This window comes from Paenibacillus lemnae (genome assembly GCF_012933385.1).
In the GTDB taxonomy this organism is placed as follows: domain Bacteria; phylum Bacillota; class Bacilli; order Paenibacillales; family Paenibacillaceae; genus Paenibacillus_AQ; species Paenibacillus_AQ lemnae.
In genome coordinates this window covers 57,672-154,501 of the sequence record NZ_JABBPN010000011.1, presented here as the reverse complement: position 1 = coordinate 154,501, position 96,830 = coordinate 57,672, and the positions used below count along the sequence as shown (strand labels likewise).

Annotated in this window: 72 protein-coding genes, 1 rRNA gene and 3 pseudogenes (1 of these 76 only partly in view); 18 read left to right on the top strand and 58 right to left on the bottom strand. The window is 51.3% G+C overall.

Annotation, left to right across the window (positions count from 1 at the left end):
• A 16S ribosomal RNA gene (locus tag HII30_RS13230) occupies nt 1–187 on the bottom strand; the annotation flags it as partial.
• A gap of 476 nt (nt 188–663) precedes the next feature.
• On the opposite strand from HII30_RS13230, the gene HII30_RS13225 reads away from it, so the two are divergent.
• On the top strand, nt 664–1,947 hold the full coding sequence (locus HII30_RS13225; RefSeq protein WP_169505515.1) for a molybdopterin-dependent oxidoreductase: 1,284 nt from the start codon (nt 664–666) through the stop codon (nt 1,945–1,947).
• 143 nt (nt 1,948–2,090) lie between these two features.
• Here the strand turns inward: HII30_RS13225 and HII30_RS13220 are convergent, their stop codons facing one another.
• Nucleotides 2,091–5,222, bottom strand: coding sequence for an FIMAH domain-containing protein (locus HII30_RS13220; protein ID WP_169505514.1), 3,132 nt, complete (start codon nt 5,220–5,222; stop codon nt 2,091–2,093).
• Nucleotides 5,223–5,416: 194 nt separating this feature from the next.
• Here HII30_RS13220 and HII30_RS13215 point away from each other — a divergent pair, with 194 nt between their 5' ends.
• From HII30_RS13215 to HII30_RS13200, 4 genes are all read left to right on the top strand, one after another.
• Complete coding sequence (locus HII30_RS13215; protein ID WP_169505513.1) at nt 5,417–6,877, top strand: extracellular solute-binding protein; 1,461 nt, start codon at nt 5,417–5,419, stop codon at nt 6,875–6,877.
• A gap of 33 nt (nt 6,878–6,910) precedes the next feature.
• Complete coding sequence (locus tag HII30_RS13210; protein WP_169505512.1) at nt 6,911–8,167, top strand: MFS transporter; 1,257 nt, start codon at nt 6,911–6,913, stop codon at nt 8,165–8,167.
• A gap of 237 nt (nt 8,168–8,404) precedes the next feature.
• Nucleotides 8,405–8,644: a type II toxin-antitoxin system RelE/ParE family toxin gene (locus HII30_RS13205; RefSeq protein ID WP_169505511.1), complete on the top strand. Its 240-nt coding sequence runs from the start codon at nt 8,405–8,407 to the stop codon at nt 8,642–8,644.
• A complete protein-coding gene (locus HII30_RS13200; RefSeq protein ID WP_169505510.1) occupies nt 8,628–8,846 on the top strand; it encodes a helix-turn-helix domain-containing protein in 219 nt (72 codons plus the stop codon). The genes HII30_RS13205 and HII30_RS13200 overlap by 17 nt, the downstream gene beginning before the upstream one ends.
• A 355-nt stretch (nt 8,847–9,201) precedes the next feature.
• Here the strand turns inward: HII30_RS13200 and HII30_RS13195 are convergent, their stop codons facing one another.
• From HII30_RS13195 to pcrB, 4 genes are read right to left on the bottom strand one after another with little or no spacing between them, the layout of a single operon-like run.
• Nucleotides 9,202–9,393, bottom strand: a complete 192-nt coding sequence (locus HII30_RS13195; RefSeq protein WP_169505509.1) for a hypothetical protein — start codon at nt 9,391–9,393, stop codon at nt 9,202–9,204.
• Between the two features lie 5 nt (nt 9,394–9,398).
• On the bottom strand, nt 9,399–11,414 hold the full coding sequence (gene ligA, locus HII30_RS13190; protein ID WP_169505508.1) for an NAD-dependent DNA ligase LigA: 2,016 nt from the start codon (nt 11,412–11,414) through the stop codon (nt 9,399–9,401).
• 48 nt (nt 11,415–11,462) lie between these two features.
• Nucleotides 11,463–13,811, bottom strand: a complete 2,349-nt coding sequence (pcrA, locus tag HII30_RS13185) for a DNA helicase PcrA (protein ID WP_169505507.1) — start codon at nt 13,809–13,811, stop codon at nt 11,463–11,465.
• Between the two features lie 35 nt (nt 13,812–13,846).
• Nucleotides 13,847–14,539: a heptaprenylglyceryl phosphate synthase gene (gene pcrB / locus HII30_RS13180; RefSeq protein WP_169505506.1), complete on the bottom strand. Its 693-nt coding sequence runs from the start codon at nt 14,537–14,539 to the stop codon at nt 13,847–13,849.
• A 225-nt stretch (nt 14,540–14,764) separates the two neighbouring features.
• Between pcrB and HII30_RS13175 the strand changes: the two genes are divergently transcribed.
• Nucleotides 14,765–16,279, top strand: coding sequence for an NAD(P)H-binding protein (locus HII30_RS13175; RefSeq protein ID WP_169505505.1), 1,515 nt, complete (start codon nt 14,765–14,767; stop codon nt 16,277–16,279).
• A gap of 58 nt (nt 16,280–16,337) precedes the next feature.
• Here the strand turns inward: HII30_RS13175 and HII30_RS13170 are convergent.
• The 4 genes and pseudogenes from HII30_RS13170 to rfbC all read right to left on the bottom strand — a co-directional run.
• Nucleotides 16,338–16,607 (bottom strand): annotated as a pseudogene (locus HII30_RS13170) (sugar transferase); the annotation flags it as partial.
• A 197-nt stretch (nt 16,608–16,804) separates the two neighbouring features.
• The gene (gene rfbD, locus HII30_RS13165) at nt 16,805–17,689 is read right to left on the bottom strand and encodes a dTDP-4-dehydrorhamnose reductase (RefSeq protein WP_169505504.1); all 885 of its coding nucleotides are present in this window, start codon (nt 17,687–17,689) and stop codon (nt 16,805–16,807) included.
• Complete coding sequence (rfbB, locus tag HII30_RS13160) at nt 17,686–18,708, bottom strand: dTDP-glucose 4,6-dehydratase (protein WP_169505503.1); 1,023 nt, start codon at nt 18,706–18,708, stop codon at nt 17,686–17,688. The genes rfbD and rfbB overlap by 4 nt, the downstream gene beginning before the upstream one ends.
• Nucleotides 18,709–18,726: 18 nt before the next feature.
• On the bottom strand, nt 18,727–19,272 hold the full coding sequence (rfbC, locus tag HII30_RS13155) for a dTDP-4-dehydrorhamnose 3,5-epimerase (protein WP_169505502.1): 546 nt from the start codon (nt 19,270–19,272) through the stop codon (nt 18,727–18,729).
• A 101-nt stretch (nt 19,273–19,373) separates the two neighbouring features.
• Here rfbC and HII30_RS13150 point away from each other — a divergent pair, with 101 nt between their 5' ends.
• The 3 genes and pseudogenes from HII30_RS13150 to HII30_RS13140 all read left to right on the top strand — a co-directional run bounded on the left by HII30_RS13150 (nt 19,374) and on the right by HII30_RS13140 (nt 21,529).
• A complete protein-coding gene (locus HII30_RS13150) occupies nt 19,374–19,655 on the top strand; it encodes a hypothetical protein (RefSeq protein ID WP_169505501.1) in 282 nt (93 codons plus the stop codon).
• Complete coding sequence (locus HII30_RS13145; RefSeq protein WP_211184575.1) at nt 19,639–20,220, top strand: hypothetical protein; 582 nt, start codon at nt 19,639–19,641, stop codon at nt 20,218–20,220. The genes HII30_RS13150 and HII30_RS13145 overlap by 17 nt, the downstream gene beginning before the upstream one ends.
• A gap of 88 nt (nt 20,221–20,308) precedes the next feature.
• A pseudogene (locus tag HII30_RS13140) lies at nt 20,309–21,529 on the top strand (IS256 family transposase).
• Nucleotides 21,530–21,668: 139 nt separating this feature from the next.
• Here HII30_RS13140 and HII30_RS21645 read toward each other — a convergent pair.
• The 6 genes and pseudogenes from HII30_RS21645 to HII30_RS13115 form a co-directional block, all read right to left on the bottom strand.
• A complete protein-coding gene (locus HII30_RS21645; RefSeq protein WP_246246374.1) occupies nt 21,669–21,953 on the bottom strand; it encodes a group II intron maturase-specific domain-containing protein in 285 nt (94 codons plus the stop codon).
• Nucleotides 21,943–22,812 (bottom strand): annotated as a pseudogene (gene ltrA / locus HII30_RS13135) (group II intron reverse transcriptase/maturase); the annotation flags it as partial. The pseudogene ltrA and the gene HII30_RS21645, both read right to left, overlap by 11 nt.
• A 1,035-nt stretch (nt 22,813–23,847) precedes the next feature.
• Nucleotides 23,848–24,267: a hypothetical protein gene (locus HII30_RS13130; protein ID WP_169505499.1), complete on the bottom strand. Its 420-nt coding sequence runs from the start codon at nt 24,265–24,267 to the stop codon at nt 23,848–23,850.
• 422 nt (nt 24,268–24,689) lie between these two features.
• Nucleotides 24,690–24,929, bottom strand: coding sequence for a DUF1871 family protein (locus HII30_RS13125; protein ID WP_169505498.1), 240 nt, complete (start codon nt 24,927–24,929; stop codon nt 24,690–24,692).
• 8 nt (nt 24,930–24,937) lie between these two features.
• Entirely contained in the window at nt 24,938–26,293 is a 1,356-nt protein-coding gene (locus tag HII30_RS13120) for a pre-toxin TG domain-containing protein (RefSeq protein ID WP_169505497.1), read from the bottom strand.
• Nucleotides 26,294–26,444: 151 nt separating this feature from the next.
• Nucleotides 26,445–27,299 carry an alpha/beta fold hydrolase gene (locus HII30_RS13115; protein ID WP_169505496.1) on the bottom strand — a complete coding sequence of 285 codons (855 nt, stop codon included), beginning with the start codon at nt 27,297–27,299 and terminating at the stop codon, nt 26,445–26,447.
• 157 nt (nt 27,300–27,456) lie between these two features.
• Here HII30_RS13115 and HII30_RS13110 point away from each other — a divergent pair, with 157 nt between their 5' ends.
• A complete protein-coding gene (locus tag HII30_RS13110; RefSeq protein WP_169505495.1) occupies nt 27,457–28,347 on the top strand; it encodes a LysR substrate-binding domain-containing protein in 891 nt (296 codons plus the stop codon).
• 341 nt (nt 28,348–28,688) lie between these two features.
• On the opposite strand, the gene HII30_RS13105 is transcribed toward HII30_RS13110, so the two are convergent.
• From HII30_RS13105 to galU, 4 genes are all read right to left on the bottom strand, one after another.
• Nucleotides 28,689–30,779, bottom strand: a complete 2,091-nt coding sequence (locus HII30_RS13105; RefSeq protein WP_169505494.1) for a hypothetical protein — start codon at nt 30,777–30,779, stop codon at nt 28,689–28,691.
• 202 nt (nt 30,780–30,981) lie between these two features.
• Nucleotides 30,982–31,464 carry a hypothetical protein gene (locus tag HII30_RS13100; RefSeq protein WP_169505493.1) on the bottom strand — a complete coding sequence of 161 codons (483 nt, stop codon included), beginning with the start codon at nt 31,462–31,464 and terminating at the stop codon, nt 30,982–30,984.
• Between the two features lie 56 nt (nt 31,465–31,520).
• On the bottom strand, nt 31,521–31,706 hold the full coding sequence (locus tag HII30_RS13095; RefSeq protein WP_169505492.1) for a hypothetical protein: 186 nt from the start codon (nt 31,704–31,706) through the stop codon (nt 31,521–31,523).
• A gap of 51 nt (nt 31,707–31,757) precedes the next feature.
• The gene (galU, locus tag HII30_RS13090) at nt 31,758–32,621 is read right to left on the bottom strand and encodes a UTP--glucose-1-phosphate uridylyltransferase GalU (RefSeq protein ID WP_169505491.1); all 864 of its coding nucleotides are present in this window, start codon (nt 32,619–32,621) and stop codon (nt 31,758–31,760) included.
• Between the two features lie 125 nt (nt 32,622–32,746).
• On the opposite strand from galU, the gene HII30_RS13085 reads away from it, so the two are divergent.
• Nucleotides 32,747–33,775, top strand: a complete 1,029-nt coding sequence (locus HII30_RS13085; protein WP_169505490.1) for an acyltransferase family protein — start codon at nt 32,747–32,749, stop codon at nt 33,773–33,775.
• Nucleotides 33,776–33,875: 100 nt separating this feature from the next.
• On the opposite strand, the gene HII30_RS13080 is transcribed toward HII30_RS13085, so the two are convergent.
• The 19 genes from HII30_RS13080 to HII30_RS12990 form a co-directional block, all read right to left on the bottom strand.
• Complete coding sequence (locus HII30_RS13080; protein WP_211184578.1) at nt 33,876–34,916, bottom strand: LacI family DNA-binding transcriptional regulator; 1,041 nt, start codon at nt 34,914–34,916, stop codon at nt 33,876–33,878.
• 86 nt (nt 34,917–35,002) lie between these two features.
• Nucleotides 35,003–35,803 (bottom strand): 5-deoxy-glucuronate isomerase, encoded by an 801-nt coding sequence (gene iolB / locus HII30_RS13075; protein WP_169505489.1) that lies wholly within the window; start codon nt 35,801–35,803, stop codon nt 35,003–35,005.
• A 323-nt stretch (nt 35,804–36,126) separates the two neighbouring features.
• On the bottom strand, nt 36,127–36,264 hold the full coding sequence (locus HII30_RS13070; protein WP_169505488.1) for a hypothetical protein: 138 nt from the start codon (nt 36,262–36,264) through the stop codon (nt 36,127–36,129).
• A 127-nt stretch (nt 36,265–36,391) separates the two neighbouring features.
• Nucleotides 36,392–37,423, bottom strand: coding sequence for an inositol 2-dehydrogenase (gene iolG / locus HII30_RS13065; RefSeq protein ID WP_169505487.1), 1,032 nt, complete (start codon nt 37,421–37,423; stop codon nt 36,392–36,394).
• A 33-nt stretch (nt 37,424–37,456) separates the two neighbouring features.
• Complete coding sequence (locus HII30_RS13060; protein WP_169505486.1) at nt 37,457–38,935, bottom strand: CoA-acylating methylmalonate-semialdehyde dehydrogenase; 1,479 nt, start codon at nt 38,933–38,935, stop codon at nt 37,457–37,459.
• Nucleotides 38,936–38,994: 59 nt separating this feature from the next.
• Entirely contained in the window at nt 38,995–40,008 is a 1,014-nt protein-coding gene (gene iolC, locus HII30_RS13055) for a 5-dehydro-2-deoxygluconokinase (RefSeq protein WP_169505485.1), read from the bottom strand.
• 86 nt (nt 40,009–40,094) lie between these two features.
• Complete coding sequence (iolE, locus tag HII30_RS13050) at nt 40,095–41,015, bottom strand: myo-inosose-2 dehydratase (protein ID WP_169505484.1); 921 nt, start codon at nt 41,013–41,015, stop codon at nt 40,095–40,097.
• 23 nt (nt 41,016–41,038) lie between these two features.
• Entirely contained in the window at nt 41,039–42,904 is a 1,866-nt protein-coding gene (gene iolD / locus HII30_RS13045) for a 3D-(3,5/4)-trihydroxycyclohexane-1,2-dione acylhydrolase (decyclizing) (protein ID WP_169505483.1), read from the bottom strand.
• 117 nt (nt 42,905–43,021) lie between these two features.
• The gene (locus HII30_RS13040) at nt 43,022–45,259 is read right to left on the bottom strand and encodes a glycoside hydrolase family 88/105 protein (RefSeq protein ID WP_169505482.1); all 2,238 of its coding nucleotides are present in this window, start codon (nt 45,257–45,259) and stop codon (nt 43,022–43,024) included.
• A 26-nt stretch (nt 45,260–45,285) separates the two neighbouring features.
• A complete protein-coding gene (locus tag HII30_RS13035; RefSeq protein ID WP_169505481.1) occupies nt 45,286–47,034 on the bottom strand; it encodes a hypothetical protein in 1,749 nt (582 codons plus the stop codon).
• Nucleotides 47,035–47,109: 75 nt separating this feature from the next.
• Nucleotides 47,110–47,985 (bottom strand): carbohydrate ABC transporter permease, encoded by an 876-nt coding sequence (locus tag HII30_RS13030; RefSeq protein WP_169505480.1) that lies wholly within the window; start codon nt 47,983–47,985, stop codon nt 47,110–47,112.
• A 26-nt stretch (nt 47,986–48,011) separates the two neighbouring features.
• The gene (locus tag HII30_RS13025; protein ID WP_169505479.1) at nt 48,012–48,914 is read right to left on the bottom strand and encodes an ABC transporter permease; all 903 of its coding nucleotides are present in this window, start codon (nt 48,912–48,914) and stop codon (nt 48,012–48,014) included.
• 111 nt (nt 48,915–49,025) lie between these two features.
• The gene (locus HII30_RS13020; protein WP_169505478.1) at nt 49,026–50,633 is read right to left on the bottom strand and encodes an extracellular solute-binding protein; all 1,608 of its coding nucleotides are present in this window, start codon (nt 50,631–50,633) and stop codon (nt 49,026–49,028) included.
• 417 nt (nt 50,634–51,050) lie between these two features.
• A complete protein-coding gene (locus tag HII30_RS13015; RefSeq protein ID WP_211184573.1) occupies nt 51,051–53,306 on the bottom strand; it encodes a helix-turn-helix domain-containing protein in 2,256 nt (751 codons plus the stop codon).
• A 258-nt stretch (nt 53,307–53,564) separates the two neighbouring features.
• A complete protein-coding gene (locus HII30_RS13010; protein WP_169505477.1) occupies nt 53,565–54,200 on the bottom strand; it encodes a hypothetical protein in 636 nt (211 codons plus the stop codon).
• A gap of 161 nt (nt 54,201–54,361) precedes the next feature.
• A complete protein-coding gene (locus tag HII30_RS13005) occupies nt 54,362–56,875 on the bottom strand; it encodes a U32 family peptidase (protein WP_169505476.1) in 2,514 nt (837 codons plus the stop codon).
• Nucleotides 56,876–57,107: 232 nt separating this feature from the next.
• On the bottom strand, nt 57,108–59,045 hold the full coding sequence (locus HII30_RS13000) for a stalk domain-containing protein (RefSeq protein ID WP_169505475.1): 1,938 nt from the start codon (nt 59,043–59,045) through the stop codon (nt 57,108–57,110).
• Nucleotides 59,039–60,142, bottom strand: coding sequence for a S1C family serine protease (locus tag HII30_RS12995; RefSeq protein ID WP_246246373.1), 1,104 nt, complete (start codon nt 60,140–60,142; stop codon nt 59,039–59,041). The genes HII30_RS13000 and HII30_RS12995 overlap by 7 nt, the downstream gene beginning before the upstream one ends.
• Before the next feature lie 199 nt (nt 60,143–60,341).
• On the bottom strand, nt 60,342–60,557 hold the full coding sequence (locus HII30_RS12990; RefSeq protein WP_169505474.1) for a hypothetical protein: 216 nt from the start codon (nt 60,555–60,557) through the stop codon (nt 60,342–60,344).
• A gap of 335 nt (nt 60,558–60,892) precedes the next feature.
• Between HII30_RS12990 and HII30_RS12985 the strand changes: the two genes are divergently transcribed.
• Nucleotides 60,893–62,521: a nitrite/sulfite reductase gene (locus HII30_RS12985; RefSeq protein WP_169505473.1), complete on the top strand. Its 1,629-nt coding sequence runs from the start codon at nt 60,893–60,895 to the stop codon at nt 62,519–62,521.
• 210 nt (nt 62,522–62,731) lie between these two features.
• On the opposite strand, the gene uvrA is transcribed toward HII30_RS12985, so the two are convergent.
• Both uvrA and uvrB read right to left on the bottom strand, forming a co-directional pair.
• The gene (gene uvrA / locus HII30_RS12980; RefSeq protein ID WP_169505472.1) at nt 62,732–65,635 is read right to left on the bottom strand and encodes an excinuclease ABC subunit UvrA; all 2,904 of its coding nucleotides are present in this window, start codon (nt 65,633–65,635) and stop codon (nt 62,732–62,734) included.
• Between the two features lie 19 nt (nt 65,636–65,654).
• On the bottom strand, nt 65,655–67,646 hold the full coding sequence (gene uvrB, locus HII30_RS12975; RefSeq protein ID WP_169505471.1) for an excinuclease ABC subunit UvrB: 1,992 nt from the start codon (nt 67,644–67,646) through the stop codon (nt 65,655–65,657).
• A 202-nt stretch (nt 67,647–67,848) separates the two neighbouring features.
• On the opposite strand from uvrB, the gene HII30_RS12970 reads away from it, so the two are divergent.
• Together HII30_RS12970 and HII30_RS12965 are read left to right on the top strand one after the other, a co-directional pair.
• Nucleotides 67,849–68,643, top strand: a complete 795-nt coding sequence (locus tag HII30_RS12970; RefSeq protein ID WP_169505470.1) for a flagellar motor protein — start codon at nt 67,849–67,851, stop codon at nt 68,641–68,643.
• Complete coding sequence (locus tag HII30_RS12965; RefSeq protein ID WP_169505469.1) at nt 68,627–69,511, top strand: flagellar motor protein MotB; 885 nt, start codon at nt 68,627–68,629, stop codon at nt 69,509–69,511. Before HII30_RS12970 ends, HII30_RS12965 begins: the two co-directional genes overlap by 17 nt.
• A gap of 255 nt (nt 69,512–69,766) precedes the next feature.
• Here HII30_RS12965 and HII30_RS12960 read toward each other — a convergent pair whose 3' ends face one another.
• Genes HII30_RS12960 through HII30_RS12950 form a run of 3 tightly spaced genes read right to left on the bottom strand, consistent with a single transcriptional unit; the run spans nt 69,767 to nt 73,077 of the window.
• A complete protein-coding gene (locus HII30_RS12960) occupies nt 69,767–70,924 on the bottom strand; it encodes an ABC transporter permease (protein WP_169505468.1) in 1,158 nt (385 codons plus the stop codon).
• Nucleotides 70,917–72,092, bottom strand: a complete 1,176-nt coding sequence (locus tag HII30_RS12955) for an ABC transporter permease (RefSeq protein ID WP_169505467.1) — start codon at nt 72,090–72,092, stop codon at nt 70,917–70,919. The genes HII30_RS12960 and HII30_RS12955 overlap by 8 nt, the downstream gene beginning before the upstream one ends.
• A gap of 49 nt (nt 72,093–72,141) precedes the next feature.
• Nucleotides 72,142–73,077 carry an ABC transporter ATP-binding protein gene (locus HII30_RS12950; protein WP_169505466.1) on the bottom strand — a complete coding sequence of 312 codons (936 nt, stop codon included), beginning with the start codon at nt 73,075–73,077 and terminating at the stop codon, nt 72,142–72,144.
• A gap of 211 nt (nt 73,078–73,288) precedes the next feature.
• Here HII30_RS12950 and HII30_RS12945 point away from each other — a divergent pair, with 211 nt between their 5' ends.
• Nucleotides 73,289–74,491: a sensor histidine kinase gene (locus HII30_RS12945; RefSeq protein WP_169505465.1), complete on the top strand. Its 1,203-nt coding sequence runs from the start codon at nt 73,289–73,291 to the stop codon at nt 74,489–74,491.
• A gap of 78 nt (nt 74,492–74,569) precedes the next feature.
• Nucleotides 74,570–75,229 (top strand): response regulator, encoded by a 660-nt coding sequence (locus HII30_RS12940; RefSeq protein WP_169505464.1) that lies wholly within the window; start codon nt 74,570–74,572, stop codon nt 75,227–75,229.
• A 100-nt stretch (nt 75,230–75,329) separates the two neighbouring features.
• Here HII30_RS12940 and HII30_RS12935 read toward each other — a convergent pair whose 3' ends face one another.
• The 5 genes from HII30_RS12935 to ftsE all read right to left on the bottom strand — a co-directional run bounded on the left by HII30_RS12935 (nt 75,330) and on the right by ftsE (nt 81,445).
• The gene (locus tag HII30_RS12935; protein ID WP_169505520.1) at nt 75,330–76,670 is read right to left on the bottom strand and encodes a PDZ domain-containing protein; all 1,341 of its coding nucleotides are present in this window, start codon (nt 76,668–76,670) and stop codon (nt 75,330–75,332) included.
• A 180-nt stretch (nt 76,671–76,850) separates the two neighbouring features.
• The gene (locus tag HII30_RS12930; protein ID WP_169505463.1) at nt 76,851–78,317 is read right to left on the bottom strand and encodes a S41 family peptidase; all 1,467 of its coding nucleotides are present in this window, start codon (nt 78,315–78,317) and stop codon (nt 76,851–76,853) included.
• A 121-nt stretch (nt 78,318–78,438) separates the two neighbouring features.
• On the bottom strand, nt 78,439–79,788 hold the full coding sequence (locus tag HII30_RS12925) for a murein hydrolase activator EnvC family protein (protein WP_169505462.1): 1,350 nt from the start codon (nt 79,786–79,788) through the stop codon (nt 78,439–78,441).
• Nucleotides 79,789–79,851: 63 nt separating this feature from the next.
• Nucleotides 79,852–80,769, bottom strand: coding sequence for a permease-like cell division protein FtsX (gene ftsX / locus HII30_RS12920; protein WP_169505461.1), 918 nt, complete (start codon nt 80,767–80,769; stop codon nt 79,852–79,854).
• Nucleotides 80,759–81,445, bottom strand: coding sequence for a cell division ATP-binding protein FtsE (ftsE, locus tag HII30_RS12915; RefSeq protein ID WP_169505519.1), 687 nt, complete (start codon nt 81,443–81,445; stop codon nt 80,759–80,761). Before ftsE ends, ftsX begins: the two co-directional genes overlap by 11 nt.
• Nucleotides 81,446–81,653: 208 nt before the next feature.
• On the opposite strand from ftsE, the gene HII30_RS12910 reads away from it, so the two are divergent.
• Nucleotides 81,654–83,084, top strand: a complete 1,431-nt coding sequence (locus HII30_RS12910; protein ID WP_169505460.1) for a VanW family protein — start codon at nt 81,654–81,656, stop codon at nt 83,082–83,084.
• Nucleotides 83,085–83,198: 114 nt separating this feature from the next.
• On the opposite strand, the gene HII30_RS12905 is transcribed toward HII30_RS12910, so the two are convergent.
• The 8 genes from HII30_RS12905 to HII30_RS12870 form a co-directional block, all read right to left on the bottom strand.
• The gene (locus HII30_RS12905) at nt 83,199–83,924 is read right to left on the bottom strand and encodes a bactofilin family protein (protein WP_169505459.1); all 726 of its coding nucleotides are present in this window, start codon (nt 83,922–83,924) and stop codon (nt 83,199–83,201) included.
• A gap of 173 nt (nt 83,925–84,097) precedes the next feature.
• Nucleotides 84,098–84,721 carry a type 4a pilus biogenesis protein PilO gene (gene pilO, locus HII30_RS12900; protein WP_169505458.1) on the bottom strand — a complete coding sequence of 208 codons (624 nt, stop codon included), beginning with the start codon at nt 84,719–84,721 and terminating at the stop codon, nt 84,098–84,100.
• The gene (gene pilM / locus HII30_RS12895) at nt 84,705–86,309 is read right to left on the bottom strand and encodes a pilus assembly protein PilM (protein ID WP_169505457.1); all 1,605 of its coding nucleotides are present in this window, start codon (nt 86,307–86,309) and stop codon (nt 84,705–84,707) included. The genes pilO and pilM overlap by 17 nt, the downstream gene beginning before the upstream one ends.
• 13 nt (nt 86,310–86,322) lie before the next feature.
• Nucleotides 86,323–87,072, bottom strand: a complete 750-nt coding sequence (locus HII30_RS12890; protein WP_169505456.1) for a prepilin peptidase — start codon at nt 87,070–87,072, stop codon at nt 86,323–86,325.
• A gap of 119 nt (nt 87,073–87,191) precedes the next feature.
• A complete protein-coding gene (locus tag HII30_RS12885; protein WP_169505455.1) occupies nt 87,192–87,641 on the bottom strand; it encodes a prepilin-type N-terminal cleavage/methylation domain-containing protein in 450 nt (149 codons plus the stop codon).
• Between the two features lie 149 nt (nt 87,642–87,790).
• Nucleotides 87,791–88,996, bottom strand: coding sequence for a type II secretion system F family protein (locus tag HII30_RS12880; RefSeq protein WP_169505454.1), 1,206 nt, complete (start codon nt 88,994–88,996; stop codon nt 87,791–87,793).
• 1 nt (nt 88,997) lies between these two features.
• Nucleotides 88,998–90,047: a type IV pilus twitching motility protein PilT gene (locus HII30_RS12875; protein ID WP_169505453.1), complete on the bottom strand. Its 1,050-nt coding sequence runs from the start codon at nt 90,045–90,047 to the stop codon at nt 88,998–89,000.
• A gap of 19 nt (nt 90,048–90,066) precedes the next feature.
• Nucleotides 90,067–91,731, bottom strand: a complete 1,665-nt coding sequence (locus HII30_RS12870; protein ID WP_169505452.1) for a GspE/PulE family protein — start codon at nt 91,729–91,731, stop codon at nt 90,067–90,069.
• Nucleotides 91,732–92,053: 322 nt separating this feature from the next.
• On the opposite strand from HII30_RS12870, the gene HII30_RS12865 reads away from it, so the two are divergent.
• The gene (locus HII30_RS12865) at nt 92,054–96,499 is read left to right on the top strand and encodes a collagen-binding domain-containing protein (RefSeq protein ID WP_169505451.1); all 4,446 of its coding nucleotides are present in this window, start codon (nt 92,054–92,056) and stop codon (nt 96,497–96,499) included.
• A 183-nt stretch (nt 96,500–96,682) separates the two neighbouring features.
• Here HII30_RS12865 and HII30_RS12860 read toward each other — a convergent pair whose 3' ends face one another.
• Nucleotides 96,683–96,830 carry the 3' end of a hypothetical protein gene (locus HII30_RS12860; protein ID WP_169505450.1) on the bottom strand. 1,727 nt of this gene lie beyond the right edge of the window, so the window shows 148 of its 1,875 coding nt (coding positions 1,728–1,875); its start codon lies beyond the right edge, outside the window; it ends in the stop codon at nt 96,683–96,685.

Below are 96,830 nucleotides of genomic sequence, written 5' to 3'. Positions count from 1 at the left end.
CAATTATCCGGTATTAGCTACCGTTTCCGGTAGTTATCCCAGTCTTGAGGGCAGGTTGCCTACGTGTTACTCACCCGTCCGCCGCTAAGCTAATGGTTTCCCGAAGGAAACCGTTGCTCCGCTCGACTTGCATGTATTAGGCACGCCGCCAGCGTTCGTCCTGAGCCAGGATCAAACTCTCCATATAGGATTTATCGAGCGAACACTCCTCCGAATGACTCCGAGAAAATATCCGACCGATGAGTTTAATTGCTCATTTCAAAACTGACGATTCATTATATATAATGAATCTTATAAATCTTAACGTGTTCATTTGTTCAGTTTTCAAAGAACTTGATTCTGTATGAATACTGTTTCACACAGGACGTTTATCATAACATGCCTTCTCGCTAGCTGTCAACAAGTTTTGACAAACTTTGTTTTCAGCGGATCAAGTAACCCTCGCGAGCGACAAGAAATAATATATCACGACAGCAAGTTAATTACAACCCTTAATTTCAACAAAATATATCCAGCAACAACGTAAGCTCATTTCATCAACCCTGCATTATTCATTTGCAAGGTTTTGCGGTACATTTTACTTATATAGATGTAATCCATTTCGCATGTATATTCGTTACATACTTAACAAGATCATAAGATACGTCAGGAGGCTGACAATACATGAAGAATAACTGGTTTGCCCGCATTCGCAAGGGGTACGGCAAGAAGCTCGTCTCCATTCATTCCTGGAATGCCTGGATTGTCCTATTTCTTGCGGTAAGCGGTCTGCTGCTGGTCGGCGGCTTTTGGCGGGAAATACTCGGTGCAGGACGGGTTTGGCTAAAATGGGCTCATATCGCGGTCGGCATCGCACTTCTGGTACCGGTCATCTATTACCTGCTGCTTGCAGCAAAGCACTGGAAGCGGCTGAGAGGCAAACGAGGCCAGCAGGCCAATGTGATTTTTGTCATGTTCCTTCTAATAGGATGGATCGTTTCAGGCCTTGTGCTGTGGCAGTTCCGCTTAGCGGGACCACGTGCGGCAAATACCGCCCTGCTGATTCACGATCTGCTGACCTGGATTGGCCTGCCTGTGATCATCTATCACTCCGTTACCCGCACCAAATGGCTGAAGGAACCGCAAAAACGTTCCATTACAACATCCATGCCTGACAGCGAAACCGCTGCGAACACAGAGGGCGCTGGTGACACACCTCGCCAACAACCAGCAGGTCCACAGCCTGTCTACACCCGGCGCGGCTTCATTAAAGCAGCTGTCGGCGCCGGACTCGCTGTTACGCTCGGTCCCACCTTCCTTAGCTGGGTTGGCAAAACCATGCAGCTTCCCGGAACAGCGGAATACGCAGCGGATAACGCAAACAATCTGATTCCGGATCCCATTCCGCTCCCGGCTTCATCTCCGCCAACAGGCGGAGGAGCGCAGGGCAATTTCCGGGTGTACACGGTAACTCCGATTCCTTCTTTCGACAACAGCAGCTGGTCTTTTACACTGGATGGTCTTGTGGACAAGAAGATGACCTGGACTTGGGAGGACTTTCTTGCCCTTAAGCGTGAGGTACAGGTGAGTGATTTCCACTGTGTGACCGGCTGGTCGGTGTACCAAAACACATGGGAAGGTATCCCGTTATCCAAGCTTCTGGATATGGCGGGTGTTCAGAGTGAAGCCACTACGGTCAAGTTTTATTCAGGCGATGGCGTTTACACCGATTCCCTAACGATGGAGCAGGCACGAATGGACGATGTGATGGTTGCCGTTATGCATGACGGACTTCCGATTCCCAACCAACTGGGCGGCCCTGTGCGATTGATCACTCCCCAGATGTATGCTTACAAGTCAGTAAAGTGGCTGGACCGGATCGAGCTGATACAAGGCGATCATGTCGGATACTGGGAGCAGCGAGGGTACGACAAGGATGCATGGATTCCAAATGCTAAAAAAGCTTGAAACATAACGTCCCGGTACAACCAAAGTGCCAGCCCTGATCACAGACAAGAATGGACTCTACCTCTACAAACCACCGTTCAACCACTCACGACAAAAAAGGCATTTCGGACTATTACATTCCGTCCGAAATGCCTTTTCTCATTTTAAAAACCGCTGTTGCTCCACAGCTCCTTTAACTCGGTGCCGTCCGCAGTCAGCTTCTCAAAAGCTTCAGCGGAAATCTTGGATTTACCGCTGTTCTTCTGCAGATGATCCAGATAGTCCTCCACCATTTTCAGTGCCTGCGTAGTTCTACCAGCTTTCTGATGATGAATACCCTGTGAGATTTTGTTGCTCAGCGTCTGTGCGAGCGAGTGATGCAGGTCTCCTGAAGCTTTAAAGTCTTCAATCTGATTCAGGATATCTTGACTGACCCAGTTCCCGTCTTTCTGGACGGTGATCATCAGCGGCTCAGATGTTATCATACGTCCATCCAGCGTAATTTGGGCTGTAATAGACGCCGTTCCGGGAGCCAGTGCCTCTACTTCTCCGTCCTCATTGACTTGCACCACATCCGGGCTGCTGGAGGTATAGGTGATCTGAGCTCCTTCCAGCACGGCATTTTGACCATTTTGCAGGAGAACCTGAGTCGTGATGTTCGTCCTGCTGCCAGGCAGAAGTTCGGCTGTGTCTGCTTGCAGGGTGACTTTGTCGATTTTGACCGGGATTTTGTACAGCTTTGCATTATCGGTATAGTAAATGCTGCCATCCGGACCCAGCGTCATCAGATTGACCGTACCTGGAAGCATCTGCTTGGTTCGCAGATCCTCAGGATCTACAGCAAACAGCTTGCGGCCGATCGTTGTATACAAGAGACCGTCTTCTGACCACCGTAAATAGTACGGTCTGAATTTGCTCGTGTTGAACGGTGTCTCGGTCACCACTTTGCTCTTGACCACTTCCAGGGTATCCGGATTCATGGCGAACAAAATGGCATCATATTTCGTATTGTCCACGGATCCATCCATGATTCCCCACAGTAGCCCATCAGGACCGATAGATAATCCGCCGATCTGGCGGGCTTTACCTCTCAGTCCTTCGACTTCAGGCACAAACGTCTGTGTCACCTGGCGAGCAGCAAGGTCGAACACGAACATTTGGGCCTCATCAGCCGTCAGATCTGCGCCGAGACCGCCGTTCAATGTAGTTCCGCCGTAAATTTTGCCGTTATGGTAAGCCAGACCGAACACGCTCTGATCGGGAACCACGTTCCGATACGTTTCATATGTGACATCCGGGAAGCCGCCATATGCCGCTGGGGTTTCTTCCATAATCGTCAATGCTCCGCCCAGCTGTCCATATCCCGGGAATGTGCCAACGAACAGTTTGCCTTCTCCGCTGGTAATGACAAAAGGACGATCCTGCTCTTCTCCAAGATCTGCAGCCAGGCCCGGGTTGCCCTCCTCCATCTCCCGGTAATCGAGCGGCTTGCTCATGTCGAGACGGTACATGCGGGCTGAGCTGTAGGTGCCGTAGTACGCTGCATCATTGAGGAAGCCAATGCCTTCAGGCTGGTGGAACTGCTTGTTGCTGTAGACCATTTTGCCTTGTTCAAGATCATAGACGCTCATGCCCCGCTGATATCCTCCCATATGCAGGTATTTGCCGTCAGTCTCCAGGGCGTTGATCTGGGTCGGGGTTGCCGGCAGGTCGGCAGCATGTTCCTCATACGTATTGCTCAGCGGGTCGTACAGGAAAGATTCACCGAATGCGGCCATGCCTGACAGTACGGTTTTTCCTGCAAAAGTTCCCTTGTTCGGTGTAATCCACGCATGAGTCTTGATCGCCGTATCTTCCGGAAGGGAAGGAATACCTTCTACCTGGGCAACGATATCACTTTGCATATCATAAGAAAAAAGATCGCCCTTAAGCTTGTAGTAGATCAGATTACCATTGTGGGGTGAGGGCGGCGAGATTTTGGTCTGGAACTCGATGGTCCGGATGTATTCCCCGCTCTCTTCATCAATCACATACAGTTTGCTTCCGTTGTACACAAACAGCTTGCCGCCGTAGATGTCAATTTCAGAAATCGTTGTGGAGGTTCCGCTGACGTCAGGAATCTGGATTTCCGTGATCTCTTCGGTTTCCCGGTCATACCGCATCACATGAGCCGTCGTACCAATGCCTGCATAGATATACTGGTCCGTTACCCCTATGCCCCGCACATACTGCTGACCCGCTTTCATGACACCGAGATCCCGGAATTGACCGGAGGCAATATCATATTCGAAAACACGGCCCTGATTGGTGCTGGAGTAGGTTGAGCCGAAGATTTTGCCGTCTGCACTGGCTTTCAGGTCAAATACAGCCGGATTGGACGGGTTGCTGCCAAGGGACTCTACTCTTTTCTCCTGCACCAGGTACCTGTACAATACACCGCTGGTAGCAAAATAAACATTACCGTCAGAGCCCTGTGTCATGCCCCAAATGACCTCTGAGGATGTCGAGATATTTTCCGAAAATTTCAATGCTCCTGTTACCGGATCCACCACATGAAAAGAAACCGGAGAACCTGTCGTGGCTACATACTGCTCCACGGTTCCATCAGGAAGTGTTCCGTAGAAAGCCGACTGGGACAGCGCATAGGCAACATTCGCATCCACCAGTACGCTTTGCTCCTCATACGGCAGGGTTAGAGGCGCACCTTCAGGAGCCTTCTGCTCCAGTTTTACAGCATCCACATAAGCGGCGGTGCCTGTTCCGGCTGCCCCCATATAAAACGCAACTTCTGCAGACACCGTACCGGCTGGCGCCAGTCCCTCGATGGTCATGTCCTGCCAACCCGTACCGTTCTTCAGCTCGATCAGCTGCGTAGGCGGTGTGCCGATAATGGCACCGCTGCTGTTCTTGAAGCGGAGATAGCCGCGGATGCTCTTGGACTCGACTTTGACTTGGGCGGTCAAGCGATAAGTCTCTCCGGCTTGAACCGGAATGGCTCCGCTGGACAGTTCCAGCGACTTGGTCGGATTGTTGTCTGCAATATACACGCTGTTCTGGCCTTCAGCAAAGTTACTGGAGGTGACCGAGATTTCTAACCCTTCAGCTGGCAGATTCGGAATGACACGCCATCCGGGAATCGGATACGCAGCAGAATCTTCAAATCCGGCATTGGATACTGGAACCGGAAGGTATGCATTGGCATTGGAAAGACTGTACACAGGCGATGAATGAAAGGCAGTAACCGGTAAAGCGACTGAAGCTGCGAGAATGATAACGCTTACTTTTTTGAATTTCAAGCTTTTTCCTCCTCTTGTCGCCTAAACTTCATTTACTAGGCTATATAATTTATGTATTTAGCCTAGTTCAACGCGAGGAATGTGTCAATACGAAATACGTACTGGTTTTTTCGCAGCGGATATCACATACTAGGATATATATCACGGCAATGTAAAGATTTAGTGTTTATGGTTGTTGTAAAGGAGGAAGTTTTATGGGCAGACCCAGCAAGCAGGTTCTCCAGGAACGGATGGACCATATGCTGGACAGATTACGTCAGGACATTATGACAGGCCGGCTGAAATCTGGTGATTATATCCCTTCTGAGGTGGCGCTGGGCAGACAGTTCGGCATCAGTAAGGAATCGGTCCGTCGCGCCTTGAACGATCTGGTGGATGAAGGGGTTTTGCGAAAAATCCGCCGGGTGGGGAATCAGGTCACTGAAGAAGCCGGGGGTTTATTTATACATCAAAAACAGCCAAGTCATCATCATACTATGGAGCATCCTTTAGAGGAAGCGGACGCGGTTTTACCTGCAGCTTCGAGGGATCAGACTGTTCTTCGCCTTGCTTATTATCCCGGACTGGAGCAGGAAGCATCACTCTCTATGCTGATTGAGGCATTTGAGCGTAAACATCCGGGAGTGAAGGTCGAGCTTCTTAAGACGACGCTGCCGCTGGAATATGCCCGGCATCATATGGCAGATGTGTTTACTGTGAGTGTGTGGGATCATTGGAAGCAGCAGCAGGTTGACCCCCGGATGAAGATCATGGGGGATCCCCCTTATATGGAAGCCTACCCTAAGCTTAAAGAGCCCTTTGTATCGAGGGACGGGCGGGTAACCGCACTCCCGCTGATCTTCTCTCCTGTCGTGCTGTGTTATAATACGACACATTTTGCAGCTGCCAACATTCCGGCACCGGATGAGCACTGGACCTGGTATACTTTGTTAAAACATGCCCGCACCCTGTCACGGGAACTGAATGTGCGCGGTTTTGCGTCTCATATCCAATCGCTGAACCGATGGCCGGTTTTTTTACTGCAGAACGGATTTCGTTTTGGCGATCAGCCGAACGGGCGCATAGCGGATTCGCCTGATTTGTGGGAAAGCCTTCGGATCTCCCGAGAGCTTCTGTATGGTCAGCAGCAGCATCGCACGGCCCCCCTGCTGAGCGAAAATGATCATGATATTGAACGCTGGTTCCGTGAAGGCAAGGTATCCATGATCATGAACACCTATTTCGGCATGAATTCCCTGCGGAACAGCTCCATGTCCTATGGGGCCGCGCCGCTGCCTTCCCTTCACACAGACCGCACACTGCTGCTCGTGACCGGCATCGCCTGTTCATCGGCCAGCCGTCATCCGGAGCTCGCCCGTCAGCTGGCGGCGTATCTGTGCGGTGAAGAGGCACAGACCCTGATCCGGCAGCACACCGTTTCACTGCCGGCACTCCCCTCCGCCTGGACGCCGGTACAGCCGCTGCTCGGCAGCCGTCCAATTGGAGGGATGGAGCCTGAAGAGATCTGGCGGCGGGGGCATTTTTACAGCGACCTTGATCTGCTGCCCCAGGTGATCGAAGACATGCGTGAGCAGTTAAAGGGCTTCTGGTCCAATATGGAAGACGAGATCGAAGCCGGTGAGCGCTTGACCGAGCTGTTAAAATCGTATCGTTAATGATATGAAGTAAGTAAAAAAGGAGATTGTATCATGGCGGAAAAGTCGCTAAAGCTGGCCAAACCAGCATCCTCCTCCCTCCCTGCTGAACGCGGTACGGGACAGGATACGGTATACCGGATTTTGCTGGCGATCAGCTTTGTTCATCTGTTTAATGACTCGATTCAATCGGTCATTCCGGCGATTTTCCCGATCCTGAAGGACAACCTGATGCTGACGTTCACCCAGATCGGGTGGATCTCATTTGCAATCAATTTTACATCATCCATTATTCAGCCGGTGATCGGTTATGCAGCAGACCGCAAGCCAAGGCCGATGCTGCTGCCGATCGGGATGTGCTGCACCCTCGCGGGGGTCGGAATTCTCGCGTATGCCGGATCTTATGCGCTAGTACTCTTCTCGGTCGTGCTGATCGGGCTCGGCTCAGCCACGTTTCATCCCGAGGGGATGCGCGTGGCCCACATGGCAGCCGGGATGCGCAAAGGCTTATCCCAGTCCATCTTCCAGGTGGGCGGAAATGCAGGGCAGTCCCTGGCACCGCTGCTGACACGGTATATTTTTGTGCCGCTGGGTCAGTCGGGAGCTGTGTACTTCACAATCGTAGCTGCAGCAGGCGTTGCTGTTCAGACTTATGTGGCGCGCTGGTATCAGAGCATGCTGGATGCCGGATACACGTTCAAAAAACGCACCCAGGGACGGCTCATGGACCCCGCCCGGCGCAAAAGCATCCGTCATGCCACCTTTGTGCTGGTGCTGCTCGTGTTCGTCCGCTCCTGGTATGGGGCGGCCATCAGCAGCTATTATGCGTTTTACTTGATGGATGCGTACCGCATCTCACTGGATAATGCGCAGATTTATATCTTTCTGTTTCTCGGTGCAGGGGCAGTCGGTACGTTCCTCGGCGGGCCGCTGGCGGACCGGTTTGGCCGCCGGAATCTGATCATGCTGTCTATGGTGGCTACAGCACCGATCGCCTTACTGCTGCCGCATGTGTCCGCCTTCTGGGCCGGCGTGCTGCTGGTCATCGGCGGATTCATCCTGCTCTCCAGCTTCTCGGTGACCGTCGTGTACGCACAGATGCTGCACCCTGGAAACATTGGCACTGTGTCCGGCCTCATTACCGGATTCGCCTTTGGTATGGGCGGGCTCGGCTCACTGGCCCTTGGCAACCTGGGCGACGCCTGGGGGATCGGCAATGTCATGATTGCCGCCAGCTTCCTGCCGCTGCTCGGCCTGCTCGCATTCCTGCTGCCGAAGGATCGTGTCATCGAGCAGTGGGCCAAGGAGTAAGGTATATTGTTGACATGCGAATACACAGTCGCTCAATAACTTCATTGATCTGGGATGTATCCGTTTCATGCAGGCTGCGATGTCAAGGTGATCGAGTGAATGCAGTAACGGCTCTTAACGGACATACAGTCCGTTAGAGCCGAAAATGCAGGTATCTTCAGTTTCTAACGGACATGGAGTCCGTTAGAGCATGATTTAGGGCCGAATAATGGCTTTCCAAGTGCTCTAACGGACTGAGTGTCCGTTAGAGTTGGCCTGTTCACTAGCCAGAGGCCTCTTAAAAAAATTGAGTATTGCATCGCTCGTCTCCAAATAGAAGGGACGAAAGTCGGCGAGCCGATCACAAAACATATAACCGGGAAAATATGGGAGCTTCGTCCTGACGATCATCGAATTTTATTCTTTGCACATATTGGAAATACCTTTGATCTACTCCACATTCAAGAAAGGGGCAAATTTAATGAGAGAGTGGAATGAATTTTCACAAACCCTCGATGGGATCGAGGAAGTCGAACGCCAAGCGATCAGGGAAACGGCCAGGATCGTCTCCATCCTCATTAAAAGACGGGAAGAACTCGGAATGACTCAGGCAGCTCTTGCTGCTAAGGCTGGCTTGAAACAATCTGCAATTTTGAAAGTACGGCTGCGATTCCACGGATGGACACGATACAGAAGGTAACTCATGCGTTAGGGTTGCAATTTGTATTAATTCCGGAACAAGAGGCGGCAACGATAACAGCCTACGCCTAGACATAGCCAAAAAAACTCCCAAGTAATTAACTCAACAAGCTCGGTTTTTGGGCTTGTTTTTTCTTTTCACACCCACGATCGGGTTACTGCGCCCGCACAATGAAATGTACGTGGTTTTTCACATACATTGGGCTCGAACCATTCGCGTGCCGCAGTTCACAGTGACTGCAAATGACGGTTAGCCACACAGCGTCTTGCAATAGCAAAAAGGGGCAGTCCCACAAAGATCTATGATCTTATGGGACTGCCCCTTTTCCTCTATAACTCCAAACTAACCGCGTACCTTACTTGATCTTCTTCACCAGCTGGATAAACCAGTACAGAAAAATCCAGGGAAGCACGAAGCGGGTGGTCCATTCCAACGCCAATCGAATCGTAAGGAAGCTGTCGTCCTCCATGCTAACCCCTACGATAGAGTAGAACACAATAAAGATGATCAGCAGGGTTATGCCGGTATAGTAAAGTTTCTTATTCAAGCCGCTCACTCCTCATTAAGCAGGCGGACAAACTCCGCTTCGTCCTCCAGTACCTGGATGTCCAGCTGCCGGGCTTTGGCCAGCTTGCTGCCTGCTTTCTCGCCGGCGATCAGCAGGTCTGTCTTCTTGGATACGCTGCCGGTGACCTTGGCGCCGAGCCGCTCCAGCTTCTCGGTCGCTTCCTCGCGGGTGAGCAGATGCAGAGTGCCGGTGAGCACGACCGTTTTGCCGCTAAAGAAAGAGTCGGTGCTGACCACAGCCGGCGCTTCCGGCGCCTTGGCCTGGATACCGAGTGACAGCATTCGCTCAATGGCGACCTGGTTGAACGGGTCGGCAAAATATCCTGCGATCGACTCTGCCACGATGCCGCCAACGTCCGGCAGTTCCACCAGCTCTTCTGCCGTTGCTTCCATGACGCGATGGAGATCGCGGTAGTGATCTGCCAGCATTTTAGTGGTCGACTTTCCGGTATTGGGGATGCCCAGGGCGTATAAAAACGCCGCCAAATCCCGTTCCTTGCTCTTTTCAATCGCATCCAGCAGATTCTGTGCTTTTTTCTCCCCGAACCGATCCAGCTTGATCAGGCTCTCAAAAGCCAGGGTATACAAATCCGCAGGCTCCTTAACGCCAAGCTCTTCATGCAGCTGAATCGCCGTTTTGTCGCTGAATGTCTCGATATCCATTGCATCCCGGGAAGCAAAATGCGTAATCCGCGCAATAATCTGCGGCCTGCAGCCCGTCTTGTTATTGCAGAACAGATGTGCGCCGCGCTGCTCCAGCGGAAATGCGCAGGATGGACACTGCTCCGGATACAAAATCTCTTCCCCATCCTGCTCTTCCGTCACCTTGCCTAAGATCTCAGGAATGACGTCATTGGAGCGGCGGATAAAGACACGGGACCCGAGTGCAAACTTGAGATTCTTGCGTTCGATATCTCCTACGTTATTCAGCGTACAGTTCTGCACCGTAACCCCGGCCAGCTCCACCGGCTCCACGCGTGCCAGCGGCGTAACTTTGCCGGTACGGCCTACGTTCCAGGTCACCGACTGCAGCACCGTCGTCGTCTCCTCTGCCACGAACTTGTAAGCAACCGCCCAGCGCGGGAATTTATCCGTATAGCCGAGAACTTCCCGTGTGCGCATATCCGTCAGCTTCATGACCGCTCCGTCGATCAGGTAATCCAGCGAAGCACGGCGGGCTTCAATATCTGCCAGCTGCTCCATGACATCATCGAAGTTCTCGAAATAGAAAATATACGGATTCACCTTGAAGCGATTCTCCCGAAGAAAATCCATCATCTCTTTATGATCTGTAAACGACCGCTCATCAGAGTAACCGACGTTGTAGAAGTACGCGTTCAGTCTTCGCTCGGCTGTCACCTTCGGATTGAGGTTGCGCAGCGCACCGGCTGCCGCATTCCGGGCATTCTTTAGGGGCTCTGCTGCCGTCTCGTTATACTTCGCAAGCACGGACAGGTTCATGATACCCTCACCCTGCACCTCGATGGTGCCATCCGTAAATGGAATGTTCAGCGGTACGGATTTGATCGTCTTCACCTGCTCCAGAATGCCCTCACCTACCACGCCGTTGCCCCGGGTGGATGCCTGAACAAGCTTGCCCTCCCGGTATGTCAGGTTGAGCGTCAGGCCGTCGAACTTCAGCTCCAGCGCGTAACAGGGTGCCGGAAGCGGATCTGAGGGATTCTTTGCATTATAATCATTCACGAGCCGGACCGCCCGGTCATGCCAGGTGCGGAGCTGCTCAATGTTCTGGGCCTTATCCAGGCTCCACAGCGGAGACAAATGACGATGCGGGGCGAACCCCTTCAAAATCTCGCCGCCTACCCGCAGAGTCGGGGAGTCCGGAAGCACGGTCCCGGTCTCCTTCTCCAGCGCGGTCAGCTGATCATACAGCGCGTCATATTCTTTATCGCTCACCAACGGCTCATCCAGCGTGTAGTAATGGTAGTTGTAATTGTTCAGCTCCGCAATGAGCTGTTCCATACGTTCCATGGCATTCATGCAGGGACTATCCTCCTTAGGGTTTGGTGCTTTGGTGCTGCGTAAAAATTACTCCACCTTGCTGATCGGTGCGAAGCCGGCGAGCAGGCGCTTGACACCGACAGGTGCCGGAAAGGCAATCTGCAGCTCCATGTCATTGCCGCTGCCCTTCACCGACACAATCGTGCCGGTACCCCACTTGCCGTGGGCCACTTTGTCGCCGGCCTTGAAGCCGTCACTGCTGCCAGTCGGCGCAGCCGAGCGGGCAGGGGATCCGGCGGACATCGTCACACGGTTACCCGGCGACGATGACGCCGCTGACGCCGATGCCGTTGAGCCGCCCAGCGACAGATCCTTGGCACGGCTTCCGCCTCCGCCAAAGTTGCCGCCTCCGCCTCCGCTGAAGCCTCGGCCGGCATACGAGCCGCCGATGTTCGCTCCCCTGCGGTAGCGGTCGCGGGCGATCTGGGTGTCTTCCTTCAGCTCCTCCGGAATCTCTTCCAGGAAGCGCGACGGCGGATTCGCTGTCGTGCGTCCGAACAGCGTACGCATGCGGGCACAGGAGAGGAACAGCTGCTTCTCGGCACGCGTTATGCCCACATAAGCGAGACGGCGCTCCTCCTCCAGCTCTTCATTGTCCGAGAAGGCCCGGCTGTGCGGAAAGACGCCTTCCTCCATGCCGACAATAAACACTACTGGAAACTCCAGACCCTTGGCACTGTGCATCGTCATCAGAACGACCGCATCGGACCGCTCTTCTTCGTCATTATCGTTCATGGAATCGATGTCCGCGATGAGCGCAAGATCTGTCAGGAAGGACACCAGCGATTTGTCTTCATTATTTTTCTCAAACTCCTGGGTCACGGACAGAAACTCGTCGATGTTCTCCAGACGGGAGCGGGATTCGATCGTATTCTCATTTTGCAGCTCGCCGCGGTAGGATGACAGCTCCAGCATTTTCTCCGTGAGCTCGGTGACGGACAGAAACTCCACCATCCGGGTCATGGATGCAATCATATCGTAGAACTCCACCAGCGCATTGCGCGTCCGTCCGGCAAATCCGAGATCGTCCACGATCTCCAGCACCCGATAGATTGATGTTCCGCGTTCTGCCGCGGCTGCTGCCAGCTTGCCGACTGTCGTGTCACCGATGCTTCGCTTCGGCACATTAATGATCCGGGTCAGGCTGATATCATCGTCGGGGTTCGAGATCAGGCGCAGGTAGGCGAGCATATCCTTAATCTCTTTGCGATCGTAGAACTTGATGCCGCCGACAATCTGGTACGGGATATCCGATTTGATCAAAATTTCCTCTATCACCCGGGACTGGGCGTTTGTGCGGTAGAGGATGGCGTGATCCTGATAGTTTTTGCCATCCTTAACGTTCTTATTGATCTCTGACGTGACAAAATACCCCTCATCATGCTCCGTATCTCCGCGGAATACCTTGATTTTCGGGCCTTCGCCCGCATCCGTCCACAGATTTTTGGGCTTACGGCCGGTATTCAGGCCAATGACATTGTTCGCCGCATTCAAAATGTTAGCCGTCGAGCGGTAGTTCTGTTCCAGCAGGATGGTGCGCGCTTCCGGATAATCCTCTTCAAAATTCAAAATATTGCTGATGTCCGCCCCGCGCCACCGGTAGATCGACTGATCACTGTCCCCGACCACGCAGATCCGGTGATGGCTGTCCGCCAGCATACGGCAGAGCATGTACTGCGCCCGGTTCGTATCCTGATATTCATCGACATGAATGTATTTGAATTTGCGCTGGTAGAAATCCAGTACCTCGGGTACTTCTTTAAACAGCTGAATGGTGGTCATGATCAGATCGTCAAAATCCAGCGAGTTGTTGCTTTTCAGGCGCTTCTGGTATTCGGTGTATACTTTGGCCGTAATGCCTTCAATATAATCTCCGGCCTTCTGCTCATACTGCTGCGGTGTGATCAGTTCATTCTTCGCTGCGCTCATCAGGGCCTGAATCGCCTTCGGCTCGAACTTCTTGGGATCAATGTTCAGATGCTTCATGCAGCTGCGAATAACCGACAGCTGGTCGGTGGAATCCAGAATGCTGAAGTTGGATGTAAATCCGATCCGTTCAATATCCTTGCGCAGAATCCGTACGCACATGGAGTGAAAAGTAGATACCCAAATATCCCGGCCTTCATGGCCGACCAGCTTGGATACGCGCTCCTGCATCTCGCGGGCGGCCTTGTTCGTAAACGTAATCGCCAAAATGCTCCATGGCGGCGCCTTGCGTTCCGATATCAGATACGCAATACGGTGCGTCAGTACGCGTGTCTTGCCGGATCCGGCTCCCGCCATGATGAGCAGCGGTCCGTCGGTCGCTTGGACTGCCTGCTGCTGCGGGGGATTGAGGCGCTTGATCGCCTCGTGTATGTTAATCATCGGCTGCATGATTCATAGCCTCCTGTGTTCGTAGTTGGTGTAGCTTACGGCCGCTTTACCGCTGTTACCGTGGCAAGGGCCTGTTCCAGGTTGTCATATACAATATTGCCTACAATCACCGTATCGGATGATGCAGCGGCTTCGGCTGCCTGCTCCGGTGTTGTGATCCCGCCTCCATAGAATAGCTGCGCCTGCTCCAGAGATCGCCGCACACGCCGGACCGTGTCCATAGAACCAAAGGTGCCGCTGTATTCCAGATATACCACCGGAAGCTGCATCAGCTTGTCTGCAATCTGAGCATATGCCGCTGCCGACTCCTCGGAGATGTCAGTCTGTGCTCCCGTAAGCTTCGCTACCGCAGCGTCCGGATTCAGCACAATATACCCTTCTGCCACCACAAGCTCCCAAGGGATCATGTAGCCATAGCGCTCAATGCCCTGACGGTGCTTCTCCAGAATCCAGGTGTGGTCCTGCGTGTTAAGCACCATCGGAATCAGATACAGGTCAAAACCCGGCACCACAGCCTCCAGATCTGATACCTCCTGCACGCAGGGCAGCTCATACCGGCGCACACGGGACAGCAAATCCACGGTATTATCATATGTCACTCCGGTAGAGCCTCCGACCATAATGGCATCGGTACCCGACATACAGACGGCATCCAGAGCGTCATCACTCATGTCTTTCTCGGGATCGAGCTTAAAGACGTGTCTCCACGATTTGATCATATCTTTCAAAACGTCATTCCTCCACGTTAACGGTTAACCTGCTAGAAATAAGTCTATGACAGCATGGGGTGCAAGTCAATTTGATGTTCGTATTTTATACGAACATTTTTCGTCGATTGGGATAAATAAGAAAGTTAATTTAAATCATGGAGAGCATAAGGCATAAAAAAGGGTATTAACTTTATACAAAGACAATACAACTCTAGTACAAAAATAAACTTCAGGAGGTAACCCATGCCAGATCCTTCCCAGAAACGCCCTGTCATTGCATTGACCGGAGCCACAGGATATATCGGGCGCAACGTCATGGAGTCGCTCATTGACGATTATGACATCATTGCCCTGTCACGAAACGGAGATGCCAAGGATAACGAAGAGCATGTGGAGTGGCGCTCCTGTGACTTTTTTTCCTTCCAGGATGCCCTGAAAGGACTGCGCGGTGCGGATTACGCCGTGTATCTCATTCATTCCATGCTTCCTTCTGCCAAGCTGACGCAGGGGACTTTTGAAGATATGGATGTCATCCTGGCCCAGCATTTTGCCAGAGCCGCTGCAGAGAACGGCATCAAGCAGATCGTGTATCTTAGCGGCATCATACCGCCTCACGAACACCGTGACGAGCTGTCCCGGCATCTTCAAAGCCGGCTGGAAGTCGAGACCATTCTCGGCAGCCACGGCGTTCCGGTCACTACCCTGAGAGCCGGCCTGATCGTCGGGCCCGACGGGTCGTCTTTTCCGATCCTGGCCAAGCTGGTACGCCGCCTGCCTGCGATGATCCTGCCGTCCTGGACACGGACCAAGACACATACCATTGCCCTGCCGGACGTTATCCATGCCTTTCAGCAGGTGGTCGGCAGAGAGGATGTATACAGCCGTGCGATCGATATTGGCGGACCGGATGTGATGTCGTATCAGGAGCTGCTTCAGCGCACCGCAGATATTATGGGCAAGAAAAGGCGGTTCATCCCGTTCCCCTTCCCTACCGTGAAGCTCTCGCGTCTATGGGTAACCCTCGTGACCCAGGAGCCCAAGGAGATGTCTTACCCGCTGATTGAAAGCCTTGCACACCCCATGGTCGCTGAAGCCCGTCAGACCGTGCCTGGTATCAGTGATGGAAAGATTACATATGAGGAAGCAGCTGCAGCTGCCCTGGATGAGGAACAGAAGAAGCAGGAAGAGAAGAAACGCGAACAAGAGGAAGAAGGCTCCAAGACCCCCTCCCCGGTCCGCAAGCTTAAACAAGCCGTCAAATCCGACGTACGCTCGGTGCAGCGAATCACCCTGCCTGAAGGCCAGGATGCCATCTGGGCAGGAGACGAATACCTGCACTGGCTCTCACGCCTGGCAAGCCCTCTTTTGCACATAAAGACCACACGGACCGGCGTGCAGCAGGTGTATGTATTGTGGTGGAAGAAGCCGCTGCTGGAGCTCACGTTTGATGTAGGTATGAGCCAGTCCGATCATGCGATCTACCGCATCACCGGCGGCCGGCTGCTGCATGCGAAGCGGGCGCACAACGGGAGGCTGACGTTCTTGCAGATTCCGAATTCCCGAGAGTGCATTGTCGCGATCCATGATTACATGCCGTCCCTGCCTTGGGTGATGTACAAATATACGCAGGCCAAAATCCACCTGTGGGTGATGAAAGCGTTCGGAAAATACTTGCGGAGGTGGAAGCATCGAAGCACAACAGATACTAAGGCCGCTCCCCGGCAGGCCATGTCTCAACATGACTCTACGGTACGATAACGGCATAAAAACAGACCATTCCTAAGTCTTAGCCAGGATGGTCTGTTTGGGTATGAGATCAGTATGCGTTTTTGAAGCCGTTGCGGATCGTGCGCAGAATGATTTTGAGATCAAACAGGATGGACCAGTTCTCGATGTAAAAAATATCGTGCTGTATCCGCTCCTCAATCGACGTGTCTCCCCGCAGGCCGTTACTCTGCGCCCAGCCGGTAATACCCGGCCGCACGTGGTGCTTCACCATGTACTTCGGGATCTCCTCGCGGAACTGCTCCACGAAGTAAGGACGCTCCGGCCGCGGGCCGACCACACTCATATGTCCCATCAGTAATTTAGTTAGAACACCCTGGTTACGGCGGATCATGATTTCACCTCTAACCCCTATTGTTCGCTTTGGCTATCGACATTATATCAAAGCTGAGAGAAAACAGGGGAGGAATTACTATTCATTTCTCTGCAACGCTGCCAACGATAAAAAGCCCGAAAGCCTGGTCATTCATGACCGGGATTTCGGGCTTTAGTATAGATCTACATCCTGTAATTACCGGGATGTTCCTTCATCGCCTGTAAAAACTGTCTTAGTGCCTCGCGCCAGTGCGGGAAATCGGCGAATCCATTCGTTCGGATCGACATATGCTCCATCACAGAATTTTTGGGCCGCGGTGCGGGCCGCGGGAATTCATCTGTAGTACAAGGCTCAAGACGCGCAGTTACCGGCCAGTTCAAATGCTTTTGCGCTTCTTCCAATATAGCCTGTGTGAATTCATACCATGTGCACGAGCCGCTGCCGGAGGCATGATAGATCCCGTATTGTTGGGTGCCGGACAGCTCCAGCAAAAAGTTAGCCAAATCCACCGTGTACGTCGGCGAGCCTTTTTGATCGTTCACCACCTGCAGCTGTGATTTATCACGTCCCAGCTTCAGCATCGTTTTCACGAAGTTGGTGCCATGAAGTCCAAACACCCAAGAAGTTCGGACAACAAACCATCTCGAACACAAGGACTGCACCAGCAGTTCGCCAGCCCGCTTGGATTTACCGTAAACACTCTGAGGATTTGTATTGTCGTACTCATAGTAAGGCTGTTCACTCGCTCCATCAAAAACATAATCCGTGCTGATATAAATGAGCTTGGCCCCTGTCTCTTCCGCTGCCACGGCTACGTTCCTGGTTCCAGCCGCATTAATCCGGTATGCAGCCTTAATATCGCTTTCTGCAGCGTCCACATTCGTGTAGGCTGCGCAATGCACAATACAATCCGGTTGATAAGAAGATATCACACGATGACACTGCTCTGAATCGGTTATGTTCAACTCGCTGCGGCCGCAGGCAAGAACACAATGTCCTGATTTAACATATGCAGAAACGATATCCTGTCCAAGCTGGCCGCCCGCTCCGGTTACCAGCACTTTCATGGCTTATCTGCCAAGCGGTCGCCGTACATTTCATTCATATACTCTCGGTATTGCCTAGACTGTATGCGAAGCCACCACTGTTCATGATTCAAGTACCATTGTACCGTCTCTTTGATTCCCGTTTCAAAATTATACTTGGGCTTCCAGCCCAATTCCTTCTTTATCTTGCTTGGATCAATTCCGTAACGCCGATCATGACCAGGCCGATCCTTGACGTAGGCAATCAGGGATTCAGGTTTGCCCAGCTCCTGCAAAATCCTTTTGACGATGTGAAAATTCGTCCGTTCATTGTTCCCTCCGATATTGTATACCTCACCATTCACGCCTTCATGAATTACCAGATCGATGGCGCTGCAATGATCTTCTACATACAGCCAATCTCTAATGTTTAGTCCATCACCATATAGAGGCAGCGACTGATTGCTCAGCGCACGGGAAATGATGAGCGGAATCAGCTTCTCCGGGAACTGATAAGGCCCATAGTTATTGGAGCACCGGGTAATATTCACAGGCAAATTGAAAGTTTCATGATACGCACGAACCAGCAGATCCCCGCCAGCCTTGCTTGCGGAATATGGACTATTCGGTGAAAGCGGCGTTGATTCAGTGAATAGTCCTGTTTCTCCCAGGGATCCGTAAACCTCATCTGTAGAAACCTGTACGAACTTAGCCACTCCATATTTTTTAGCCGCATTCAGCAAAACCTGTGTACCCATGACATTCGTATTCACAAAAATTTCCGGTTCCATAATGCTGCGGTCCACGTGAGACTCTGCTGCAAAATTCACCACCACATCTATACCCTGCTTAAATACGCGGTCTACGGCATCATGATCTGCGATATCACCCTGAACAAATGTGTAGCCTGGGTGCTGCTCTATTGATTTCAAGTTCTCCAGATTTCCTGCATACGTTAAAACATCCATATTGATAATTTCATAGCCTGGATGATGCTTGAGCATATAGTGCACAAAGTTACTGCCAATAAACCCGGCTCCCCCGGTGACAAGAAGTTTCATTCTTCTGCAGCCTCCTACTCAAAAATTCAATTCCGCATCCTTCAGCAGCGGGTGCTGTTGATCTTTATCCGAGAGCACAGGGTTGGATGTTGGCCAATCGATGCCTAATGCCGGATCATTCCATAAAATACCTCGATCATGCTCCGGAGAGTAGTACTCATCTACTTTATACAACACTTGTGTATTCGGTACCAATGTGTAGAAGCCATGAGCAAAGCCTTTTGGCACGAGCAGCTGTCTATGATTGTGTTCACTCAAAATGACTCCGGCCCATTGTCCAAAACCAGGGGATTCTTTCCGAAGATCGACCACAACATCATAAATCGCCCCGGACAAAACCCGGATCAGTTTAGTTTGCGCTTTAGTACCCAGTTGATAGTGCAGCCCTCGCAGCACGCCAGGCTCAACGGATAAGGATTGATTGTCTTGTACAAACCTGTACTTCATACCATGAGCTTTAAACAACTCTTCGTTGTAACTTTCCATAAAAAGTCCTCGGCTGTCACTGTGAATTTTTGGTTCGATATAGAATACGTCTTTAAGATGGAGAGAAGTAATGTTCATTGTTATTTAACCCTCCCTTTACCCGTAACCTTTTGAATTAAAATATTCAGCACCGTCGTCACTAATGTATGTAAAGTTGTCTGGTAAATTCACCATGGAAGTTGCCGGATTGCTTCAGCGGCAGTGGTGCACTGAAAGGCTGGGGATACGTCCTTAGCGTTTTTGTGGTTGTCGGGCTGATCGGCTGGGCAATTCAGCGCTATGTAGCACCTGTTCTGCAAAAAGCGCTTAGCAAATGGACAGACCGCAGAGGTTCCGGACTTTGGCTGCCGATCTGTTCGGTTGTAGTAGGGGGATTGCTGATCTTCCTGCTGGTCGGAACAGGGCTGAAAAATCTGCTGCCGGACAATATGACAACGCGCCTGGATGGCGCTCTTGAATGATGCACTCGAAGACGAGCCTTATAACAAAGGCATGCTGAACCGCCTCATGCAGGGCTATGAACTCCGGGGCGAGCAGGACAAAGCATATAAAGTGCCCAAGGATAATGCGTATAAGTTCAATTTGGACATTGAGTGGCATGAGAAAATGATCAACCAGGCTTTGGAACTCGGTTATCAGGCGCTCGGAGCTGGAGGTACGGAGGAAAAAGATAAGTACTTCAGAGAAGGTACAGCCACATTCGAGAAGGTGCAGGAAGGTATCAAGTATCTGGCAACACTGCCTGAAGGTCAGATGCAGGGCCGGCCATTTGAAAACACTCCGGATATGATCCTGAACACCGGTAAAATGTACTTTATGATGAATCAGCCGGAACAGGCTGCTGCGGCACTTCAGTTGGGGCTGCAGGATGACTTGTCCCAGACGGTTCATCAGGACATTGCTGCATGGTACCTGGCATCTCTGCAAAAGCAGGGCCAAGAAGATCCGGAGCTGCTGAACAAGCTGAAGCAGGTGGATCCGACCGCTGAAGAAAAGATCCAGAATTGGACTCAAATCGGATTTTAAAAAAAAGAAGGACAGGAGTCTGTAAAATAGATTGTGTAAACTCCCAAAACTTTTAAAATGAAACATAGTAGAAAGGTTGGGAGAACACATGGGACCTTGGGATAAACAGCAGCTGCGAGCTTTCATTAAGGAGAATAATCTGGTGACCGCGCAGGATGCACAAAACGCCTTGAAAGATCTGTTTGCAGAAACGCTTCAGGAGATGCTGGAGGCCGAAATGGACCAGCATTTGGGTTACGAAAAGCATGTCGTGAAGAGCAAGCAGACGACAAACAGCCGAAACGGCAAGAGAAAAAAGAAGATCACCAGTGAATATGGTGAATAGCAAATTTTGGTGCCTCGAGACCGTGAAGGTGAGTTTGAGCCGTTAGTGGTCAGGAAGCATCAGTCCAATGTGACAGGCATTGAAGACCAAATTATTGCACTTTATGCCAAAGGCGTCAGCACTCGTGAGATTCAGGACCATCTGCAGCAGCTGTACGGTCTCGATGTCTCTCCTACCTTCATCTCTAACGTGACCAACAAGATTATCCCTCTGGTGAAAGAGTGGCAGAATCGCCCCCTCCAGAGCGTGTACGCTGTGGTATTTCTGGATGCCATTCATTTCAAGGTGAGACAGGATGGGGCTATTGTCAACAAGGCCGCTTACATGGTCATTGGCATTGATTTAGATGGAAACAAAAACGTTCTGGGCATGTGGATTGGTGAGAATGAGTCTGCAAAATTCTGGCTCAGTGTGCTCAATGAATTGAAGAATCGCGGTGTTCAGGACATTCTCATTACTTGTATAGATAACCTTACGGGCTTCTCACAAGCGATTTCAGCATGCTATCCCAGCACGGAAATCCAAAAATGTATCATCCACCAAATCCGCAACTCCACCCGTTATGTATCCTACAAAGATCTCAAGAAAGTCACCTCGGATTTAAAACCGATCTACAAGGCGATGACGGAGGAGATGGCTCTGCTGGAGTTGGACCGGTTTGAGGAGATTTGGAGCGCCAAGTATCCACTCATTATCCGTTCATGGCGCAACAATTGGGATGAACTCGCCACGTTCTTTAAGTACCCGCCTGAGCTTCGCAAGCTCATTTACACCACCAATATGATTGAGAGCTACCACCGCCAACTCCGTAAAGTAACGAAAGGGAAAAGCATCTCCCCTACGGATGAATCTCTTCTCAAAATGCTCTATCTAATGACGGTCGATGTTACTCGCAAGTGGACAGGCCGAGTCCAAAACTGGGGCCAGATCCTGCTTCAATTATCCGTGTTTTATCCTGAACGGATTGGCCAGCACTTGCCCTAAAGAGCCACCTTCTCTTAACAGGGGTATTCTTGATTTAGAGTTGTAGAGTAGAAGAGCGCCTTTCCTTACAGGATTGTACGCTCCCCCCTCGCAGAACCGTGCTTGCGCTATTTACGCACACGGCTCCTCATCGGAAGTTTCACACAAGGGCCTTTCCGCCAAACACACTCGAATAAATCCTTGGTTTGGGTAGTGGATTGGCTTCCATTAGCAATAAGAACTTGTCCCAGGTATAGCTATTCCGTTGGCTTCTTCGGTTCAACCATTTAAATAGCAATCTCATTGTACCGTACCAGTATCTCGACAGCATTGGACCATTGTCTGTGATGCCGTAGTACCTGTAGTGTCCAGTGAGTTTTGCTTTGAGCTGATCTATGAGTGATTTGACCGGCAGGGTTCGATTGGCCTTTATCCATGCTTTCATTCGATTGAGGGCGGCTTGAAATTCCGTTTCGACTTTTCCCACAATAGTGGGTAAATCCTAGAAAATCGAATGTCTCCGGCTTGCCCTCTCCTCTGTTCCCTTTGTTTTGTGCAGCAAATTGGCCAAATTCTATAATCTTGCTCTTTTCTGGTGCTATCTCCAGGTTGAACTTTTTGAGCCTATCCTTAAGTTGCAGATAAAAATTTTGAGCTTCGCCTTCAGATTGGAAACAACACACAAAATCATCCGCGTAACGAACCATGTGGGTCTGGCCTCTGTATTGCTTCTTCATTCGTTTCTCAAACCATAAGTCCAGTACGTAGTGTAGATAGACATTAGCGAGCACGGGGGAGATGATTCCTCCCTGAGGCGTACCTTGTTCGGTTTGCCGAAGGACTCCTTCCTCCATCATGCCAGCTTTGAGCATACGCTGTATCAGTTGCAACAGTTTGCAGTCCTTGATACGAACCTCCAGGCATTTCATCATCCAGCTATGATCCACATGGTCAAAGAAACCAGATATATCCGCATCCACAACCCAGTTCGTTTTCTTCGTCATGATCGTCGTATTTAACATTCGCAATGCGTCGTGACAACCAAGCCCTGGTCGAAATCCAAATGAAGAGTTCAGAAAGTCCTGTTCGTATATGGCAGACAGGATTTTACTCACTCCCAGCTGAACAATCTTATCTTCGTAGGCTGGGATACCCAGCGGTCTCATCTTCTTGCTTCCAGGCTTAGGGATATACACTCGCCTGACGGGTTGAGGTTTGTAAGCCATTTGGCGCAAGGAATGATGCAGATTCTTTAAATTCATGCACAGATTCTCCTCGTATCGCGCTTTCGTAACTTCATCCATTCCCACAGCTTTGTTCCCTTTCAGTTCTTGGTGGCACATGTACAATGCTTCCTCGTCCAGAAGGTGGATTAGGCTCGTAAACTGTTCTTTGGGTCGATCTTTTGCTAATTGTGCTATCTTAACAAGTTTTGTTTCCAATTCGCTTCCACCTCTGAGTGTGGGAATTGTGTCCTTTGCCAAGGTCTTCAGATGCAGCTTCCTTTTCTCCACTGCCATTACGCAGCTTCATCGATACTACTTAGCTATCCGACTCCCTATCTCTCATTTGCTTTCCTTGCTTGGTTTTCGCTTGTACGGCATACCCAGTGGTTCTAGGGAAAGATAGGGTCTCCCGGGTTACCGCTAATTCTCGATTTATAACGTGCCAAGCTCTTAGACCCCGGAGCGCCTGTTCAAACTCACCATTGCGCTTGAACAAGTTTTGCCTTCTGTATGTGTAACTACATCGGCCAATCTCGACTAATTTTTCGAGGCTCAATCACTTCAGCTTACGCTTTCGGCCCGCTACTTTGCCGTTCTACGCTTAAAGCTATCCGTTACCGGATCGCCTCCAAGAACTAGCTACAGGATGGCTGGTTAGGCTTTATCCTGATGGGACTCTCACCCACTAGAATTAGCGACCTTGCCCGGCCGCACTACACAAACTTATTGACAGACCCAAGGACAGCTTTCGCAGCTATACTGCGGCGGCTGTCCTTTTTTTAGTGTTAGATTCTGGTTCTTGGTAATTTAACATATTTCCATTGTTAAATTACCTTTTATACGTAACATGGTATCGATTTCTACACTGATTTACTTTTCGAACTCAAGCGTAATGCTTAGTTTAAGTTCTTCAATGATACATATAAGCGTGTAATCATCTTCTTTTTCTTTAACCTTAACCAAAGCAATCGTATGAGATGACTCAGGGATAGGTTGTATATAATGTTCATGGATCTCCGATTACCAATCTTCTGCAAAGAAACTCTACCTCTTGGTGATCTCATAGAGTTTTTTATTGGCATTGATAACTATACTTGAACATTACATTCTCTATTACAATTTATTAAGAAACTCCCTGCAATTCTTACCTGACATATTATCAAGCGATGCCATAACTATTAATTTCTCCATAAGTTCATTGTTATTTATTATAAAATCTTTATTTTTATCACTAATCAAAAATCTTAAAGAATCAATGCACATTTCAAATAGTTCTTTGTCTGTAGTATCTATAAGTGATAATACTATATTTATTTCCCTTGCATCATTATCCTCTCCAAAGCAATACACTACTCTTTTTTGCCACTCTATGGACTTATCTATTATATTGTCCATGAGCACTTTCCAATCCAGTTCAGAAAATTGTTCCAATAACATCAACGCATCATTTATTCCAACATCATACCAATAATCATCTGAAGCATTCTCTCCAGACATTTCAGTTATTAATTTGTCAAATTGTTCATATTTCACAAATCCCCCTCCTCTAATTTATTGGTTCAAATCCAGGCGTTCATCATAATTAGCCTGCTTCTACTGACACACCTACTAATTCCAAAAATAATCCTTGAAAGCCATAAAGCTAATCAAGGTTTTAGATGCTAATTTTTTCAATTGAAATCCCACTCTAATACGATTTCTACACCTTCATACTCTGTTAATATTCTGAACAGAGTATCTGCTACCATAGATAAGTCTGCAAATTAATATCAAATAATGGAAATCTTTCTTGGGTCGACAGTCGTCCGTGATATAACCCGTAACAAGATTGTAGATTTCCACTTCGACAGTGGTTTTATTTGGTACCGGTAAGACTTTTCTCTCGGTCTCCAGACAAAAGAAATGTTACCTCAACTCATCAACTCGTTACACTCGGTAGCTCCCACCAATTTATTTTATTTTAAGATTATAATCTTCTCCGCGATGATTCTACATTCCTTGATAGATTTATCGAACTCCTTCCCAAAGGATTTTTCGAATATATTGAATACTACATTTGCTAGTTCATTGACAGTACTAGTGCAACTTGCTGCTTCATACACTTTTTGCGACTCAGATAAATATTCATCTTCCAGCAATGGATTAATATCTACTGGATTCCATTCGTTAATTATTTGAATGATATGATCTCTCATTTGTTGCCTTACCTCCCGAACAATGATTTTGACAATGCCTTATAAGCATCATCATATTTGCTCTTTGGAATAACAGTAACAAGCGTCCCATCGTTGGCGACAACCGCCGCGCCTTCCTCAGAGAAAAACAGATGTTTTTTTCCATTATTCTGTGAAAGTGCCTTGCCATTTTCGACCCACAATTCTGCCATTTCTTTTGTCACACCACGTTCATTCATCCTCTCCATACCATGGGAAGAAACCTTCGACCAATCAATTTTGGTTCCTGGATTTTCTACCAGTTCACCTGCTTTTCCAAAGTCATCCCCGATCTTTGCAAGAGTTTCCACACCCTCAGCCACTTCATCCACATGCTTGCCCGCTTGCGCGGCCCCTTCGCCAACCTTAACTCCTTTACCCGCTCCCTTGAACAATTTCCCTATAGGTCTGGCGGCGCCTGCGAACGGAAGCATAGAGACTATAGTAACACCTTTCTGCACGTTCGAAAGTTCTTCATTTGTCACCATACTTCTGCCGGTATAGAGTTCCACGGCTCCTTTTATCGTACCGACCACAGGGATCATATTCAGCCCCGTATCTGCTGTATCGCGGATTGTCTTATGAATGGGTTCATAGTACACCTTAAAGTTAACTTCACCTTTCATCCGGTTAAAGTTCACAAAATTCTGAGCATCGGGATTCGGTGAATCACCCATCCGCTCGAAGGTGACCGGGTCATAGCCTTCATCCAAAGCATACTGTAGAAAATCCGCCGTGCTCCTCCGAGGGCTGTACAAAATTTCTGGTCTTGTGAAAAACTCTTTCTGGTTCTTGTACTGCTCTAGCAGCTGATCTAAATTGCCGGTGTTAACGGAAAGTCGGGATCCGTTCTGTCCTTCAAAAGTAACGTTCCCTTCGTCATCTTCCTGATACTCGCCAATCAGGTCCTCCAGCTTGGACGAGCTGCTGAATTCCGCCACGGTCTGACCATCCCGATCTGTAAACAGCAGAGTATGGTCAGGGGACTTGGCATCATCTGCTGCCTGCCCTCCGTCTCCCGGCCGCGATACTTCCTCCGGTCTTGGCAGCAGCTCCGGATTCACACAATTTGGATCCAAGCTGCCATCAAGAATCTTGAACTTAATCGCCGCACGTTTCAATTCGACATGAACCTGGTGCATATGCTCCAGCGTCTGATTCATCTCACGGACTGCACGCTGGAAATCACCATAAAATCGCTCACGGGTCATTCCGTCCCACTCGCCCGACATTTGGGACAAGCTGTGGTTTAGCGCTTTATTCATGCCCTCCAAATGAAGGGCACCACGTTCAAACTGCTCCGCTACCTGCAGCAGCACCTCAGGTGGAACCAATATTCTGGACATCTCATAACCTCGCCGTAAGTTAGATAACTATCTTTTTACCATATCTACTATTAACCGGAAAAGGGTATAAAGTCCTCATTCATTCCAAAATTCCCCAAAAAACCTTGAAAGGCACGATGCCAATCAAGGTTTAGATGCTATATCTTTTCAATTAACATTTTTCTAAAAATCGCAAAATAAGCTCACTGATCTCTTCAACATGTGTTTCAAGAGCGAAATGCCCTGTATCCAGTAAATGAACTTCTGCAGATGGAATATCACGCTTGTAAGCTTCAGCTCCGGCGGGGAGGAAGGCAGGATCGTTTTTACCCCATACGGCTAAAAGCTTAGGCTGATACTTACGGAAATAAGCCTGAAATTCAGGATAAAGCGCCACATTTGTTCTATAATCAAGAATCAAGTCCAGCTGGATTTCTTCAGCTTCCGGCCGCGACATGTAAGCAATATCGAGATAATACCCGTCTGGTGAAACCAGGCTGGTATCCGCTCCATGCAGATACTGAAAGTTACGAATGGTCTCAGCGGTTAAGGAGTCGCGGCATGCCTCTCGATTATCAGGTGTTGGAGAATGCCAATACCTCTCCCAGGATCCCCATGCGTCACTAAATCCCTCAACATAAGCATTCCCATTCTGACTAATAATGGCTTGAACTCTATCCGGATGAGCTGCTGCCAAACGGTAACCAACAGGTGCACCATAATCAAATACATAAAGCACATACTGTTTGAGAGATAATGCTTCAGTAAAACCCTCTACAACTTGGAACAGGCTGTTGAACGTGAAGTCGAATTGACTGCGCGGCGGAGTGGTTGTATGACCGAATCCAGCAAGATCAGGGGCGATGACACGGTAATGTTCTGCCAGCTTGGGAATGAGGTCGCGAAACATATGACTTGAGGATGGAAACCCATGTAATAATAAAATTACTTGTCCGTCCTTAGGGCCAGCTTCACGATAAAAAACCTCGACATCTCCAACCTTTTGCTGATGATAGCTAATCTTCATCTTTTACATCTCCCTCTCATATTTAATTCTGTGTAATTGGATGGCGTTATGGTCATTGGTTTTGAACTACAGTTATCGTATACTGAAAGTACATATTTGACTAACGAATATATTGAATCACTGCTATTCCAAATTGAAATACCAAAGGGTGATCGATGTGATCGATGCATTAGAAGGGCGTCTTTTTCTGGCGTTCATTGCGTTACTTGAAGAAAAAAGCTTCAGTCGAGCTGCAGATCGTCTAGGTTATGTTCAATCCACAGTGACCACACATATCCAGCAGTTAGAAAAAATAAGCGGACAGAAATTGTTTCATCGCTATCCGCGAGGGATTGAGCTTACGGAGGCGGGAAAGGTATTTTCCAAATATGCATATCAGTATGTTCATTTCGTTGAATCTCTTGAAGAAAGTATGCATGCACTGGATCAGCCCCGCGGAACGATACGCCTTAGAACACAGGAGTCTTTTTTTCTTACACGGATGCTTCCGTTTGTACAGAAATACACAAGAAAGAATCCAGGCGTGGATTTACGTATAGAGCAAGGATCTTATCAAGACATCCTAAAGGGTGTACTCGATTTTGAGCTGGATTTTGGAATTGTTCCTCAGAATCCGGATCGCCATGATATTCTGTTCTATCCGCTTCTGGAAGAGACGATTGTTTTTGCTGCCTCTGAGGATGTAGACCGGAAAGTGAGAAAATCCGGGGTTCAGATTCTGAACGACGAGCTTTTCATCAGCAGCGGCACCTCTTGTTTGTACCATACATCTGCTGTAGAGGTTTTGAATAATGCAGGTATTACGGTTAAGGATGCGCTGGAGCTGCCTAGTCTTGAGATGATTAAACAGTACGTGAGCTGTGGAAAAGGGTTTGCCTTAGTCCCTGAAATCGCGATCAACACCGAGCTGGAAAATGGCAAATTAAAGATGCTTCCGTTTCATTCCAAAATGAGTTTCTCGCATGGACTCATTGTTCATAAAAATCGTGAGCTCGGTTTTACTGCGAAAAGCTTTCAATCTGAAATGCTGCGTTTCTTAAATCCTTGATTTATATAGACTGAAGTTAAAAGTTACCGTTCTGGATGGCTGCGATGGCAAGTTTCTTGTGACCGCTGTTGCATCTCCCGAATCACTTGTCACCTCCGCTAACTCTAACGGACTGTATGTCCGTTAGATCCGTTACCGCATTCACTCGGTCACCTTCACATGCCTTTCTTTTATCTTTTTGAATCAACATTCACCATTTCAAAGAACTTTTTCAATCCATTGTTGGGCCAAGTAAATCCTATGCCTGTACATACTATATTCTTCTATACTAGAAAAAGGATGTGGCAACAACTTGAAAGAATGAACATATCCTTTTTTATGAGGCGTAGGCTCAAAATATCTCACTGCACATGAGAAGGACGATTCCTGATCAGCTCCCGGTTATCCCACAGCTGCTTCCGCAGATTGGATTTCGATCCCTCTATCTTGAAATGGGGAACTCCATGTTCCTTAGCAATGGGAACGCAGCTGACGGTAGCCTCATGCGAATTGGCGGTGAGCAGCATGAACAATGCATTCGCGCGGCGAAGATGCGGGTGTACGCGGTCTGGGTTTCGCCCGGTGTCATGGACAAGGGCTGCGCCCGTCTCGGTCACGACAGATTCAAACCATTTGGCTAACCCGCCAATAATAACGATGGTGCAGCCCTCCAGATAGCGGTTCGTTTCCTCGTGTTTCGTGACTTTGGGACGAGTAGTGGACTTTATTTTTAAAGAAGATTCTGTGTGCTGCATCTCGGTAGAACCAAAAAGTTTGGACAGCCTGGCATATCTTCCGTCAATGGCCACATTAAAGAGACAAGGGTCCCCATCCTTGGGCTCCTGCATGGCAACATCTTTCTCATGAATCGGAAAACGAAGCTCCGGGTTGTTCATGTCCACACAGTAGTATGTAAAATGCTCGCCTAACTCCACATATCCCATAAACTGCTGGATCGGCGCGCGGGCATCATCTCCTTGGAGCAGCAAGCGAATATAGTAGGAGGAAGATCCGTCCTCCCGCTGCTGAGGATCACACTGCACTTCTGCTTCATGCTCTAATCCGATACTGTTCACCATGGACTCTGTAATATTAAAGGTCTCGTGGTTCTCCAGCACGATATAGCCCCCGTGATCTCTGCGGTAGAAGGTACCGGAGTAATGGTCATTGCGCTCTTCCTGGCTTTTGGGAGACTCCTCTGCACCCTCTGTGACCTTATCCTTCAAGGGATCTGGTGTTGGCGTCTCTTTCTCAAGCTCCGGCTGATGGGCCGCAGGCGCAGGGGATTGAGGGAATGCAGGGGATACGATATCATCCATTTTTTGAAAATAAGACTCTAACGCATTGACCAACAGCATGGAGTCACTGATTCTCTTGCGAATGTCATCCTTGCCCTCCAGCTCCTGCTTCTCCCGTAATACTGCAAAATAACGCTCTGCATCTGCATGCAAAATATCAGTTATATGCTGCAGGGCAGCTGCCGGCTTGGGCGGGCTTTTCTTCTCATGCTCCAGCGATTTCACTTTGGTCTTCAGCTGCAGGACCAGCTCATCACTTTGGGCTTTGAGGTTCTGCTCGTTATGCTGCAGCTGCTGAATCATTCTGCTGGAGTGCCGTAATTCACCCTCTACCTGGACTTTGGCGCGCTCAAGCGAATAGACTCTCTTTTTCTCCGAATCATATTGTTCCTCCAGTTCGCGCAGCTTCTTGTGCTGTTCCCGGTATTGGCTCTCCAGGTCATGATGCTCATGAGAGAGACGCTGATGGCTTTTCTCCAGCTCTTTGATTTGTTTGCGAAGCCTTTCAGACTCCAGCTCGGCTTTCTGGCGAAGGTCCCGCTCTCTGGCGACAAGTGCTTTTTCTTTATCTTTCACGGGTTCTGCTTTTTCCTTAGCGGGTTCTATGCTCTCTCTGGTGCTGGCAATCAGGCTTGCCGCTGACTGGAGATCCGGATGCTTCTTCACGGGGTCCACCTGCTCGGCGTCCATCTCATGTAACCTTTGCTGGATGGCCTCATGCTCATCAGGAAAAAAACGCAGGGACCAATAATAATGCCATTTTCCATACTCCTGTACCCAGTGGCTTTCGGCTGTCAGATGTTCTTCCGCAGTGATGTGATCGGCGTCCTTGAATAAAGGAAGGATGATCGTGAAAATCGCCTGAATAGCCTTGGCTTTGTTCTGACCTTTCGCGATGCGTAGTCGCAGCAGCTGGATCAGAGTAGCGTCCGGAAAAGGCTGATCCGAGGGTGCTTTTATTTTAATGTTCAGTATATCGGTTAGAAGCCTCTTTTGCCGGTCGGATAGTTCAGTTAATAATAGGCCGAGTTGCCGGTATGGAAAGGGTTCAGACATCTGCTTCATCATCACAGACTTGAATCGATCCCCCTGTTCGATTTTTATATCATCGTCAGCCATAAAACCTATAAGTCTGCCAGCCCATTTATTTTTCATAACCTGCCTCCACAGTCAAAAATTTCAAAATAAAAACCACAGAAAGCATCCCAAACTAGACGATGCCTACTTCGAGATGCTTCATGGTGATTGAGAGCTTTATCCTATTGGAATTATTATATAATATGGGATTGATAGAAGAAAGAGGACCTTGAGGACCCTTTATTCGCAGGGGAATGGCTCATATGTGAGGCCAGGATCTTCATAACGTTTCTTCATATAAAATATTACCCAGACGGTCTGTAAAACGCAGTGTGAGTTCGGGTGTGGGATTCCAGATGCGTTCATCCTGTACGATGACGTATTTTTCACCGCTGTACTCGTAATATTGTGGCTCCTGATCGATGGTTATCGTGTACATATTCGCATCTTGCAGAACGTCCTCGTTTTCAATCATCAAGCCGACATTTCCTTTTTGGAGTCCTCCAAAGGTGATATCGTTCTTCACAATATCTTTTGTTTCACTATACTTATCTCCCTCATAAACAAAAACTCTCTTCTTGCTGAAGATAAAATATTTGTTGGCATCTGCTTCTTTTACGTATGCGTCCTGGATATTGTGCTGCTTGATGAATTTGGCAATATCCTCATTGGTTATCCCAATGATTATGTCCGTGTAATATTGTACTAGCAGTACGACAAGCACGATTATGGGGATAAGCAGGATATAGATGACTTTTTTCATGGGTACCTCTTTCAACCTCTTTTCTAAGTTAGACGAGGGCAGCGAGATCAAAATAGCTATTTTCTTTTTATATTAATTTTTAAAATTAATATGATGAACAGCGCAAGATAGGCATACCCCATTTTTATATAGAGTGAAGCAATACCAGCGAGTGATGCAGGTTTGTCGAAAAATATAAAATAGCCCAAGTACAAAAGATACAAAATCGCCCCGAGTAGAGCAATATTAATCACCTTAGTCATTATTTCGCTCCTTGCCTAATTGCTGTACTTTTAAGTTCATTTCATATCACCTTACTCCAGCACCTGACGCATGTACGCGATCAGTCCCTCACGCAGATCTTCATCCTGCAGCGCATAATGGATGCTCGTCTCGATAAACCCCTGCTTCTCCCCCACGTCATGGCGCACGCCGTCAAAATGGTACGCAAGAATCCGATCCTTCTGCGACCAGGCGGACAAGGCATCGGTCAGCTGGATCTCTCCGTTCTTACCGGCTTCCTGAGCCTCCAGAATCTCAAAAATATCCGGCGGCAGAATATACCGTCCCATAATCGCCAGATTTGACGGAGCCTCCTCGCGCAGCGGCTTCTCTATCAGCCTTACGGTTTCGTAGATTCTCTCTTTCAGCAGACGTCCGTCCACGATGCCATAGCGCCCTACTTGCTCCCACGGTACAGGCTGCACACCCACAATAGCACTGCCGTAGTGATCATAGACGTCCATCATCTGCTTCAGGCAGGGCACCCGGGATTCGACGATATCGTCACCCAGCAGGACGGCAAACGGCTCATCGCCGATAAATTTGCGCGCACACCAGATGGCGTGTCCAAGACCTTTGGGCTCTTTTTGCCGGATGTAGTGAATGTCTGCCATTTCAGAAGGGCGCCGCACCTGCTCCAGCAGGCCCCATTTCCCTTGTTCTGCGAGGTTGTGTTCCAGCTCAAAAGAGGAGTCAAAATGGTCCTCAATCGCCCGCTTCCCCTTACCTGTCACGATAATAATATCTTCAATCCCGGATGCGACGGCTTCTTCAATAATGTATTGAATGGTCGGCTTGTCCACAATGGGCAGCATCTCTTTTGGCATCGCCTTGGTAGCAGGCAGGAAGCGCGTGCCGAGCCCCGCAGCGGGGATAATCGCTTTTCGTATATGCATAGGTTTTCAGTCTCCGTTTCGTAGGTTTTCCAGTTGGTGACATTGTATCATGGGGATGTTGTGCTGGTATACTGGATGAAAGAGCGGCCGCCTCAGGCTGACGCAGACCAAAGGAGAATTTCATCATGAAAGAGCGGGACCTCTATTTTGATAACCTCAAATTCATTCTGATTCTGCTGGTCGTCACGGGGCATTTCATCGAGCCTTTTAACACCGAACGCACGGTCGGAACACTTTACCAATGGATCTATTCGTTTCATATGCCGCTGTTTATTTTTACAGCCGGTTACTTCTCCAAAAACATCCGTTACCCAAAATACTACGTACAGCTCGTATCCAGCCTCGTTGTGCCGTATTTCCTATTTGAGACGCTGTACACGTTGTTTGATTATTACACTCAGGGACTGGACAAGCTGGATTTCACCTATTTTTATCCGTACTGGATTCTGTGGTTCATGTTCAGCATGATGCTGTGGAAAATGCTACTGCCTTACCTGCTCATCCTCAAGCACCCGCTGTGGATTACGATATCGATGTCTGTCATGCTGGGCTATTCGCTTGATGTGGACTATTATGCGAGCATATCGCGCACGCTGTACTTTTTGCCTTTCTTCATGCTGGGCTTCTTCTTCAAAAGAGAGTGGCTGGACTTGTTGAAAACGCGGCGTGTGCAGCTCATGTCCTTCTTGGTGCTCGCCGCTGGTGCTGTGCTGCTGTACGGGCTGATGCCGATCCTGCCTACAGGCTGGTTTTATGGCGCAATGCCATACCTGGCGCTGGATCTGGAGATGTGGTATGCCGGGATCTACCGGGTGCTGACCTACGGATTTACGGTATTAATGGGGTTGTGCGTGCTCTCGCTGATCCCATCATCCAGGCAGCCTTTTACGGACCTCGGCGTCAACACCATGTATGTCTTTCTGCTGCATGGATTTCTGGTCAAAGGGATGCTGTATGCCGGTTATTTTGAGACTTTCAATTCTACGGGCGGCAAAATCCTTCTGATCGGAATCGCGGTGGCGGTAACCTGCATACTGTCCTCGTCCTGGATCAAGCGCGGCTTTGGATGGCTGGTCGAGCCAAACTATGGCTTTCTATTTAAAGAGCGGATTCGGCGGCGATCTAAAGAGGTGCGGAAGAAAGAGGAGTTTTAAGTTTAGTTTTAGTTAAGTATTCGCTCTACACGGCAGCAAAAAGGCCTTTCCGGCGGCGGCAGCACAGCTGCTTCCGGGGAAGGCCTTTGTTGAGTTCTCGTTACCTGGTGCTGCATGGTGCGGTTAACGTTCCGGGGGCGGAGCCGGTCGAGCGGCGGACAATCAGCTCTGGCGGCAGCACAATCCGCCGGGCGGCAGGATCACCCTGCTCCGACAGATCCCGGACGACCAGGTCAACCGCCAGCCGGCCCATCTGCTCAATCGGCTGGGCAATTACGGTCAGCGGCGGGTCTGTCACACTGGCGAGGATGGTATCGTCAAAGCTGACGATCGAGCAGTCCTCAGGGATGGACAGCCCCAGCTCGCGGACCGCACGCAGTGCGCCGATGGCCAGCAGGTCATTACAGCAGAACAGTGCTGTCGGACGGTCCGGTCTCTCCAGCATGCCCTTGGCCTGCTGGTACCCGTCCTCGATCGTAGGCTCACATGAGATGATCCGGTCTCCCGGCACCTTCAGTCCCCGAACCGCGGCAGCTTCAACAAACCCGCTTACCCGTTCGCTGCTGCTCGTGACCCGCTCACTCTCGGCCAGTACCGCAAGCCTGTCGTGGCCCATATCCATGAGATGATCTGCTGCCAGCCTGCCGCCGTCCAGGTCATGGACCCGGACGCTGTTTGCGCCGAAGCCGGGATGATCCCGTGCGATGAGCGCAATGGCAATAGCATGATCCTGAAGCGATGCGAGCAGCTCCTCATGCGAAATCCCGGTGCCGATGATAACCCCGTCGACCTGCTTCTGCTTCAGCAGGCTGACATATCGTTTCACTTTATCTTCCTTATTATCTGTGCTGCAAATGACCACACTGTATCCGAGCTGATGCCCCCTGTCCTCCACCGAACGTGCAATTTCGGCAAAAAACGGGTTGGAGATGTCGGGGACGAGCAGCCCGAGGGTGTAGGTTTTTTTGCCGGCCAGGGCAGATGCAATCGCGTTCGGGCGGTAATTCAGGCGCTGCATGATATGCAGCACTTCTTCACGCCGTTCCCGGCTGATCTTGCCCTTGCCGTTGATGACATGAGAGACCGTGGCAATGGAGACGCCCGCTTCACGCGCAACGTCATAAATCGTCGCTTTTATCATCGCTGTGCCCCATTTGTTAAATTTATGCATTTTGTATATTATGCGCTTTCACGGTCTGCCTTGCAAGAAATTTCGTGACGCTGGTTCTAACGCATCAGCCAGTCATGATCCGGGTCGTTGCGGAACTTCCAGATCCGCTTGGGCCCTGCCATCACATTGAGGTAATACACATCATAGCCCGGCGGTGCTGAAACAGGGTGATAACCTTCCGGTACCATAACCGCCTCACCGTTCTTCACTGCCATCGTTTCGTCGATACTGCGGTCGTCCGTGTATACACGCTGAATGGCAAAACCCTGCTCCGGCTGCACCCGGAAATAGTACGTCTCTTCCAGTAGAGACTCTTCCGGCAGCTGGTCACGGTCATGCTTGTGAGGCGGGTAGCTGGACCAGTTTCCGCTGTCGGTAAACACCTCCACCACCAGCAGGCTGTCCGCCGGTTCCTGTTCCGGCAAAATATTGTGCACCAGGCGCGACATGCTGCCGCTGCCGCGGTGCTCCACACCGACATGCTCCGGTGCAATCAAGCGTGCCTCGTGTCCGCCCTGTCCGGGGGCGAGGCATACGGCCAGCTCCAGTTCGGTCAAAGCAGTAACCTCATACGATTGCTCCGAGGGAACGTACACGGTAAACGGCGGTATTTTCTCAAACACACTCATCCGCTGGCCAATGTCGCTCCAGGTCTGCGACCCTGCCGTCACATCAGCGCGGCCGGACAGCAGCACCAGTGCTGCTTCCTGATCACCTGTCACCTGACTCAGCTTCTGTCCTTCTTTCAGACGATACACCTCAAACCCTACATACTCCCATCCCGCACTCTCCGGCGTGATGGACAGCACCCGTCCATTCTGATCCGGCGCTGTGGGAGGTACGATGAAATCTGGCATGTTGATCTCCTCCTTGTTGGAATGCTGCTGGGCTTTCGCCCAGCAGCTAATCAGATTGTTGCTGTGTGCTTATGTGCTGTAGTGCTGTTTGAGCCGCCACAGCACTTGATCAGTTGCTCATCACTCTTAAACACCCGCTAACGGACTGTATGTCCGTTAGCTTACTAAATGTGCTAGTTTTAGGCCTCTAACGGACTCAGTGTCCGTTAGATTGCTGGCCCCCCTCTGGAGCGGCAGGTTACTGACTACCTGAACTTTCCCGTTCGCACCATCGGTACCATCGGCGCCATCTGCATCATTTCGCACCACTTGCATCACTAGCGTCATTCGCACCATCGGTACCTGTTAGCACGACTTGCGGCACTCGCGCCCTCCGGATCTCTTGCGCCAGTAATTCGCACCATTGCACCATCCGCCGCACTTGCACCAATCGTGCCATCCGCAACACTTACATCATCCAAGTAACTTATATCACTCGCATCATGCGCCTCGCTTACTTTACTAGCGCACTTCACATCACTTGCATCACTCGCAACTCTTGCTTCATACGTGCACACGCATCACTTGAGCCACTTACGCGGCGCTGCTCTAGCTCACCGAGATGCCGCTGGCCAGCTCGGCCAGCTTCACGGGGCGCCCCTCAGCGAGGGACCGCTTGGCGGCGAGCGCGATCAGCTCGGCCTGCAGGCCGTCGTGTCCGTTGACCGGCACCGGGGTACCGTGCTGCAGACTTTCGATGAACTGCCGCGTCTCGTTGATGTACGCTTCGGTGTAGCGTTCCAGGAAGAAGTACAGCGGCTTGTCGCGCGTTACGCCTTCCGGTCCGCTGACGACGGCGGTACTCGGGTAATCGTTGTCGGCGGATACGTTGCCGCCGGAACCGAACACCTCGACACGCTGATCATAACCGTACACGGCCTTGCGGCTGTTATCGATCACGCCAAGCGCTCCGTTTGCAAACCGCAGTGTGGTGATCGCTGTATCGATATCACCCTGCTCGCCGATGGCGGGATCTACCAGCACCGCGCCCTGGGCGTACACTTCCACTACTTCGCTGCCCGTAAGAAACCGCGCAATATCAAAATCATGGATCGCCATGTCCATAAACAGGCCGCCGGACACTTTAATGTAATCCGGGTGCGGCGGATTCGGGTCACGGGAGGTGATCTTGATCAGATGCGGATCCCCGATCTTTCCTTCTGCCACGATCTCCTGCACCCGGCTGAAGTTATGGTCAAACCGGCGGTTGAAGCCGATCTGCAGACTTACACCGGCAGCTTCAACAGCAGCCAAAGCTTCACGTGTCTGATCCACACTCATACTCACCGGCTTCTCGCAGAAAATATGCTTTCCGCTGGCCGCCGCTTCCTTAATCAGCGGCACATGCGTATCGGTGGAGGAACAGATAAACACCGCATCGATATCCGGATTTCCGATAATTTCGCTGCTGTCATTCGTCACCACAGGAATACCGCGCTCTGCGGCCCAGGCCCGCAGCTCGTCACCGGCGAACAAGTCGCCGATGGCTGCAATGTCTGCGCCCGGAATGCGCAGCAGATTATCCCCATGAATTTTGCCGATCCGGCCGGCACCGATAATTCCGATTTTAATGGCTTTCATGTCCATGTCTCCTCTGCTTGAAGCGGCTGCCAGCTACCAGCGCGCCGTCACCATTTTCTTACGAGTATAAAACTCTACACCGTCTGTACCGTTCGCATGCAGATCCCCATAGAAGGAATTTTTCCAGCCGGAGAACGGGAAGAACGCCATCGGTGCAGGAACGCCCAGATTCACACCCAGCATACCCGCATCGATATTCTCACGGAACTGGCGCACATCGCTGCCATCCTGCGAGAACAGGCACGCGCCGTTTGCGAACTCCGAGCGGTTCGAGAGCTCAATCGCTTCTTCCAGTGTTTCTGCACGCATGACAGACAGCACCGGTGCAAAAATCTCATCCTTCCAGATTTTCATTTCACTGGTTACTTCATCAAAAATCGTCGGACCGACGAAATATCCCGTACCGTCTACTCCCTCATCGCCGCGTCCGTCACGAACCAGTTTCGCGCCTTCCTGCTCGCCCGCTTCAATGTAGGAGAGTGTGCGCTCCTTATGCGACTGACGAATCACCGGGCCGAGGAACACGCCTTCTTCTGCGCCATTGCCCATGGTGATTTCATCTGCAGCCTGCTTCAGCTTGGCCATCAGTGGCTCAGCAACATCACCCACCGCCACGACCACAGAGCATGCCATGCAGCGCTCACCGGCAGAGCCGAAGGCCGCACTGACAATCTGATTCACAGATGCATCCAGATCCGCACTCGGCATCACGATGCTGTGATTTTTCGCGCCGGCGAGGGCCTGCACACGCTTGCCGTGAGAGGAAGCTGTTTTGTACACATACTCTGCTACCGGCTGGGAGCCGACGAAGGAAACGGCAGCAATGCCTGGATGCTCCAGAATGCCGTTCACCACATCATGCGCGCCATGGACAATGTTCAGGACACCGTCCGGCAGTCCTGCTTCTGCGAACAGTTCCGCCAGCCGCTGAGCCAGAAGCGGCGTGCGCTCGGACGGCTTCAGCACAAAGGCGTTGCCGCAGGCAATGGCGAGCGGGAACATCCAGCACGGTACCATCATCGGGAAGTTAAACGGCGTAATGCCTGCCACAACCCCGATCGGATACCGGTACATGCCGGATTCCAGGTTGGTGGCGATGTCCGGCAGCTGCTTGCCCATCATCAGGGTAGGCGCACCAGCTGCAAACTCAACACATTCAATGCCGCGCTGCACTTCGCCGTATGCTTCAGCGTAGCTCTTGCCGTTCTCCGCCGTAATCAGGCGGGCCAGCTCTTCCCAATGCTCAACCAGCAGCTGCTGGTATTTGAACAGGACACGCGCCCGGCGCGGTACAGCCGTTCTGCCCCAGGCCCGGCCCGCTTTCGCGGCGGTTTGTACGGCATGATCTACCTCTTCCTTGCTGGAGAGCGGTACATACGCGAGAATCTCTTCCGTGGCCGGATTGTAGACCGGCTCGGTTTTCCCCGATTGGGATGGAATAAACTGTCCGCCGATAAAATTGCTGAGGGTCTGCACGTCCTGCGCTGCCCCGGATTGTGTTTGCTTTGTCATGTCTGATTGGCCCCTTTCAAAATAAACGCTGAATGAATAAATAGAATACTGCCTCATTCTCAGGAATTCGCTGTAATCTCACCGCGCTTGCAGCGCTCAATATACTCATGAACGTCATCACTGGTCGGCATCGCATCTGAACAGCTGTGGCTGGAAATTACGATGCTCGCTGCCGCACTGCCGAACTCCATGCTGCGCTGGATACTCCATCCCTGCATCAAACCGTACAGGAATCCTGCTGCATAGGAATCCCCTGCCCCGAATGTCTTAATCACCTTGGCCGGAAAGCTTTGCGCTGTATGGCTGGCTCCATCTCGTGTATACGCGATCGAGCCCTCTTTGCCATGCTTGATAATGACGATCCGCGCCTGATAATCAAACCACTTCGCCGCCGTGATGTTGTCATCGCGCTCCGGATTGCCTCCGAACTGTTCCATCATGTCGAATTCTTCGCGTGTGCCGAGGATAATATCGCATTTTTCAGCTGCTAGGTTGTAATAGGTCGCTGTTTCCTGCGGAGATTTCCACGTATATGGACGATAGTCCAGATCGAACGCGATCACCGCGCCATGCCGCTTAGCGTAGTCGAGTGCCAGGAACACTGCTTCACGCGATGGGCTGGCTGCAAGTGCCGTCCCGGAGATCAGCACCATTTTGGCAGAAGAGATCAGCTCTTCATTGACCTCACCCGTCTCCAGCAGCAGGTCAGCGGCGTTGTCACGATACATCAGGATACTGCAGTCGGTTGGACTCTTGATCTCGGTAAACGCAAGGCCTGTTACAGCCCCCGTCCGGTCGGTCGTCACACCCTTGGTTTCAATGCCGTTGTCCTCCAAATATTTCGTAATAAAACGCCCCATCTGATCGTCCGCCACCTTACCCACAAACCCTGTTGCAAGGCCCAGGCGTGACATGCCGATACAGATATTGGCCGGGGACCCGCCCACATATTTGGTAAACGTGACCGTCTCCTCCATCGGCCGGTTGATCTCATTGGCATTCAGGTCGATACACAGCCTCCCTACCGCGATAAAATCCAGCGGCTTGGAAGCATTAAACGTAACCTCGCTCATCCATAAACCTCCTGTTCTATAATCCAAAATATTTTCATATTTCACCTATCCACATCTTCATAAGGCTTCTTCCAGCCTGCTCTTGTTCACGCCTGCTGTGACTTAATACCCGTGGTGTCCAGACTGTTCAAATACGCCAGCGCCCGCTCTGCATACTCTCTTGCCGGATGCAGCGCAGGGTCCTGCTCACCTTCCAGCATCGCCCATCCGCTGTAACCCCGCTGCTCAAGCTCTGCCATGATCGGAGCAAAATCGATGCAGCCGTCGCCCGGTACGGTAAACACACCCCGGCGGATACAGCTCACAAAATCACAGCTGTCCCGGTGTGCCAGTTCCAGCACATCCAGCCGGATATCCTTCAGGTGGATATAGGCAATCCGTTCATAATGCTTGCGGAGCAGCTCCAGCGGGTCACTTCCGCCATAGTAGGCATGCCCTGTGTCATACAGCAGGTGCACAAGCGCTGGATCTGTCATGGACATCAGCCGGTCAATTTCTGTCGGCTGCTCCACAACGGTGCCTCCGTGATGATGGTATGCCAGCTTCATGCCATAGCTTGCAGCGATTTCCCCGGCCTGGTTGAGTCCCTCAGCCAGGCTTTCCCATCCATCATCATCGAGCCGGAGTACCACGCTCTCCATGGGCGACCGGCGGGGGTCAAAATGCAGCGATCCGCCCACCTCCGCCGTACTGATCACCTTGCTGCCGAACCCTGCCAGAAACTCCGCATGGCGGCGGTAATCTTCCAGCTCCTGCCGCCTGTAATCCGGATCGGAGAACAGCACCGACTTCCACTGGGAAACCAGCTGAATGCCGCGGGCATCCAGTTCCTGCTTCAGCTTGGCCGGATCCTTCGGAAATTTCCTTCCCATCTCGGTACCGGTCAATCCAAGAGAAGCAATATCGTCCACAATCATCTCAAACGTCGTCTCATCACCGTGCTCCCGGACATCCTCGCCCACCCAGTTAATGGGATGCACGCCAAGCTTGAACAGCCTGTTGTTCATAAACAGCGCTCCTTTACTTTGGTTTAGTAAGGTTTTGCTTCCTTGCTCCGGGCCGCCATCTCGCGCTGGGCGTCCGTTACCTTCGCAGAAGTCGATACCTCCGGCACTTCTACACGCCACCAGGATTCGTAGCCGTCGGTATTGGTCCCCGGCACAACCGGAATCTCGATCAGGGTCGTCACCGTCTCCTGCTGTGCCTGCGCCAGCGCCTGACGCAGCTCTTCCGGCGTGCCGGCCTTGTACGCCTTGGCGCCAAGCGCCCGGGCATGGGCAGCAAAATCAATCGGCAGGTAGTCGCCGGTCAGCCGGCCCGTACCTTCCTCACGGACGCGGAATTCGTTGCCAAATCCGTCACTGCCGTTGCCCCGCTGGAGATTATGAATGCACTGGAAGCCGTGGTTGTCGAACAGCAAAATGGTGATCTTTCGTTTCTCCTGCAGACTGGTCACCATTTCCGAATGCATCATCAGATAGCTGCCGTCGCCTACCATCGCGTATACTTCGCGTTCTGGTTCGGCAAGCGCTGTGCCAAAGGCGCCGCTGACTTCATACCCCATGCAGGAGAAGCCGTATTCCATATGATAGGTTTTCGGTTCCGCCGGTCTCCACAGACGGTGCAGGTCGCCCGGCAGGCTTCCCGCGGCACACACAATGACTGAAGACGGATCAATGCTCTCATTGATCACGCCCAGCGCTCTCGTCTGGGCCAGTCCGTCCGGATGCTCTGCCGCATACAGACGGTCTACCTCACGGTCCCACTCTTCCTTCAATGCGGCTATCTCGCCGTCTCCATAACCGGACACGTAATTTTCTTCCGACAGCTTGGCATGCAGGGCAGACAGCCCTTCTTTGGCATCGGCGAGGAAAGCTTCTCCGCCCAGCTTGGCGCTGTCTGCACCGTTCACATTCAGATTCAGAAAAGATACGCCTTCCCGCTGAAAAGCCCACTTGGAGGAAGTGGTGAAATCGGAATAGCGGGTGCCAATGCCGATGATGAGATCGGCTTGTGCAGCAATACGGTTCGCGGCCAGTGAACCGGTCACGCCCATCGCCCCTAAATTCAGCGGATGATTCCAGGGCAATACACTCTTACCAGCCTGTGTTTCCGCTACCGGAATACCAAAGGCCTCCGCGAAGGCAGCCAGCTCACCGGTGGCATCACTGTAATGCACGCCTCCGCCGGCAATAATGAGCGGCCGCTTGCTGGATGTTATGCGCGCTGCTGCACGCTTCAAGCCTTCCACGGACGGCGGGCGCCGGTCGATGATATGCACCGTCTTCTCAAACAAGGCGTCAGGGTAGTCATAGGCCTCTGCCTGCACATCCTGCGGCAGCGCCAGGGTCACCGCTCCCGTCTCTGCCGGATCGGTGAGCACCCGCATCGCCTGCCTGGCGGCCGTAATGAGCTGCTCCGGCCGGGAAATCCGGTCCCAGTACCGGCTGACCGGCTTGAAAGCATCTGCGGCCGACACGGTATAGTCGGACGGCGCTTCAATCTGCTGCAGCACCGGGTCCGGCTGGCGGCAGGCGAAGTTATCGCCAGGCAGCAGCAGCACCGGAATCCGGTTTACAGTTGCGGTAGCTGCCGCTGTCACCATATTCAGCGCACCCGGGCCGATGGAGGATGTGCAGGCCCAGATCTGGCGGCGGTTTTTCTGCTTGGCATACGCAGCTGCGGCGTGCACCATGCCTTGTTCATTTTTGCCCTGCACAAAGACCAGATCTCCTGCACTGCGCTCCAGGGCTTCGCCGAGGCCGGTCACATTGCCATGTCCGAATATCCCCATGACGCCATGCACGAACTTCGTTTCCACCCCATCGACAGAAATATATTGAGCATCCAAAAATTTTAGCAGCGCCTGAGCCATCGTTAATCTTGTGGTCGTCAACCGGATCATCTCCTTTTTAACTGTGTATCATTTTATCTATGAATTAAGCGCTTAACCCTAAATACGCAAGCGCCTGAATCCATCTAGGATTAAGCGCTCTACTGCTATGTGTATGATTTAATGACTGCCCAGCATCCCTTTTAATTTCATGATTTCCACCCCGGCCAGCATCATAATGCCTGTACCATGGTTGTCATTCACTACGGTCAGCAGGTCAAACTTGTAGTAGTCACCAGTGAAGGAATATCGCGATCCGCTGCATACGCCGTGCACACTGCCGCGTCGGTCGATAGCTTCTCCCGTCAGTCCCTGCCATGCGCGGAGAGCCGCATCTGCGAAGGGAGCCGGATCTTCCAGCCAGCCAAAGCGTACGCCTCTCGCAAAAGCATAAGCAAACATGGCCGTACATGAGGCTTCTTCATAGGCATCCGGGTCAATAATTACCTGTCTCCACAATCCTGATGCTCCTTGGTAGGATGCAATACCAGCGCACAGTTCCTGGAAGAATGACAGCAGTGCCGGACGATCTTTATGATCTTCCGGAAGCCGCTCCAGCAGCTCCGACAGGGAGAACAGGCTCCATCCGTTGCCGCGGCCCCACGGAACCCGTGTAGCCTTTCCGTACTTGAAGTCGTACACATGGCTCATCGTGCCTTCCTCCGGCATAAACAGATACTCCCGGTACCGCAGAAATTGATGAGCCGCTTCGTCCAGATAGGAATGGTCACCCGTAATCAGTGCGTAACGCGACAAGAACGGTGTGCTCATGTACAGATCATCCGCCCACATCGTATCTGCGGAATATTCACCAACACACAGCCTATAAAAAGCACCATCCTCACGCCGTTCCAGGCGGTTTATCATAAAGTCAGCGATAACCTCAGCCACTTTTAAATAATCGTGATTGCCGCTTTCTGTGTACGCCTCCAGCATGGCAGAGCCGAAAGAGCCGCAGTTATCCAGCATCTTGATCAGCACGAGCTGGTGGTTGATGGATGGAAAACCGTAGGTATCCCGATCCCACACCGAGTAGGCATACCATGCGGTACAGATATCGATATGCGCCCGGGCATAATCCGCAATATCCTTACGTCCCAATGCACGCGAAGTCTGAAGCAGACCGTACATCGTCACCCCCAACGGATAATCCCAGCGGCCAAAGTTCGTGGCAGTACCGGAAGTCCACTTGTTGCTGAGCATTGCATTCTCATAGAACGGCCGTACCCGCCGGTCCGGTGCATCCAGCGACCAGCCGGACAAGCCATCTCCGTCTGCCCTCTCAAAAAGTCTGCGAACCGACATCACATCTTTCGGTTCTTCCTGCACTTCAGCAGACAGCGGTCCTGCATACAGCCAGGGAGACGGCGCTCCGTGTACCGGTACCGGAAGCACAAATTCCAGCTGTGTGCTTCCGCTGTGCGCCTGAAGCTCGAAGCCCCATTTGGATGCCCCGCTCCCGCTGTCACACCTTACCAGCAGATCACCCCGGCAGGCTGCGGCGGGCAGCTCACATTGCAGCTCACCTGCATCCTGCGTTTCCAGCACAGCATGACCGTCGATCCAGATGGTCGTACGCCCTGCCGTGTGTCCTGTGAGTTCCACCGTTTCCACACCGGATGGAACTTCAAGGCGAGACCAGGCATATCCCGTGACGGCCAAGCCGTCTGCCGGTATGCCGAATATCCGTTCCAGATTACGTTTAGCTGCGGCTTCATGGCTCCAGCCGGTTACAGGCAGCCAGGACAGGCCGCTCTCTTCTTCCCGTGCTCCAGCATCCGGGAATACGCCGCTGTCCCCGAACGTTCCGGCTGCCAGCGGTCCCGTGTATACCCAGCCTGCAGCTTCCTGCCGGTCTGCAAATGGTGACAGCACCTGCAGAATACGCACCTTGCCTTCTTGAGCGCCGAAATAGCAGCCGAAGCCGCCTTCTGTTCTGCGCGCTTCTATCATCAGTGTGTTCCATCCCTTGTTCAACAGGATCGGAATCACGATTTTTGCATCCGGCTTCATTTCGTCTTCCGCACCGGAGCGGTACATTAACTGCTCGTTCAGGTAAAACCGCACCGGACTGAATGGCATGATCCCGGCATCGATCGAGCGTTCATCATCGCTCCAGACGAGACCGAGCGCATAGGCAGCTTCGCCCTGCTTCGCATCCCTGAACCGCTCGTTAAAATTAAAGTTATAGTAACCTTCTTCGGTCTGGAGAATGCCGCTTTGTGCAAAAGACCGCAGCGCAAACGGAATTTCAGGATTGGCTCCTGTGAAACGGCCTGCCACTGTATTCAACATCCCGGCATCGTCTTCACCCATCCAGTACCGGATGCTCTCCCGGGGTTCGATATAGCTTGTCATTAAGAACGGCTCCCTTCGTTATGGGTCTAATCTTTTGATTTCGGCGGGGAAAGCCTGATATGGATCTCCTTCTCAAACGGTGTCACCACATTCAGCAGCAGCGTTCTGCAGCCGACCGGATATACGGCCTCCCGTACACCTGCCGCCGTATGCTGAAACTCCCCGCCGCTGATCTCGATCCAGTCTCCCTCATATTCGTACCGGATGTCGTCGCCGCTCCAGAACTGGCTGTCTACACCTGCCGGTGCAAACTCTCCGCCAGTGATTTGTCCGGCGGAAGGCAGAATCAGCGAAATCTGTGATACCACTTCTTCCGGCTCCGATGACTTGATCATCAGCTTCCAGCCGTCTCCGGTTTCCAGAACGTCAACGCTCACGGTATGTTTCTGTACATGGGTCTGCGGACGCCGGTGATGCGGCAGCAGATACCAAGGGCTGACGGCTTCGCCCGCACTGAGCGGCAGTTCCGCTGCCGGCACAGGTCCCTGATACCCCTTCTCCTGTTCACCGGTCAGGCGGTATCCTTGATCTACAGTCTCCAGGCTGCCCATCTTCACAAAGCCGGGATCAAAATAGGAAGCGAACTGAACACCCAGCAGCCGTACCGATCCATGGCGAAGAGAGAAAAAAGAAGACATCTCTGTACTTACCGTCACGCTGGTGACTCCATCCCGGATTCGGGCCACCGGTGCGCCAAAGTCCGTGTGAAGGCGGCTGTAGCGAACTACGCCGTTATGTCCGGCTCCGGCTATGCCCGATAAATACCGTGCTCTGGCGAACTTCTCGTTCAATACAACCCGGTAATGCTCTGGCATGGGCTTGGTTTCGGTTCCCGGCTGCTGTAAACCGTGATCCAGGAGCAGCCGTACCGCCGCATTTGTCGGAGCGCCCCCAGGGTGCTTCAGCAGAGACAGGGCTTCCTGTGCCATCCCTTGAAACACCGGGTCTTTATCCAGGTCCGCCATCATCAGGCAGGGCAGAAAATACCCGGACATATCAGCCCGCTGGCCAAAATCCTGACGACCGGAGTACTCCGTCACAATCTCCCCGTCAGGGTGAACGAGGTAGGACATCATCTTGAGGTTAGCACGGACAGGCTCCAGCAGCTTAGGCCGGTTCAGCAGCCGTGCTGCATGAATGAGCATGATATTGCTGACAACGTTATAGATGCCGTTGCTGCGCTCGGTCCACTCGCCGTCTTCCGTGGCATCCATACCTTCCGCCAGCCACTCTTCAGCCCGCTTCAGCGCCTGCGGCGCATCCAGCACCTCGTTCAAAAATCCAAGTGCTGCACAGATGACCCAGCGGTGATTTGGCGTATGACAGCCGCCGGTTACCAGGGCCGGCAGGGTGCGCTCCAGGAACAGCAGCATATCTGCCGCTGCAGGCTGAAGCTCATCCCATCCGTCCTGCAGGATCAGCTGATAGGTTTGCGTGTAACCCACCACGACAAAAGCCGTATCCGGCGGGGAATGGAAATTTGTCCATCCCGGCGATATCGTGCCATCCTCATGCTGGGCACGCAGCATATATCGTGCGGCCAGGGTAAACCGGGCTGCAAGCTCCTGGTCCCGATAACGGGGCGACTGCGGATTGCAGAGCGCCGCTGCCCAGATCGCCATCGTCGTTGGTGTACCACTGTTGTGATTGGGCGACGGAAGTCCATTTTCCAGTGCACGCACACCGCCATGATACCGGTCTTCCGGCTTCAGAATCTGGCGGTCCATCCCCTCCTGAACCCAGCTGTCATTCACTTCAAAAACTCTGTTCATCATTTGTACGTTCCCCCATGACAAGAAATGGCTGAAGTTCACCCGCCTAAAAAGACAGGTGAACCATCAGCTTTGTGATCAGCCTTTTACGGCACCCAGCATCACACCGCTTACGAAGTAGCGCTGCAGCCAAGGATATACAATAAGAATCGGTACGGTGGCAAAAATAACACTTGCCGCCTTCAAACTTTCCGTAGCCGATTTGACTACCGCTGTAGGACCCTCATTGCTCGTCAAATCCGAAATCATGTTGTTTTGTACCAGCTGGTACAGCTTCAGCTGAAGCGGGTACAAATCTTCCCTCGTAATGTACAACAAGGTATCCTGAAAGCCGTTCCAACGGCCGACTGCATAGAATAAGCTTAGTGTCGCAATGACCGGCAAGGACAGCGGCAAGATAATCCGAAGCATCGTTCCAATCTGGCTTGTGCCGTCAATCTCTGCAGCTTCCTCCAGACTTTCCGGGATACCGTTAAAGAAAGAGATCAGGATGATGAGATAAAACGGGCTGATCAGTCCTGGCAGCACCAGTGCCCAGATCGTGTTCAATAGATTCAAATCTTTGACCAGAATATATTCAGGAATAATCCCTCCGCTGAAGAACATGGTCACAATGATGATAAACATAAAGAATTTGCGGCCCTTCAACTTTTTCTTGGTCAGCGGGTAAGCAGCGACAATCGTCATAAGCATACACATAACTGTTGTAAGCAGAGTCAGAATTATTGTAAATCCGAGAGAACGGATCATACTGTTATCCGATAATACAGATTTATAAGCCTGCAGACTGAATTCCACTGGAAAGAGAGTGACTTCCCCGGATGTTACAGCCCTGGTTGAGCTGAATGAAATTGCAATGATATGGATAAAGGGGGCCAGACAGATAAAAACGAAAGCTGTTATCAGAATGACGTTCACCGTGTCAAAGATACGGTTCGACGCACGCTCGCTCATAAAAATTTCTCCTTTCTGCAGTCCCTTTAAATAATGGACTCGTCAGTCAGTTTTTTGGATGCATAGTTGGCGCCCAGGATGAACACCAGACCGACGATTGCCTGGAACAGACCGACCACAGTGGCCATCGTATACTGTCCAGATTCCAAACCTGTCCGATATACATAGGTGCTGAGAACGTCAGCATATTCCAAAACAGCCTTGTTACCGATAACGAACGGACGTTCAAAGCCGATCGCGATCATATTACCGAGACTGATAATGAGCAGTGTGACAATTGTTGTTTTCAAGCCCGGAAGCGTAATAAACCAAATCCGTTTGAAACGACCAGCTCCGTCTACTTCAGCTGCTTCATACAGTTCTTTGTTGATCCCGGTTAAAGCAGCCAGATAGAGGATCGTACCCCAACCTGCACTCTGCCATACCCCTGTAGCGAGATAGGTGATGAGCCAGGAATTTTTCTCTGTCAAGAAAGGTACCGAATCAAATCCGAGAGACATCAATACATTGTTGATCATACCGGATTGTGTTCCAAAAACCTGGTAGACAATACCGCCTATAATAACCCATGAAATAAAATGGGGAATGTACAAAATTGTTTGGGACAGACGCTTAAACCATGCCAATCTTAGCTCATGCAGCATGATGGCGAGAATTAGCGGCGCTGGAAAAGAAACTATGAGATCAAGAGAGTTAAGCATCAAGGTATTTCGAAGCGTTCTGTAAAAATCCTGAGTCTGAAAAACTTCCCGGAAAGCTTCAAGTCCGATCCATTCACTTCCACCGATGCCTTGGAAGAAGTTAAAATCTTTGAAAGCGATCTGTACGCCCCACATTGGACCGTACTTGAAAATGATGAAATAAGCTAAGGGTAGAACAAGCAGTGCATATAATTGCCAATACCGGCGCAGATAAACGGTTCCTCTCATCTGTATCATCCTCTCCTTGCTCATGCATGCCGCCGGGAACGAAGGACGGCTTCTTTGATTCGAGCCGTCCAGATCGGTTATCCCGTGCGTTTATCTCTATAATTAGTTTTTTTATTTTGACTTCATTTCATTGTAGGCTTCCGTGCGTTCATCCAGAATCGCCTGTCCGCCGCTCACCATATAATCTTTCATAGCAGACTCGAAGGTTTTATCGAAATCAGCTGGCTTCGCCATCGCTGTCTTAACGATCATTTCTTCGTATTTGGACTGCAGATTCGTGCCGTACTTACCTTCCGCTTCGATTGGACGGTCAAAGTTGATTGGAAGGAACGTATCCGTCATAGAGATTTCCATCGCTTTACGGTGCAGATCCTGGAATCTTTCCGGGAAGTTGCTTGTCATCTTCTCACGATTTTGTTCTTCAGTACCTACAAAGTTACCGTTTGCAATGATCGAGGTGTCCGCACCTGCGTTATGGAGACGATCTTTGATTTCTTGAGGCGCATCTTCAATAGCCATTGGAATACCGTCGACCATTTTGTAATTTTCGCCCTCTACTCCGTTTTGCATAGCCAGCAGGACTTCAGGCTTCGACAACCAGTTCAGATACTTAATCGCTTCAACTGAACGTTCGCTTGATTTTGGAATCATGATATACATGCCGTTAGGTGCATATTGCGGTTTTGCACGTTTGCCTTCGGAATTCGTAAACGGATCGATAGGCTCCAGTTTGGCCTCAGGCTTGTTTTTCAACAGGTTATCGTACGTACCCTCGTCATAGTACAGATTCGGGTAATCTTCTGTCAGGAAACCGGTTAGTCCGTTCTGCACATCCTGGTACAGCTGCTTCTTGTCTTCATCGAGACTGAAGTCACGGCTAATCAAACCTTCATTGTACAGCTTGTTCATGAACTGCAGCGCTTCCTTGAAGCCCGGAAGCAGAGTCGGATAATCATTGGAACCCAGCTTCTGGGTCAACGTGTACTTCTGCTCTTCCGTGGTCGGTTCGATGAAGGACCAGATGAGCGGATCGTATTGAGCCGGCTCAATTGTCATACCAAATGGAATCACTTTGCCGCCGGTTTCACCCGGATCCTTTTCTTTAAACGCTTTCAACACCTCATACAGTTCATCGGTGGTCTGTGGTACATCCATGCCGAGCTTCTCCAGCCAGTCTGTGCGAATAAAGGAAGAGTATTTTCCAAGGAATGCCCGTTTGCTCGGTACGGCAAACTGCTCACCTTTATACTGGCCATAGCTCAAAGCATCTCCATCAAGAAACTTTTTAAGATCCGGTCCATGCTCATTAATTAAATCTGTTAACTCTGTCAAACCACCCTGCTCCGCGTATCGGTTAAAGGTTGGAGTATCATACGTAAAAACGATATCCGGCACATCCCCGCCACTAGCCATCAGCACATTTAGCTTCTTAATTTCTTCCGAACGTGGGATTGGTACGAATTCCATATTAATGTTATTCGGCGTTCCGAAGTTATCCTGGATATATCTTGTCAGGTAGTTGTCGGTAACCGTGTACGGAGACGGCGGAGTACCTCTGTCAAAAATTTCAACTTTAAGCGTAACTTGCTTCTCGTCTCCTGATCCAGATTCTCCACCTGATTCAGATGATGAACATCCGGATAATACTACGGTTCCGACCATCAGCATGGCGAGCGTCAGCTTTCCGAGCTTGCCCCATTTTTTCTTGCTTGCTGCCATAGTTACATCCCCTTTTTATTAGATAGTGTCTCCCCTGGCAGGCGCTCATCTTAAATGAATAAATTCAAATGTGGTGTAAGCGCTTAACCTCTCGGGTGACTTCAGTATGCATCAGAGTGGGGAATCTGACAATAAACTAAATTCATAACGCTTCAACCCGCATGGTTAAAGGGTTTTTACCAATGAACATGACGATTTTCGCAAGCTAAACCATTTTCCCGAATGCCCTTCAACCCTTACAGGGTAAGGGCTTACCCTAAATGGAAGAGTAACCGATCAAACACGTGGTTTGACCGGTTATCTTTAATTATCTCCGCAAATACGAAACGAGTGCCGCATCTATAACTGAAGTACAGCATTTGCTTCTTATTGATTTTGTTCGTAAACCGATATCGTAATCTCAACAATTCTCTAGGATTAAAGTTCAGCTCCAGGGGAAGGCTTGACCTTTAACTTGCGGTAATCCCCTGGAGTTACCCCTGCTGTCCGTTTAAATACCCGTCCAAATGTAATGGAGTTAGCGTATCCGATTTTCTCTGCAATCTCCTGTATGGACAGATCCGTTTCCGTAAGCAGCTCCTCAGCCCTATTCATTCGCAGCTGAACGAGGAAGTCGACAAATTTCATATCATATTCCATTTTGAATAGATAGCTCGCATACTTGCCGGAAATCTGAAACCGGTCACTGAGATGCTTCAGAGACAAGTCCGGATCGTCAAAATGCTCTTCGATATAAATTTTCATCTCGTTGATCATGGCACGGTAGCTTTTCGTTTCACTGAGTGCAACATACGTGCGGTAAATTTCCGTTAAAAGATCACTGGTCCTGCTCTGAAGCTCTTCCAGAGATGCGGCGCCGGACAGCTTGCTGTCCTTTCCTTCCGACAGCTGGGTTCGAAGCTCATCTGACAGCACGCCCACCTCACGTGAAAGCAGCTGCAGCATGCTCCTCAGCAGGGAACGGATGAGCTCATCCTTCAGCCGTTCTTTTTTGAACGACTCAAACATGTTCTGCAGCCGCACTCTCCAGCCGTCATTGTTCAACCTGAAATCCTTGACCAGCTCCGAAATTTCCGTTAAATACGGAAGCAGATGGCTGAAATCGCCTCTGGACAGATCATCACCAACCAGAACAGCATGGTCGCCCATGGCCAGCCTGTGTTCCAGCGCTTCTGAGGCCGAGCGATAGGAGGCCCCGATCTCATGGATTCCCGAGACAGTGCTTCCCATACCAAAACATAATGACATGCGCAGCTTCTCCTCGACCCAGCGCTGGCATTCCTCTGCCGCCTGAATCAAGGCTGGCCGCGATTCATCTTCTGCCGCAGGAAGCACGATCAGGATACCGACACGGCTGCCCGTGATCCATTCCATCCAGCTGTTGAACCCGCTGTTGCGTGAAAGCTCTTGAAACACATTCATAAAAGCAAACTTCAGCACATTCTGATCACGAACCGTATGTTCATCCCGAAATCCACTGTAATCGTCGATTTCGCCCAGCATCATCACATAACCGGCAGGATGAGGCTGCTCTGGCAGCTTCACCGGGCTCAGCTCACGCATTCGAGACTCCAGTTCCTCTTCTGATTTCTGACCGCCGATCAGGTCTATGAACAGCTGACTGCGCTGCAGCTGGAGATTCTCATGCTGCTTTTTGTCATAATCCATCGAACGGCTGATCAGGCTCTCCAGCGCACTGTCGATCATGGAGAGTTCATCCTTTGCCGCCTGAGGCATGCTGAGCTGTATGGATTCAATGCGGTTCATCATCGCCTTGATCGGCTGATAATTCCGTCTTGTAATATATATAATGTAGACTATCGCCAGCACTACCGTAACAACACCGATAACAATCCAGATATAAGACACGACCGATACCCATGCATAGAGCTGGCCTGACCGGAGACCGCTTTCCAAGGTCCAGCCGAGCTGTCTGGACGTAAGCGTGGTCAGCACCTTACCTTCTTTGCCCCGGTTATCCTCTCCCAGCCGGGAGGCCCCAAATATCTTCGTCCCGTTAGGTCCGATGACGTTCAAGAAGGAAACGCTATCATTTATCATCGGAGCAATCATCTGTTCCACACGGTACGTGTCGACGTTAATGACCAGCAGCCCCTGACTGCCAAAGGGAAGCGGCAGGCTTTTGTACATGGATATAACCTGTTTCGCCGGTTCACTCGGCCTCAGGCTGGCTTTGGATCGAACGGCAGACCATCCCCGATAATCCTGCTTGTTTAGAGATGCTTCCAGAAAAGCACGGTCTGAAAATAACTCCAATGAAGTGTGACCGCTGTTCGTTAACACCGATTGATCTGAATGACGATAAATATAGATCGATTCAATCAGATCATTATCATTCACCAGCCCCCGGAGACGTTTGACAAGCGAGTACATGATATTCTCGTCGGATGATCCGTTACTGAACAGGTAGCTCGAATAAAGGGAACTCGTCTCCACTTCATTCAGCACATTCATCTCCATAGTATTAATGGAGCGGTCCAGGCTCTCCGTAATAAAGCGAGTCGAAATTTCGTTCGCCTTGGCAGCCTCCTCACGCGATGCTTCATTGACTATAATAAAAGAAAGAAACACAAGAATCGTAATTGTGATCAAAAATATAGGGAAATAGGAGAGAAGCAGCTTGCGGTACCAGTTTTGCTGCACAGGGTTCATTCCTTTCTCTTCCAGGTTAAGCGTTTTACTTATGCTTGTGCTATATTGTAGCACGTTCTTGTCCCTCTCTGGAAGAGGGGAGTTTAGGGGACGGGCATGCGCGCACCGACCACCATATGCGCGCGTGTGGAATGTGTGTGGAAAACCACATACATTCGGCGCACTTACCCCATATCCGCCCAATGTGTGTGGAAAACCGCATACATTCGGCGCACGTACCGTGAAGTGACCTTTAGTCAGCAACTAGCCATTCAGAATTTAACGCATTCTCCATGTCTGGCCTGTGCTGAGGTCGGTCAGAAAAACAATGTTTTTGCTGTGTGGCAGGTACTCGATTTTATAGGCATGCTCTGGATCCAGGTCCTGTATCAGTCCTCTGTATCTCAGCACTTCGCCGGACTCAAGCAAAAATTTGGTGGAGCTGCCGGGTCCCCTGGATGAAGTAGCATGAAAATAGTCAATATCCTGCGGCACACCTGTAAATACGTTAAAATCCTTCTGGTAGTAATGAGGAATATCCCTCAGGTCGTTCCGCCCTAAATAACAGGCAGTTGTAATTATCAGGAGTACAAACAGGTTGGCGGCCATCTTTCGGGAGAAAACATAGTCTTTCCAGTTTTTGGCCCTATACGCGGCGATGACATTAGACCATACCATATACCCCAGAAAGAACAGCAGCATGAAGCTTCCGGATATCACAGTGGCAGTAATGTCATCCAGCAGTACAAAAGATAACAGGCACATCGCTAGTCCTCCCAGCAGAAGGAGGCCGAGTTTACGGACATGCCGGTCTGTAAACTTCTGAAGTGGATGTTTGTCGTGCTCAGATTCGGTCTGCTGGTTCTGCTGTGTCTTCTCCGTCTGCCGTTCTGACGCTGGTAAGAATTTGGACATGCGGTTTCACCTCTTTATACATATACTACACCGTTCATCATCAGCAACGATATAAAAAAAGAGCCCTGCGGCTGAGGCAGAGCTCCCTGTTTTATACGGTGCTTAGGTGACTGTGGTTTCTTTTTCACCGGCTAACCGCGTGTTACCGGGCTGGTTCGCTGCTACTTCACCAGCTGACCGCGGGTAACGCCAAGCTGGTTGGTCGCCTTCAGCTGCTTCCATACCTGGGTGCCGCTGATTTCGCCGCGCAGTGCACGGTTGTAGAGCTCGATGACCTCACGTACCTGTTCCGGCGTCTCTTCCAGAAATTCCACACGGTAGGTGGATACGCCCAGCTCCATGAAGTTCGCCAGATATTCGGCGCCGGACTGCTCGACCGCATTGTACACGGTATTGCGGCAGCCTTCGTCTACCCGCACCGGATGGGACATGCCGATCCGGTCCTGCAGGGAGGCACGATGATCTTCACACGGACGTCCACAGTTGGTGAAGTCTGTGCCCTCGCTCATGAACGTGCAGTACACACAGTGCTCTGTATGGAACATCGGCATATGCTGATGGATGACAATCTCCAGACGGGAAGTGTCCGTTTTGCCCAGCAGGTCCACCATCTGCTGGATGTTCAGGTCATACGACGGGGTGACCAGGTCACATCCAGCTTCTGTGAACAGATCCACCGCTTTGTGGTTGGCGATATTCAGTGAGAAATCGCCAATCAGGACCGGATGCTTCTGATCCGGGTTCTCCCGCATGTGGCGCAGGTAAAAATACAGCGCCCCGGTGTTGCGCACCAGCACAGCATCCGGCTGAAGGCGCAGAATGTTGTTATGGTAGCCGTTCTCGCCCGGCATGTGAATGCGCGGCGTCGCCAGCGCAATCTGCTTGCCGGCTGCCCGGACGGCTTCCACCGCTGCCGGGAACTGCTTGATAAACTCGAAGTCGGCGTAGATCATCTCCACGCCGGCCGCAAGAGCAGCCTGCACCTGCGGCAGGCTGCGGCACAGCGCGGTAAGCTGCGCTTCACCGCGCGGCACCGGCGATGCTGGCACAGACGCATCGCCGTAGACCGGGACCGCCCGTTTCACATACACGGGCGGCTTCGGCCGCTCGCCAGCGAGCAGCTCCACCGCTTGGCGGCGGATACTGTTCAGCTCGCGCATCGGGACAATGACGTCGCCGTACAGGTCGACGTCCAGCTGTTCGAGCTGGTACACGGTACCGCCCAAACGTCCGAACTGCTCCTCCAGGAGCTCACGGGTCATCGGACGTTTCTGGGCGACCTCCAGCTCCAGGTCGGAATCCACGCGTACCGTGGTTCCTTTCTGAACATCGGTCCACCAGGTGGTCAGCGGCTGTCCGGGACGTCCGCTGACACGCACATGGACCGGGAATACCCGGTACGGCTTGTCCGTCTCATAGGTCTGACGCAGACGCTTGTCGAGCGCCGGATCATTGGTCTTCCAGATCCGGTCCCCCACATGGAGCTTGCGCAGATCTACATCGCTGCGGCCAGGAACGATATCAACAATCCAGCCTTCTCCTGCCTCGCCTTCCAGCTTGACACCTTTGCGGCGCACATCGTACACGCGCCCGCCTTCTTCCTTCTTCGTCGGATCTCCGGCATCGAATACGATCCCGTCGCCCCGCTTCAGCGGCGCTTCCAGCCGGCAGACTACCCCGTCGCGCAGGATCTGCTCAACCCGGCCCAGATACACCCCGCGGCTTTTCGGGAACGTACCGTCCACGAGCTGCTTGTTGTTCGTGCCATCCAGGAACCCGTGTGTAAAGCCGCGCGAAAAGCTCTGCTGCAGCTCACGGATTTCTTCCGGATCCGGTCTCGCATCATCCCCGTCAAAATACCGGTCAATCGCCTTCCGGTACTTGCTGACGACATTCGCCACGTACTCCGGCGTCTTCAGCCGGCCTTCGATTTTGAAAGACGTGACCCCGGCTTCAATCAGCTCCGGCATTAAATCAATCGCAGCCAGGTCCTTCGGAGACAGCAGATAAGCCACATCGCCCATCGGCTTGTGCTCACCGTCCACCATCAGGTCATACGGCAGGCGGCAGGCCTGCGCACACTCCCCCCGGTTGGCAGAGCGTCCGCCCCACATTTCCGAGGTCAGGCACTGGCCGGAGTAGGATACGCACAGCGCACCATGCACAAATACCTCCATCGGCAGCTTGGCCTGCTCCCCGATTCTTTGGATCTGCTTCAGATTGTTTTCCCGTCCCAGCACGACCCGTTCCATGTTCCAGGGCTTCGTAAACTCCACCGCTTCCGGCGATGTAATCGTCATTTGAGTCGATCCATGGATCGGAAAATCGGGCGAAATTTCGCGGATCATCTTCACCAGTCCCAAATCCTGTACAATTACCGCATCGACACCGGCATCCACACAGGCGTCAATCAGCTGCTTCGCTTCCTCCAGCTCGTTCTCGAACACGAGAATGTTAAACGTCAGGAATCCCTTCACACCATAACTGTGTAAAAAGGCCATGATCTCCGTCAGCTCGTCCATCCGAAAATTGTTCGCCCGCGCCCGGGCATTAAACTTCTCGACTCCAAAAAATATCGCGTCCGCGCCGTTCGCTACCGCTGCCCGCATGCAATCCCAATCGCCAGCAGGTGCCAGCAGCTCAACGTCCTCCCTGCGCACTATCGATGTATTCATGTATATCCTCCCAAACCGGACATTTTCGCACCGGTTACTGTAAATTTCATTACTTTCAGAAACAACGTCATATCAACCGTAAACCTAAATCCTTTAACTTATCAATTGTAACAAAAAGAAGAGAAGATAAAAAGCCTTTCTACAAATAGGCAGCGGCTGATTTCGCCGCTTTATTTGCAGAAAAGCTTAAATTTAGCAGACATGCATACGATTTATGAGTCCCTATAGTATTTTACTTCACCAGCTTAAAGGAACCCAGTACACGCTCGATACTCTGAAGCTGGGTTTCTGTAGCATTGACGTCATTGAGCATGACCGAGATCGTGTGCACCACGCCTTCGCTTTCAAACACAATATGACGTTCCGTATACCCCGCACCACGGTTCTCCTGATGCAGCTTGAAGGAAACGGCAGGCACGCCTGCAAACGTAATGTTCTCCATGCCTAGCGCCTTTGCGCTGCTCTCTGCTGAACCCGAGGTGACCTCTGTATAATAATCCTTCATTCTGGAGGTTACCTTGCCCAGGGAGGTATCACCATCCGATATGATCTCAAAGCTGCCGCCGGTCAGGGTGTATTCCACCCGGCCCGATTCAAACCGGTCACTGAGCGGGTCCCAAATTTCCGGCAGTGTAATTTCATAATGGTAAGCTTTGGATAACCGCTTGATCTCTTCATTCCCATCCAGCAGGTATTTCGGATACGATATGCTGCCGAACACCGCAGGAACCGCCTCGTAATCCAGTTCCAGTGACTTCAGCACACGGCTCCACATGGTTGCTGCCTCCGGGGAATCATCCGCTGCCGTAAAATTAAAATCATAACGATACCCGTTCTGCTGCACCAGCAGCCTGTATTGTCTGGACCAGCCGTCGCCCATATTATACCGGACCTCCAGCACCTGGCCTTGTTCACCCGAGATATTCATAGGGGTCACACCGACAATTTCATAGGCCTCAGGAATAAAGTAGTCCGCATAAAGCTCTTTCAGGCGGCTGATTCCATCTGCTAATGAACCTTTCTCTCCGCCCGGTACAGAATACACGTCCATAAACAGGCTTCCCTCTTCCTGCTTGCCGTATGACAAGTCCCCATAATTCTGCCAGCCGGCAGGAACTCCTGCATAAATGCCATAATCTACTTCTTCAATTGGGCGCAGCCCATTTTCTATAGAAGAAAGATCTTTTAGGAGATGGTCTCCCTTGGTGAATACAGGCTTGAAGGAATTCAGCAGTCCGCTGTATTTCTCCAGGTCCTTGTAATGGGATGCATTCCGGTCGGCAAAATACAGCTCATACCGTTTTCCGCCGTGGAAGTACACCCGCCCCTCCCAAAGGGTATATTCGCTGTCCCGGGAGATGGTTCGTGCATAAGGATAAGGTCCACGGGTTACGATTTCCTGGTGCATAACCAGTTCGCCCGCATCGTCCGCATCACGAACGAGCTGCTTCAGCAGATCTTTTAGCCCCAGGGTTTCCGGCTGACTGTCTACATAGATCTCTAAATAGTACTGGCCCGTAGCGTCCATAAAAGAGGCTGAGCTTTCGTTTTCGGCCCCTCCGCCGATCACCATGCCTGATGGATAATCCATGCTCCATCCGTAGTAGCTGTTGCCGATCCGGCTTTTGCTGCTGGTAACCTCTCCTCCGGCTTCTGGATCCGAAGGATCCCCGCTCTTGTCCTTGACGTTCAGCGTAATGCTGAGCCGGCCCTGTTTGTCCTTACCCAATGCAGCACCCAGACCCTTGGCTACCGGACGCAGCGGAACCATTAACGTATTCGAGATCATCTGCGGCTCTACGGGCAGGGTCACTTTTTTCCCGTCCACCCAGGCTGCCTTGCTCCCAATCGTCATGACGATAACATGAGCTCCATGCATCAGAACGACCCGGTCTGTCCCTTCGAGCCGGATCTGACTGCCGAATGCTTTTTGAAAAATACCCGCCGGTACCATCAGATGACCCTGCTTCGTGACCGGCTTTGCAATGCTGTAAGCAACGCCGTTAACAGCCGCCGCTTTACTGCCCTGTTGAATCGTGAGAATCACTTTGCTGGTGGCATCTCCCCACACCGGGAGCGACAATGAGGTGCTAAGCAGAACAACGGTTATCATCACGGCCGCGGACCGGCGCAGACCGCCGAAGACGTTCACATGCTGGAGTTTTACCATGACTCTTGTTCCTCCTCTTCCATCTCAGGTATTGAGACCGTATCATTCCCGCTGCTGAGGGTGAGGGGAACACTTACAATATCGCCGTCTCTTTGCATAAGCAGTTTCACTTGTGAACCCGGCATGTATGATTTCAGCATTTCATTAATATCAACAATGGAATACACGCGCCGGCCGTTGACAGCATACAGCACATCCCCTTCGGAAATCCCCGCCTTCTCCGCCTGGGATGAGATCACCTGTGTGACGGCAAGCGGATCATCGCTGGGCAGTCCAATAATGGCTGAAAAACTCTCTTCCAGTGTAAGGCCGAGCCCCGCACGCCGGACTTCCCCGTAGCTCATCAAGTGCTTGACCACATAACTGACCGTTTCCGAAGGAATCGAAAAGCCCATATTCTCAATGCCGACTGCCGAAAATTTCATGCTGTTAATCCCGATGACCTCGCCTTTCATATTGACCAGCGGACCTCCGCTGTTGCCGGGATTGATCGCCGTATCAGTCTGGATCAGACGGTATGATCCGTCGACACTCCGGTTAAGTCCGCTGACGATGCCGGCTGTCGCAGAATTTCGCAGCGTGAAGCTGATGGGCGTACCAATCGCAACGACCTGCTCACCTACCTGGGAGTTCTGGCTGCTTGCGGCAAATGCTGCCGGCTTCAATCCTTTTGCATTGATTTTCACTACCGCGATATCACTGATAGCATCTGCATGAACGATGCGGGCTTTATATGTTTTGCCGTCAGAAGTTACGATTTGGATGCCGGACAGTCCGCTAACTACATGGGCGTTGGTCACAATCCAGCCGTTCTCCCGGAGTATCACCCCGGTGCCATGTGCCAGATTATAACGATCTTCCCCTTTGGATGTGCCGCCGTTTGGCGTTTTGCCCATAATACCGACAACCGATGGCGACATTTTTTGAATGACCTGTGGCACTGGGTCCTGCTGATATGTATAAGTACTGCCTGCTTTTGTCTGGTCTGTCTTGACCGCTTTCGCCGCCGGGGCTCCGTCTGCCGGAGCACTGATCTGCAGCCACACCGCCATGCCGGCCATGATCGCAGCCGCCCTGCGTCTTCCTTTTGAACTCATCACTCCACCTGTTCCTCTCCCGCTTGTAATACTTGTAATCCCCTCATAGACACTTCCTCAATTTACCATAAGGATCAAACCTAGACAATCACCTGAAGACCTAGATCATCTCTAATTTCAACATTAACGGAAAACAAAAAAAAGCGCCCCTGTCTGCACCTTACAGACGGACGCCTTCTTTATGTACTTCCTTCATTCCTTAGTTTCCACCGTTAATCCAGTTCAGAACCATGGCATAGTCCGAATACAGGAACACACCCAGACTCACTAAGCCAAAGGCGATGGCGAATTTATTTTTCTGGCGGGCTGTCAACAGGCGAACCACACCGATCAGGATGACGATGGTAAACAAAATCATAAAAATATCAAAATGTTTAAAAACGGCCGTGCTGTCCGCAGCTGTTGCAATGAACATGGAACGTACCTCCTTGAATTCTCGGACATGATAGCATATCTTCTTCTATGTTATCCGCGCCCCGCCCCGGATGCAAGCCCTCTCACTTAAAAAAAACGAATTTCTCATGAATTTTGTGCATTTTTAGCCAAAAGTTACTCTGTTTTTTTCAAAAACAGACGTGGTTTTTGTTTCTAAGCCCGATTTGCTTCATGATCACGTTGAAATTACCGCAGCAAATTCCATTTTTTCATTTACGATTGCATCATTGTATGATAATATCAACATCAATATCACACTATTCTAATCGGAATTAAAGTTAATTTGATAATAATAGCAGGAGGCGTTAATTTCTCATGGCTTATGAACCGATCTGGATGGCCGACCCCGACAAGCTGAACAAATTTGAGTTTGTGAAGATGGAAAAAGACGGACTGGACGTTATCCGTACGATTATTGAAGAATATGCACAGCAGGGCTTCGATTCCATTCCAGCCGACGATATGGACCGCTTCAAGTGGGCTGGTGTCTACCAGCAGAAACCGAAGGACGGACATTTTATGATGCGTGTCCGTATCAATACAGGCATTATGACCACACAGCAGGCCCGTGCTCTGGCAGATATCGCCAAGGTGTACGGCCGTGACCTGGTGGATGTAACGACTCGCCAAGCCATTCAGTTCCACTGGCTGACGGTCGAAAGCCTGCCTGATATTTTCAAACGTCTGGAAGATGTCGGGCTCTACTCTTTCGAAGCCTGCGGCGACTGTCCGCGTACGATTGTCGGCAACCCGCTTGCCGGCATTGATCCGAATGAACTGATGGACACCACGGATCTCGTGGAAGAGATCAATGACTATTTCCTTATGAACCGTGATTTCTCCAATCTGCCGCGGAAATACAAGGTGTCGATTTCCTCGAACCTGTATAACAACGCTAATGCAGAAATCAATGACCTGTCCCTGACGCCTGCAGTGAAGGTGATTGACGGCCAGGAAGTGATCGGCTTCCATGCTATGGTGGGCGGCGGTTTGTCCGCGAAGCCGCACCTGGCTCAGCCGCTCGATATTTTTGTTCGTCCGGAAGATGCACTGCGTGTCGCCATCGGCGTAACGACGATTTTCCGCGATTATGGCTACCGCCAGAAGCGTCATCATGCCCGCCTGAAATTCCTCGTGGCTGACTGGGGTCCGGAGAAATTTAAAGAGAAGCTCGTGGAATTGGTCGGCGAACTGCCTTCCCGCGGGGAAGACAAAACGCTTGGCTGGGAAGCAGCTTACTTTGACGGCGTACATCCGCAGCGTCAAGCCGGACTTAATTATGTCGGCTTGAACGTCCCGGTGGGCCGTCTGGATGCCGACGAGCTGATTGAGCTGGCAGACCTGGCTGATCAGTATGGCGACGGCAAGATCCGCACCACAATGTCCCAGAACATCCTGCTCAGCGGTGTACCGGATGAGAAAGTAGACGAACTGCTGAGTGCACGGGTACTGCAGCGCCTGACGCCGAATCCGAGAAATTTCATGAGCCGCACGGTTTCCTGTACAGGTAATGAATTCTGTAATCTGGCCATCGTGGAAACCAAGCAGCGTGCCAAGATCGTGGCAGAATACCTGGATGAGAATGTAGCGCTGAATGAGAAGATCCGCATTCACTTTATCGGATGCCCGAATTCCTGCGGTCAGAAGCATATCGCTGACATTGGCCTGCAGGGAACCCTCGTCAAGACACCAGAGGGCACCGTGGACGCGTTCGACATCGCTGTAGGCGGAACGCTCGGTCCGCAAGCTCAGTTGAACAAAGCGCTGAAAGGCCGTGTTAAAGGCGATCATGTCGGACCTGTCCTGGCCGAGCTGCTGATGTTCTATAAAGAAAACCGGCTGTCGCCGGAAGAAAGTTTCTTCGAATATGTACAGCGCGTCGGCGTACCAGCGTTCCAGGAGAAGTTGACCGAAATCCTGGCTTCAGAGGTTGTCGCTTCCTAGGTCGCAAGCAGGCCTGTACCAAGCACAACTTTCTAAACTGAAATATATGGGCCATAAGCCCTTGAAAAGCCCCCGCATTCGTTACTTGCGGGGGCTTTATATGTCCAGAGGCCCTTGATCCAAACACAAACAGGCTCTGCCATCCCTTACGGGTGGCAGAGCCTGTTATATTGTACATGCGCATTCACGTGAAAACTTGAGGAGTGAGCCTTATTTCACCGCAGGCTCCTCCGCTTCGGCTTTCGCCGCTGCTTCCTCGGCCTTGCGGTTCATCTCTTCTGTGCGCTTGGTGTCACGCTCCAGAACAGGTCCAAGGTATTTGCCGGTATACGACTCCTTGACTTTGACCAGCTGCTCCGGCGTACCGGTTGCGAGGATCGTACCTCCCCCGCTGCCGCCTTCCGGACCGAGATCGATCAGATAGTCAGCCGTCTTGATGACATCCAGATTATGCTCGATGACCAGCACAGACTCCCCGGAATCCACCAGGCGGTGCAGCACCACGAGCAGACGGTCAATATCGTCCACATGCAGACCGGTTGTCGGCTCGTCCAGAATGTACATCGTCTTACCTGTGCTGCGGCGGTACAGTTCAGACGCCAGCTTCACGCGCTGGGCTTCCCCGCCCGACAGGGTTGTGGCCGGCTGACCCAGCTTGATGTATCCCAGACCTACGTCCATCAGCGTCTGCATTTTCCGGTGCACCTTCGGAATGTTCTGGAAGAACTCCGTGGCATCTTCCACGGTCATTTGCAGCACATCCGATATGTTCTTGCCTTTATATTTCACTTCCAGCGTTTCACGGTTATACCGCTTGCCTTTACATACCTCACACGGCACATAGATATCTGGCAAGAAGTGCATCTCAATCTTGATAATACCGTCACCACGGCAGGCCTCACAGCGGCCGCCCTTCACATTGAAGCTGAAGCGGCCTTTCTTGTATCCACGCAGCTTCGCTTCATTGGTCAGGCTGAAAATATCCCGGATATCATCGAATACACCCGTGTATGTTGCCGGGTTGGAACGCGGTGTCCGGCCAATCGGCGACTGGTCAATGTCGATGACCTTCTCAATATGTTCAAGACCTTTCATTTCACGGTACTGTCCTGGACGGACACGTGCCTTGTTCAGATCACGCGCCAGGGTCTTATACAGAATTTCGTTGACCAATGTGGATTTCCCGGAACCTGAAACCCCGGTAACCGCAGTAAAGACGCCGATGGGAATCTTCACATTGATGTTCTTCAGGTTGTTCTCCTTCGCGCCCTTGATTTCCAGCCATCGGGTATCCGGCTTGCGGCGCTTGCTGTTGACCGGAATGAACTTCCTGCCGCTCAGATACTGACCTGTCAGCGAGTTCTCGTCAGCCATAACCTCGCTCGGTGTACCCTGCGAGATGACATTCCCCCCGTGTGCACCGGCGCCGGGACCAATATCAATGATATAATCGGCCGCCATCATGGTGTCCTCGTCATGCTCCACCACGATCAGGGTATTGCCGAGGTCCCGCATATGCTCCAATGTGGAAATCAGACGATCATTGTCGCGCTGATGCAGCCCGATACTCGGCTCGTCCAAAATATACAGCACGCCCATCAGGCTGGAACCGATTTGGGTTGCCAGACGGATGCGCTGTGCTTCACCGCCGGACAGTGTTCCTGCCGAACGGCTCAAGGTCAGGTAGTCGAGGCCGACGTTCACCAGAAAACCGAGGCGGCTGTTAATCTCCTTCAGGATCAGATTCGCAATCTGAGTCTCCTTCGGAGAGAGCGTGAGGCTATCAAAGAAACGAGAGGCATCACCGATGGACAGGCTGGTCACATACGCCATGTTCTCATCATTGATGGTGACGGCAAGGCTTTCCTTCTTCAGGCGGTGTCCTTTACACACATCACAGGGTTTGGAGCTCATATATCCTTCGATATATTCACGAACCCCTTCTGAATTGGTATCACGGTAACGGCGTTCCAGGTTCGGAATGATGCCTTCAAAGGTCACATATGCCTCTTTGCGCTGGCCAAAATCGTTCTCATATTTGAAATGGACCTTCTGATTGCCCGTGCCATAGAGCAGGGTCTTCATCTGATCCTGAGTCAGCGAGCTGACAGGAACATCCATCGGAATCTTGTAATGCCGGCATACTGAACTGAGAAATTGAGGATAATAGTTTGATGTTCCCCCAGCCCAAGCCTGGAACGCACCATTCTCAATACTCTTGCTGTTATCCGGAACCAGCAGATCCGGATCCACGATCATCTCTACACCCAGACCATCGCACTCGGGACAAGCTCCGAACGGTGTATTGAACGAGAACATCCGCGGAGACAGCTCTTCCATACTGAAACCGCAGACCGGGCAGGCAAAATTCGAGCTGAAACGCAGCTCCTCCTGGCCGATAATATCGACCAGGAGCTGGCCGCCGGACAGCTTCAGCGCCGTCTCGATCGAATCCGCCAGACGCGCCTCCACCTCATCCTTAACGACAATCCGGTCGACTACAACATCGATGGTATGCTTCTTGTTTTTCTCCAGCTCAATCGTTTCCGACAGATCGCGCAGTTCACCATTGACACGCACCCGCACAAAGCCCTGCTTCGAGATATCGGCGAACAGGCTCTTATGCTCACCCTTACGGCCGGCAATGACCGGTGCCAGGATCTGCAGACGCGTCTTCTCGGGATACTGCATAATCCGGTCAACCATCTGCTCGACCGTCTGTGATGTAATTTCAATCCCATGCTCCGGACAGTGAGGATGACCGATGCGGGCAAACAGAAGGCGCAGGTAATCATAGATCTCGGTAACCGTACCTACCGTGGAACGGGGGTTGCGGCTCGTTGTCTTCTGGTCGATGGAAATCGCGGGAGACAATCCTTCGATAGAGTCTACGTCCGGTTTCTCCATCTGCCCCAGAAACTGGCGGGCATAAGCGGACAGGGATTCTACATAACGGCGCTGTCCCTCAGCATAAATCGTATCGAAGGCCAGGGATGATTTACCCGATCCGCTCAATCCGGTCAGAACCACAAATTTGTCACGGGGTATTGTGACGTCAATATTTTTTAAATTATGGGCACGTGCGCCCTTGATTACGATATTTTCACTTGCCAAACCCTTCATCTCCTCACGTTTACTCCGCCTTCAGTTCAAGCAGCGCATCCCGCAGCTCTGCCGCACGCTCGAACTGCAGATTCTTCGCCGCATCCTTCATTTCCGCTTCCAGACGCTCGATGACAGACTCGCGGTCTTTCTTGGACATCTTGGCTGTCGGTCCTGCCAGATAATCCGCCTTGCTCTCCGCCACCTTCGTCGCTTCGATCACATCGCGCACCTTCTTGCGGATCGTCTGCGGCGTAATGCCGTGCTTCTCGTTGTATTCAACCTGGACCTTGCGGCGGCGCTCTGTTTCCTTCATCGCCCGATCCATGGAATCAGTGATTTTGTTTCCGTACATAATGACGCGTCCTTCGGAGTTCCGCGCAGCCCGGCCAATCGTCTGGATCAGCGAGCGGTCGGAACGAAGGAAGCCTTCCTTGTCGGCATCCAGGATAGCGACCAGTGATACTTCCGGCAGATCCAGTCCTTCCCTTAACAGGTTTATACCCACGAGGACGTGGAATGTACCGAGTCGCAGGTCGCGCAGAATCTGCATGCGCTCGAACGTTTTGATCTCGGAGTGCATGTAGCGGACCTTGATGCCGATTTCCTTCAGGTAATCGGTCAGGTCTTCGGCCATCTTCTTCGTCAACGTGGTGATCAGGACCCGCTCATCGCGCTCAGTCCGGTCATGAATTTCGCCGATCAGGTCATCAATCTGGCCCTCTGTCGGCCGCACTTCAATCAACGGATCCAGCAGTCCTGTTGGACGAATGATCTGCTGTACCATCGTTTCACAATGCTCCAGCTCGTAAGGTCCTGGTGTAGCAGACACGTAGATAATCTGTTTGACCTTATCTTCAAACTCCTCGAACTTCAGCGGTCTGTTGTCCAGTGCTGACGGCAGGCGGAAGCCATGATCTACGAGCACCGTCTTCCGTGCACGGTCACCGTTATACATGGCCCGAATCTGTGGAAGCGTCACATGGGACTCGTCTACGACAATCAGCATGTCGTCCGGGAAAAAATCCATAAGTGTATAAGGCGTCGCCCCCGGTTCACGGAAGGTCAGCGGACCGGAATAGTTCTCAATGCCGGAGCAGAAGCCAACTTCCTTCATCATCTCGATGTCATAGCGTGTGCGCTGTTCCAGCCGCTGGGCTTCCAGCAGCTTGCCTTCTTCGCGCAGCACTGCAAGCCGCTCTTCCATCTCGCGTTCGATATTGACGAGCGCCACGCGCATCGTCTCTTCGCGGGTAACAAAGTGAGAGGCCGGAAAAATCGCTGCATGCTCACGTTCGCCGATCAGTTCTCCGGTCAGCACATCAATCTCCGTGATGCGCTCGATCTCATCACCGAACAGTTCTACCCGGATCGCCTGTTCTCCCTTGGATGCCGGAAAAATCTCGATCACGTCACCGCGTACCCGAAACGTCCCCCGGACAAAATTGATGTCGTTCCGCTGGTACTGAATGTCAACAAGCCGCGACAAAATCTGGTTGCGCGGCTTCTCCATCCCTACACGCAGCGAGAGCAGGAGTTCACCGTACTCTTTCGGAGAACCCAGGCCGTAAATGCAGGATACACTGGCCACAATGATAACGTCCCGCCGTTCAAACAGGGAGCTGGTGGCCGAGTGGCGCAGCTTGTCGATCTCTTCGTTGACACTGGAGTCCTTCTCGATGTACGTATCGGAGGAGGGAATATAGGCTTCAGGCTGATAGTAATCGTAGTAACTCACGAAGTAGTCCACCGAGTTATTCGGAAAAAATTCCTTGAATTCGCTCGCCAGCTGTGCGGCCAGCGTCTTGTTATGTGCGATAACCAGTGTCGGGCGGTTCAGTTTGGCAATGGTCTGCGCAATCGTGAAGGTCTTGCCCGTTCCAGTCGCGCCGAGCAGTGTCTGATGTCTTTTGCCCTGACGGATGCCTTCCACCAGCTCCTCGATCGCAGCCGGCTGATCGCCCTGCGGATCGAAATCAGACTGGAGCTCAAAGGATTTCGTACTGATTACGAGATCGCTCATGTGTTCAATCACACCCTTATCGTCTAAAATAATGTATAGTTAAAGTTTCTGTCGAAACTTCCCGATGTAATGGGATAGGGAAAATCGTGCTGGACAGCCAGTTAATAAGAATGCCTGTTCCCCTGCAATTATACTCTTTTGGGATTTTCGTTGCAAACCTAATATCTATATTTCTCTACATATAAAGGAGATGATTGCTACCATGGATCCAACTACCATTATCGGAATTCTTGCCGGCCTTGCAGCCCTCGTTGGCGGCTTTATTTGGGAAGGCGGGCACCTTGGCGGACTGCTGCAGGGTACAGCCGCGCTCATCGTATTTGGCGGAACGTTCGCCGCTGTCATGATCAGCTTCCCGGCTTCCCGGCTGCGAACCATACCCTCTGCACTGAAGACCGCTTTCGGACGCAGGTCCCGCTCATCCGAGGATCTCATCGAGGACATTGTGGACATGGCCGTCATGGCCCGCCGTGAAGGTGTGCTGGCGCTCGAGAAAGCCTCGGCGGAGCATCCAGATCCTTTTTTACGCGAAGGCATGGGTATGGTCGTTGACGGAACCGATGAAGATACCGTGCGGCAGATTCTCGAGCTGGAGATGGACGCTGTGGAACAGAAGCATGAAGCTTATGCCAAAATTTTCGAGTCCGCCGGCGGCTATGCGCCCACTATGGGCATCATCGGTACCGTCATGGGCCTGATTCATGTGCTCGGCAGTCTGCAGGACCCGACCCAGCTGGGACCATCCATCGCCGTCGCTTTTACCGCCACCCTGTACGGGGTTGCCAGTGCCAATATTATCTTTTTGCCCATCGCATCCAAAATTAAAGCACGCGGTGAGGAAGAAATTCAGAATATGGAGCTCCTGTTCGAAGGCATTCTGGCAGTCCAGAACGGCCAGCATCCTCTTCTCGTCCGCAAAAAGCTGAAATCCTACACATCGGAAGGCAGCCTTGGGACACCGCAGTCAGGGGGGACGGCTCATGAGACAGCGGATTAAAAAAACCGGGCGCAGCGGACGCAAAAACCGGGGCGCTCCCGACCAGCGGGACCGCTGGATGATTACTTATGCCGATCTGATCACACTGCTGCTCATCTTTTTTGTCGTCATGTATGCCATGAGCCGGCTGGACACCGAGAAATACGATATCGTCACCCAATCGCTGCAGGCGACCTTCCAAAGCGGCGATTCCATCCTGGAGATGGGCTCGGGGCTCACCGGCCGTGCTGACACCGAGAAGCACAAGAATCCGCCGTCTGAGCCGGAAGACGAAGAGCAAGCCAGCTCAAGCTCAGGAGCTGGCAGCGAATCCCCGGACACGGAAGTGAAGGATCCCGAAGTGAAGGATCCGGGTGCCGCACCCATGACCAGCCGGGAGCTTGCGTTCCGGGAGCAGGAAGCGGAACTATCCGGCTTCATGGAAGTTATTAAACAATATGTGGCGGATAACCAACTGGATGAGGATATTTTTATCTCGGACGAGCCGCAGGGCATTGCGATCACGCTGAGCGACCGCTTTCTGTTCGACCCGGGTCAGGCAGACCTCAAGGAAGGCGCAGCTCCGGTGCTGGGCAAGCTTGCGAGCCTGTTCCAGGACCTCAGCGCGACCGTCAGTATTGAAGGACATACCGACAATGTCCCCGTCGGCCGGATGTCCGGTTATGAAGATAACTGGGAGCTGTCCGGCGGCCGGGCCATGTCGGTACTGCGCTTTTTTCTGGAGGAGCAGAACCTGAATCCGGACAGCTTCCAGTATGCCGGCTACGCGGACACCCGTCCGGCAGCCGACAACAGCACGCGTGAAGGCAGACAAAAGAACCGGCGCGTGGAGATTACCGTGCTGCGCCAGCTTCGTGCTCAGCAGTGAAATGAGAATATGAAAACACCTTCAGGTTAATGCCTGCTTCTCGTAAGAGAGCAAGCGTGCCTGAAGGTGTTTTTGCGTACTATAACATGTTAAGGGCTGCCGCACCTGGCGGCGTTCACCGCTCAAAAAGCTGCTTCACGCCAGTGAAAAGGTGCCTGTGAGCGGCGGATCGCTGCTGCGCCCCATGTATGCGGAAAACCACATACATTTCGCACGCGCAAAGTCACGTGCGGTCCACGGACCGCCTCACACTCCCTATCCCCGCACCGCGCTCTCGCTCGGACGCATAATGACAGAGCCCAGGGCCAGCAGGATGACGGCCATCAGGCCCAGAATCAGCAACGGCAGCGCAATGTCTGACAGCGCCCCGCCGGAAGCGATCGTCTCCACCGCCTCAATGGCCCATTTTTGCGGCACGAAATTAGCGATTTTCTGCAAAAAGTCCGGCATGACGGACAGCGGCCAGAAGCAGCCTCCCAGCATGCAGGTTGGTGTAATGATGAGAGAGTTGAGCATACCTGCATTTTTCGGATTGCGAATCAAGCCCGCGATTGCACTGGCCATCCCCATAGCAACCAGCATAAAGGCAGCCAGGATAACAAAGTGAATGCCGAAAGGCACGCCGTAATCGTAGCCAAGCACATACTTGCTCACCAGGAGCACAATCAGAATCTGCAGCGATCCCAGCGCAAAGCTTCCGAGAAAATTACCCAGCACGATCTCATACGTCCGAACAGGCGCGGTATAAATGCGGGACATCGTCCGCAATTTGCGGTCCTCTACCATCAGCATGACTGTACTGGCAACCAGGCTCATCAGGAACAGCAGCGTAAATCCGGTAATATTGTTCAGACCAGGTCTTGCATACAGCTCCAGATCTGTGGTGACAGCTTTTATTTGATGCTTGGCCGTTTGATCCAGGATCTGCTTCAGGGCCGCCTGCTGCTCCTGAGCTGTCCCGCCCTGCTTCGAGACAACGGCAGCAGCCTCTCCGATCCGGCCCGTCACACCTTCCAGCTTCATTTTGACCGTGAACGAAGCTTCGCTGACAGCAATTTCGTAAATCTCCACGTTCGGGGTACCGCCATCTAACAGCTGCTGGCTGAAATCTTTCGGGATCGTAAATGCGATCAACCCCGTCTTTTCAATAACATCATTCTTAAGTGACTCCACCGAACCCGCGGGTTTCATCACATACTCCTCGGTCCGTCCCAGCTCCTGCAGCAGGTGCTCCCCGGCTGGTCCCTGATCCTCATTGATATAGGCGATCGGCACTTCTGCTGTGTTCGCCTGGCCAAGCAGGGCGATACAGACCGTGACAATGGCACATGGCAGGAGCACATAGACCATCCATCCTTTTTTCCTGCCCAATGTTCGTTTCATCATCTGCAAGGCAATCGTTAAACTATGCATGGTAACTGTACCCCACCTTTCGATAAACGATCAGCGCTGCCGCCGTCAGACCCAGCGAGATGGCGCCCAATATTCCAACACATGCCAGCACCTCTGAAGTCCCTGCTCCCAGCATCATGCGCAGAATGCCCTGCAGTGCCCAATGGTTGACGGTGAATTCACCCAGGGTACGGATGATGTCAACCGGCAGCGGCGTAAAACCGCCGCTCAGGAACGTCATCGCAATAATGACCGCCTGTATAATTCCGCTGGCCGTTGCCGCAGAGGAGGTCATCAGGGACACCACCGCTGCGATCGTCATGGAAGCTATAGAAATCAGGACACAGACCAGAATCAGCAGCCAGACATGATTTCCCCAGTTGACTCCGTACAGCAGGTTCGAGCCCAGAATAATAATGCCCGCCTGAGCAAATGTGATCAAGCTGCACCCCAGGATTTTACCGCCAAAAATCTCACGCCCGGACAGCGGCATCGACTGCAGGCGGTACAGCGTATGATCTTCTTTTTCCGAATACAGGCTGCTTGACACCATCATTCCCGAGTTGAGCAAAAACATGATCATCATCGAAGCCGCGTAATATTGCACTGCCGAATAAGACTCGCCCTGTCCGCCCAGCTGGCCGGCATTCACATAGGCAGGGCGCTCCGTAATGGAGACACTGTCCCCCCCTTGCCCTTCAGCTGCGGCGGTCATGAACAATGCCTGTCTGCTGTTTGCTTCATCCATATATGACCCGAACAGGGATTCACCCACGAGATTTTGCACAGAATCCTTCCCCAGCAGGAGTTCCAGTTCTGCACTGCCGCCGGAGAACATACGATCATCCAGATGATCAGGTACGACGACAACAAACTCCAACTCACCGCTTCTCAGACGGCTTTCCGCTTCCGCCCGCGTCAGGCTGCGTTCCAGGTTTAACATCGATGCGATCTCCGGGTTTTCGATGAATGCTTCAAAGCTCGCCGGGAGATCCCCAGTGCTTCCGGAAATGACGAGGCCGGTGCTCAGCGGCTTCAGTTCCACGTCTTCCGCGGCGCCGAAAAAGCTCGATAACGCGGTGCCCAGAATAAAAATGAGCAGCATAGGCAGCAAAAACAGATTAAACAGCACCGTACGGTGGCGCGACAACCTTTTTAATTCATACCAAGCAATTGTTCGTATATTCATGGACTCTCCCCCTTATGCTGCATACCGGACATACCGGTGTCCCTGCGCTCTAATCACGCAGCGTGCGTCCTGTCAAACTCAAGAATAGTGTCTCCAGGTCAGGTTCCTCGCACTTGATGCTCTGAATGACCGCTTCATGCTGATTACAGATAAACAGCACATCCTGCAGATTGTTCTGGGCAGACGGCAGATAAATTTCCAGCAGCGGCCCTTCGTGCAGCACACGGGTAATGCCGGGATGCATGTTCAGTTCATGCACCACATCCGGGGTAATGCCATCCGCGGTCAGCAAAATTTTCTCTTCCTGAGCCACCTGCTCCTTCAGCTCCTGCTGTGTTCCGCAGGCGATGACGCGGCCTTTATCCATAATCGCCACCCGGCTGCTGATCGCAGCTACTTCCTCCATATAGTGACTGGTATAAATAACGGTTGAGCCCATCTCGTTCAGCTTGCGGACCGATTCCAGAATATGATTCCGCGACTGTGGATCAATGCCGACCGTCGGCTCATCCATAATAATCAGCTTGGGGCGGTGCGTGATCGCACAAGCAATGTTCAGACGGCGCTTCATGCCGCCAGAGAACGTAGACGGCGTGTCCTTAGCCCGGTCCAGCAGACCGACAAAGGACAGGGCTTCTTCGACCCGCTCCTTCAGCAGCTTACCCCGCAGACCATAAAGTTTGGCAAAAAAGGTGACGTTATCAGCTGCTGTCATGTTCTCGTAAAGAGCCAGGTCCTGCGGGACCAGCCCGATCCGCCGCTTGACTTCAAGCGGACTGTCCTCGATAGATAAGCCGTCTACTTCAATGCTGCCCTGGTCTATTTTGAGCAGTCCGCAGATCATGTTGATCGTGGTGCTTTTGCCAGCCCCGTTGGGTCCCAGCAGTCCAAAAATCTCGCCTTCATGAATATTCAGGTTCAGGTGGTCCACTGAAAGCTTGCTGCCGTACCGTTTGACCACATCTTGTGCTTGCAGAAATGCCATGCTTCATCGCTCCGTTTCTGTTCACGTTCCTTCTTCTTGACCTTATTGTATCTGCCGGTGTCTCCTTGTTCAGGTAGACAAAGTCATTCATGACAGGTGACAAAAGTCACCTCTTGGCGTAAAGTGTGCTGTGATATAATGGGCGAAAGAAAATACAGGCATCGCAGATGACCTGTTTTCATCAAACTCTGAGAAAAGGAAGTTATCTGATATGTCCCGGATATGGATCCCGCTGCGTTACGGACTCATCCTCCTCCCCGCTCTGGCAGGGCTGTATATCCAGCCGATTGAGAGATACGGTGTATATACCTTTCTGGTGCTCCTGTTTCTGTCCGCAGCTGTCTTGAGCCGCCATATCACCTCACTCCCGGTGATGGCTGCAGGGGTTCTTCTGGAAATTCTCATTGCGGGATGGATGTGCAGGGAGTACGGGTTACTGATGGCCTTTATCTCCATGTCCAGTGTGTGTGTCTATTTCACGTTTTCCCCTGCTGTGCTCCGGTATTTGTTGTTCGGGATTCATGCTGCGGTACTGAATACCGCGTTTTGGGAGCAGGAGAAGCTGTGGCTGGTGTGCGGTAACCTGCTGCTGATGATGATGGCTGTCTTTATCAGTATTCTTCATGATGCGTCAGGCAGAAGAGAGAATACGTTGAAATTGTATGATGAGCTGCGAAGCAAGCATTATCAGCTGGAAGAAGCGAGAAGCCGGCTGCAGCAGTTTGCTCATCAGGTGGAGGGAGCTGCACAGGCAGAGGAAAGAACCCGTATTTCGCGGCAGCTGCATGATGATATCGGCCACCGGCTGATCCGGGTGAAGATGATGATGGAGGCGGCGATTCATACCGTTCCGGGAGATCAGGAACGCGGGATGCAGCTGCTGCATCAGATCCGTGACCAGCTGGCAGACAGCATGGAGGAGATGCGGCTCGCAGTCAAGCGTATGCATCCCGGCAGACCGATTGCTGATGCGCATTCTCTTGACCGGCTGCTGGAGCAAATCCAGCAGGAAACCGGTATCCGGACCACACTTCAGGTAAAAGGTCTGCCCTATCCGCTGTATCCCAGCCAGCAGGTCGTGCTGTTTAAAAATGCACGCGAAGCGATCACCAATGCAATCCGTCACGGAGATGCGTCTGAGGTGAGTGTGCTGCTGATCTATGAAGAGCATGAAATGTGTATGGAAGTATCCAATAACGGTAAAACGGCCTTGCGTGAACAAACTTCCACGGGCGGCCTGGACAGCGAGCAGCCCTATGCCGGGGAATCCGGGTTTCCGCCACGCCAGGGGCTGGGCCTCAGCGGTATGCTGGAACGCACACGATTGATCGGCGGTACCCTGAATGTGCGGGGCTATGCCCCTTTTACCGTGATTACGAAACTGCCCGTCTACCGCAAGAGCGAAATTATGTAACAGTTGCTATATAGATTGAATTAAAAGATACCATTCTAACTAGCAATTAGGGATGGAACAAAGGGAGGTGAAATTTTTATGATTACGGTGCTTCTTGTTGATGACGACCCCTTTATCCGGGAAAGCCTCAAGCTGCTGATTGGCATGGATCCTCTCATCGAAGTCATCGGTACTGCGGCACATGGTGCGGAGGCCCTGGAGCTGCTTGCCGAAGGACCTGCTGTGGATGTTGTACTGATGGACATCCGGATGCCGGTCTGTGACGGTGTGGAGGGAACCGAGCTGATCCGCAAAACCTATCCCGATACCCGCGTGCTGATGCTGACTACGTTTGACGATGACGATTATATCGCAGCAGCCCTGCAGAACGGTGCCAGCGGTTATTTGCTAAAAAACATTCCCCCAGACCGCATCATCCAGGGCATCAAAACCGTGCACGAGGGCAATATGCTCATTCACCCCGACATCGCTCGCAAGCTCACGGGTATGCTGCGGCCAGCCCAGCCGGCACGTCCCCCGCAGTCTGCGGTTCTGGATACCTACGGACTGACCCCGGCGGAGAAAAATATTGTGCGCCTGATTGCGGATGGATTATCCAACAAGGAGATCGCGGGACAGCTGTTTTTAAGCGAAGGGACTGTCAAAAACTATGTCACCGAGATTCTGGGCAAGCTGAGTCTGCGTGACCGCACGCAAATTGCGATTTTTTATCTTAAAAATGGGGCGGGTTCTGTTTAAAGTTAATCGCTTAAAGCCATACGCAAAAAAGACATGGTCAGTGTACCGGGATAGCTTCCCTCTTACACCGCCATGTCTTTTTTTGAGTCATTTCTATTATTTACAGATGCAGATTCCTGTCATCCGGAGCCAGCCCATCCGGTATTCCACCTGAATGCTCTGTGCTCTCTGTGCCGGATGAATCCCTGACTCTGCTCTTGCTCTTCAGATTTAGCTTCATGCCCAGGAGCCCGAACACACTGATCGGCTTCAGCCGAACCGCAAGTCCCGCATCCGGATCCGGCGCGATGATCGCCCCCAGCTGATGATGCTCACCTGAGTAAATCGCCCGCTGCATGAACTTGCTCTCGCCCTGGTGGTTCTGCACCTCCAGCTTGCAAAAAGCGGCATTCTGCCGGAGCGCCGCATGCAGCTGCTCTTTGTTATATACCAGCGTTCCATTCACTTTCAGAATGGTCTCGCCAGCCAGAATGCCCAGTTCATCTGCGGGACTTCCCGGCAGCACGGCCAGCACTCTCAATCCTTTAGGAGGATGTACAAAAATCGGGCTGCGCTGCTGCTCCTCATACCGGCTGAACCAGACCAGCCCTTCATGCAGCACAAGCGCGGTCAGCGCCGCAACAATGACCAGCGGTGCCCACCAAGCTGCCAGCATACTCAGCGCCAGCACAACGGCACTGTACAAGACCAGCCGTTTGGCACTGACAGATGCTTTATCCCGTGGCAGCATGCTCTGCGTCATTTCTCCGAAGCCAATCAGCACCGGCAGGGCAGCTATACTGACGCCCCCCAGCCAGGCCTCGCCCCCGAAGAACGGCGTCCATGGCAGCAGCGGACCGCCGGATGCCGGAATCAGCAGAAACAGCGGCAGCGGCCAGAAACTCTGCATCTGATACCCGCCGACGAGCTTACCCCGCTTCCCTTCCAGAAACAAAGGGGTCGCAAAGCGGCTTCCCTGCCGCAGCACCAGTATGGCCTCTGCAAAGTGCAGGACAGCGGCCAAGGCAAGCAGTGCCGGAATATTCAGTTCCAGGATGGCGGATTGTATACTGCCTCCCCAGCCTGCAGGCTGAAACTTTGGAAACCATCCCAGCATAAATTGCAGCACACCCAGCAGAGAAATCGCATAGGCAAAACATAAAAACCGAACACGGAACAGCATCAGCAGCAGGGTCGCAGCCCAGATACATAATACCGCTCCCAGGGTCAGGGTGATCCCTAGAAATGCCATAACGATCGAGACCCCGATCCCTGCAATGATTCCTCCGGCTATGGTGCGCAGGGTCTGTGTCTCCCAGCCGTTCACACGCACGTGAAACAGCTTGCGCTCCAGTAGTACCTGTCTGCGGTACAGCAGCGCAATGATCACCACCGAAATATAGTAAAAGGGCTGTGCCAGCAGAGAAAGTCCTGCGTCCAGCACCATCCAAATCCATTCCATCGCTGTATCCAACCTGATTCACTCCTTCTCCTCAAGACGTATTGGCAGATCTGTCATGATGTCTTGTCTTTGCTGTAAAAAAATCTGATCTGTCCTCACGCTCCGGACCCGCTGCAAGTTGACTACCTGTTATGTTACTCACAATTACTCAAGAAAAAAAGAAGGCTGAATTCAGCCTTCTTACTTGTTCGACGCCTGACTCTTGATTTCCTTCACCACTTCAGCAATTCCGCTTTTCAGCTGTGTATCATTCGCCGGATCCTGAATTGATTTGATCAGATCGGCTTCCAGTGCTTCTGCGGTCGCCGCATTCACCACACCGTCGGACTTCAGCTTATGCTTCGACTGGAAATCCTTCACTGCTTTTTCCGTCGCCCGATCAAAATAACCGTCTTTCCGGCCCGGTTTGAAACCGACCGCTTCCAGCATGATCTGAGCATTCATCACATCTGAATTGTTCATGTCGTATTTCAAGGATTTCTTCTTGTCCAAAGGCGCGGCGGAGAAGTAATCCGGCTGAAGGACCTTCTGATCCGGTTCAATGCCTTTCTCATGGATCCAGGAGCCATTCGGTGTCAGCCATTTCGCGATCGTTACCTTTAACAGGCTTCCGTCCCCGAACTGCTTGTCAAAGCTGGTCTGCACCGTTCCTTTACCGAAAGAATGATCCCCAATCAGCACAGCTCCGGCTGACTGCTGCAGCGCCCCTGCCAGAATCTCCGAAGCACTGGCACTGCCCTTGTTCATTAACAGCACGACAGGATAAGGCTTGGAGTCACCTTTAGAAGGATGCTTCTCCCGCTTGCCGTCCTTGTCTTCCACCTGCACGATCAGCTTATCTTTCGGTACGAACTGCTCTGCAATATCGATAACGACCGAGAGCACACCGCCCGGATTGTTGCGTACATCAATAACAAGCCCTTTCATGCCCTGATCTTCCAGAGATTTCAGTTCCTGATTGAAGCGCTCACCCGTATTCAATGAAAATTGAGTGATCTCGATAACACCGACCCCGTTTTTCTCCAGCCGGGCATTGACCGTTTCCAGATCCACATCATCCCGAATGATCACAAATTCGATACTTTCTGCAGCTCCGGGACGTTTTACTTTCAGAACAGCTTTAGAGCCCTTAGGTCCCCGTATCTTGGCTACGGCTGCGTTCAGCTCCAGCCCCTGCAGCGATTCTCCATTGACCGACAGGATCACGTCCTTGGCCCGAATTCCCGCCTTATCGGCCGGGGAATTCTTGATCGGAGATACAACCTCTACATTACCATCCACGGAGGATACCTCGGCACCGATTCCACTAAAAGAGCCTTCAATGCTCTCTTCAAAATGTTCCGCGGTAACCTTCCCCATATAATTGGAGTACGGATCGCCGAGCGATTCCATCATCCCGTTGATCGCGCCGTCAAGGAGCTTGTCCCGATCAACGTCCTTATAATAGTTGCTTTCGATAATATCCAGAGCTGTACCCAGCTTTTGAGCTTCTTCCTGCTCCAGTCCCTTTTTGCTGATACTGGCCAAGAGACCTTCACCGCCAGCATTGGGTCCCGCTGTATTCGGCAGCTGCATAAACACCATGGTCAGCATGACGCCGCACAGCATGGAGGCCATTACCAAAAACAACACCGTTCTTTTCTTCATCCTGATCTCACCGCCTTTGTACATTTCAGCATAACACTACGCAGCATCCCGGTCATCCTAGTATATGATAGACTTCCGGGGAATATTTATACAACGGCTTTCTGTTACTGATGATCAATGACTATAAATAAGGTGTCGGATTCACTGGCGATCCGTTAACTCTGACTTCAAAATGAAGATGCGGTCCTGTGCTCCGGCCGGTAGATCCGACCTCAGCAATTTTCTGGCCCCGGCTTACCTGCTGTCCTTCAGATACGACAGTACCGCCATTGCGGATATGGCCATACAGCGTCCATAAGCCATCGCCATGGTCGATAATGACTGCATTTCCGTACGTGCTCCACCATTCGGCGAGTATGACTGTACCGCCTTCTGCTGCACGAATATCCGTGCCTTCTCTTGCAGCGAAATCGACGCCTGTATGCATCGATGATCTCTGGCCCGTCACCGGATGCGTACGGTATCCATAGTTCGAGGACAGATAAGATCCTGAAACCGGTGTGGCGAGAGGTCCGCCAGTACCATTAAAGGTTGCACGGCTGCTTCCGCCCAAGGCGCTTGGCGCAGCCTTTTTGTTGGCGGCTGCCCTCTGAGCGGCAGCCTTCTCTGCAGCCGCCTTCTGAGCAGCAGCTTTCGCAGCAGCTGCACGTGCCCGGGCTTCAGCAGCAGCTTTCGCTGCTGCGGCGCGGCGTGCAGCCTCTTCAGCAGCCAGCTTGTTGCGCTCCTGCTGAAGCTTGGAGCGTTTGGTTGCCAGCTGAACCAGCATCTGTTCCTGCTCTGCCGAAATCTCGTCTGAGATTTCAATCTTTTGGTCATACTGTGCTATAAGGACCCGCTTTTCTTTCTCTTTTGCGGCGAGTTCGCTCTTGCGGTCTTCCATCTGTGCGTACAAATTCTTCGCTTTGGCATATTGGCCTTCCAGTTCTTTCTTCTTGTCCAGAACCAGAATTTTGTCCTGTTTATGCTGTACCAGCAGATCCTGATCCTGATCCACAATCGTTTTCAGTGAGTCTGCGCGATCCAGGAAATCCGTAAAGCTCGTTGAGGACAACAGAACATCCAGATAGGACACTTCGCCATCCATATAGATGAGGCGAATGCGCTGCTCCAGCAGCTTCTCACGGGCTGCAATACGATCCTGGGCGGCTTGAAGCTCGTCCGCTGTGATTTGCAGGCCTTGTTCCGTTTCATCAATCTGCATCGTGATTTTGCTCAGCTGATTGCTGACAGAATCAATCTGTTCCATGACATACTGGAGATTGTGTGTTGTTTTATTTTTGTAATGCTGCGCTTCCTGCTTCTCATCGGCCGCTTTGCTTTTTTGCTTACGGGCCTGCTGAACCTCACTCTGAAGAGCTTTTAACTCACGGTCCACATCGGCGGAAGTTTTGCTTTCGGCTAATCCGGCAGAGGGCCCTGCAACGACGGCGGTTAATAATAAAGCGGCTAATCCGGCGGCGATCTTTTTCAACGTGCACTCCCCATCCTTTTCGAAAATCTATTGTTCAGGATCTCATGATCCAATTGATTCAGCTTAAACTTTTAGAGACTTGCGTATCGACATCGTACTGCCCCATATACCAATCAGCATTCCGAGCAGCAGGAGCAGGCCTCCCAGCAGGTGCCAAATCTCGCTCAGCGGGATCAGACTCTGTGACAAGGTTATATCTCCAATCAAAGCTTGATGCAGCTGGCTGTAGCCAAGGAACAAAGCACCGACGGTAATCAGTGAACCGATCAATCCAATCAGGGCTCCTTCCACAAAAAATGGCCAGCGGATAAAGGTGTTGGTGGCTCCCACCAGCTTCATAATACTGATCTCACGCCGACGTGCCAGTATGGTCACCCGAATCGTGTTGGAGATCAGAAACATGGACATTAATCCCAATCCGGCTACAAAAATAAACCCGATATTCCGTACGTATTTCGTAATTTCAAACAGCTTCTCTACCGTACCTTCTCCGTATTTCACCCGCATAATCGGTTTCTCCGGATAGGTTTCGTTGAGACTCTCTACCTTCTGGGCCACTGCCGGCACGGTTGTCGGCTCGACCACATTAATGATAAAGGAATCTGGCAGCGGGTTCGTATCCTCGTTCGTAAAACCATCCAGCAGATCTTGCCCTTCCGTGCCAAAACTCTCTGTCAGATCCTTCATGCCTTCATCCTTGGAAACGAATCGAATCTCCTTCACTTCCGGCATGATGGCGATCTCTTTCTCTACTCGCTCGCGCAGTTCCTGATCTACATTCAGGTTGAGATATGCGCTCACCTGTACATTACTATCGGCTTTATCGGCTAAAGCATTAACATTCAATACCAGTAAAATAAACACACCTAAAATAAATAGCGATATGACAATGGAAGTAATCGAAGCCACGGACATCCATCCGTTTCTGAATATACTCTTGACTCCTTCCCGCATGTGCCGGAGAAAGGTTCTAAAAGTCATATCCATACTCCCCTCTCACCTGATCCCGGACAATCTGTCCGTTCTCGATGGCGATAACACGCTTGCGCATTTTGTTCACAATATCTTTATTGTGAGTAGCCATGACGATCGTTGTGCCCCGGAAGTTAATCTCGTCCAGCAGCTGCATGATGTCCCATGATGTTTCAGGATCCAGGTTCCCGGTGGGCTCATCCGCAATGATCACGGATGGATTGTTCACAATCGCTCTGGCGATCGCAATCCGCTGCTGCTCCCCGCCCGATAACTGTGCAGGCTGACGGCCCGCCTTCTCTCTCAGGCCAACCAGTTCCAAAACTTCCATAACCCTTTTCTTCATCTGCTTCGTGGGTGTTTCGATAACTTCCATGGCAAATGCCACGTTCTCATATGCGGTCAGCTTCGGCAGAAGACGAAAATCCTGGAACACGACCCCGATGTTACGGCGTACGTAAGGGATCTTACGCGGCTTCAGCTTCCCAATATTAAATCCGTTGACGGATATTTGTCCTTTAGTGGGAACTTCTTCTCTATATATCAATTTCATAAATGTCGATTTACCTGCGCCGGACGGTCCGACGACGTAAACGAACTCGTTGCGGTCGATCTTCACCGAAACTCCCTGAAGTGCATGGGCTCCGTTCGGATAGCTCTTCCACACATCCTGCATTTCGATCACTTCATCACTTCCCATTACTTGATTAGCCCTTTTTACTATTCGACACCTTCCAAGGAATTCCTTTAAAATGCATGAAAATTCCTCATGACAAAGACCATTGTAACAAATTTGTTACCTTTTGAGTAGCCGAAAGTTTGAGCAGATCGTGACATATACATTTAAATGTGCTTGAACTCCGGTTAACAAGAAGTGAAAAAGGTGGTTGCTCATGAAAAAACTTCATTTGGCTCTGATTGTGCTCATCAGCATACTGCTGATGTGTTCGCTGATTTACGGAGGATTATGGCTGTATAGCGGTCAAAAACAGCTGCCTAAAGGGGTGCAGCTGTCCGGCTGGAACGTGGGTAAACTTAAAGCAGAACAAGTGCTCAGCGAGCTGGAACACCGGCTCGCTGCCATGAAACAGCTGAAGGTGGAATTTGGAGGGCTCCCGGATGCCGGAAAGCCGGAAATCATGACACTTGCGGAAGCCGGCGTCTCCTATGAGGCAGATGACTTCACCAAGGCAGTCCTCCAGCTTCAGGAGGGACATGTCTTGAAGCGTGCGCTGTACCGATACCGGTTCCAAAAGTCGTGGACCTTCTCGGCGGACTGGGATATGAGCCTACTGAAGCAGAGGCTGAACACCGAGTGGGAAAGAGAACGGTTCGGAGATCCGGTTAACGCCATGAGGAGTATCAAGGGGGATGCCGTAACCTATACACCGGGGAAAACGTCGCTGCGGATTGGGTGGATGCGGCTTCAAGATATGTTTACGGCCGCTCTTCCCGGAACGAAGCAGTTTCATTCCCCGGACCAGAAGGAGATCATCAACATAGAGCTGCCGCTGGAACCGATCGAGCCTGAGGTCACTTTATCTTCACTCAAGGATGAGGGCATTGAACGCAAGATCATGGAATTCTCAACCTATCTTGGCGCCAGCGGACCCGGAAGGGTCCATAACGTCACTTCGGCGGCCCAAGCCGTGGACGGAATTATTTTGAAACCGGGGGATGTGTTCAACTATGCCGAGGTCATTGCCAAGGCACAAAAAGAGTACGGGTTCCGGGAAGCGCCCGTCATCATCAGCGGACGGCTGGTGCCTGGGATCGGCGGGGGAATCTGCCAAGTGTCCAGTACACTGTATAATGCGGTGCTGCTCACCGGCCTGGAGGTTGTGGAGCGGCGGAACCATTCACTTCCGGTGAATTATGTATCCAAGGGAAGAGATGCCACCTATGCAGAGGGAGCCATCAATTTCCGCTTCCGCAACAATACCGGCAAGCATCTGCTGCTGCGGGCCCAGGTGATCGGCAAGAGCGTCACCATCAAGTTTTTCGGCACCTTTCCGAAGGATACAGTTTATTACCTGGAAACCAAGACGATTGAGAACATCCCTGCACCGCAAAAATATGTCCGTGATTCCTCTCTGGCCCCGGGGCAGCGCAAAGTTCTTCAACCGGGCAAGCCGGGGTATATTGTAGAAACCTATCGGGTGAAGCGGGTAAACGGCAAGGTCTTGAAGCGGGAAATCATCTCACGGGATGTGTACAGGGGACAGAGCAGCCTCATCGGCATGAATCCGACACGAGGTGAAATTCCAGGAAGCCGCGATTTTCCGAAGGCGCCTGTCGTCGAAGACGGCGTTAGCGGACCTTAGTTCGCGCCAGGACAGAACCATATAATAAATGAAGGCTTTTTCCTCCGGCAGACTGCCGCTTGGAGAAAGCCTTTATCTGTTCTATGACACAGCAGAGCTGTATTACCAGTGTCCTTATATTTTGCGTGTCTCCCCGATGACGGCAGATGGATCAACAACCAGTTCTTCTTTGTATTCCACCAATCCGATACGGCATTCCGGTCCGATCCACACCCTTCCGCCCCGAACGAGCTCCCCTTCTGTATAGCTGATCTCTACATTGTTCCCCTCAATAACACGGGCTTTCAAGATGATCGGCCGGAAGGTGAGCGACAAATGCTCCCACAGCTTCTTCCCTTTTTTCAGCACTGAAATATCACTGCCGTAGATTTCACCCGCTTCACAGCGGTCGTACAGTTTGATCTTGATAACGTCTGCCTGAAGCCGTTCGTCGATCTTGAAGCCGCCCTTGACCTTCAGCCTGCCTGTATGCAGCTCCCTGGCAATCAGCCGCCCTGTAATCTCGACTTCTCCAGCTGACAGCCGGCCGTGCACATGGGCGCGCCCGCTGACCTCCAGCTTTCGTGTCCGGGCCTCTCCTTTTATCGAAGCATTCCCGCTCACCTGAATCTCCAGTGCATCCACGGGTCCTTCAATGGTACCTGTACCGTTGATCGTCATCTTCTCAGCAGTCAGCGAGCCATTCACCGTGACGGAACCATTGGCTGTAAACTTCCTGCAGTCCAGATCCCCTCCTACACTGCAGGCTCCGTCGAATTGAACCTTGTCATAGTATCCGCCTGCCGCTTTCCCAAATCCTGAAATATGAAGATGGTCCCGTTTGATACTTTCACGCTCCATATTATCCCTCCGCTGTATCTGCCTTCGGCACACCTGTTCTTTACCAGTAAATGTATCACGTTTATGGCTGCCGGTATACCAACTGCCGCCCGAAGTTCATCTCAGTCGCCAGACCGATCTTTACAGCACAAAGGGCCGTTTTCCAGATGGAAACACGGCCCTTCAGGGCAGATCTATTCAGCAGCTCCTGAAGCAGGAGATCCGACTTGAGCTGATTCATAATAAGCGGTAAACACAATGTTTGCGGTGATCAATGCGTTTTCCGGAGCTTCCACCAGCCCGCCGCGGCGCTGAAAGCTGTAGGAATCCACCTTGATCATCCGCGGCAGGCGTTCAAGCTGAATCATCCAGTCACTAATTTGAGAATAAGTGCCTTCAACCTCCGCATTCATTTTTACTTCCTTAATAAACGGGTATGCATTCTCGCCTTCCCCAAGCATTAGATTCAGTTCATTTGCCCCGGTAAGGGTAAAGTCAACATTTTTCAGACGGGCATCGGATTTCAAGCCGAGGCTTCTCAAATCCAAAACCAGCTGATCAGCTTCGTCCCCATGAGGAAGTGCTACCAAAGACTCACTGGATCGTTCGGTTTCTGAATCTGAATCTGTCCCTTTCATTTCATCCACTTTCTGCTGCAGAAGGTCCCGTTCGCCTTCGATCCGTTCCATATCCGCCCGCTGTTCATCTATCCGTGTAAATGTTGGCTTCAGGCCCCACATATAGAAGCCGAGCAGCAGCAGAAAAAGAACCAGTATAACCAGCACAACAGGTGTCCGGTGTCTATTCAGCCGCTCCATCGTCTTCCTCCTCTCCCTCTGCCGGTAAATTGGCGATCGAAGTTCCCGATCCCAGACTTATCCGGTATACAGCCGTATAATAACCCTGCCCCTGTGGATTACCTGAATTTCCACCTGAGATGCCTTCGGTCAATTTCGTGATCATAGCACCGTTCGTAAAAGGCAGACGCCGGAGCAGAACCAGGTACTCCGCAGCCTGTTCCATTTGGGGCAGATAAACCGTCATTCCGATCTCAGAACGGTACGTGTAGCCAAGATCCCGGAGAATGCCGCCTTCCGGCATCGGCTTCACAATGGCAGACATCATCGCTGCAGGACTTTCCCGATGCTCGCGAATGCCCTCCACAGCGGCGGCCCTTCCATTCTGCCCCATACCGCTTCGATTCAACGCAAGCAGTTCCTGTTCCAGGGTGTTTCTCTGACTTGCTAATCCCTCAAGCCTTTCATCCTGATTGCTGATTTTGCCTTGATTCATAACCATAATCGTCCCTGTGGCAGCCAGACCCAGCAACCAAAAGACCAGAAGCGATACGGCCAGGAATGGAAAAATGACCGCTTCCCTGTCTTCCACAGGGAGCAGATTGATCTTGAGGCCTCCCGAGGTTCTGAGTGCCGCCCCTGCGGCAAGACGGTAATCATTATAATCCACTAGCTGGTTAGCCGCAGCGGCCTCCTTTGGTGATGAGAAATCAATCTCATGAATCTGGATTTCCGAGAAAGACGTCTTCAGCACCTCAACCAGCTGCCTCCTAACCTCCGGCGAACCCGTAACAAAGATATCTTGAATTCGCACAGCGCCTTCGTGCAGGCTGTATTGATAAAAGTTGAGCATACGGGAGATTTCCGCCGTAATTTCTACGGTCTGAGCGTAAGAGAGGTCTTCCCCCTCTCTATCTCTGCCAAGGGTCATGTCTGCGGCTGCAGCACTCTCCTGCCAAGCATTCATATCTTCACGGCTTTGTTCCTTTAAGTTGAGCGTCCGCATAAACACTGGATTTCTCTCATGGAACATACAGACATCCAGAATGGCATGATCCAGATCAATCAGCATACCTGAGCTGAAGAGGTGTTCTCCACCCAGTTCAATCAAGCGGGCCAAGGCAGTTCCCGTTACTTCAACACTGGATACTTTCAAGCCGGCGGATTCCACAAGGTTTACGTATTCTTCAATAATCTGACGGGGCGCAGCAATAATGAGCAGCTCGGCCTCAGATTCGTTTCTGCTTAATTCGATATAGTCATATACCGGGTTATCAAATGGAAGGTGAAGCCCTGTTTCTACTTCCAGGCGGACCAGCTGCTCCAGCTGTTTCGGATTGGCTCCGGGTATCGTCATTTTACGGATAACGATCTGGGAAGGCGGTACCGATATCGAGACCCAGGTGCCCCGCAGCCTTTCCCGTTTCACCGCTTCTTTCAGCTGTGCCGCCAACAGTTCACTGTCCGCGAGCTGCTGATCCTCCAGTGCACCGTGAGGCATAGGAAGGAAGAACTGCTTATCAATCTCCCTGTTTTTCCCTTTGAGCCGGGCATAACGGACACCTGTTTCTTCTATAGATAGTCCGGCTTTCGATGTCATACCGAGCATGCTTAAAATCCTCCTAACCAATGAGCGAGAGGTACCCGCCAATAATCTGTGAACCGTATCCGTAGGCAATAAGAATGCCGCATGCAAGCCAAGGTGCAAACGGGATTCGCTGCTTCCTGTTTACCTTGCCGAGAAGCATCAGGGTCACACCTGCAGCCGTACCCAGGAAACAAGCAGTCAAAAATGCGAGAATGACACCTGGAAATCCGATAACCAAGCCGCACAAGGCGAACAGCTTCGCATCTCCCATTCCCATACCTCCCGCCAGCACCAGCAGAAAGATCACACCGCCTCCCAGCAGAGCTCCAAGGACATGACTCCACCACGTATGCTCTGTCGCAAGAAAAGTACCGGCGGCAAGCAGCGGCAAAAAGAACAGCAGCACCTTGTTAGGGATCACCATGCTGTGCAGATCCGAAATGGTTACAATTACGGCCAGGCTGCAGAGCAGAAAGCCCAGCATCCCCTCGCTGGTAAGTCCAAAGCGCAGATAGGTCCACAAAAAGAGTATTCCGGCCGCGGCTTCCCCTGCCGGGTACAGCCAGGACACCTGCACGCCGCAGTGCCGGCACTTCCCGCGGGCTGTCAGCCAGCTGAGGACTGGCACCAAATCGCGTCCGCGCAGCCGCGTTTCGCAGCTACCGCACCGGGAAGGCGGAGAAACAAGAGATTGCCCGGCAGGTATCCGCAGGGCAACGACATTGAAAAAGGAACCCAGGGCGAGGCCCAGCAGGGTTATATATGCGGCAATCAAGAAAGTCATGGTCACTCCATTACATTCATTTTGAAAATAGGAACCGGAAAGGCATTCCGATTCCTATTTGGGAGATTGATGTTTGCTAGATTAGTGGTTTGCTGATTTCAGCATTAGCCATCTCAGTCTTATTCACGCTCAGAAGTTAAAACTTTCTCAGCAAGAAACTCTTTGTCTGTTACAGTGCTAGTTGATAGTTCAACTTTTTCTAATTTCCCATTCACGTCAAAGGTAACAGTTGCGTCAGTCAACGGCTCTTTGGTGCTCGGCAGTGCAACGGTAGTCTCCAAGTATTTTTCATCTTGTAAATCCTTAAGTTCTACACCGCTTTTGACGTCATCATGTTTAAAATCACCATTCTTCTCCCCAATTACATAGAGACGTGCTGCATCATAAAGCTGACGAGCTGTAGCTACATCTGCATCTTTTTTGCTGTTGTCAATAATGTTACCAATCAAAGGAATCGCAATGATCGCGATAATACCGAGAATAACGATAACGGCGAGGAGTTCGATGAGGGTGAACCCTTTCTCGTCCTGAAGACGGGCTTGTCTGGCTTTCAGTGCTCTAGATAACATATTAATTTCCTCCTTAAGATTGAAAAAAATTTATATTTTGAAGAAAAGCCGCCAAAATGGCCAGGCTCTTTCCTGCAAACAATAAAAAAGGCGGTTCCTGCTTTGATAAGAGTTGATTCCTAGCATTTCTGAAAGGAAGGTCCTCACCATTAAATGTTCCCGTACATACTAAACATCGGCAGCATGATGGCTGCAACGATGAGACCGACAATACCCGCCAGAAATGCGATCAGCAGAGGTTCCAGAAGTGACTTGAGGCGGTCAACCGTATTCTCGACATCCATTTCGTAAAAGTCCGCAATCTTGGAGAGCATCTGGTCCAGTGCGCCGGTTTCTTCTCCTATAGCAATCATCTGGGTCACCAGGGGCGGAAACACCCAGGCCTTTTTCAGCGGCTCGGAGAGTGGTTTACCCTGACGCAGCGAATCTCCGGCATTACGGATATAGCCCGCGACCACTTTATTGCCCGCCACTTCCTCCACGATCGACAGGGACTGCAGCACGGGTACGGAACTGGCATAAAGAGAAGAGAAGGTCCGGGAAAATTTAGCGATCGAGCCTTTCTGATTCAGCTTGCCGAAGATTGGTACTTTGAGCTTCATATAATCGATGTAGTAAGAACCCCGATCCGTCCTCTTTACAATCTGAAAAGCCGCCACCAGCAGCACAACTCCTAGCAGCCAGAAGTACCAGCGGCTTTGAATACTGTCACTCAAGACTAACACCATCTTGGTCACAGCAGGCAGCTCCGCATTCATAGACTGAAACATCGTTACGAACTGGGGCACGATCGCCCACAGCAGATAGACCACCGCGGCAATCGCCATCAATCCGACGGTAATTGGATAGGTCAGCGCGGATTTGATCTTCTCTGTCGTCGCATGCTGCTTCTCGTAGTACAAAGCCAGGCGGTCCAGCGTCCCTTCCAGATCACCCGATTCCTCCCCCGCCCGAATCATGCTGATAAACAGCGGCGGAAAGATCTTCTTGTGATCCTGCACCGTCTGAGAAAAAGCTGTACCCCGAAGCAAGCTGGAGCCCACCTCGACTAACGCCTTGCGCAGCGGTTTGCTGTCCGTCTGTTCGGCCAGAATTCGAACCGCGTCCACAATGGATACGCCAGCACGGATGAGCGTGGCGAACTGCCGGCAGAATATAATGAAATGCACCGGCTTAACCGGATTACCGATATAGATATCCATCGACAATATACTGCTCCGCGTCTCCTGAAGTGAGAAGACGGTCAAGTTCCGCTTGCGCAACTCTTCCATAGCTGTGGACTTGTCCGACGCACTCAGTTTACCCTTCAGCGTTCTGCCTGAGCCGGTCTTGACCTGATATTCAAACTGCTGCATCTTAGGATGTCACCTCCATCAGGAATGGCCGGGCATGAATGGGAAGAATGAGACCGGCTTTCACATATTCCTGGATTGACATTTCAAGTGTATGCATGCCCAGCGCCCTACCAGTCTGCATCATATTCTTGATCTGATGGCACTTCTCGCTGCGAATCAGATTCGCAACACCTGGCGTATTAATCAGGATCTCTGTCGCACACACCCGGCCCTGTCCTGCGCTCCTCGGAAACAGACGCTGGGTCACGACGGCTACTAATACTGAAGCAAGTTGAATGCGTATTTGTGTCTGCTGCTCTCCTGGAAACACATCAATAATCCGCTCAATGGTTCCCGGGGCATCACTCGTGTGAAGCGTAGCGAGAACCAAGTGGCCCGTCTCCGCAGCGGTGATCGCCGCCCGAATCGTCTCCAAGTCGCGCATTTCCCCAACGAGAATCACATCGGGATCCTGACGCAGAGCCGCACGAAGCCCGTTCGAGAAGCTGAGCGTATCCAGGCCAACCTCACGTTGATCCACAAGGCAGTTTCCATGCGGGTGAAGGTATTCGATGGGATCTTCTAAAGTCACAATATGCTTTCTTGTATTCTGATTCAGATAATGAATCATGGCAGCGAGCGTAGATGACTTGCCGCTGCCGGTCGGTCCGGTTACGAGAATTAATCCTTGCGGCTTGTCAGCAAGCGTAGATAATATTGGCGGAAGACCAAGATCGGAAAAACTTGGAATCTGCGCCGGAATGATACGTGCGGCGATGCTGACCTGCCCCCGCTGCCGGTATATATTGATTCTGAACCGGCAGGACTGCCCCAATGAATAGGAGAAGTCCTGCTCGCCGGTACTCTGAAAATCAACCATCTTCTCACTGCCGAGCAGCTGCTTAGCCATCTCCCACGCTTCTTCACGGGTGATTGCAGGCTCGTTCATGGATTTCAGTGCACCGTCGATTCTAAATACAGGGGGCGACTGGACAGATATATGGAGATCCGATGCCCGGAATTCATGCGCCTGCAGAAGAAGAGAGAGAATATTCCTGTGCTGCTGATTCATATAGGGTCCCTCCCTGTTCTTAATGTGCCACGGATTCCCTCATGACCTCCTGCATCGTGGTAACTCCTTGAGTTACTTTCGTTATGCCGTCCTCCATAAGATAAATCAGGCCCCTGTTCCGCGCAGCCTGCCGCAGTTTCTCTACCGAAGCAGATGCCGCGATCAACTCTGACAACAGGTCATCGACCGTCATGACTTCGTGAATCGCCAGCCGGCCGCGGTAGCCTGTGTTACTGCAGTAACCGCATCCCCTGCCCTTGTACAGCGTCTCAATGTTAACACCATGATTCCTCAGCAGTATCAATTCCTGTTCAGAAGGTCGGTAGCTTTCCTTACATTCATTGCATATTTTGCGAACCAGTCTTTGCGACACGACTCCCAGTAAGGAAGAAGCGATGAGGTACGACTCAACCCCCATATCCCGAAGACGCATCACCGTGCTGATTGCATCGTTCGTATGCAGCGTAGACAGCACCAAATGTCCTGTTAGCGAGGCTCTGACCGCAATCTCAGCCGTCTCGCTGTCACGTATTTCTCCGACCATCACGACATTCGGATCCTGACGCAAAATAGAGCGAAGTCCAGCTGCAAAGGTCAAGCCGATAGAAGAATTGACATGCACCTGATTAATGCCTTCCAGCTGATACTCAACCGGATCTTCCACTGTGATAATGTTGACATCCTCTTTATTCAGATGATTTAAAGCCGAGTATAACGTGGTTGTCTTCCCGCTGCCCGTAGGTCCAGTAATCAGCAGAATTCCATATGGGCGCTCAATCACGCTCTTAAAGGCTTTGAAATTATGATCACTGAAGCCCAACCGGTCCAGAGCCTGTACCCCGCTGGTCAAATCCAGCAAACGCAGCACAATCTTCTCCCCATGCATCGTAGGCAGTGTGGAGACCCGGATATCGATCATCCGGTAATCCATTTGCAGCTTGATCCTTCCATCCTGTGGAAGGCGCCGCTCTGCGATATTCAGCCTCGCCATAATCTTCAGCCTTGCCGTGATAAAGCCCTGCATCTGCTTGGGAAGCATCCGTTCATTCCTCAGACCTCCGTCGATGCGATAGCGAATGGTCAAATTGTTTTCACCGGGATCAACATGGATATCAGATGCCCTCAGCTGTGCGGCCTGCTGAATCATTTGATTGACCAGACGCACAATAGGCGAAGCTTCGTCTGTAATTTCCGTCTCTTCGAACTCTTCTTCCGAAGGAAGCTCCCCCATCATCTGAGTCATCGAATCGCGCAGACCGTAGTGGCGTGCAATGGCGCGCTGAAGCTCATCACGGGATGATATAGCCGGCTCGATCCGAAACCCCGTAGTCATGCGGAGATCTTCAATCGCAAAATAGTCGAGAGGATCTGCCATCGCCACCATCAGCTTACCGCCCTCTTTCATGAAAGGCAGTACCTGATGCCGCTTGGCCATACTCTCGGGAATAATCTGCGTAATAGCCGGCTCGATTTGAAATTTAAACAGGCTGACATGCGGTATCCCCAGTTGAAATTCCAAGACTTCCATTAACTGCTGCTCTGTTATGTATCCTTGCGAGATCAGAAGATCCCCCAGCTTTCTTTTACTATTGCTTTGCTCAGCCAGCGCCTGCTGAAGCTGCTCCTCTGAAATAACACCGTTCTCTACCAGCAGGTCGCCCAGCTTTTTCTTTACGATGGCCATCATGATCACTCCATGCCATATATATTGGGTACCCAATGAGTGTGGTCTTCAGGCTGAACCTAATTTTTCGAAAATGAGAGTCTTGTAAAGAACTATATCCTTAGTCCCTACATAAAACTTACATAATGATATAATTATAGTGCTAATAGTGAATTATAACCATAAAAATTTCATCTTTTCGTATTGAATACCTGATAGATTTGACCTAAAATGATATATATCATACTTTGGTAATATTTACAACACCATCTTTTTACATCCAGTTTATAACATTGTGATTTGCCAGCGATTTACTAGGTTCCATCAAAGGAGAGAAGCCATAATGAAATGGGTCACCCGTAAAGCGATTTCTGTACTGCTCTGTATTGTATTGCTCCCTATCCTTACTTTTTTCCTAATCAGGGACTTCGAAACTAAAGTTGATGCTAACAATAACGGTTATATCATTCGTCTGCTTGAAATTACAGACAGTGGAACCAGCGACCTAAGTTTAACACAAAATGACGGATTTCTTGTCGATACGATGAGCATGAAGAGATTTGTCGCTTTACGGACCGATCTCGACGGACTGTACGACGCTGTGTACATAGGTAAAGGCACATACAGCACTGACGGCGTATCCGGTAACGACCATAAAACTGCGACCGTCATGAATGATATTACAAACCTGAAGGCGGATAAGATCATCAAAGAATATCTTGATAAAGGGCTGTACGTGTTCATTCATAAACCTAGCTTCAACAGTCTGAGCCATAACAGCGACAGCAAGCTGTACAAAAGGTTTAAAACTTATCAAAGCTCTGGCACCAGCCATGCTGTATTCTTCGATGATATAAGCACGCTCAAAACCACCCTGAAGGATCCAAATTCCAGCTATTATCGGAATCTGAAGCAGCGGCCTCGCCTGGCTGTAACCAGCCAGCCGGATTCCGAGAAGGTGTACCAGGCCGGAGACGAGCTGACTTTTGGCTTCAATATTAACAGACCCGCAGCCTTGAAGGACATGCCTCTTACTGTCAAGCTTCATATGAATGTAGATATATCCATGCCTGCTGCGAAGAAACAAGATCATGAACAGAGTGATACAGATCCTTACCTCGTTGCACAGATCACGCTGGATAAGGCTTCTACCGGAGAAATCAAATACAAGCTTCCGAAAACCTACTCAGGACTGCTGTACTGGAAGCTTGAAGTGGTGGAGCAACTGAACGCCAACCCGCTGAAAGACTATGTTACCGGCTCCATACACTATCAGCATAAGAAGACCGTTGTCCGTGTACTCCAGGTGATGCCGAATAACGACCACAGCAGCTTAAAGAAAACCAATAATATGAACCCAAGATTTCTCAAGAATGACGATTATGAACTTATCATCGATACCAAGAAAATGGATGAATTCAACACCTATGTACGGGACAATTGGAGTACCAAGAATGACTATGGTTTGAACGGTACTTATGACATGCTGATTTTTGGTTTTGCAGACGTATACAATCAAGTCGCAGAATTGAATAACGATGCCACTGCTGGCGTTAAAGACTTCATTGTGAAAACCAAGCAAAGTGCAATGTTCACACATGACACGATCTACAGAACCAAAGAAGCAAGCAGCTGGACCCGGAACTTTCAAGAAATCACCGGACAAGTGAAACCAATGACGAATATGGGACTCAACGCGCCGAACACTTCAACATCTGTGGTTCAAATGAATGAAGGACTGTTGACCCAGTACCCTTTTAATCTGAAAGATGCTTCCGGCAAGAAAACCATTAATACCGTCACCCGGACACATAACCAGTACTTTACGCTGGATCTGGAAGACGAAACGGTCATCCCTTGGTACAACATCTTAGGCAGTGATCGGGATGTGAACGACAGCTGGAATCATTACTATACCTACTCTAAGGGCAACGTCACCTACTCCGGCACCGGACATACTCAGAGCTTCCCGGAATGGGAGCAGCGTCTGTTCGTGAATACGATGTACCGTGCTTTTACCGGGTCCAATCACGCTCCTGAAATCACGGTGCATACGCCAAGTGACAACAGCACCAAGCCATCTTATCTTCAGGAACTGGTGGTCAGTTATACAGTTGATGACTGGGATTGGAAAGACCGAAACTTAAAGACCAGCATCAAGTTTAAGAGCGGGGACAAGGAGCTCTCGGCCATTGGTGTTAATAACAATGCCATACTATCAGGTGAGACCTTTACTCATACGGTTCCAAATCCGCTGCCGGATGGCGGTACATTAACGATCGAGATTTCGGCCTGGGATGCGCAGGGAGCGATAAAGACCGAGACAATTACCGTCAACATCGAGAAGGTGAGCGTCAACCTGGAGACCTCCCGAACGTTCTCCGAGAATGTTGTTAATAATGAAGTCCGGCGGGGAGAAGAGGTCACGATCAGCTATACGATCACACCCAAGAACGTTCCATATGTTGAGTCTGAATTAATGGACAAGAAAGCAGAGGAGCTGTTCATCACAGACATTCAGTATGAGGAAACTTTCCCGCCAGGATTGGAAATTCTGGAGATGCCGGATGAAGCAGTTAGAAGCGGCAGCTTGTCATCAGGCTATACTCTGAAGAAAGCTTTCGGGGATGTAAAATATAAGCTCGTGAGCAGAAATGGAAATCAGCTCTACGAGCTTCAGCAGCCGCAGCAAATTGATTTCACAGTTAAAGTAAAGCCTAACGTGAAAGGTGTCTATTTATTCAATCGCTCCAAAATCGATTATGAAGACATTCATTTACCGGATGGTGTTGGCGATGACATCCCAGAAGATCCAACACCTAAGTCAGCGTTAGGCATCGCCCGTGACTATACTTTATTTGCTCTTAGTGATATTAATTTCTCAAGTTCCAGCTTCAGTAATGAAGGCAGAGTGGCAGCCGGCGGAAGTATTACACTAAGTGGATTCAACATCGGAGGTTCATTGGGTCCAGAAGCCAAGGACAGCTATACCATTGTGGCAGGAAAAGATCTGAGCCTAAATAATGGGACTATTAGTACCGGAAAAGCTGCATATAACGGCACTGCTACACTCCCGAAAGATCATGAATTCCAGGTTGAAAAGGCATCCCCTGTAGATTTTCCGGGAACAGCCTCCCGTATTTATGCTATTTCCAAATCCATCGGATTGCTGAAGCCAACGTCTCAGTCAATTGTTCATCCATGGAATACCATTGAACTCACAGGTGAGAATCCCGAGCTCAATGTGTTTAAGCTCAATTCATCGGATCTCAGTAAAGCAACTAAAATTATAATTACGGCACCTAAAAAATCTACTGTCATTGTTAACGTTGAAGGAACAAATGCATCAGTCTCAGGAGGATACGAGTTAATCAATGTACAACAGAATCGTGTTCTCTTTCACTTTGAGCAAGCCGTATCTCTCAAGGTATCTGGCATCCATTTTCAAGGTGCAATACTCGCTCCAAAAGCAAATATTAAACTGTCTAACGGAACTTTCAACGGTACTGTCATCGTAGACTCAATGACAGAGGGTGGAAGTTACAGTATTACCCTCAATCCCTTTGAAGGCATAATTAGTACTGAACCAAATGAACCGCCGATTGAAGAGCCTGTAGAACCGCGTCCAAGGGTGTCAACAGAGTTTAATGAGCTTATCTTCACCGCCGTAATCAAGGTTGAAGCCATTCAGCTGGAGGGAACCACGATGCTGGTTGGAACAGAGCACAGGCTGACACCCGTTATCCTGCCGGAGGATGCGGACAATAAAGATCTGATCTGGAGTATAGAACCCGGTGGTCAAAGTATAATTTCCGTCACGAACGGAGTGGTCAAGGCGCAGAAACCGGGAACCGCGAAGGTGACAACAGCTGCTGCTGATGGCAGCGGCATCCGGAAGACCGTAGAAATCATCGTAATTGAACGCGGACTCACCGTTAAAGGGCCGGATTCTATGAAGACCAGAGACAGCGCCCTGATGGAAGCGATCTATACGACGACCGGCGAACGGGTTACGGGCTACCGCTGGGAAGTAGAGAACCAGGGCGGGCTGGATATGTCCGATATGGTAAGGCTGGAGCCGGATCCTGCAGACAGCAGCAAAGTAACAGTCGCCGCTTTAAGAAAGGGTACGGTCGTAATCATGGTAACGGTCTTGACCGACCTGAAGCCAGATGGGGCAATAACGGCAAAGCACACCTTGAACATCCAGCAGAGACTGGAAAATATCTTTATCGAGGGACCCGGCAGTGTGCCTGTCAACGGCAGCATTACGCTCCTGCTTGCCACTGAACCTGCAGAAGCCGACGACGAAGTTGACGGCTTTAGATGGTGGATTGATCCAGAAGACGAGAAGTATGTCCGGCTGAAGCCAGCCCAAGATGGACGCAGCGCAGTTCTGACCGGGAAGAAAGACCTGGACCGCGTCACAATTCATGTAAGCACCAACTGGGCAGCAGATAATTTGAGTGACACTCACGATATTAAAATCACACCCGTGCTGGAGGGGCTCGCCTTAGCTGATGCCTCCCTGAACATGGGTGATACCCTGGATCTGTACAGTGATAATCTGGACACCCTTCCTGTCGAATTTCCAAAATATCTGCTGGATGGATATCTGACATGGAGCAGTGACAACAGCGAAGTGGTTTCTGTGGATGCCGAAGGACGTATTCAGGGATTAAAGAAAGGAATCGCAAGAGTTACCGTTGAATACAATAACGGCACTCAAAGCGTTACAGCCACGGCAACCATCAAGGTCAGCGGCTTCAGCAGCGACGACCGTTATTAGGCAGCACAGGCAGCCTCATCTGAGCCTTTTCATGCAGACTAGAATGACAACACGGAGGGCTGCACCATTAATATTCCTTGTCAACACCAAAACGGGTTTCCCGGCAAGAATCATCTTGCGGGAAACCCGTTTTTTTGTGATAAAACACAACGATTGATCACAGCCTGACTTCTGCTGCTCCTGCTACTTAAGCCGGATGTTCCCGACTCTTACACTAATCTGGTTCACCCGGGGCAGTGCCCCTGCCTGGGATTCGTATACATTCTCATCGTAGCTTGCCTGAAAGCGCACCAACCCGCTGCCGGCATCAATCTGAATATCCCCGCTCCCA

What these genes read in the sequence shown, in the direction of transcription:
- HII30_RS13225 (WP_169505515.1), top strand. Translation starts at nt 664, where the DNA reads ATGAAGAATAACTGGTTTGCCCGCATTCGCAAGGGGTACGGCAAGAAG.
- HII30_RS13215 (WP_169505513.1), top strand. Translation starts at nt 5,417, where the DNA reads ATGGGCAGACCCAGCAAGCAGGTTCTCCAGGAACGGATGGACCATATG.
- HII30_RS13210 (WP_169505512.1), top strand. Translation starts at nt 6,911, where the DNA reads ATGGCGGAAAAGTCGCTAAAGCTGGCCAAACCAGCATCCTCCTCCCTC.
- HII30_RS13200 (WP_169505510.1), top strand. Translation starts at nt 8,628, where the DNA reads ATGAGAGAGTGGAATGAATTTTCACAAACCCTCGATGGGATCGAGGAA.
- ligA (WP_169505508.1), bottom strand. Translation starts at nt 11,414, where the DNA reads ATGAATGCCATGGAACGTATGGAACAGCTCATTGCGGAGCTGAACAAT.
- pcrA (WP_169505507.1), bottom strand. Translation starts at nt 13,811, where the DNA reads ATGCAGCCGATGATTAACATACACGAGGCGATCAAGCGCCTCAATCCC.
- HII30_RS13175 (WP_169505505.1), top strand. Translation starts at nt 14,765, where the DNA reads ATGCCAGATCCTTCCCAGAAACGCCCTGTCATTGCATTGACCGGAGCC.
- rfbD (WP_169505504.1), bottom strand. Translation starts at nt 17,689, where the DNA reads ATGAAAGTGCTGGTAACCGGAGCGGGCGGCCAGCTTGGACAGGATATC.
- rfbB (WP_169505503.1), bottom strand. Translation starts at nt 18,708, where the DNA reads ATGAAACTTCTTGTCACCGGGGGAGCCGGGTTTATTGGCAGTAACTTT.
- rfbC (WP_169505502.1), bottom strand. Translation starts at nt 19,272, where the DNA reads ATGAACATTACTTCTCTCCATCTTAAAGACGTATTCTATATCGAACCA.
- HII30_RS13145 (WP_211184575.1), top strand. Translation starts at nt 19,639, where the DNA reads ATGGCGCTCTTGAATGATGCACTCGAAGACGAGCCTTATAACAAAGGC.
- HII30_RS21645 (WP_246246374.1), bottom strand. Translation starts at nt 21,953, where the DNA reads ATGAAAGCATGGATAAAGGCCAATCGAACCCTGCCGGTCAAATCACTC.
- HII30_RS13125 (WP_169505498.1), bottom strand. Translation starts at nt 24,929, where the DNA reads ATGAGAGATCATATCATTCAAATAATTAACGAATGGAATCCAGTAGAT.
- HII30_RS13120 (WP_169505497.1), bottom strand. Translation starts at nt 26,293, where the DNA reads ATGTCCAGAATATTGGTTCCACCTGAGGTGCTGCTGCAGGTAGCGGAG.
- HII30_RS13115 (WP_169505496.1), bottom strand. Translation starts at nt 27,299, where the DNA reads ATGAAGATTAGCTATCATCAGCAAAAGGTTGGAGATGTCGAGGTTTTT.
- HII30_RS13105 (WP_169505494.1), bottom strand. Translation starts at nt 30,779, where the DNA reads ATGAAAAATAAATGGGCTGGCAGACTTATAGGTTTTATGGCTGACGAT.
- HII30_RS13100 (WP_169505493.1), bottom strand. Translation starts at nt 31,464, where the DNA reads ATGAAAAAAGTCATCTATATCCTGCTTATCCCCATAATCGTGCTTGTC.
- HII30_RS13095 (WP_169505492.1), bottom strand. Translation starts at nt 31,706, where the DNA reads ATGACTAAGGTGATTAATATTGCTCTACTCGGGGCGATTTTGTATCTT.
- galU (WP_169505491.1), bottom strand. Translation starts at nt 32,621, where the DNA reads ATGCATATACGAAAAGCGATTATCCCCGCTGCGGGGCTCGGCACGCGC.
- HII30_RS13085 (WP_169505490.1), top strand. Translation starts at nt 32,747, where the DNA reads ATGAAAGAGCGGGACCTCTATTTTGATAACCTCAAATTCATTCTGATT.
- HII30_RS13080 (WP_211184578.1), bottom strand. Translation starts at nt 34,916, where the DNA reads ATGATAAAAGCGACGATTTATGACGTTGCGCGTGAAGCGGGCGTCTCC.
- iolB (WP_169505489.1), bottom strand. Translation starts at nt 35,803, where the DNA reads ATGCCAGATTTCATCGTACCTCCCACAGCGCCGGATCAGAATGGACGG.
- iolG (WP_169505487.1), bottom strand. Translation starts at nt 37,423, where the DNA reads ATGAAAGCCATTAAAATCGGAATTATCGGTGCCGGCCGGATCGGCAAA.
- HII30_RS13060 (WP_169505486.1), bottom strand. Translation starts at nt 38,935, where the DNA reads ATGACAAAGCAAACACAATCCGGGGCAGCGCAGGACGTGCAGACCCTC.
- iolC (WP_169505485.1), bottom strand. Translation starts at nt 40,008, where the DNA reads ATGAGCGAGGTTACGTTTAATGCTTCCAAGCCGCTGGATTTTATCGCG.
- iolE (WP_169505484.1), bottom strand. Translation starts at nt 41,015, where the DNA reads ATGAACAACAGGCTGTTCAAGCTTGGCGTGCATCCCATTAACTGGGTG.
- HII30_RS13040 (WP_169505482.1), bottom strand. Translation starts at nt 45,259, where the DNA reads ATGACAAGCTATATCGAACCCCGGGAGAGCATCCGGTACTGGATGGGT.
- HII30_RS13035 (WP_169505481.1), bottom strand. Translation starts at nt 47,034, where the DNA reads ATGATGAACAGAGTTTTTGAAGTGAATGACAGCTGGGTTCAGGAGGGG.
- HII30_RS13030 (WP_169505480.1), bottom strand. Translation starts at nt 47,985, where the DNA reads ATGAGCGAGCGTGCGTCGAACCGTATCTTTGACACGGTGAACGTCATT.
- HII30_RS13025 (WP_169505479.1), bottom strand. Translation starts at nt 48,914, where the DNA reads ATGAGAGGAACCGTTTATCTGCGCCGGTATTGGCAATTATATGCACTG.
- HII30_RS13020 (WP_169505478.1), bottom strand. Translation starts at nt 50,633, where the DNA reads ATGGCAGCAAGCAAGAAAAAATGGGGCAAGCTCGGAAAGCTGACGCTC.
- HII30_RS13015 (WP_211184573.1), bottom strand. Translation starts at nt 53,306, where the DNA reads ATGAACCCTGTGCAGCAAAACTGGTACCGCAAGCTGCTTCTCTCCTAT.
- HII30_RS13010 (WP_169505477.1), bottom strand. Translation starts at nt 54,200, where the DNA reads ATGTCCAAATTCTTACCAGCGTCAGAACGGCAGACGGAGAAGACACAG.
- HII30_RS13005 (WP_169505476.1), bottom strand. Translation starts at nt 56,875, where the DNA reads ATGAATACATCGATAGTGCGCAGGGAGGACGTTGAGCTGCTGGCACCT.
- HII30_RS13000 (WP_169505475.1), bottom strand. Translation starts at nt 59,045, where the DNA reads ATGGTAAAACTCCAGCATGTGAACGTCTTCGGCGGTCTGCGCCGGTCC.
- HII30_RS12995 (WP_246246373.1), bottom strand. Translation starts at nt 60,142, where the DNA reads ATGAGTTCAAAAGGAAGACGCAGGGCGGCTGCGATCATGGCCGGCATG.
- HII30_RS12990 (WP_169505474.1), bottom strand. Translation starts at nt 60,557, where the DNA reads ATGTTCATTGCAACAGCTGCGGACAGCACGGCCGTTTTTAAACATTTT.
- HII30_RS12985 (WP_169505473.1), top strand. Translation starts at nt 60,893, where the DNA reads ATGGCTTATGAACCGATCTGGATGGCCGACCCCGACAAGCTGAACAAA.
- uvrB (WP_169505471.1), bottom strand. Translation starts at nt 67,646, where the DNA reads ATGAGCGATCTCGTAATCAGTACGAAATCCTTTGAGCTCCAGTCTGAT.
- HII30_RS12970 (WP_169505470.1), top strand. Translation starts at nt 67,849, where the DNA reads ATGGATCCAACTACCATTATCGGAATTCTTGCCGGCCTTGCAGCCCTC.
- HII30_RS12965 (WP_169505469.1), top strand. Translation starts at nt 68,627, where the DNA reads ATGAGACAGCGGATTAAAAAAACCGGGCGCAGCGGACGCAAAAACCGG.
- HII30_RS12960 (WP_169505468.1), bottom strand. Translation starts at nt 70,924, where the DNA reads ATGCATAGTTTAACGATTGCCTTGCAGATGATGAAACGAACATTGGGC.
- HII30_RS12955 (WP_169505467.1), bottom strand. Translation starts at nt 72,092, where the DNA reads ATGAATATACGAACAATTGCTTGGTATGAATTAAAAAGGTTGTCGCGC.
- HII30_RS12950 (WP_169505466.1), bottom strand. Translation starts at nt 73,077, where the DNA reads ATGGCATTTCTGCAAGCACAAGATGTGGTCAAACGGTACGGCAGCAAG.
- HII30_RS12945 (WP_169505465.1), top strand. Translation starts at nt 73,289, where the DNA reads ATGTCCCGGATATGGATCCCGCTGCGTTACGGACTCATCCTCCTCCCC.
- HII30_RS12940 (WP_169505464.1), top strand. Translation starts at nt 74,570, where the DNA reads ATGATTACGGTGCTTCTTGTTGATGACGACCCCTTTATCCGGGAAAGC.
- HII30_RS12935 (WP_169505520.1), bottom strand. Translation starts at nt 76,670, where the DNA reads ATGGAATGGATTTGGATGGTGCTGGACGCAGGACTTTCTCTGCTGGCA.
- HII30_RS12930 (WP_169505463.1), bottom strand. Translation starts at nt 78,317, where the DNA reads ATGAAGAAAAGAACGGTGTTGTTTTTGGTAATGGCCTCCATGCTGTGC.
- ftsX (WP_169505461.1), bottom strand. Translation starts at nt 80,769, where the DNA reads ATGACTTTTAGAACCTTTCTCCGGCACATGCGGGAAGGAGTCAAGAGT.
- HII30_RS12910 (WP_169505460.1), top strand. Translation starts at nt 81,654, where the DNA reads ATGAAAAAACTTCATTTGGCTCTGATTGTGCTCATCAGCATACTGCTG.
- HII30_RS12905 (WP_169505459.1), bottom strand. Translation starts at nt 83,924, where the DNA reads ATGGAGCGTGAAAGTATCAAACGGGACCATCTTCATATTTCAGGATTT.
- pilO (WP_169505458.1), bottom strand. Translation starts at nt 84,721, where the DNA reads ATGGAGCGGCTGAATAGACACCGGACACCTGTTGTGCTGGTTATACTG.
- pilM (WP_169505457.1), bottom strand. Translation starts at nt 86,309, where the DNA reads ATGCTCGGTATGACATCGAAAGCCGGACTATCTATAGAAGAAACAGGT.
- HII30_RS12890 (WP_169505456.1), bottom strand. Translation starts at nt 87,072, where the DNA reads ATGACTTTCTTGATTGCCGCATATATAACCCTGCTGGGCCTCGCCCTG.
- HII30_RS12885 (WP_169505455.1), bottom strand. Translation starts at nt 87,641, where the DNA reads ATGTTATCTAGAGCACTGAAAGCCAGACAAGCCCGTCTTCAGGACGAG.
- HII30_RS12880 (WP_169505454.1), bottom strand. Translation starts at nt 88,996, where the DNA reads ATGCAGCAGTTTGAATATCAGGTCAAGACCGGCTCAGGCAGAACGCTG.
- HII30_RS12875 (WP_169505453.1), bottom strand. Translation starts at nt 90,047, where the DNA reads ATGAATCAGCAGCACAGGAATATTCTCTCTCTTCTTCTGCAGGCGCAT.
- HII30_RS12870 (WP_169505452.1), bottom strand. Translation starts at nt 91,731, where the DNA reads ATGGCCATCGTAAAGAAAAAGCTGGGCGACCTGCTGGTAGAGAACGGT.
- HII30_RS12865 (WP_169505451.1), top strand. Translation starts at nt 92,054, where the DNA reads ATGAAATGGGTCACCCGTAAAGCGATTTCTGTACTGCTCTGTATTGTA.